Source organism: Streptomyces cylindrosporus (assembly GCF_022698165.1).
Taxonomy (GTDB): Bacteria; Actinomycetota; Actinomycetes; order Streptomycetales; family Streptomycetaceae; genus Streptomyces; species Streptomyces cylindrosporus.
This window is the reverse complement of the sequence record NZ_JALDAY010000004.1, coordinates 501,467-616,552: the sequence shown is the minus strand read 5'-3', so window position 1 is coordinate 616,552 and position 115,086 is coordinate 501,467. Positions and strand designations below refer to the sequence as shown.

Annotated in this window: 93 protein-coding genes, 1 tRNA gene and 2 pseudogenes (2 of these 96 only partly in view); 40 read left to right on the top strand and 56 right to left on the bottom strand. The window is 70.7% G+C overall.

Annotation, left to right across the window (positions count from 1 at the left end):
* The 4 genes from MQP27_RS15695 to MQP27_RS15675 form a co-directional block, all read right to left on the bottom strand.
* Positions 1–108: the beginning of a hypothetical protein gene (locus MQP27_RS15695; RefSeq protein ID WP_308289934.1), read on the bottom strand. 771 nt of this gene lie to the left of the window's left edge; only the first 108 of its 879 coding nucleotides appear in the window; it begins with the start codon at positions 106–108; its stop codon lies off the left edge, out of view.
* A gap of 203 nt (positions 109–311) precedes the next feature.
* The gene (locus MQP27_RS15690; RefSeq protein WP_308289933.1) at positions 312–11,300 is read right to left on the bottom strand and encodes a LamG-like jellyroll fold domain-containing protein; all 10,989 of its coding nucleotides are present in this window, start codon (positions 11,298–11,300) and stop codon (positions 312–314) included.
* 337 nt (positions 11,301–11,637) lie between these two features.
* Positions 11,638–12,381, bottom strand: coding sequence for a GNAT family N-acetyltransferase (locus MQP27_RS15680; protein WP_242765742.1), 744 nt, complete (start codon positions 12,379–12,381; stop codon positions 11,638–11,640).
* A 100-nt stretch (positions 12,382–12,481) separates the two neighbouring features.
* Positions 12,482–13,198 (bottom strand): HNH endonuclease family protein, encoded by a 717-nt coding sequence (locus MQP27_RS15675; protein WP_242765740.1) that lies wholly within the window; start codon positions 13,196–13,198, stop codon positions 12,482–12,484.
* Between the two features lie 188 nt (positions 13,199–13,386).
* Between MQP27_RS15675 and MQP27_RS15670 the strand changes: the two genes are divergently transcribed.
* Positions 13,387–13,572 (top strand): antitoxin, encoded by a 186-nt coding sequence (locus MQP27_RS15670; RefSeq protein ID WP_242765738.1) that lies wholly within the window; start codon positions 13,387–13,389, stop codon positions 13,570–13,572.
* Between the two features lie 81 nt (positions 13,573–13,653).
* Here the strand turns inward: MQP27_RS15670 and MQP27_RS15665 are convergent, their stop codons facing one another.
* From MQP27_RS15665 to MQP27_RS15650, 4 genes are all read right to left on the bottom strand, one after another.
* A complete protein-coding gene (locus MQP27_RS15665; RefSeq protein WP_242765736.1) occupies positions 13,654–15,666 on the bottom strand; it encodes an NACHT domain-containing protein in 2,013 nt (670 codons plus the stop codon).
* 27 nt (positions 15,667–15,693) lie between these two features.
* Positions 15,694–19,224, bottom strand: a complete 3,531-nt coding sequence (gene mfd, locus MQP27_RS15660) for a transcription-repair coupling factor (RefSeq protein ID WP_242765733.1) — start codon at positions 19,222–19,224, stop codon at positions 15,694–15,696.
* A gap of 277 nt (positions 19,225–19,501) precedes the next feature.
* Positions 19,502–22,081: an ABC transporter permease gene (locus MQP27_RS15655; protein ID WP_242765731.1), complete on the bottom strand. Its 2,580-nt coding sequence runs from the start codon at positions 22,079–22,081 to the stop codon at positions 19,502–19,504.
* Entirely contained in the window at positions 22,078–22,866 is a 789-nt protein-coding gene (locus MQP27_RS15650; RefSeq protein WP_242765729.1) for an ABC transporter ATP-binding protein, read from the bottom strand. The genes MQP27_RS15655 and MQP27_RS15650 overlap by 4 nt, the downstream gene beginning before the upstream one ends.
* Positions 22,867–23,245: 379 nt before the next feature.
* On the opposite strand from MQP27_RS15650, the gene MQP27_RS15645 reads away from it, so the two are divergent.
* The 3 genes from MQP27_RS15645 to MQP27_RS15635 all read left to right on the top strand — a co-directional run bounded on the left by MQP27_RS15645 (position 23,246) and on the right by MQP27_RS15635 (position 27,022).
* On the top strand, positions 23,246–24,751 hold the full coding sequence (locus MQP27_RS15645) for an MFS transporter (RefSeq protein ID WP_372511194.1): 1,506 nt from the start codon (positions 23,246–23,248) through the stop codon (positions 24,749–24,751).
* A 211-nt stretch (positions 24,752–24,962) separates the two neighbouring features.
* Positions 24,963–25,412, top strand: a complete 450-nt coding sequence (locus tag MQP27_RS15640; RefSeq protein ID WP_242765727.1) for a DUF485 domain-containing protein — start codon at positions 24,963–24,965, stop codon at positions 25,410–25,412.
* The gene (locus MQP27_RS15635; protein ID WP_242765725.1) at positions 25,409–27,022 is read left to right on the top strand and encodes a sodium/solute symporter; all 1,614 of its coding nucleotides are present in this window, start codon (positions 25,409–25,411) and stop codon (positions 27,020–27,022) included. Before MQP27_RS15640 ends, MQP27_RS15635 begins: the two co-directional genes overlap by 4 nt.
* A 108-nt stretch (positions 27,023–27,130) precedes the next feature.
* On the opposite strand, the gene MQP27_RS15630 is transcribed toward MQP27_RS15635, so the two are convergent.
* The 3 genes from MQP27_RS15630 to MQP27_RS15620 all read right to left on the bottom strand — a co-directional run bounded on the left by MQP27_RS15630 (position 27,131) and on the right by MQP27_RS15620 (position 32,524).
* Positions 27,131–28,018 carry a cellulose-binding protein gene (locus MQP27_RS15630; protein WP_242765723.1) on the bottom strand — a complete coding sequence of 296 codons (888 nt, stop codon included), beginning with the start codon at positions 28,016–28,018 and terminating at the stop codon, positions 27,131–27,133.
* A gap of 268 nt (positions 28,019–28,286) precedes the next feature.
* Positions 28,287–31,490 (bottom strand): SUKH-4 family immunity protein, encoded by a 3,204-nt coding sequence (locus tag MQP27_RS15625; protein WP_242765721.1) that lies wholly within the window; start codon positions 31,488–31,490, stop codon positions 28,287–28,289.
* A gap of 8 nt (positions 31,491–31,498) precedes the next feature.
* A complete protein-coding gene (locus tag MQP27_RS15620) occupies positions 31,499–32,524 on the bottom strand; it encodes an SMI1/KNR4 family protein (protein ID WP_242765719.1) in 1,026 nt (341 codons plus the stop codon).
* Positions 32,525–32,903: 379 nt separating this feature from the next.
* Here MQP27_RS15620 and MQP27_RS15615 point away from each other — a divergent pair, with 379 nt between their 5' ends.
* Both MQP27_RS15615 and MQP27_RS15610 read left to right on the top strand, forming a co-directional pair.
* Positions 32,904–33,443, top strand: a complete 540-nt coding sequence (locus MQP27_RS15615; RefSeq protein WP_242765716.1) for a YwqJ-related putative deaminase — start codon at positions 32,904–32,906, stop codon at positions 33,441–33,443.
* Between the two features lie 86 nt (positions 33,444–33,529).
* Positions 33,530–34,024, top strand: coding sequence for an SUKH-3 domain-containing protein (locus tag MQP27_RS15610; protein ID WP_242765894.1), 495 nt, complete (start codon positions 33,530–33,532; stop codon positions 34,022–34,024).
* A gap of 137 nt (positions 34,025–34,161) precedes the next feature.
* Here MQP27_RS15610 and MQP27_RS15605 read toward each other — a convergent pair whose 3' ends face one another.
* A complete protein-coding gene (locus tag MQP27_RS15605; RefSeq protein ID WP_242765714.1) occupies positions 34,162–35,478 on the bottom strand; it encodes a sensor histidine kinase in 1,317 nt (438 codons plus the stop codon).
* A gap of 167 nt (positions 35,479–35,645) precedes the next feature.
* On the opposite strand from MQP27_RS15605, the pseudogene MQP27_RS15600 reads away from it, so the two are divergent.
* The 8 genes and pseudogenes from MQP27_RS15600 (at position 35,646) to MQP27_RS15565 (ending at position 41,989) form a co-directional block, all read left to right on the top strand.
* Positions 35,646–36,454, top strand: a pseudogene (locus MQP27_RS15600) (hypothetical protein).
* A gap of 10 nt (positions 36,455–36,464) precedes the next feature.
* Positions 36,465–36,539 (top strand) — tRNA-Gln (locus MQP27_RS15595).
* 112 nt (positions 36,540–36,651) lie between these two features.
* Positions 36,652–38,100, top strand: a complete 1,449-nt coding sequence (gene glmU, locus MQP27_RS15590; protein WP_242765712.1) for a bifunctional UDP-N-acetylglucosamine diphosphorylase/glucosamine-1-phosphate N-acetyltransferase GlmU — start codon at positions 36,652–36,654, stop codon at positions 38,098–38,100.
* A gap of 75 nt (positions 38,101–38,175) precedes the next feature.
* Complete coding sequence (locus MQP27_RS15585) at positions 38,176–39,150, top strand: ribose-phosphate diphosphokinase (RefSeq protein ID WP_242765710.1); 975 nt, start codon at positions 38,176–38,178, stop codon at positions 39,148–39,150.
* Between the two features lie 206 nt (positions 39,151–39,356).
* Entirely contained in the window at positions 39,357–39,953 is a 597-nt protein-coding gene (locus tag MQP27_RS15580; protein WP_242765708.1) for a 50S ribosomal protein L25/general stress protein Ctc, read from the top strand.
* Between the two features lie 69 nt (positions 39,954–40,022).
* Positions 40,023–40,625, top strand: a complete 603-nt coding sequence (gene pth, locus MQP27_RS15575) for an aminoacyl-tRNA hydrolase (protein WP_242765706.1) — start codon at positions 40,023–40,025, stop codon at positions 40,623–40,625.
* Positions 40,626–40,667: 42 nt separating this feature from the next.
* Positions 40,668–41,180, top strand: coding sequence for a hypothetical protein (locus MQP27_RS15570; RefSeq protein WP_242765704.1), 513 nt, complete (start codon positions 40,668–40,670; stop codon positions 41,178–41,180).
* 134 nt (positions 41,181–41,314) lie between these two features.
* Positions 41,315–41,989, top strand: coding sequence for an LPXTG cell wall anchor domain-containing protein (locus MQP27_RS15565; protein WP_242765703.1), 675 nt, complete (start codon positions 41,315–41,317; stop codon positions 41,987–41,989).
* Between the two features lie 69 nt (positions 41,990–42,058).
* Here MQP27_RS15565 and ppc read toward each other — a convergent pair whose 3' ends face one another.
* Positions 42,059–44,800 carry a phosphoenolpyruvate carboxylase gene (gene ppc, locus MQP27_RS15560; protein ID WP_242765702.1) on the bottom strand — a complete coding sequence of 914 codons (2,742 nt, stop codon included), beginning with the start codon at positions 44,798–44,800 and terminating at the stop codon, positions 42,059–42,061.
* A gap of 312 nt (positions 44,801–45,112) precedes the next feature.
* Here ppc and MQP27_RS15555 point away from each other — a divergent pair, with 312 nt between their 5' ends.
* Positions 45,113–46,126 carry an acyl-CoA desaturase gene (locus tag MQP27_RS15555; RefSeq protein ID WP_242765700.1) on the top strand — a complete coding sequence of 338 codons (1,014 nt, stop codon included), beginning with the start codon at positions 45,113–45,115 and terminating at the stop codon, positions 46,124–46,126.
* Positions 46,123–46,800: a TetR/AcrR family transcriptional regulator gene (locus tag MQP27_RS15550; RefSeq protein WP_242765699.1), complete on the top strand. Its 678-nt coding sequence runs from the start codon at positions 46,123–46,125 to the stop codon at positions 46,798–46,800. Before MQP27_RS15555 ends, MQP27_RS15550 begins: the two co-directional genes overlap by 4 nt.
* 44 nt (positions 46,801–46,844) lie before the next feature.
* Here MQP27_RS15550 and MQP27_RS15545 read toward each other — a convergent pair whose 3' ends face one another.
* Genes MQP27_RS15545 through MQP27_RS15535 form a run of 3 tightly spaced genes read right to left on the bottom strand, consistent with a single transcriptional unit; the run spans position 46,845 to position 48,255 of the window.
* Positions 46,845–47,018: a CsbD family protein gene (locus tag MQP27_RS15545; protein ID WP_242765698.1), complete on the bottom strand. Its 174-nt coding sequence runs from the start codon at positions 47,016–47,018 to the stop codon at positions 46,845–46,847.
* A gap of 53 nt (positions 47,019–47,071) precedes the next feature.
* Complete coding sequence (locus tag MQP27_RS15540) at positions 47,072–47,443, bottom strand: VOC family protein (protein WP_242765696.1); 372 nt, start codon at positions 47,441–47,443, stop codon at positions 47,072–47,074.
* Positions 47,443–48,255, bottom strand: a complete 813-nt coding sequence (locus tag MQP27_RS15535; RefSeq protein WP_242765695.1) for a trans-aconitate 2-methyltransferase — start codon at positions 48,253–48,255, stop codon at positions 47,443–47,445. The genes MQP27_RS15540 and MQP27_RS15535 overlap by 1 nt, the downstream gene beginning before the upstream one ends.
* 119 nt (positions 48,256–48,374) lie before the next feature.
* Here MQP27_RS15535 and tamR point away from each other — a divergent pair, with 119 nt between their 5' ends.
* Complete coding sequence (tamR, locus tag MQP27_RS15530; protein ID WP_030941878.1) at positions 48,375–48,872, top strand: MarR family transcriptional regulator TamR; 498 nt, start codon at positions 48,375–48,377, stop codon at positions 48,870–48,872.
* Here tamR and MQP27_RS15525 read toward each other — a convergent pair.
* Positions 48,831–49,598 (bottom strand): LuxR C-terminal-related transcriptional regulator, encoded by a 768-nt coding sequence (locus MQP27_RS15525; protein WP_242765693.1) that lies wholly within the window; start codon positions 49,596–49,598, stop codon positions 48,831–48,833. The two genes, tamR and MQP27_RS15525, sit on opposite strands and share 42 nt — an antisense overlap.
* A 259-nt stretch (positions 49,599–49,857) precedes the next feature.
* Between MQP27_RS15525 and MQP27_RS15520 the strand changes: the two genes are divergently transcribed.
* Positions 49,858–50,313: a GNAT family N-acetyltransferase gene (locus MQP27_RS15520; RefSeq protein ID WP_242765691.1), complete on the top strand. Its 456-nt coding sequence runs from the start codon at positions 49,858–49,860 to the stop codon at positions 50,311–50,313.
* A gap of 82 nt (positions 50,314–50,395) precedes the next feature.
* On the opposite strand, the gene galK is transcribed toward MQP27_RS15520, so the two are convergent.
* From galK to galT, 3 genes are read right to left on the bottom strand one after another with little or no spacing between them, the layout of a single operon-like run.
* The gene (galK, locus tag MQP27_RS15515; RefSeq protein WP_242765690.1) at positions 50,396–51,544 is read right to left on the bottom strand and encodes a galactokinase; all 1,149 of its coding nucleotides are present in this window, start codon (positions 51,542–51,544) and stop codon (positions 50,396–50,398) included.
* Positions 51,544–52,506, bottom strand: coding sequence for a UDP-glucose 4-epimerase GalE (gene galE / locus MQP27_RS15510; RefSeq protein WP_242765689.1), 963 nt, complete (start codon positions 52,504–52,506; stop codon positions 51,544–51,546). The genes galK and galE overlap by 1 nt, the downstream gene beginning before the upstream one ends.
* Positions 52,506–53,564, bottom strand: coding sequence for a galactose-1-phosphate uridylyltransferase (gene galT / locus MQP27_RS15505; RefSeq protein ID WP_242765688.1), 1,059 nt, complete (start codon positions 53,562–53,564; stop codon positions 52,506–52,508). Before galT ends, galE begins: the two co-directional genes overlap by 1 nt.
* A gap of 122 nt (positions 53,565–53,686) precedes the next feature.
* Between galT and MQP27_RS15500 the strand changes: the two genes are divergently transcribed.
* Both MQP27_RS15500 and MQP27_RS15495 read left to right on the top strand, forming a co-directional pair.
* Positions 53,687–55,366, top strand: coding sequence for a sodium:solute symporter family protein (locus tag MQP27_RS15500; RefSeq protein WP_242765687.1), 1,680 nt, complete (start codon positions 53,687–53,689; stop codon positions 55,364–55,366).
* A gap of 29 nt (positions 55,367–55,395) precedes the next feature.
* Positions 55,396–55,701 (top strand): hypothetical protein, encoded by a 306-nt coding sequence (locus tag MQP27_RS15495; RefSeq protein ID WP_242765685.1) that lies wholly within the window; start codon positions 55,396–55,398, stop codon positions 55,699–55,701.
* Between the two features lie 8 nt (positions 55,702–55,709).
* Here MQP27_RS15495 and MQP27_RS15490 read toward each other — a convergent pair whose 3' ends face one another.
* From MQP27_RS15490 to rsmI, 13 genes are all read right to left on the bottom strand, one after another.
* A complete protein-coding gene (locus MQP27_RS15490) occupies positions 55,710–56,393 on the bottom strand; it encodes a helix-turn-helix transcriptional regulator (RefSeq protein WP_242765684.1) in 684 nt (227 codons plus the stop codon).
* A 277-nt stretch (positions 56,394–56,670) separates the two neighbouring features.
* Complete coding sequence (locus MQP27_RS15485; protein ID WP_242765683.1) at positions 56,671–58,518, bottom strand: outer membrane protein assembly factor BamB family protein; 1,848 nt, start codon at positions 58,516–58,518, stop codon at positions 56,671–56,673.
* Positions 58,519–58,558: 40 nt separating this feature from the next.
* The gene (locus MQP27_RS15480) at positions 58,559–60,304 is read right to left on the bottom strand and encodes a PQQ-binding-like beta-propeller repeat protein (RefSeq protein WP_242765681.1); all 1,746 of its coding nucleotides are present in this window, start codon (positions 60,302–60,304) and stop codon (positions 58,559–58,561) included.
* A gap of 149 nt (positions 60,305–60,453) precedes the next feature.
* Positions 60,454–62,265: an ABC-F family ATP-binding cassette domain-containing protein gene (locus MQP27_RS15475; protein WP_242765680.1), complete on the bottom strand. Its 1,812-nt coding sequence runs from the start codon at positions 62,263–62,265 to the stop codon at positions 60,454–60,456.
* Positions 62,266–62,362: 97 nt separating this feature from the next.
* Positions 62,363–63,457, bottom strand: a complete 1,095-nt coding sequence (locus tag MQP27_RS15470) for a peptidoglycan recognition protein family protein (RefSeq protein WP_242765679.1) — start codon at positions 63,455–63,457, stop codon at positions 62,363–62,365.
* A gap of 177 nt (positions 63,458–63,634) precedes the next feature.
* Entirely contained in the window at positions 63,635–65,626 is a 1,992-nt protein-coding gene (locus tag MQP27_RS15465; RefSeq protein ID WP_242765677.1) for a sensor histidine kinase, read from the bottom strand.
* Positions 65,627–65,744: 118 nt separating this feature from the next.
* Positions 65,745–66,524 carry an MHYT domain-containing protein gene (locus tag MQP27_RS15460; protein ID WP_242765676.1) on the bottom strand — a complete coding sequence of 260 codons (780 nt, stop codon included), beginning with the start codon at positions 66,522–66,524 and terminating at the stop codon, positions 65,745–65,747.
* 200 nt (positions 66,525–66,724) lie between these two features.
* Entirely contained in the window at positions 66,725–67,624 is a 900-nt protein-coding gene (locus MQP27_RS15455; protein WP_242765674.1) for a 4-(cytidine 5'-diphospho)-2-C-methyl-D-erythritol kinase, read from the bottom strand.
* The gene (rsmA, locus tag MQP27_RS15450; RefSeq protein ID WP_242765672.1) at positions 67,621–68,532 is read right to left on the bottom strand and encodes a 16S rRNA (adenine(1518)-N(6)/adenine(1519)-N(6))-dimethyltransferase RsmA; all 912 of its coding nucleotides are present in this window, start codon (positions 68,530–68,532) and stop codon (positions 67,621–67,623) included. The genes MQP27_RS15455 and rsmA overlap by 4 nt, the downstream gene beginning before the upstream one ends.
* Before the next feature lie 32 nt (positions 68,533–68,564).
* Positions 68,565–70,085: a resuscitation-promoting factor gene (locus tag MQP27_RS15445; protein WP_242765671.1), complete on the bottom strand. Its 1,521-nt coding sequence runs from the start codon at positions 70,083–70,085 to the stop codon at positions 68,565–68,567.
* Between the two features lie 116 nt (positions 70,086–70,201).
* Positions 70,202–71,083: a TatD family hydrolase gene (locus MQP27_RS15440; RefSeq protein ID WP_242765670.1), complete on the bottom strand. Its 882-nt coding sequence runs from the start codon at positions 71,081–71,083 to the stop codon at positions 70,202–70,204.
* Positions 71,084–71,150: 67 nt separating this feature from the next.
* Positions 71,151–71,591 (bottom strand): hypothetical protein, encoded by a 441-nt coding sequence (locus MQP27_RS15435; RefSeq protein ID WP_242765669.1) that lies wholly within the window; start codon positions 71,589–71,591, stop codon positions 71,151–71,153.
* A 245-nt stretch (positions 71,592–71,836) separates the two neighbouring features.
* A complete protein-coding gene (rsmI, locus tag MQP27_RS15430) occupies positions 71,837–72,697 on the bottom strand; it encodes a 16S rRNA (cytidine(1402)-2'-O)-methyltransferase (RefSeq protein WP_242765667.1) in 861 nt (286 codons plus the stop codon).
* A gap of 97 nt (positions 72,698–72,794) precedes the next feature.
* On the opposite strand from rsmI, the gene MQP27_RS15425 reads away from it, so the two are divergent.
* The 3 genes from MQP27_RS15425 (at position 72,795) to MQP27_RS15415 (ending at position 78,022) form a co-directional block, all read left to right on the top strand.
* Positions 72,795–74,534 carry a dolichyl-phosphate-mannose--protein mannosyltransferase gene (locus MQP27_RS15425; RefSeq protein WP_242765665.1) on the top strand — a complete coding sequence of 580 codons (1,740 nt, stop codon included), beginning with the start codon at positions 72,795–72,797 and terminating at the stop codon, positions 74,532–74,534.
* A gap of 88 nt (positions 74,535–74,622) precedes the next feature.
* Entirely contained in the window at positions 74,623–76,251 is a 1,629-nt protein-coding gene (locus tag MQP27_RS15420; protein WP_242765664.1) for a penicillin-binding transpeptidase domain-containing protein, read from the top strand.
* 97 nt (positions 76,252–76,348) lie between these two features.
* Positions 76,349–78,022 (top strand): penicillin-binding transpeptidase domain-containing protein, encoded by a 1,674-nt coding sequence (locus MQP27_RS15415; protein ID WP_242765663.1) that lies wholly within the window; start codon positions 76,349–76,351, stop codon positions 78,020–78,022.
* A gap of 20 nt (positions 78,023–78,042) precedes the next feature.
* Here MQP27_RS15415 and MQP27_RS15410 read toward each other — a convergent pair whose 3' ends face one another.
* Positions 78,043–78,402 (bottom strand): SsgA family sporulation/cell division regulator, encoded by a 360-nt coding sequence (locus MQP27_RS15410; protein ID WP_242765662.1) that lies wholly within the window; start codon positions 78,400–78,402, stop codon positions 78,043–78,045.
* Positions 78,403–78,570: 168 nt separating this feature from the next.
* Between MQP27_RS15410 and MQP27_RS15405 the strand changes: the two genes are divergently transcribed.
* The 5 genes from MQP27_RS15405 to MQP27_RS15385 all read left to right on the top strand — a co-directional run bounded on the left by MQP27_RS15405 (position 78,571) and on the right by MQP27_RS15385 (position 82,523).
* Positions 78,571–79,629 (top strand): energy-coupling factor ABC transporter permease, encoded by a 1,059-nt coding sequence (locus tag MQP27_RS15405; RefSeq protein ID WP_242765661.1) that lies wholly within the window; start codon positions 78,571–78,573, stop codon positions 79,627–79,629.
* Positions 79,630–79,676: 47 nt separating this feature from the next.
* Positions 79,677–80,438, top strand: a complete 762-nt coding sequence (gene cbiQ, locus MQP27_RS15400; protein ID WP_242765660.1) for a cobalt ECF transporter T component CbiQ — start codon at positions 79,677–79,679, stop codon at positions 80,436–80,438.
* A complete protein-coding gene (locus MQP27_RS15395; RefSeq protein ID WP_242765659.1) occupies positions 80,426–81,196 on the top strand; it encodes an energy-coupling factor ABC transporter ATP-binding protein in 771 nt (256 codons plus the stop codon). The genes cbiQ and MQP27_RS15395 overlap by 13 nt, the downstream gene beginning before the upstream one ends.
* Before the next feature lie 107 nt (positions 81,197–81,303).
* Positions 81,304–81,750 carry an organic hydroperoxide resistance protein gene (locus tag MQP27_RS15390; protein WP_242765658.1) on the top strand — a complete coding sequence of 149 codons (447 nt, stop codon included), beginning with the start codon at positions 81,304–81,306 and terminating at the stop codon, positions 81,748–81,750.
* 164 nt (positions 81,751–81,914) lie between these two features.
* Positions 81,915–82,523 carry a hypothetical protein gene (locus tag MQP27_RS15385; protein WP_242765656.1) on the top strand — a complete coding sequence of 203 codons (609 nt, stop codon included), beginning with the start codon at positions 81,915–81,917 and terminating at the stop codon, positions 82,521–82,523.
* Positions 82,524–82,591: 68 nt separating this feature from the next.
* Here the strand turns inward: MQP27_RS15385 and MQP27_RS15380 are convergent, their stop codons facing one another.
* From MQP27_RS15380 to MQP27_RS15370, 3 genes are read right to left on the bottom strand one after another with little or no spacing between them, the layout of a single operon-like run.
* Positions 82,592–83,788 (bottom strand): ATP-binding protein, encoded by a 1,197-nt coding sequence (locus tag MQP27_RS15380; RefSeq protein ID WP_242765655.1) that lies wholly within the window; start codon positions 83,786–83,788, stop codon positions 82,592–82,594.
* Positions 83,785–84,489 carry a two-component system response regulator CseB gene (gene cseB / locus MQP27_RS15375; RefSeq protein ID WP_242765653.1) on the bottom strand — a complete coding sequence of 235 codons (705 nt, stop codon included), beginning with the start codon at positions 84,487–84,489 and terminating at the stop codon, positions 83,785–83,787. The genes MQP27_RS15380 and cseB overlap by 4 nt, the downstream gene beginning before the upstream one ends.
* Before the next feature lie 56 nt (positions 84,490–84,545).
* A complete protein-coding gene (locus MQP27_RS15370; RefSeq protein ID WP_242765651.1) occupies positions 84,546–85,007 on the bottom strand; it encodes a hypothetical protein in 462 nt (153 codons plus the stop codon).
* A 219-nt stretch (positions 85,008–85,226) separates the two neighbouring features.
* Here MQP27_RS15370 and MQP27_RS15365 point away from each other — a divergent pair, with 219 nt between their 5' ends.
* Complete coding sequence (locus MQP27_RS15365; protein ID WP_242765650.1) at positions 85,227–86,390, top strand: serine hydrolase domain-containing protein; 1,164 nt, start codon at positions 85,227–85,229, stop codon at positions 86,388–86,390.
* A gap of 1 nt (position 86,391) precedes the next feature.
* Here MQP27_RS15365 and MQP27_RS15360 read toward each other — a convergent pair whose 3' ends face one another.
* Positions 86,392–86,667 carry a DUF1876 domain-containing protein gene (locus tag MQP27_RS15360; protein WP_242765649.1) on the bottom strand — a complete coding sequence of 92 codons (276 nt, stop codon included), beginning with the start codon at positions 86,665–86,667 and terminating at the stop codon, positions 86,392–86,394.
* Positions 86,668–86,764: 97 nt separating this feature from the next.
* Between MQP27_RS15360 and MQP27_RS15355 the strand changes: the two genes are divergently transcribed.
* Positions 86,765–87,508: a class I SAM-dependent methyltransferase gene (locus tag MQP27_RS15355; RefSeq protein WP_242765648.1), complete on the top strand. Its 744-nt coding sequence runs from the start codon at positions 86,765–86,767 to the stop codon at positions 87,506–87,508.
* A gap of 36 nt (positions 87,509–87,544) precedes the next feature.
* Here MQP27_RS15355 and MQP27_RS15350 read toward each other — a convergent pair whose 3' ends face one another.
* Genes MQP27_RS15350 through MQP27_RS15340 form a run of 3 tightly spaced genes read right to left on the bottom strand, consistent with a single transcriptional unit; the run spans position 87,545 to position 92,608 of the window.
* Positions 87,545–90,304, bottom strand: a complete 2,760-nt coding sequence (locus MQP27_RS15350) for a bifunctional YncE/alkaline phosphatase family protein (RefSeq protein ID WP_242765646.1) — start codon at positions 90,302–90,304, stop codon at positions 87,545–87,547.
* A gap of 4 nt (positions 90,305–90,308) precedes the next feature.
* Positions 90,309–91,667 (bottom strand): ABC-2 transporter permease family protein, encoded by a 1,359-nt coding sequence (locus tag MQP27_RS15345; protein WP_242765644.1) that lies wholly within the window; start codon positions 91,665–91,667, stop codon positions 90,309–90,311.
* Entirely contained in the window at positions 91,664–92,608 is a 945-nt protein-coding gene (locus MQP27_RS15340) for an ABC transporter ATP-binding protein (protein ID WP_242765893.1), read from the bottom strand. The genes MQP27_RS15345 and MQP27_RS15340 overlap by 4 nt, the downstream gene beginning before the upstream one ends.
* Positions 92,609–92,806: 198 nt before the next feature.
* Between MQP27_RS15340 and MQP27_RS15335 the strand changes: the two genes are divergently transcribed.
* Complete coding sequence (locus MQP27_RS15335) at positions 92,807–93,082, top strand: hypothetical protein (RefSeq protein ID WP_242765643.1); 276 nt, start codon at positions 92,807–92,809, stop codon at positions 93,080–93,082.
* A 31-nt stretch (positions 93,083–93,113) separates the two neighbouring features.
* On the opposite strand, the gene MQP27_RS15330 is transcribed toward MQP27_RS15335, so the two are convergent.
* Together MQP27_RS15330 and MQP27_RS15325 are read right to left on the bottom strand one after the other, a co-directional pair.
* On the bottom strand, positions 93,114–93,959 hold the full coding sequence (locus MQP27_RS15330; protein WP_242765642.1) for an EamA family transporter: 846 nt from the start codon (positions 93,957–93,959) through the stop codon (positions 93,114–93,116).
* Positions 93,956–94,453 carry a YbaK/EbsC family protein gene (locus tag MQP27_RS15325; RefSeq protein ID WP_242765641.1) on the bottom strand — a complete coding sequence of 166 codons (498 nt, stop codon included), beginning with the start codon at positions 94,451–94,453 and terminating at the stop codon, positions 93,956–93,958. Before MQP27_RS15325 ends, MQP27_RS15330 begins: the two co-directional genes overlap by 4 nt.
* A gap of 102 nt (positions 94,454–94,555) precedes the next feature.
* Between MQP27_RS15325 and MQP27_RS15320 the strand changes: the two genes are divergently transcribed.
* A complete protein-coding gene (locus tag MQP27_RS15320) occupies positions 94,556–95,371 on the top strand; it encodes a class I SAM-dependent methyltransferase (RefSeq protein ID WP_242765639.1) in 816 nt (271 codons plus the stop codon).
* Entirely contained in the window at positions 95,368–96,654 is a 1,287-nt protein-coding gene (locus tag MQP27_RS15315) for a salicylate synthase (protein ID WP_242765637.1), read from the top strand. The genes MQP27_RS15320 and MQP27_RS15315 overlap by 4 nt, the downstream gene beginning before the upstream one ends.
* Here MQP27_RS15315 and MQP27_RS15310 read toward each other — a convergent pair.
* Positions 96,632–96,820 (bottom strand): DUF397 domain-containing protein, encoded by a 189-nt coding sequence (locus tag MQP27_RS15310; protein WP_242765636.1) that lies wholly within the window; start codon positions 96,818–96,820, stop codon positions 96,632–96,634. The genes MQP27_RS15315 and MQP27_RS15310 overlap by 23 nt on opposite strands.
* Positions 96,817–97,650, bottom strand: a complete 834-nt coding sequence (locus tag MQP27_RS15305; protein ID WP_372511192.1) for a helix-turn-helix domain-containing protein — start codon at positions 97,648–97,650, stop codon at positions 96,817–96,819. Before MQP27_RS15305 ends, MQP27_RS15310 begins: the two co-directional genes overlap by 4 nt.
* A 100-nt stretch (positions 97,651–97,750) precedes the next feature.
* Between MQP27_RS15305 and MQP27_RS15300 the strand changes: the two genes are divergently transcribed.
* Positions 97,751–98,146: an ATP-binding protein gene (locus tag MQP27_RS15300; RefSeq protein WP_242765634.1), complete on the top strand. Its 396-nt coding sequence runs from the start codon at positions 97,751–97,753 to the stop codon at positions 98,144–98,146.
* A 9-nt stretch (positions 98,147–98,155) separates the two neighbouring features.
* Here MQP27_RS15300 and MQP27_RS15295 read toward each other — a convergent pair whose 3' ends face one another.
* Positions 98,156–98,722, bottom strand: a complete 567-nt coding sequence (locus tag MQP27_RS15295) for a CYTH domain-containing protein (protein ID WP_242765633.1) — start codon at positions 98,720–98,722, stop codon at positions 98,156–98,158.
* 417 nt (positions 98,723–99,139) lie between these two features.
* Between MQP27_RS15295 and MQP27_RS15290 the strand changes: the two genes are divergently transcribed.
* Together MQP27_RS15290 and MQP27_RS15285 are read left to right on the top strand one after the other, a co-directional pair.
* Complete coding sequence (locus MQP27_RS15290; RefSeq protein ID WP_242765632.1) at positions 99,140–99,496, top strand: hypothetical protein; 357 nt, start codon at positions 99,140–99,142, stop codon at positions 99,494–99,496.
* A gap of 86 nt (positions 99,497–99,582) precedes the next feature.
* Positions 99,583–100,080: a pyridoxamine 5'-phosphate oxidase family protein gene (locus MQP27_RS15285; protein ID WP_242765630.1), complete on the top strand. Its 498-nt coding sequence runs from the start codon at positions 99,583–99,585 to the stop codon at positions 100,078–100,080.
* Positions 100,081–100,128: 48 nt separating this feature from the next.
* Here the strand turns inward: MQP27_RS15285 and MQP27_RS15280 are convergent, their stop codons facing one another.
* From MQP27_RS15280 to MQP27_RS15265, 4 genes are all read right to left on the bottom strand, one after another.
* On the bottom strand, positions 100,129–100,683 hold the full coding sequence (locus MQP27_RS15280) for a cysteine hydrolase family protein (RefSeq protein ID WP_242765628.1): 555 nt from the start codon (positions 100,681–100,683) through the stop codon (positions 100,129–100,131).
* An 86-nt stretch (positions 100,684–100,769) separates the two neighbouring features.
* Positions 100,770–101,222: a hypothetical protein gene (locus MQP27_RS15275; protein ID WP_242765627.1), complete on the bottom strand. Its 453-nt coding sequence runs from the start codon at positions 101,220–101,222 to the stop codon at positions 100,770–100,772.
* A gap of 174 nt (positions 101,223–101,396) precedes the next feature.
* On the bottom strand, positions 101,397–103,829 hold the full coding sequence (locus tag MQP27_RS15270) for an MMPL family transporter (protein WP_242765625.1): 2,433 nt from the start codon (positions 103,827–103,829) through the stop codon (positions 101,397–101,399).
* Between the two features lie 160 nt (positions 103,830–103,989).
* The gene (locus MQP27_RS15265) at positions 103,990–104,589 is read right to left on the bottom strand and encodes a TetR/AcrR family transcriptional regulator (RefSeq protein WP_242765623.1); all 600 of its coding nucleotides are present in this window, start codon (positions 104,587–104,589) and stop codon (positions 103,990–103,992) included.
* A 174-nt stretch (positions 104,590–104,763) separates the two neighbouring features.
* Between MQP27_RS15265 and MQP27_RS15260 the strand changes: the two genes are divergently transcribed.
* Together MQP27_RS15260 and MQP27_RS15255 are read left to right on the top strand one after the other, a co-directional pair.
* On the top strand, positions 104,764–108,015 hold the full coding sequence (locus MQP27_RS15260) for a S41 family peptidase (RefSeq protein ID WP_242765622.1): 3,252 nt from the start codon (positions 104,764–104,766) through the stop codon (positions 108,013–108,015).
* 36 nt (positions 108,016–108,051) lie between these two features.
* On the top strand, positions 108,052–108,372 hold the full coding sequence (locus tag MQP27_RS15255) for an NIPSNAP family protein (protein WP_242765621.1): 321 nt from the start codon (positions 108,052–108,054) through the stop codon (positions 108,370–108,372).
* An 87-nt stretch (positions 108,373–108,459) separates the two neighbouring features.
* Here MQP27_RS15255 and MQP27_RS15250 read toward each other — a convergent pair whose 3' ends face one another.
* The 4 genes and pseudogenes from MQP27_RS15250 to MQP27_RS15235 all read right to left on the bottom strand — a co-directional run.
* Positions 108,460–108,687, bottom strand: coding sequence for a hypothetical protein (locus tag MQP27_RS15250; protein WP_242765620.1), 228 nt, complete (start codon positions 108,685–108,687; stop codon positions 108,460–108,462).
* Between the two features lie 87 nt (positions 108,688–108,774).
* Positions 108,775–109,659, bottom strand: coding sequence for an SDR family oxidoreductase (locus tag MQP27_RS15245; protein WP_242765619.1), 885 nt, complete (start codon positions 109,657–109,659; stop codon positions 108,775–108,777).
* Positions 109,656–110,744: an alpha/beta fold hydrolase gene (locus tag MQP27_RS15240; RefSeq protein ID WP_242765618.1), complete on the bottom strand. Its 1,089-nt coding sequence runs from the start codon at positions 110,742–110,744 to the stop codon at positions 109,656–109,658. Before MQP27_RS15240 ends, MQP27_RS15245 begins: the two co-directional genes overlap by 4 nt.
* A gap of 394 nt (positions 110,745–111,138) precedes the next feature.
* Positions 111,139–112,651 (bottom strand): annotated as a pseudogene (locus tag MQP27_RS15235) (flavin-containing monooxygenase); the annotation flags it as partial.
* Between the two features lie 126 nt (positions 112,652–112,777).
* Between MQP27_RS15235 and MQP27_RS15230 the strand changes: the two are divergent.
* Positions 112,778–113,428, top strand: coding sequence for a MerR family transcriptional regulator (locus tag MQP27_RS15230; protein WP_242765617.1), 651 nt, complete (start codon positions 112,778–112,780; stop codon positions 113,426–113,428).
* A 33-nt stretch (positions 113,429–113,461) separates the two neighbouring features.
* Here the strand turns inward: MQP27_RS15230 and MQP27_RS15225 are convergent, their stop codons facing one another.
* A complete protein-coding gene (locus tag MQP27_RS15225) occupies positions 113,462–114,265 on the bottom strand; it encodes an exodeoxyribonuclease III (protein ID WP_242765616.1) in 804 nt (267 codons plus the stop codon).
* Between the two features lie 77 nt (positions 114,266–114,342).
* On the opposite strand from MQP27_RS15225, the gene MQP27_RS15220 reads away from it, so the two are divergent.
* Complete coding sequence (locus MQP27_RS15220; protein ID WP_242765615.1) at positions 114,343–114,819, top strand: GNAT family N-acetyltransferase; 477 nt, start codon at positions 114,343–114,345, stop codon at positions 114,817–114,819.
* Between the two features lie 45 nt (positions 114,820–114,864).
* Here MQP27_RS15220 and MQP27_RS15215 read toward each other — a convergent pair whose 3' ends face one another.
* Positions 114,865–115,086: the 3' end of a response regulator transcription factor gene (locus MQP27_RS15215; protein ID WP_242765614.1), read on the bottom strand. 438 nt of this gene lie beyond the right edge of the window; 222 of the gene's 660 nt are visible here — the last part of the coding sequence; its start codon lies beyond the right edge, outside the window; the stop codon is at positions 114,865–114,867.

The window sequence follows — 115,086 nt, the reverse complement described above, 5'->3', positions numbered from 1 at the left end:
GCGCCGACGTCTCCTGACATTCTCCAGCAATTCACCGCGCGACTTGCGATGACTTGCCGCACAGACCAGCCAAGGTTCGTCCGCCGGCCACAGCAGCGGACCGCCCACCGAACTGTCAGTCGGGGCAGGGCTCCCGGGACGGGGGTGAAGTCGCGTCGCCTTGGCGACGTGCAGTCGAAGCTCCGGGAAGACCGCCTCGATGTCAACGGGTCGCGGGGGCGTTGTTCGAGTCATGTATACCTCCTGACTGAAAGCGCGGTCATTCTACCGGCCGAACGCTACCCCCACGATCACTCACGCGACCAGAAACTCTAGAAACTAAACTTCCCCGACATTACGCCCGCCGCCGGATTTTCCAGGAACCCGGAAAGGCTGAATCCCTTGTTTCCTGACGCCGAAAACTCCAGACGGATCGGAATCGGGTTCGCTCCCTCGTAGATCGGCTTCACCGAATACTGCACGATCTCGCCCGCGTCCACGGCGTCGTAAATGGGCTGTTCGACCATATCCCGCATCCATGGCGAGTTGACAGGATTCTGTGTAAGGGTTACCAGGTTATAGCGAGCCAGAGGCCCCTTGCCCGCTCCGCCAAGCCGGTTGGCCAAAAGGTGGCCGCGTGCTTCGTTGTAGTCGTTCCCGTTGCCCCGCCACCCCGGCGGACGCGTACCGCCGGCCTCAGTGCCTGTGTCCAACATTGACCTGTCCAGCGACGCGTGAGCACCCTGTGGGCGTCCCAACTCGTCCAGCCCCTCATAACGGACGCTCCCGCCATGGCTGTAGCGATCGCCATCGCAGTTGTGGACGAGGACCGGCGTGCTGCCCGCATCCACGTAATAGGTGTGCAGGCTGCCGATGGTGAGGTCGTATGTCGTGGTGTTCGCGTGGTACAGGCGGACACCAGTGACCTCGGTGGTACCGGTCGGAGTCCGAAGGACGTCGCCGGGCTTCAGGGCCTTCGCCTCGACGAATGCCGATCGGGTCTCGTCGTAGAACGGGTGGTGGAACGTCGTCGTCAGCTGCCCGCCCTGGTCGCCCGACGTCTCCCCGGCAACTGCCTTGCCGCTCTGCCCGGACGCGGCCGAGGACAACGCTGCGACCGTCTTGGCCACCGGCTCCTGACCGGAGCCGTGACCGTGGCTCGCCGCCAGTGCGCCCAGAACCGCAGCCGAGGCCGCCAGTCCGAACGCCGCCTTGCGGGCGACCTTCTTGGCCAGGGACTTCGCCCCCGCCTTCACACTGTGCTTCGCACCGCCCTCAGCCGTTGCCCTGACGGTCAGATCAACGAAGTCGTGGTCCGTGTGCGTCACGATCACCGCGGTGACCTTGTGCGCCTGTGTACCCGCCACGCCCGGCACCGAGTTGGCGATGGTGTCGCCCACCTTCACCTGGTCGATCGCCTTGGCCGTACCGTCGGCCATCAGCACCCGGGTGCCGGCCGTGAAGCTGTGACACGTTGTCTTGGACTGCGACTGACTCCTCGACCCCGCCGCCTCCGACTCCGCCGTAGCCGCCGCCTCGTCCGTGGCATCCGCCGCCCCGGCCTCCCCGGCCTCCGCCGCCTTCCCGAACAGTCCGCCGACGACCTCCATGGCCTTCGGCGCCGCCTTGGCAAGGAGCTTGCCGCCCAGGGAACCCAGGGCGCCGCCCACCGCGCCCGTCACCGCGCCCTCGACCGCCGAGCCCGCGAAGGCTCCGACGCTGCAGTCGCCGCCGCCGTTCTGGGCGCACTTGAAGCCCTGTTCGACCAGGGATCCCGCCGCACCCGCGAGCGCCGCGCAGCCGATCGTGCCGACGCCCGCTGTCGCCGCCTCGCAGCCCGCGAAGACCACCGTCGAGACCACGATCGACGTGATCGCCGCCGCGTGGTGCTTGACGAACTTCGCGGTCGACTTCACCGCCTTCACCGTGGCGTGGTACGCGGTGCGTGTCGCATGGGCGACCGCCTTCGCCGCCTTCTTCACGGCATGCGCGACCTTGTGCGCCGCCTTCTTCACCGCGTGGACCACGCGGTGCACGGCCTTCGAGACCTTGTGATACGCCGTATGCACCGCATGGACCGCCGCGTGATACACGCGTTTCACATGCCGGACGGTGTAGTGGTACACCCGCCGCGTCACCCGCACCGTCGCCCGGTACACGTCCCGCACCCGGTGCACGACCTTGTGGGCCGCGTGCTTGACCGCGTGGACGACCTTGCGCGCCACGTGCTTGGCCGCGTGGTAGACGGCCTTCGCGACGTGCTTGACCTTCTTCGCCACGTGCTTGGCGGCCTTCACCTCGCACGAGCCCGTCCACCAGGAGCAGTGGCCCGACTCGTCCGTGCCCACCAGCGGGTTGTCGTCGACGTAGGCGAACGGGTTCGCCGCCGCCGAGTCCGGCATCGGGTTCGGCGAGACGCTGTCCTTGTTCAGGAACTCGCCCGTGTTCGGGTTGTACCAGCGTGAGGCCGTGCCCACGTCACCCGTGCCCGGTTCCGTCCAGCCCGACTGGAAGCCGAGATGGCCGATCAGTGACGCGACCGCCGTCACCTTGCCCAGCGGGTCGTACGTCGCCGAGCCGGACAAGGACGTCGCACCCGACGTGAAGGTGCCCACCACGTCGTCGTGCAGGTCCGTCAGGGCCAGGGCCCCGGTCGACGAACCCGACCCCTTCACCCCGACCAGGCCGCCCGACGGGTCGTACGTGTACGACGCGTCGCCGTCCGTCGCGATCGTGTTGTCCGCGCCCGAGTAGGCGAAGGTCCTGGTCGTGGCCCCGCTCGTGTCGGTGTCCGTGATGTTCCGGCCGAGCGCGTCCAGCGTGTACGACTGCGTGCCGGCCACGATCTGGTCGCCGAAGGCGTCCGTCTTGAAGGCGGCCGTGCCGCCCGCCGTCGACGACTCCTGGGTCATCGTGCCGCGCGCCGAGTACGTGTACGAGTTGGTGCCGTCCGAGGTCAGCTGGTCCCGGGCGTCGTACGTGTACACGTCCGAGCCGACCCGCACGCGGTTGCCGGAGGCGTCGTACTGGTACGCCGTCGTGGCCGTGCCGTTGTTCCAGGAGGTGAGGCGGTCCGACCAGTCGTAGGTGTACGTGTTCGACGACGCGCCCGTCACACCCGCCGTCGTCTTCGACGTCAGGTTGCCGTTGTTGTCGTAGCCGTAGCTGAAGCTCGACAGCGTCGACGCGCCCTGCACCAGCACGTCGCTGGTCAGCTCGTGCGCGCTGTTGTAGCCGAAGGTGCGGGTCTGGCCGGTGCTGCCGTACTTGATGGTCTTGACGTTGTTCAACTGGTCGTACGTGTACGTCAGATGGGTGCCGCTCGCCGCGTCGTCCAGGGAGGACAGCCGGCCCGCGGTGTCGTAGCCGTACGACTGTGTGCCCGCCGCGTCGGTCCGCGAGAGCATCGAACCGTCGTCGTTGTACGTGAAGCTCGACGAACCCGCCGAACCGGAGGCCGTCAGGACGTCGCCGCGGTCGTCGTACGTGAACGAGTCGCTCGTGGACGCCTGGTAGTCGATCGCACCCGACGTGCCCGCCGTGTCCGTGGCCGCCGATGTGACCCGGCCGTCGGCGTCGTAGGAGAACGTGTGCTTGGCCGTGGCGGCCTCCGCACCCGAACCCGACATCGTCTTCAGCTGGTCGTTGGCGTCGTACGTCATCGACGTCGTGACCCCGCCGGGCGCGGTGGCCGAGGTGACGTTGCCGTCCGCGTCGTAGGCGAAGGTCGTCGTCGAGTCCGCGGCCGTCGTGTACTGCGAGGTCGTCGGCTCGATCACCTTCTCCTGCTGGCCCCACGGGGTGTAGCTGTAGCGCCAGTTGTTGCCGCGGCCGTCGGTGAAGCGGGTGCGGTTGCCGGCCTGGTCGTAGCCGAAGGACGTGGTGATCGAGGTCGTCGCGTCGACCGGCTCGACCTGCTGGGTGATGGTGCCCGCCGCGTCGTACGTCCAGCGGGTGGTGTGCTGGTTGGCGTCCGTCGCCGCGACCAGGTTGCCGTTGCCGTCGTACTGCTGCGAAGTGCTGTACAGCAGCGTGCCGTTCGAGTCGTAGCTGCGGGTCGCCGTCGGGTCGTCGTCGACGTTGTAGTCGGTGACCGTGTAACTGCCGTCCGCCAGCGTCGTCCTGGTGTTGTTGTCCTCGAAGTCGTAGGCGTAGGACGTGGAGTTGCCCGCGCCGTCGGTCACCGAGGTGACGTCACCCGCCCGGTTGTAGGTGTACGACGACTTCACGCCGCCGGGGCTCGTCACCGACGCCACGTGCGCGCCGTACGGGTTGCCGGTCGTCACCCCGTACGAGTAGTTCGTCGTCAGCGTGCGCGTCGACGGATAGCGCTCCAGCGTGGTGGAGGTGACCTGGCGGCCCAGGAAGTCGTACGTCGCCTGGGTCTGCGCGCCCGTGCCGTCCGTGGCCGTGCGCTGTTCGCCGTTGGCGTCGTAGGTGGCGTGGATCTTGGTGCCGTCGGGGGCGGTCGTCTGGGCCAGGTCGCCCATCTGGTCGTAGAGGTAGGACGTGGTCCTGCCGCCCGGCGTGGTCTCGCTGGTCTGGTTGCCCTCGCTGTCGTACGTCCAGACGGTCGTGCCCGCGTTGGGGTTCGAGGCGCCCGCCGGGGTGTACGACGGCAGGGTCTCGCTGACCTTGTTGCCGTCGGCGTCGTAGGCCGTGGTGGTGACCAGGCCGTTCGGGTCCTTCTCTGCGACCGCCTCACCGAAGGTGTTGAAGCCGCTGTAGGTGACCGGGCGGACCGTCGCCGCGTTGGCGGCGATGCCGTCGGGCTCCGCCTGGACGGCCGGGGCCGTGGTGGCCACCAGGTTGCCGGCCTCGTCGTAGTCGTAGTTGGTGGTGTGCTGCTCCGGGTCCGTCTCGGAGGTGGGCAGACCCCGCTTGTCGTACGTGTACTTGGTGGTCTGCTGGTCCGAGGAACCGACCGTGCCGCCCGAACGGCCCTTGCCGTAGAGGGAGTTGATCTCGCTCGCCGACAGCGCCCGCTGGTAGGTCTGGACGTTGCTGACCGCGCCGTTGACGGCGTTGCTGACCGCGCCGCCGGCGGTCTTCGCGCCGCCGATGGACAGCGGTCCCGAGCCGGTCCACGGCGCCGGGTTGCTCGCGGTGTCCGCGAGGGCGCCGTTGACGTACAGGCTCATGGTGCCCGTCGACTGGTCGAAGACGCCGACTAGATGGGTCCAGGTGTTCAGCGCGGGGGCGCTGGAGGCGTAGGCGTTGTAGTACGCCGACGGGGTGCCGGAGGAGTCCTCGCTCGGTGAGATGAGGCGGAAGACGCCCTGGCTGGAGGCGTACTGGAGGTAGAAGGAGGAGCGGTTGGTGCCGCCCTGCGAGACGAAGGTCCGGAAGGTGGACGTGTCGGACAGCTTCACCCACGCCGAGACGGTGTAGGAGGCGCTGGTGTCCAGGACCGGGCTGTTGGTGGCGATGATGTCGCCCGCGCCGCTGGTGTCGCCGCTGAACTGGGCCGCGTCGTCCGACCAGTTGACGCCCGCCCCGGCGGTCGCCGTGTTGCCCGTGCCCGACGCGTCGGTGACGCTGCGGCCGCTGGTCTGGTTCAGCTTCCACCAGCCGGCCGGGTGCCCCGAGGCGTCCCCGTACAGCGTCTCGCTGAGCAGGTTGCCCATGTCGTCGTACGTGTCGGTGGTGGTGCGGTCGTAACCGGTCGCGTCGTGGTCGTTCTCGGAGGCGACCTGGTCGTCCGGGGTGTACGAAACCGTCGACACGCGGTCGACACCCGTCGGGTCGACGGTCGTCGAGGTCGTCCGGTCGGAGGCGTCGACCGTGTAGTTGGTGACGTTCTCGCCGTTGTCGGTCGTCTGGGACAGCAGGTTGCCGGCCGCGTCGTAGGTGTCCGACTCCAGGGTGTAGGTGCTGCTGCCGTCCGAACTGGTCCTCTTCACCGTCGCGGTGAGGCCGTCGTCGGTGTAGGTGTACGCCGTCTTGTTGCCCATCGCGTCGGTGATCGACGCCAGCCGTCCGGCCGGGTCGTAGGCGCGGGAGGACTCCACGAGCGAGGTCGCGGTCTGCGGGTTGACCGGGTCACCCGTGTACATCAGCGCCTGCGTGAGCAAGTTGCCGTTGTCGTCGTAGGTGTAGTCGGTCTCGTTGCCGGCGCTCGTCACCTCCTTGGTCTTGTTGCCGGAGGTGTCGTAGGAGTACGTCGTCGTGTTGCCGTACGAGGTGCCCGCCGCGACGTTGGCGTCGGACTCGGTCAGCAGCCGGTCGTAGGCGTCGTAGGTCTGCGTCTCGGTGCGCGAGGCGTCGCCGCCGCTCGCGTCGGAGACGGTCTGGGAGAGGACGTCGCCGTCGTCGTCGTAGACCGTGCTGGAGACCGCGGAGTGCGTGGCGCCCTGGACCCGGTCGGTGATCTGCGGGTCGCTCTCGGTGGTGACCTGGCCGTTCTTGTCGTAGGTGTAGGTGGTCGTGAGCCCGTTCGGGTAGGTGTCGGAGACGACCTTCTGGGTCAGGACCTGGCCCACACCGTCGTAGGTGTACGAGGTGACGAGGCCGATGGCGTCGGTGGTGGAGGCGACGTCGCCGTTGGCGAAGTAGGAGACCGTGTTGACCGCGCCGCCGGGGCTGACCGTCTTCACCGGCAGGCCCTTGGGGACGACCCCGCCGTCGGCGGACGGATAGGTGCTGGTGCCGTCGCTGTAGACCGTGGTCGTCGCGCGGCCGCTCGGGAAGCCGGGGACGGCCGGGCCGGTGACGACGGTCTGGTTGCCCGCCGAGTCGTAGGTGTACGACGTCAGGTAGGTGTTGTCGGTCGCGGACGCCGAGCGGCCGTCGCGCTCGGTCAGCAGCTGGTCGTTGCGCGGGTCGGCCGTCGTCAGCTGCGCGGTGGTGTCGTCCGGGTAGTACGAGTAGTACTCGGTGTTGCACTTGTTGGCGATCTGGTCCTGGCAGTTCGTCGACGAGACGATGTTGCCGCGGACGTCGTGCCCGGTGGTGGTGACCGCGCCGTTGGGGTCGGTGACCGTGTGCTCGAAGCCGGCCGTGTCGTAGCCGAAGCTGGTCTTGTTGCCGAGGCCGTCGGTCTCGGTCAGGGCGCGGTTGCCGTTGTCGACGTCGTAGGTGTACGTCAGGGTGGACGTGGTCGGCGAGGTCACCTTGACCGTCTCGACCGGGAGCAGCCCGCTGGAGTTCTTGCCGGCCTCGACGTGCGCGGCGACGTCGGCCGCCGTCAACGCCGTGTGGTAGAACGCCGCGTCGGCGATGGAGCCGGTGAAGTGGCTGACGTCGCCCGGGGAGTCGAGCCAGCTCTTGGCGAAACCGGCGCCCAGGTAGAGGTGGTTGTAGGTCTGGTCGGCCGGGGTGCCGGAGTAGCTGGACTGCTGGACGCCGTCCAGGTACATGGTCTGGGTGGCGCCGGAGGCCGTGATGGCCACGTGGTGCCAGGTGTTGTCGGTGACCGTGCCGGTCGAGCCGAACGCCGTGGAGCCCGAGCCGCTGCCCGAGTAGAAGTGGCCGTGCAGCTTGTTGTCGCTGCCGACGTACAGCAGGGGCGCCCAGGTGCCGGACGCGGCGGTCGCGCCGGATATCGTCGCCGACTGGGCACCGACGATGACGCCCTGGCTCGCGGTCTTGAACCAGAGTTCGAGGCTGCGGTCACTGGTGCCGAACTGCACCGACTTCGGCAGCTCGACATAGGAGGCGCTGCCGTCGAAGCTCGCGGCCTTGGCGTCGCTGAACGGGCCGGTCGCGCCGAGCGTCACCCCGCTGTAGGTGCCGTCGCCGCCGTGCACCTCGTTGACGGCCGTGGTCGCGCCGGCCGCCTCCCCGAGCCGGTAGTAGCCGGCGGGACCGCCGCCGAGCACCGCGCCCCGGTAGGTCTGGCTGGAACCGGCGACCGTGGGCACGGCCAGCTTCCAGACGCCGCCGTTCTCGTCGGTGAGCTGGGTCAGCGCCGTGGTCGCCGGGTCGTACGTCATCGCGGCGAAGGTCTTGCCGGACGGCCGCTTGACCGAGGTGAGCAGGCTCGCGGAGTGGGTGCCGTACTGGTAGAGGGCGTTGACGTCGGCGGCGACCAACGGCCGCCCGTACCAGGCGACGTCGGCGATCGAGCCGGTGAAGTAGGTGGCGTAGCCGGTGCCGTCGCTGGAGCTGCTGTGCGGCTCGTCGGGCCAGCTGCCGCCGAGGAAGCCGGTGCCGAGGTAGTTGAAGACCTGGTTCTTGCCGAAGGCGACCGCGCTCTTGATGGAGACGGTGCCCGAGCGCGAGCCGACCTTGGTGTTGTCCAGGAACAGCGTCTGCGAGTTGCCCGCGGCGCTGAGCACCACGTGGTGCCACTTGCCGTCGGCGACGGACGCCGAGGAGACGATCGGGTTGACGCCGCCGCTGTACCAGAACTCGGCGTTCAGCTTGCCGTCGGTGCCGACGTAGATCGACGGCGTGTAGAAGCCGGCCGCCTGTCCGGAGCCGATCGGCTGGGAGGCGTAGGAGTAGAGGACGCCCGGCCCGGCCGAGGTCTTGAACCACAGGGAGAGGGCGCCCGAGTCGGTGTCGTTGCCGGTGTTCTTCGGCAGCGCGACGTCGGAGGTGGTGCCGTTGAAGGAGGCCGCGGTCGAGGAGGACCCGGTGAGCGGGCCGGCCGCGCCGAGCGTCACGTTCTCGTACGTGGCGTTCTTGGTGCCCTCGTTGGCGAGGACCGCGTCCTTCGCGGTGGTGCCGGAGCTCTCGGTGAGCGGCCAGGCGGCGCTCGGGTCGAGGTCGAGGGAGGCGTTCTGGTACTGCGAGCCGGTCGTGTAGCCGTACGTCGTGCACTTCGTCGTCGACAGGGGCGCGCACACGGTCGTCAACTGGTCGCCCGTGTAACCGTAGTTCCAGGTCAGTACGGTCGTGGAGTCGCCGTTGGTGACCGGGTCGGTGGTGACGGTCGCGACGTGCGCGGCGAGGGCGCCGCTCGGCGTGGACCAGGCGAAGTTCAGGGAGCGCCCGGAGACCGCGGACTTCATCTTGGTGACGTGTCCGCTGGTCCACGTCAGGTTGATGGAGCGGCCGTTGGCGTCCGTGACGGTCGTCAGGCCGTAGCCGCCCGAGCCCAGCGAGGTGGTGAAGGCGTAGACCGTGTCGTCCTTGTCGGTCAGGCTGTAGCCGCCGGTGACCGTCTTGAACGTGGCCCAGCGGCCGGTGCCCGGCGCGAAGGTGCCGTCGCTGTTCTTGCCGTAGCCGACCTGGGAGCCGTCCGGATAGGTGACGTTGACGCCGGTGACGGTCCCGGCGCTGTTGTACTGCTCGGTCGCGCGTGAGTCGAGGATGGACGACCAGCCGGCGCCGAAGGCTCCGGTCCAGCGCGGGTCACGGGAGTTGTAGTCGCGCTCGACGTCCAGGGACGGGCCGACGGTCGAGATCGAGGCGTCCGTGTCGGAGGTCGTGTAGTTGCCTATGGAGGCGTCGAATCCGTGGTCGCTGCTGTTCTGCGACAGGCCCGAGGTGATGACGGGCTGGGGCACCTGGACGGACAACTCGTAGGGATCGGCGGGTGAATAGAGCCCGGTCGTGGAGTCGTACGCCTGTACTTCCCAGTTGTAGTTCTTGCCCCAGGCGAGCTTGCCGGCCGGCACGGTCCAGTCGCCCGTGGAGACCAGGCCCGAGTCGGCGACGAGCGCGTTGTTCGCGTCGTAGACCTTGAACTGGTACTGGTTGCCGCTGCCGCTGGTGGAGTTGGCGCCGCCCGCCCAGGCGGTGAGCTCGGGGGTGGTGGTGCCGACGACCGCGTTGTCCGCCGGGAACTGCTCGTAGAGCTGCGGGGCGGTGTTGCCGGTGTAGGTGACCGTGATGTACGGGCCGAGCGAGGGGTCGTTGAAGGAACCGAACTGCTTCCAGTGCAGGGCGTCGGTCGTCGACGCGTACACCGCGAGGCCGTAGTCGGCCGTCGTACCGCTGAACCAGCCCTGGATCGCGGAGGTGGACAGCGAGACGCTCACCCAGTCGCCGACGGTCCGGTCCGCGGCGGTGTTCGCGCAGGCGGTCGGGACGCTGGGGGTCGCGTTGCCGATGGAGGAGCCGTAGGTCGGGCCGGGGTAGGAGGTGACGCCCTCGGGCGTCCAGGCCTTCGTCACCAGGGCGACGTCGAAGCGCTCGGCGGTGCAGGTGGAGGCCCAGGTGTCGAACAGGTGCAGGGTGGCCGCGGTGACGGTCGCGCCGCTCGCGTCCCAGGCGGTGTCCCAGTGGTTGACGTAGCTCGCCGCGGAGTGCGTGCCCGAGTCGTACGAACCGACCTTGATCGTCTGCTCGTAGGAGTGGTCGCCGGCCGCGCCGGACTCGGCGTAGGTCGTGGTCCAGCCGTCGGTGACGGTCGGGTCGACGGTGACCGGGAAGACGCGGTGCGCGTCCTGCAACCAGGTCTGGTCGAGGGTGATCTTCAGCGCGTAGCCGCCGCCCTGCCGCACGAGGGTCGTGGTCACGTCGTGCGTGGTGGCCGGGTCACCGGAGCGCGGGTCGACCTTCGAGTCGTACGCGTACGACGAAGGGATGCGCTCGACAGTCTTGCCGGCGGCGTCGCGCAGCACGATCGAGCCGTCCTTGTGCTGGACGGGGGTGAGGCCCTTGAGGTGGAGCGGGAAGGTCCAGGAGTTCGCGGCGTCCGCCGAGTGCAGGACGACGGCTTCCTTGACGCCGGTGGCCGTGGGGGCGACCTGGAGATCGGTGTCGGCGAGGACGCCGGTGTAGGTGACGCGGGAGCCGTCGGCCGTGCCCTTGACGGACTTGGCGCCCTTCAGTTCGTAGGCGACGGAGTGCTTCTCGTCGGGGGCGAGGGAGACGAGGTCGGAGTCGTCGGCCTTCGCGGCGAAGTCGACGCCGACGGAGTTGGCCTTCTCGTACCAGCGCCCGTCCGGGCCGGCCCGCACGTCCACGTCGATGGGCGCCCATCTGCCCTTGCCGACCTGGTAGTTGACGGTCGAGGGATAGATCCGTCTGGTGGTGGACCCGTCGGCGTTGTCGTACACGGTGTCCGTGCGCGAGGACTTGGCCGCGTCCCGCTTGCTGGTCTTGGCGTCGAAGACACCGCCGCCGGCGCTCTTGCCGCGCTTCACGGTCGCCCGGTGCGCCTTGTACGTGGCGAGTTCGCCCTTGCCCTTGCCGGGCTTACGGCCCGTGCCCCGGTGCGCCTCGGTGGCCTGGGCAGAGACGTGGTGCCGCTTGCCGGCGGCGGTGCCCGACTTCTCCGCGGGCAGCCGGCCCCAGTGCGGGTCCTGCAGCCAGGCCGTGAGGGAGGACAGGCTCGGCAACGAGACGTCCACGGCGTGCAGTTCGGCGCCGGTGGCCGCCGCTGTCTGCGTCGTCCACATGAAGGCGAGCGCCGTGAGCACGAGCACCGCGACACCTCGGCGGGAGCGCCGTGGAGGGCGGGTGGAGCGGGCACGGCTGAGGGGCCGGATGCGCACGGCGGGGACTCCAACACTCGGATGAGCACAACAGGGCAGGCCACAGCGTCAGTTGGCGAACTGACAGAGTGATCACAGAAAACGGAGAGATCTTGCCTGTTGTAAACAAAGAGTGAATAGAGCAAAGGAGCTATCTTGAGCCGAGCTTGACCGTTCCTTGCTGAACCTGTCCGATTCGCTTCGCGAGCCCCTTTGCTCCTTTCGGAAGTCTTTGCGATTTCCATGACGGATGCGAAGACAGGCGCGAAGGCGTGAGCGGATCAGACCCTCAAAGGCGGTGCCGCATCCACACATTGGGCTCGACGTAGACGGCGTAACCCCGCTCCGGTTCGCAGCGCACCGGCACCAGCGCGCCCGGCACCTCGATGTCGCCCCGGGTGTCGAAGGGCAGCCCGGTCCAGCCGCGCCACTCCTCCAGGGAGGCGGCGACGGTCATGGAGGCCGGTGCGACGCGTTCGACGGTGGCGCCGGCGCGGGCGTGGACGCGCAGCCACGGGTCGTGCGGGAGGCCGTCCTCCCGTACCCGGCGGGCGTACTCCTCGATCGGGGTGTGGGGTTCGAGGTGCTTGGCGCTCGGGCGGACCGGGGCGACGACCTCGGTGAAGCCGTGGGCGCGGGCGCCCGCCCGCATCGCCTCCAGCATGCGGCCGGAGAGGCCGAGGCCCTGGGCGTCCGGGCGGACCACAATCGAGATGGCGCTGACGGTGTCGGGGCGTACGCCGCGGCGCAGGTCGGCGAAGGCCCAGACGAGGACCTGGTCCCAGCCGCGGTCGGGCAGTTCGCCGCGGCCCTCGGTGTGCAGCCGGAAGGGCACGCTGTAGGCGTGGGCGAGGATCTCGCCGCGCTCGTTCTCGGCGAAGAGGACATACTCCGGGAACTCGGTGGGGATGCGGCCGTAGTGGGAGTTGCCGACGGGGTCCTCGGTGGTGAACGTCGCCCAGCTGTCGGGCATGTCGAGCACCGCCCCCAGCATCTCGGGGCGGGCGGCGAGACTGGCGACCTTCAGCTCCATGGGGGTCACGGTAGGCGCGCGCCCCGCCCCCGGAAACCGCATTTCCCGCCGCCGACCCCCAGGACCGGCCTGTCCGCCGCCAGCACCGGCCTGTCCGCCGTCAGCCGGCGTGGAACCGTGCCGGTGCCTCCGTCGGATTTCCGCCGCTGGGGAGCTTCTGCCCCGGGCAGGTCTTCAGCACCTTCTCCATCGCGGCCTTCTCGGCGGTGGTCACCCACAGCTGGTACTTCTTCTTCACGGCGACCTGCGCGGCGACGTAGGTGCACCGGTAGCCCTTGTTCGGCGGCAGCCAGGTGGCCGTGTCACCGTCACCCTTCGACCGGTTCGTACTCGCGTCGACGGCTATGAGATTCAGCGGATCGTTGGCCAGCGCTATCCGCTTGCTGGCGTCCCAGTACTTGGCGCCCTTCTGCCAGGCGTCCGAGAGCGCGACGACATGGTCGATGTCGACCAGACTGCGCCCGCGCCGGTACGTGACCTCCTTGCCGGAGTAGGGGTCCGACTCCAGTACGCCGTACGACACCTTGCACGTGCCGCCGGTGAACTTCACGTCCTCCAGGTCCCGTTTCAGTATGTCGTCACGGGTGTCGCAGGAGTTGGAGTCGGTGTCGGCCCACGCGGTGCCGAACTGTTCGCGCGAGTACCCCGTCTTCGGCGCCCGCCCCTTCACGGTCAGCGCCTCGGCCGCCGTGAGCGCGGCCCCGCCGCCCCCGGTCTCCTGCGGCCCGCCGGACCCGGTCTTCGTCTCCGCCTTGCAGCCGGCCACGGCGAACACCAACACGACGGCGACCGCGGCCCCGCCCCTCAGACGCACCACGATGCGTCCCTCCCCTTGCTTCCCGGTCCGCCCCCGCAGGGTGCGACTTCCCTTGTACGACGCCGCGCACACCGTAGCGGCAGGGCGCACGGGGTCACTCAGGAGGTCCGGTCGCCACCACTTCCGGTGTGCATTCCACGCATATCGGCCGTATCGTCGTTGCTGAGTCACTCCGGAAGGAGCTCTGGATGGGCATCTTCGACAGGTTCAAGAGCAACCGCCAGATGCAGGACAAGGCCAAGGACATGTCCGACATGGCGGAGAAGAAGGTCAACGAGAGGACGGGCAACAAGTACGAGGGCCAGGTCGACCAGGCTCAGCAGAAGATCGAGGACCAACTCGGCATGGACCGCGACCGTCCCGAACAGCCCTAGATCCGGGGCCCCTCGAAGACTCCCTCTCTGCCGTGTTCGCATCCAGCCCCACCCCGCTGACGCGCGGGTGGGGCTGGGGCCTCAGTCGGCCGGAACAGATGCGGGGACGGGCAGCGGATGCCGCACCAGCCACTCCTGGAACTCCCGATGGCGGAACTGGTACGTGACGCCCGAGGCACGCATCAGGCCTGCAACCACGCACCAGTCGAGGAATCTCGCCAGCCGGAGGGGGAGGCCGGGTGTCAGCAGGAGGCAGATGCCGTACTCGACCCACTGACAGCAGCCTGCGAGCGCGAGGGCCCCCAACGACACGACCGCGACCAGTGCGTTGCCCTGCTCGTTCCACGACAGATAGACGGCGAGGAGCGTGCAGGCTGTCCCCGTCATCGCGACGACGCCTCCACGAACCCATCCTGAGGGCCCGACGGCCGCTACGTCGAGCCACCAGATCGCCAGGACGACGGCTCCCGTCAGGAGCCAGGGTGCCAGGGGTGCCTGAGTGGCCCACTGCCCCAGCCCGCCCACCGATCGTGGTGCGACCAGCATCGTCCAACAGAGCGCCACAGCCCCGCACTTGACCAGCATCCAACGCCGTGGGCCGCGTCCGTTGAGGGTAAGTCTGATCCCGACCCGCCACAGGGGGCTGCCGAGCGGAGGCACGTACCAGGCCGTCCTGAATCGGCTTTCGAGCCTCTCCGACAGCACGATCGCCGGTGAGAGGACCGCCGCGGCCAACGTCACGGCGACCGTGGCGGGGTCGAGGCCGTCGGAGATGACCAGAAGCCAGAGGGATGCCACCGAGCACGCGGCGACCAGCCCGCGCAGCACGTTCCGCGGTCGACGGCCGCCCAGCTGCCCGCTCAGGTTCCGCAGACTCAGATCGGTCTGCGCCCCGTCCGCCGAGTCCAAGGCCCGGGCGAGTACGGCCAGCCTTCGGTGCACCTCCTCGGCCCGGGCCCCTCTCGGAGCGTCCCCGACCGAGTCCACCGCCGCGTCCACATAGCGGCGCAGCAGGAGATCCGCCGTCTCACCCAGGCTCGCAGCGGCAGGCAACTCCCCCGGATCGCCGTCCCGTTCGTACACCGTGGCCACCAGCGTCAGCCGCCACGGTGTGGACAGCGCGCGGCTCACCGCCCCGCCCGGCGCGGTGCGCAGCTCGTTCAGCAGCGGCTGCCAGACGGCCGGTCTGCGGGCAGCGCCCCGCTGTTCGAGGAAACGTACCGCGCGTTCGGCGGTGACCGCGTCGATCTCGATGCGCGCCGCGTCGAGAATGTGGTCGGCGTCGGCCTCGAGGGCGTCGTACCGGCTCGTACGGCAGGTCAGCACCAGGGGCGCCGGCTCCGTGCCGTCCTGGTGGCGTGCCAGGGCTTCCAGCGCCACACGCGCGCGTGACCGGTTCGCCGGGGTGTCCGAGGCGTCCATCTCGTCCAGTCCGTCAAGGACCGGCAGCACCATCCGCGCGTCCACGACCTTACGGGCGGACCTCAGGGACAGACCGTAGTCGCGTTCCAGATGGCGGGCGATCCAGTCGCCCACCTGTTCTTCTTCGTCCCAGTCGGCCAGCGCCATGAGCACCGGTACGGGTTCGTGTTCGGTGCGTGTCCTGTTCAGCTCCATGACGAGCTTCCAGGCCAGCACGGTCTTGCCCGCTCCCGGCTCCCCGGTGATCACCAGGCGTCGCGGCCGAAGGGCACGGTAGTCCTCGACCACGCGCTCCAACTGGCCCTGCGGCGTGGGCGGAAGAGCTGCGGCGCGCGCGTTCGCGTACGGCCGGAAGGTGAACGTCACGTCGATCGCCGTCAGATCGCCGCCCAGCCTCTGCAGCCACGTGGCTTCGCCGACCGACCGCACTTCCCTGGCGAGTCGTGCCACCGCCGCCTCTTCGTCCTCGTACGCACCCGGACGTGCCCACAGCGCGGCGACCACGGCCAGCACCAGCGCGGGCAGCCCGACCACCATGGAGACCAGCCCGCTGCGGTCCGACACCCCGAGCGGGCCGTGCGCACCCGCCAGGGCGTAGGTCATCGCTCCCGCGACCAGCGCACAGGTCGCCACAGTCCAGGCGACCTTGTGTCCGCCTCCCCCGACAGCCATGAACCCATGGTGCCGGAGACCGCCGGATCACGACCCCAGAATCGACGCCAGGAACTCCCCCGCCCAACCCAGCAGTTCACGCCCCACCAACGGCTTTCCGCCCACCTTCGCCGTCTTCGGCCGCGGCACCAGCACCTGGTGGACCGCCGGCTTGATGACCGTCCCGGGGTAGAGGCGCTTGAGGCGGAGTTCCTGGGACTCGCGCAACTCCACCGGCGCGAAGCGGATGTTGTTGCCCTGGAGGACGATCTCGGCCACGCCGCACGCGCGGGCCAGCATGCGCAGGCCCGCCACCAGCAGCAGGTTCTCCACCGGTTCGGGCAACTTGCCGTAGCGGTCGACGAGTTCCTCGCGTACCGCCTTGATGTCCTCCTCCGTGTTGGCGGAGGCGATGGCGCGGTAGGCCTGCAGGCGCAGACGCTCGCCGGGGGCGTAGTCGTGCGGGACGTGCGCGTCGACCGGGAGCTCGATCTTGACCTCCAGCGGTGGCTCCTCCTCCACCCCGCCCTCCAGGGACGCGCGGTAGTCCGCGACCGCCTCGCCGACCATGCGGACGTACAGGTCGAAGCCGACGCCCGCGATGTGGCCGGACTGTTCGCCGCCGAGGAGGTTGCCCGCGCCGCGGATCTCCAGGTCCTTCATCGCCACGTACATGCCCGCGCCCATCTCCGTGTGCTGGGCGATGGTGGCCAGGCGCTCGTGAGCCGTTTCCGTGAGCGGCTTCTCCGGGGGGTAGAGGAAGTACGCGTAGCCGCGCTCCCGGCCCCGGCCCACCCGGCCGCGCAGCTGGTGGAGCTGGGACAGGCCGAAGTTGTCGCCCCGCTCGACGATGAGCGTGTTGGCGTTGGAGATGTCGATGCCCGACTCGACGATCGTCGTCGAGACGAGGACGTCGTACTTCTTCTCCCAGAAGTCGACGACGACCTGTTCGAGGGTCGACTCCGACATCTGGCCGTGGGCCGTCGCGATCCTCGCCTCGGGGACGATCTCGCGCAGCCGGGAGGCCGCGCGGTCGATCGACTCGACGCGGTTGTGGATGTAGAAGACCTGGCCCTCGCGCAGGAGTTCGCGGCGGATGGCCGCGCCGATCTGCTTCTCCTCGTACGGGCCGACGAACGTCAGCACCGGGTGGCGTTCCTCGGGGGGCGTGGTGATCGTCGACATCTCCCGGATGCCCGTGACCGCCATTTCGAGGGTCCTGGGGATCGGGGTCGCGGACATCGTCAGTACGTCGACGTTCGCGCGCAGCTTCTTCAGCTGCTCCTTGTGCTCGACGCCGAAGCGCTGCTCCTCGTCGACGATGACCAGGCCCAGGTCCTTGAACTTCGTCTCCGAGGAGAACAGGCGGTGGGTGCCGATGACGACGTCCACCGAGCCCTCGCGCAGCCCCTCCAGGACCGCCTTCGCCTCGGTGTCCGTCTGGAAGCGGGACAGCGCCCGTACGTTGACCGGGAACTGGGAGTAGCGCTCGGAGAAGGTGCCGAAGTGCTGCTGGACCAGGAGGGTCGTCGGGACGAGGACCGCCACCTGCTTGCCGTCCTGGACCGCCTTGAAGGCGGCCCGCACCGCGATCTCCGTCTTGCCGTAACCGACGTCGCCGCAGATCAGACGGTCCATGGGGACGGTCTTCTCCATGTCCTCCTTGACCTCGGCGATGGTGGTCAGCTGGTCGGGGGTCTCCGCGTACGGGAAGGCGTCCTCCAGTTCGCGCTGCCAGGGGGTGTCCGGGCCGAAGGAGTGGCCGGGGGCCGCCATGCGCGCGCTGTACAGCTTGATGAGGTCCGCCGCGATCTCCTTGACGGCCTTCTTCGCACGCGCCTTGGTCTTCGTCCAGTCGGCGCCGCCGAGGCGGTGGAGGGTCGGGGCCTCGCCGCCGACGTACTTGGTGATCTGCTCCAGCTGGTCGGTGGGGATGTAGAGGCGGTCCCCGGGCTGGCCGCGCTTGGCGGGCGCGTACTCGACGACCAGGTACTCGCGCGTCGCGCCCTGCACGGTGCGCTGCACCATCTCGATGTACCGGCCCACGCCGTGCTGCTCGTGGACGATGTAGTCGCCCGCCTCCAGGGTCAGCGGGTCGATGGTCTTGCGGCGCCGGGCCGGCATCCGGGCGCCGTCCTTGCCGGCCGCCTTCTGGCCGGAGAGGTCGGTCTCGGTCAGGACCGCCAGCTTCAGCGTCGTGTCGACGAAGCCGTAGTCGATCGAGCCGCACGCCACGTGCACGACGGACGGCGAGATCGCCCCGAGTTCGACGTCCAGGCGGGCCGCGATGCCCTCGCCGCCCAGCACCTCGACCGTGCGGGCCGCGGGGCCGTGGCCCTCGGTGACGAACACCGTGCGCCAGCCGTCGGCGAGCCAGCCCTTGGTGTCGGCGAGGGCCTTCGCGGTGTCGCCGCGGTAGGTCTCGGGGGCGTGCATGCCGAGCTTGAGGGTGTCGGCGTCCAGGTCCTCGTCGGCGGCGAACGGCGACACCGACCACCACATCATGTCCAGCTCGCGGGCCCGGTCCCGGACGTCCGCGATGGACCAGAGCGAGGCCGCGCCGACGTCGATGGGCGCCTCGCCGCCGCCCGCGGTCGCCGCCCAGGACGCCTGCAGGAACTCCTGCGAGGTCGCCACGAGATCGGCCGCACGCGTGCGTACCCGCTCCGGATCGCATACGACGGCCATGGCGCCCTTGGGCAGGACGTCGAGCAGCAGTTCCATGTCGTCGACGAGGACGGGGGCGAGTGACTCCATGCCCTCGACCGCGATGCCCTCGGCGATCTTGCCGAGCAGTTCGCCGAGCTCGGGGTGCTGTTCGGCGAGGACACGCGCGCGCGTGCGGACGTCCTCCGTCAGCAGGAGCTCCCGGCAGGGAGGCGCCCACAGGCCGTGCTCGGCGACTTCGAGGGACCGCTGGTCGGCGACCTTGAAGTAGCGGATCTCCTCTACGTCGTCGCCCCAGAACTCGACGCGCAGGGGGTGCTCCTCGGTGGGCGGGAAGACGTCGAGGATCCCGCCTCGTACGGCGAACTCGCCGCGCTTCTCGACGAGCTCCACGCGCGCGTACGCGGCGGCGCCGAGGGCGTCGACGACGGCGTTGAGGTCGGCGGTCTGCCCGGTCCTCAGCGCCACCGGCTCCAGGTCGCCGAGGCCCTTGACCTGCGGCTGCAGTACGGAGCGCACGGGGGCGACGACGACGGAGACCGGGCCGGTCTCGGGGTCGTCGGGGGTGGGGTGGGCGAGACGGCGCAGGACGGCGAGGCGGCGGCCCACGGTGTCGCTGCGGGGGCTCAGCCGCTCGTGCGGGAGGGTCTCCCAGGAGGGGTACTCGACGACGCCGTCCGGCGGGAGCAGCGACCTGAGGGCGGCGGCCAGGTCCTCCGCCTCGCGTCCCGTCGCCGTCACCGCCAGCACCGGGCGGCCGGTCTCCCGGGCCAGCGCGGCGACCGCGAAGGGGCGGGCCGCGGGCGGGCCGACCAGGTCGACGTGCATACGGTGACCGTCCCTGGCCGCCGTGACGGCTTCCGCGAGGGCGGTGTCCTTGACGACGGCGTCGAGCAGACCGTGCAGGCTCATTCGGGGCGGCTTTCGTCCGAGGGTGGCGAGGGTGGGCAACACGAAGCGCCCGGCGCGCGCTGCGGACCGGGGGTATCTCCAGCCTACGACGACGCCCGCGCGGGTGCCGGGGCCTGTGGACAACCCCCTGCGGGTGTGAACCGCGGAAGAGCCCTGGCCGGGTGTGAACCGCCGAGGAACGGCAAACAGCCCGGCGCCGGTGAGTCCCCCAAGACTCCCCGGCGCCGGGCCCTCCCCCGCAACCCCCGTATGCGGTGGCCTTACCCCCTGTGTCCCGCTACTCGGTGGCGATCGCGTTCAGTACGTTCATCCGGCCCGCCCTGAACGCCGGGATCAGTGCCGCGAACAGGCCCACGAACGCCGACCCGATGAACACCGCGGTGATCGTGCCCCACGGGATCTCCAGGACCTTCAGGCCCTCCAGGGCGAGCAGCTTCTGGGCCGTCGCGCCCCAGCCCATGCCCAGGCCGAGGCCGAGCAGGGCGCCGAAGAGGGCGATGACCACGGACTCCATGCGGATCATGCGGCGCAGCTGCCGGCGCGAGAGGCCGATCGCCCGCATCAGGCCGATCTCACGGGTCCGCTCGACCACCGAGAGGGCCAGGGTGTTGACCACGCCCAGGATCGCCACCACGATCGCCAGCGCCAGCAGGCCGTAGATCATGTTCAGCAGCTGGCCGATCTGGTCCTTCAGCGCCTGCTTGTAGTCGGTCTGGTCGCGCACCTTGTACTGCGGGTAGTCGTGCATGGACGACTTCAGGGCCTTGTACGCCGAATCCTGCTGACCGTCCTTGGCCGTCGCGAAGACCAGCTGGTCCAGTGGCATCTTGTCGGCCGGCACGTACTTCGCCAGCGTGGCGATGGAGATGTACTTCGAGCCGGCGTCGATCAGGCCGTCGCTGCTGGTGATGGCCCGGACCGTGAGGTTGGCGGTGGAGCCGTCCTTGAACGCGATCCTGATCTTCGAGCCGAGGTGGATGTCGTGCGCCTTGGCGAACTTGTCGTGGACCGACATCGAGTCGGGCAGGTAGGCGTCCTTGAGGTTCCCGGCGACGGTCTTGACCCGCAGGTCGGTGGCGTACGTCGGGTCGGCCGCCGTGACGTCGGTGTCCTTGAGCGTCTTGCCGTCGGGCGTGGTCCAGTCGCCCTTGGTCGTCCGGTACTCGGTGACCCGGCTCAGCCCCGGCGTCGACTTCACGGCCTTCACGGCCTGCGGGGTGATCATCTGCCCGCTGTCCGACTGGATGATGAAGTCCGTGCCGACGGTCTTGTCGAGCTGGTCCGTCGCCGAGGCGACCATGGAGGAGCCGACCACCGAGAGGCAGGCGACCAGCGCGAGGCCGATCATCAGGGCGGCGCCGGTGGCGCCGGTGCGGCGCGGGTTGCGCAGCGCGTTGCGCTCGGCCATGCGGCCGACGGGGCCGAACATCCGCAGCAGTACGGCGCCCAGGACCCGTACGACACCGGCCGCGAGCAGCGGGCCGATCACCACGAAACCGATGAGCGACAGTACGACGCCCAGGCCCAGCCACAGCGAGCCGTCGGCGGCCTTGCTGACGCCCGCGGCGAGGTAGAGGCAGTAGCCGCCGGCGCCGGTCAGCACCAGGCCGATCAGGGCCCGGATGCGGCCCGCCTTGGCGTCGGCCGGGGCGCCGGCGTCGCGCAGCGCGGCCATCGGGGAGACCTTGCCGGCCCGGCGGGCGGGCAGGTAGGCGGCGAGAACGGTGACGACGACACCGAGGAGGAGGCCGACGACCGGGGTGGTCCAGGCGACGGTCAGGTCGGCGGTGGACAGGTGCATACCCATGGAGCTCATGAGCTTCATCAGGCCGACCGCTAGGCCGATGCCCGCGCCGACGCCCAGCACCGAGCCGAAGAAGCCGAGCAGCAGCGCCTCGACCAGCACCGACCGGTTGACCTGCTTGCGGGAGGAACCGATGGCCCGCATCAGGCCGATCTCGCGGGTGCGCTGGGCGACCAGCATCGAGAAGGTGTTGATGATCAGGAAGATGCCGACGAGGAAGGCGATCCCGGCGAAGCCGAGCATCGCGTACTTCATGACGTTCATGAAGGACTCGACGTCCTTCTGGTTGGCGTCGGCGGTCTCCTTGGCCGTCTGCACCTTGTAGGCGCCGCCCGTCGAGGCGATCACGTTCTTCTTGAGCTGGGCGTCGGTCGTCCCGGACGCGGCCGTCACGTTGACGTTCGTGTACACGCCCGTCTCGCCGACCAGGGTCTGCTGGGCCGTCTTGGTGTCGAGGTAGAAGATCGCCGCGCCGGGGTTGGTGACCTGGAAGTCGGCGATGCCGGAGATCCGTGCCTTGTGCGTGCCGACGGCGCTGATCACCGCGAGCTCGTCACCGAGCTTGAGGTGGTGCTTGTCGACCGTGTCGGCGTCCACCATCACCTGGTCGGAGCCCCTGGGCGCCGTACCGGAGGTGATCTTCATGGTGCGGGCGTCGTTGCCGTTCCAGCTGCCGACGATGGTCGGGGCGCCGCTGGACGGCGAGAGGCTGTCCTTCTTGGCGTCGACGACGGTCACGGAGGTCGAGAAGACGGTCCCCTCCGCCGACTTCACGCCCTGGGCGTCGCGCACCTTGGTGACCACGGAGGCCGGCATGACCGGCGGCTTGCCGTTGTCGGAGGTGGTCTCGCCGGTGTCCGAGGCGCCCTTGGCGCTGACCGTCACGTCGGAGGAGGTGGCCGCGAACAGCTTGTCGAAGGTGGTGTTCATGGTGTCGGTGAAGACGAGCGTCCCGCAGACGAACGCCACCGACAGGAGCACGGCTATCGCCGAGAGCGCCATGCGCCCCTTGTGCGCGAAGAAGTTGCGCATCGAGGTCTTCAGGACGGTCATGACGTACGCCCCCGGGCGTCGAAGTCCTTCATGCGGTCCAGGACGGCGTCCGCGGTCGGCTTGTACATCTCGTCGACGATCCGGCCGTCGGCGAGGTACAGGACGCGGTCCGCGTACGAGGCCGCCACCGGGTCGTGCGTGACCATGACGATGGTCTGGCCGAGCTCGTCGACGGACCTGCGCAGGAAGCCGAGCACCTCGGCACCCGCGCGTGAGTCGAGGTTTCCGGTCGGCTCGTCGCCGAAGATGATCTCGGGGCGGGCGGCCAGGGCGCGGGCCACGGCGACGCGCTGCTGCTGGCCGCCGGAGAGCTGCGTCGGGCGGTGCTTGAGCCGGTCGGAGAGCCCCACCGTGTCCACCACCCGCGCCAGCCACTGCTTGTCCGGCTTGCGCCCCGCGATGTCCATGGGCAGCGTGATGTTCTCGATCGCGTTCAGCGTCGGCAGCAGGTTGAACGCCTGGAAGATGAACCCGATCCGGTCCCGGCGCAGCTGCGTGAGCTTCTTGTCCTTCAGCCCGGTGATCTCGGTGTCGTCCAGGTAGATCTGCCCGGAGGTCACGGTGTCGAGGCCGGCGAGGCAGTGCATCAGGGTGGACTTGCCGGAGCCGGAGGGGCCCATGATCGCGGTGAACTGCCCGCGGGCGATGTCCACGTCGACGTGGTCGAGGGCGACGACACGGGTCTCACCGGACCCGTACGCCTTGACGACCTGCCGCGCCCGCGCGGCAACGGCCGTACGCCCTCCAGTGCCCCCGTGCCTGGGAATGGTCACGGCCGATGTCATGGCATTTCTCCTATGTCGGTCAAGAAGTGAGTAGCTCGAAGTGGTACGTCGACGAGTCTGGTGCCGCGAAGGGGTCCGGCGCGCTGGTGCTCGGCACCCTCTTCTACGGGGGAAAACCCCACCCCCGCCGGTTCGGTGAACCACCCCCCGGCGGCGTAAAGCCAGGTTAAGGACGGCCCCCTGCCCGTCTCGTCCTCCAGCGGGACGAACCCTCCCCGAGCCGTAGTGCGGAGGAACCCCTAGGGGCACTCCACCGCCGGGTGGAGCCGATCTAGGGGTTCGGTCCACCCGTCGGTCCACCGAGCTTCCACCCTGCCGCGACGTGAGGGTCAAGTGGGAAGCTGTTCGGCGGCAGATAGATGCAAGGGGAAGGAATCCTGTGGACCAGGGGGACACGGAGATACAGGCGTCGGTCGGCGGCAGGCCCGCGCAGGACACCCGCAGACGCGGCGCCGTCGTCGCCGCCCTCATGCTCGCGATGGCGCTGGCCGCGCTGGACGCCACCATCGTCTCCACCGCCGTACCGCAGATCGTCGGCGACCTCGGCGGCTTCTCGGTCTTCTCCTGGCTGTTCTCCGGCTACCTGCTCGCGGTGACCGTGACGCTTCCGGTGTACGGCAAGCTGTCCGACACCTTCGGCCGCAAGCCGGTCCTCGTCGCGGGCGCGGCCGTGTTCCTGCTGGGCTCGCTGCTGTGCGCGGGCGCGTGGAACATGGGGGCGCTGATCGCGTTCCGGATCGTGCAGGGCCTGGGCGGCGGCGCGCTGCAGGGCACGGTCCAGACGCTGGCCGCGGACCTGTACCCGCTCGAGGAACGGCCCAGGATCCAGGCCAAGTTGTCCACGGTGTGGGCGGTGTCGGCGGTGGCCGGGCCGGGGTTCGGCGGTGTGCTGGCCGCGTACGCCGACTGGCGGTGGATCTTCCTGGTCAATCTGCCGATCGGCGCGGCGGCGCTCTGGCTGATAGTGCGTCATCTGCACGAGCCGGAGCGCGCGCCGCGCACGCCCCCGCGGGTTGACTGGGCGGGGGCGCTGGCGGTCTTCGCGTGCGGGGGCGTGCTGCTGACGGCGCTCGTGCAGGGCGGGGTGGCGTGGCCGTGGTTGTCCGCGCCGTCGTGCGCGCTGTTCACCACCGGGCTCGCGCTGGTGGCGCTCGTGGTGTGGATGGAGCGCCGGGCGGCCGAGCCGATCATCCCCGGCTGGGTGTGGCGCCGCCGCACGATCGCGGCCGTCAACCTCGCGCTGGGCGCGCTCGGGCTGCTGATGGTGGCGCCGTCGGTGTTCCTGCCGACGTACGCGCAGTCGGTGCTCGGGCTCGGCCCCGCGGCCGCCGGTCTGGTGCTGTCCGTGTGGACGCTGACCTGGTCGTCCTCGGCGGCGCTCAGCCAGCACGTGTACCGGCGCATCGGCTTCCGCGACACCGCGCTGATCGGCATCGGGGCGGGCGCGCTGATCCTGCTGGCGTTCCCGTTCCTGCCGTATCCCGGATCCTGGTGGCAGCCGATGCTGCTGATGCTGGCGCTCGGCGCGGTGCTGGGGCTGTTCCAACTGCCGCTGATCATCGGGGTGCAGTCGTCGGTGGGCTGGGCGGAGCGCGGTACGACGACGGCGTCGGTGCTCTTCTGCCGCCAGGCCGGCCAGACGATCGGCGCGTCGGTCTTCGGCGCCGTCGCCAACGGCGTACTGGCTTCCCGGCTGGGCGGCGCGAGCGACCTCGACTCGGTGACGCGGGGCCTGGACACGGGGGCCGTCCCGGAGGCGACGCGGCGGGCGATCGCGGACGCGGTGCACGCGGTGTACCTGGGCGCGGCCTGTGCGGCGGCGCTGGCCTTCCTGGTGCTGCTGGTGCTGGCGCCGCGCCGCTTCCCGGTACTGACGGAAGAGTGACCGGCGCTTCCCGAGCGCACCCCAACTGGACGCTCAAAAGTCTGAGTTAACGGGGGTAACACCCCAGGTCAGCGAAGTAAGCGCATACCGACCGATCAGTTTGGTGAAAAGCTCGCGCACCTGGTGACCGACGAGTAACGTGCGTGGCTCCGCACGCCCCCCACCTCCCTGCGGTCCCCGCCAGGACCCGAGCCACGCAAGGAGTACCGGGATGTCCTACGACCCGTCCCCGTCGTACCCGTACCGATATCCACCGCAGCAACCGCAGCCGCCGCAGCACGACATGACCTACCCCTGGCAGCCGCCCCTCGACCCGCCCGAACCGGCCCCCCGCCGCCGTCCGCCGCGCGCCCCGCTCGGCCACCACAGCGATCTGCGGATCCTGCGCAGCGCCTACCGGTGGCAGCGGCGCACCGCCTCGCTCACCGCGCTCGGCTACTTCACGCTCTTCCTCCTCCTGTCGGCCTTCGCGCCGGCGTTCATGACGAGCACGGTCACCGACGGCCTGCCCACGGGCCTGCTGCTCGCGGTCCTCCAGATCCCGGTGACCTGGCTCGCGATCGTCCTGTACGAGCACACGGCGCGCCGTTACGTCGACCCGATCGCCGACCGCATCCGCAAGCAGTCCGAACTCGACGCCAAGCGGGAGGCGGCCCGATGACCAACGGCTTCAGCGGCAACGCGCAGGCCATGTCCCTCGTCGCGTTCTCCGCGATCGCCACGATCACGCTGCTGCTGTGCGTGATGACGGGCCCCGACCGCGACGACCTCGACGAGTTCTACACGGGCTACGGCTCCCTCTCCCCCATGCGCAACGGCCTCGCGATCGCCGGCGACTACATCTCGGCGGCGAGCGTGCTCGGCACGGGCGGCGTCATCGCGCTCTGCGGTTACGACGGCATCGTGCTGGCGTTGAGCACCACGCTCTCCCTCCTGCTGCTGATGTTCCTGCTGGCCGAACCCCTGCGCAACGCGGGCCGGTTCACGATGGGCGACGCGCTCGCACGGCGCATGCCGGGGCGCGCGGTGCGCATGACGGCGTGCGCGGTGACCATCGCCGCGCTGCTGCCGCTGATGCTGGTCCAACTCGCCGGTACCGGGCAGCTGCTGGCCTTCATCCTCGGCTTCTCCGGCGACTCCCTGAAGACCGGCTGCATCATCGGGCTGGGCGCGCTGATGATCAGTTACGCGGCGATCGGCGGCATGAAGGGCACGGCCCTGATCCAGATGCTGAAGATGGTGATGCTGCTCGGATCGGGCGCGGTGATCGCCGTACTGATCCTGCGGCGCTTCGACTGGGACCCCGGCGCGCTGTTCAGCGCGGCCGCCGCGCAGAGCGGGGTCGGCTCCGCCTTCCTCCACTCGGGCGTGGAGTTCGCGGGCAGCTCCAACCCCCGGCTGGACATGATCGCTTCGCAGCTCACGGTCGTCATCGGCGGTGCCTGCCTGCCGCACGTCACCATGCGCATGTACACGGCGTCCAGCGCCCGTCAGGTGCGCCGGTCGATGTCCTGGGCGGTGTCCTCGGTCGGGGTCTTCGTCGTCATCATGACGGTGGTCGGATTCGGGGCGACGGCCCTGATCGGCCGCGCGGTGATCGCCCAGGCGGACCCGCAGGGCAACACGGCGTACCTGCTGGGCTCGCGCGCCGCGTTCGGCCCCGACGTCTCGACCGGCGAGACCTTCCTCTTCACCACGGTGACCACGGCGATCTTCCTCACCCTCCTCGCCTCGGTCGCCGGCATGATCCTCGCGTGCGCCAACTCCCTGGCCCACGACGTGTTCGCGGCCCGCGTCCAGGAAATGTCGCCGCACCGCGAGATGGCCCTGTCCCGGCTCTCGGCCCTGGCGGTCGGCATCCCGGCGATCCTGCTGGCCACGCTGGTCCAGCACCGCAGCCTGCAGCCCCTGGTGACCCTGTCCTTCTGCCTGGGCGCGTCGGCCATCGCCCCCGCTCTCGTCTACAGCCTCTTCTGGCGCCGCTACACCCGAACGGGCCTGCTGTGGACGCTGATCGGCGGCACCGTGACGGTCCTGCTCCTGATGCCGGCCACGAACCTGGTCTCCGGCTCCCCCGTCGCGGCCTTCCCCGACGCCGACTTCAACTGGTTCCCGTTCACCACGACGGGCCTGGTGTCGATCCCCCTGGGCTTCGCGTTCGGGTGGCTGGGGACGGTGCTGTCCGGACGCCGGGCGTCGGAGGAACAGCGCCATCAGTACGAGGCGGTGGAGGGGTGGATCCTGGCGGGGGCGGTGCGAAGGGGGACGTAGACATCAGCCCCGCCTGCGCCGCACCACCGGGGGCGCACGGTCAACACCGAGCGCCCCCGCCCCACGCCGCACGCCGTCCCACGCCCTCCCACGCCGCCCCACTCCCCGTCACTCCCCGGACGCCGACCCCGTCAACGCCGTAAGACTGCTTCGTACGTAATCCATCTGGGCCTGTACGTCGTCCCACCGCTCCCCGTGCTCCCGAAGCACCCGCTCCGTCTCCCGGGCGATCGCCTCCTCCCGAAGCCGTGCCCCCGCCACGATCTCCCCGGCCCGCACCCGAGCCTCCTCCCGGCACCGCCGGCCGGACTCCTCCGCCTCCCCCAACTCCCGCTTGGCCTCGGACAACGCCGCCTCGGCACGAGCCACCCGCTCGGCCTCCCGCGCCTCCAGCGCCGCGACCCGCTCGGCCTCCTCCCGCTCCACCTCGGCCCACCGCTCGGCGAACTCCTTGGCCTGCTCGGCAAGCATCGCGGAGGTCCGCTGCCGGACCTCCCGCAGCGCCGCGAGGGCCTCCCCTCGCCCCTCCTTGACCTCCCGGCGGGCCCCGATGCGGATCTCGTCGGCCTCGGCCTGCGCGGCGAGCAGGCGTTGCCGGGCGCGTTCCTCGGCCTCGGAGCGCACTTCGTCGGCGTGCGCCTGCGCGGCACTCCGCACGCTGTCCGCGCGCGCCCGCGCCGCCTCCACGAGTCGCTGCGCCTCCTGCCGCGCGCCCTCCCGCACGGCCGTCGCCTCCTCCAGGACCAGCGCGAAGAGCTGGCTCGCACGCCCCCCGAGCGTCTCGTACGACTGCGGCGCGAGCCGTGCCACCGTCTCACGCAACCGCGCGGCCTCCTCCTCCATCTCCCGGGCGAGCACGGTGAGCCGCGCGGCCCGTTCCCACGCGGCGTCGCGGTCGCGGGAGAGCGCGGCGGCGAAAGCGTCGACCTGTTCGGGACGGTAACCGCGCCCCCGTACGGTCCCGAAGCCGTGGGGCGAGACCACTGCGCCGCTCATCCTGGAACCCCTCTCCGCCGAACGAACACGAAATGATGATTTCGCGCCACATGTTGACGTATAGGGCGTAAGTGTTCATAACGCGACACTCCGCGCGGGAGTCACGGTCGGCGCGGAGGAGCGGAGGCGCGGAGGAGCGGAGGTCTGGCGGACGTCGCGGGTCCAGGGTGATCGCCGGGGGCTCATGGAAAAGGCCGGGCCCGGTCGCGATGACCGGGCCCGGCCCGATGCGCTTGTGCGCGCAGTGCCAGTGGGTGTCAGTGGGGCGTCACAGCAACCCGTCCCACATCTGCTCCAGCAGTACTGACCACCAGCTCTCCGGCGAGCCGAGTGCCGCCGGGTCGAGGGAGGCCAGCTGGGCCTGGAAGTCGACGGTCCAGCGGCCCGCCTGCTCCTGGTTCAGGCCGAACCGGAGCCGCCACATCCGGCCGAGCAGCGCGAGGCACCGCTGGAACTCGGGCAGCCCCGTGTTCACGAACTGCGGTGGTACGGACACCCCGCCGGGCCCGGCCTCCACCGGCACGGCGACGATGTTCGCCGTGCCGTACTGCACGCAGATCGCCTTGCCGAAGTCGCTGCCCATGACGAGGTACGAGCCCGCGTCGGAGGACGGCTGGACGCCACGCTCCTGGGCGAGTTCGGCGAGCGTTGGCACCGGCCGCCCCGGCTGGGCCTGCGCCCAGAAGAACGGCCCCATGTCCAACGGGAGTCCGGCCACCACCAGCGACTGCGCCACGACCGGCGGTACGCCCTGCCGGGACACGGCCGCCTGCTCGAACCGGAAGACCCCGGGACCGAAGGCGCCCGCCATCTCCTGCGCGACCGCCTCCGGCGGAATCGGCGGCGCGGCCTGCACCGGCGGCAACGGGGCGCGCACCGGCGCGGGGCGGGCCGGGCCGTCCGCCACCTGGTGCAACTCTCCCTGGTGTACGAGCAGTTGCTGCATGCCCTGCTGCCGGCTCGCGTGGTCCGTGCCGTACGGCGCGATGCTCGTGATCCGCGCCTGCGGCCACTGCTCCCGGATCATCCGGGCACAGTAGGCACCCGGCAGTTCGCAGGACTCCAACTCGGTGTGCAGCTCCAGGACCTGGTCCGGCGGCACGTTCATGCCACGCAGCTCATGGAAGATCTGCCACTCCGGATGCGGCGTCCCCGGCGCGGAACGCCGGATCAGCTGCTGCTCCGACCCGTCCTGCGCCCGATACCGCAGCACGGCCTGGTAACCGGGCCCCACCGTCGGCTGCCCCTGCGGCTGCGGCGGATATCCATAGGCCGGCTGCTGCGTGGGGCCGGGGGGCGGGGGCATCGCGCCCGGGGGCGGGGACATCGCGCCGGGCGCCGAGGGCATCGGCGGCTGCGGGGCGCCCGGGGGCATGCCGGGGGCGCCCGGGGTGCCGAGTGCGCCGGGTGCCGGCGGGGGCGGCGGTGTACCGGGCGGGCCCATCGGGGGTGCGCCAGGGGCGCCCACAGAGGGTGCGGCCAACACGGTCTCCGCGTGGTGAACGGCGCCTTGCGGGGCGCTTGGGGCGCCGGGCGTGCTGGGTGTGCCGGGCGCGTTCGGCGTACCGGGGGCGCTCGGAGCGCCTTGCGCGCCGGGCGTGCCCGGGGCACCCGGGGCGCCCGGAGGTTGCGGTGCGCCCCCGCCCGGGCCCATCCGCCCCGGGTCGGCGAACATCGTGGCGGCGTGGTGGACGCCCGGAGGCGTACCGCCGGGGGCGTTCGGCGCGCCGGGCGGGTTGGGGGCGCCCGGCGGGTTCGGTGCGCCGGGGGGCTGCGGCGCGCCCGGGCTGCCGCCAGGGATCCCGCCCGCGCCCTCAGGCCCGTCGGGCCCGAGCGCCGACACCAGTTGCGTCGGGACGTACCCGCCCGCACCCGGCCCAGCAGGCGGCGCGGACGGAGGCGTGCCACCGGCCCGCGCGCCCGGAGCTCCAGGCGCACTCGGCGGAGGCGGAGTCGTCGAACCCCGGCGCGGTGGAGGACCCGCCTTGCTGGTGGCGGCGTCGGCGATGTCGCCGGCGTTCGGCGCGCCGGGCACGTTCGGCGCACCCGGGGCAGCCGGTGGCTGCGGGTAACCGTAGGAGGGCGCGGGCGGCGGAGGCGCACCCGGCCCGGACACGCCGGGCTCCGGCGGACGAGCGTACGGAGGAGGGGGAGGCGGCGGAGGTGTGGCCCCTGACGCGGGCGCCCCTGGAACCGCCGATCCACCCGCACCCTGCGGATAGCCATACGCCGACCCATCAGGAACCGGCGGCGGAGGCGGAGGCGGCAACGCGCTGCCCGGCGCACCCGAACCCACAGGCGCCCCCGACACACCACCCGCGCCCTGCGGGTACCCGTACGCCGACGCACCAGCCCCCGGCGGAGGCGGCGGCACACTCCCCGGCGCACCCGGCACTCCAGGCGCCCCGGGCACACCACCCGGCGCCCCTCCGGCACCGTGCGCCCCCGGCACACCACTCACGCCCTGCGCCCCAGGCGCACCACCGGGCGCCCCGCCAACACCCTGCGCTCCATGCCCTACATGCGCCGCAGGCCCGCCGTGTGCCCCAGGCCCTCCATGTGCGCCCGGCGCACCCGGCTCGTCCAGCGCCGGCTCCACCGCTGTACGCGGAAGCCGACTACCCCCCGGCATCAACTCCGTCTGCGCGTCCGGCGGTGTGTCCCCCGGCTCGTTCAGTGGCGGTGCGAACACCGTCGCCGGGAGCGGTACGGAACGGTCCTCGCCGGCATCGGCGTTGGTGTCGGTCCCGGCCCAAGGCGTCGCCCCGGCAGGCACATCCGCCGCCAGACCGGCCGAACCGCCTGACCCCACCGAGGAGTTCGAGGCACCAGCGCCCGCGCCGCCCTGCGCCCCCGCGCCCCCTCCACCGGGCACCCCGGCCTGCGTCTCCGGAAGCGCATCCCTCAGAGCCCCGCCACCCGACGAAGCACCCGAACCGACACCAGCACCGGCACCGGCACCGGCCCCGGCACCATGGCCAACGCCCGCACCCGAACCGGCACCAGCACCGACGCCCCCTGCACCGGCCCCGGCACCGCCCCCGGCCCCAACACCCCCGTCCTCCCCAGCGCCCCCACCCCGCCGCTCCCCGATCCCCAGCTTGTCCGCCGCCTCCTGCAACCACTCCGGCGGAGTCAGCAGGAAGGACGTCTGGTTCAGGTCCACCCGGGCCGGTGCGGCCGGCGCCGGGGCCGAGTCGGGGGTGGTGTCCGGGCGGCCGTACTCCTCCTCGTAGCGGCGGATCACCTCGCCCACCGGCAGTGAGGGCCACAGCGTGGCCTCCCCGCTGTCGCGGGCGATCACCAGCCGCTGCGCGCCGCCGTCCGAGCGCGGTCCGTCCGCGCGGTCCTCCGCCCAGACCACGAACCCGAGCTCGAACTCCCGCACCCGCACCTCGCGGTGCTGGTACGACGGCACCTCACCGTTGATCCACTCCTCGGCGCGCTCCTGCGCCTGCGCGAAAGTCACCATCGCTCAGTTCACTCCCCCACCGACGACGCGGAAGAAGCCGACGACGCCGAAGAAGCCGAAGGCACCGGCACCGCGTGCGCGAATCCGCCGTCCACCATCAAGTTCGCCACCGTCTCCAACTCCGGCGGAGAGCCCGCGAGTCGGGACAGGAACGCGTCGAAGTCCTCGCCGCACGGCAGCAGCAGGCGTTCGACGCGTTCCGCCGGCGCCCACGAGGGGTCGACGTCCCGCGCGTCGTCGTACGCGCAGAACCACACCGAACCGATCCGTTCGCCCTTCACCTTCACCGCGAGCAGTCCGCCCTGGACGAAGCCGACGCCGAGGTAGTCCTTGGTCAGGTGGTCGCGCAGGCACTTGTTGACGTAGACGAGGTCGTTGACCGCCGCCTCGTCCCGGACCGTGAAGAAGGGCTGGTCGATCAGCAGGCCCAGTTCGGCGTCAAGGGCCGTTCCGACGGGGGCGCTTCCGCCCGCCGCCTTCAGGAACGAGCGGTACGCGCCCGGCAGGCGGTAGCCGAGGTCCTCCTCGACGCCCTGCACCTGGCCCTCCGTCACCGCGACCCCGGACTTCGGCAGCCCGAAGTGCGCCGGACGCGTCTCCTGCAGCGGCCGTGTGCCGCGCTTGTTCTGGTCGACCCCCGACGTGGCGATCCCGCCGTGGTGCCGCAGCAGAGCCTTCACGTCGACGGGGATCAGTTCGAGCCGGCGCGTGCCCACCACGTGGTGCCAGGTCCAGCCGTGCGGCGTCGCCACCGCCGGCACCGTGTCCCACAGGTCGTGACCGGTCGCCGCGAGCGCCGCGTTCGCCGAGACGTAGTCCGTCAGCCGCAGCTCGTCCACCCCGAAGCCCTCCGGCGGCTCGGCGATCTCCGCGGCCGCACGCGCGTAGGGCGAGAAGTCGGGGTAACCGTGCTCGTCCACGCGTACCCCTCTCGGGTGACGCGCCGCCCGGACCGGATCCGGGAAGTGCACGACCTGCCCGGCATAGGCCGCGTTCGGCGGCGCGGCCCTCTGCCCGAGCCGACCTGTCGTCATGGCGGTTGCCCCCTGCGGCACTCTGGTACGGCCCGCAACGCCCGGCTCCCACCGCCCGCTACGCACCGTATCGACTGTCTCGTCCGTCTCGACTTCCGTCTCGACCGTCACCCAAGCGTGTTGACCACGCGCACCCGCGCGTCCCACCACGCGCCTTCGCCCGAACGACATGCGTCGCCCGCGCGAATCGCGGCAACGACAGCCTATGCGGTACGACGACCCCGGTCACCGGCGCCGGTCATGACCCCCTCCGCTTCCGTGACCAGCCGTCACCCCCTCGTGACAGCCCGCCCAAACCCGGGCGTGTCGCACCGCCCCAGCTTCCGCACCCGCCACGGGATTTGGCACTCTGTGACGTCCGGGGGATGCTCGGGAGGGGATGACGATCATGAACGCGACGCAGACGGGACCGCACACGGACGCCCGCAACACCGGTATGTCCGGCGACCCGCGCATCGGCTGGAGCAGCACCGAGGCACCGCACGCGCCCGCCCTGCTGCACCGTCGCGACGGCATACTCCCCACCGTCGCCGCCGCCCTCTCCGTCCGCGGCGCGACCCTCACCGGCACCGCCGCCCGCGGCGATCAGCCGCCGCCGCTGCACCCGCTCGTCCAGGACTTCCTCGACACCCTCACCAGCGACCAGCGCGACCGCTTCACCGGCCGCTGCGCCGAGACGATCCTCATCTCGCGGCACATAGCCGCCGCGGACGACGCCCGCAGCAAGCGCGCCGCCCGCAAGCCCATGACCAACGGCGAGGCCCGCAAGGCCCTCAAGCAGGCCAAGCTCACCGCCCGCCGCATCCGCGAGGACGGCGACCCGCTGCACGGCAGCTTCGCCGCGCCCTGCCGCGCCTGCGCCGCCCTCAGCGCCCACTTCGGCGTACGCGTAGTCGACCCGGCGGCGGCGGACGACTAGCCCCCACCCCACCCCCCAGCACAGGAATTCGGCAACACCGCTGTACGGCCTCGCGCCGACCCATGACCTCGACGATCGAAGGGCAGATGCACCCCGACCGCACCTCCTCCACGCGCTTCCCCGTGCCCGTCGACGCCGCCCTGCGCGCCGCCGGCTGGCAGCCCGGGCGCTGGGACATAAAGCAGGCCGAGTACTGGGCCGACGCCCTGCGCGACCACGTCTCGCCCGCGGGCCACCGGCACGCCGTCTTCCCCGCCGCCGTGGAGGCGTGGGCCGAGTTCGGCGGTCTGCACATCGCCCCGACCGGTCCCGGCCGCCAGGTCGCCCCCACCGCGGTCCATCTCGACCCGCTGCACGGCCTGCACCTGGCCCGCACCCTCGGCGACCTCGGCCGCGCCCTCGACACCGAGGTCAGCCCGCTCGGCACCGAGACCGACACCCAGGCCCTCCTCGCCATCGACGCCGAGGGCCGCGTCTACGCCCTCGACCACACCGGCGACTGGTACCTCGGCCCCGACATCGACCAGGCCCTCGCCGGCCTCGTCACGGGCATCGAACCGGTACGCCTGACAGCGGGCTGAGCCCCCACACACACGAGTACGGACCGATCCCCGCACGCAGATCCCGCCAGGCGGCTCCCCGCGCGCCGATCCCGGCAGGCAGGCCCCCTCACGCCGCACGCCCCGCACCCCGCACCCCGCACCCCGCACCCCAAGGGTCACGCCGCCGGAATCACCGCCGACACGCGGAAGCCCCCCGCGTCCGTCGGCCCCGACACGAACACGCCGCCCAGGCCGGTGACCCGTTCCTTCATCCCCACCAGGCCGTTGCCCCCGGACGGCAGCCGTGCCGACGACGCCGAGGCGACCTCCGGCGGCGGCTCGTTCTCCACCTGCATCGCGATCTCCGAGACCCGGTGCGCCACCCGCACATGCGTCTTCGCCCCGGCCGCGTGCTTGTGGACGTTCGTCAACGCCTCCTGGACCACGCGGTACGCGGTCTGCTCGATCTGCGCGGCGTACACCCGCGTCTCGCCCTCGACGGACAGGTCCACGACCATCCCGGCCGCCGCCGACTGCCCGATCAGCTCGTCCAGTTCCGAGAGGCAGGGCCCGTCGCCCTCGTCCACGGCCTTCGAAGCGGCCACGGCCGCCGCGACCCCGACCGCCGCCAGCGGAACGGCGGCGGACCGCTCCGACGGCCGCCGTACGCCGCCGTCCCCGCTCCTGAGCACCCCGAGCATCTCCCGCAGCTCGGTCAGCGCCTGCCGGCCCATGTCCCCCACCAGCGCCGCGTTCTTCACGGCCTTCTCGGGGTCCTTGCGGGCCACCGCCTGGAGCGCGGCCGCGTGCACGACCATCAGGCTCACCCGGTGCGCGACGACGTCGTGCATCTCCCGCGCGATCCGCGTCCGCTCCTCGCCCCGCGCCCACTCCGCGCGCTCCTCCGCGCGCTCGGCGAGCAGTTGCAGCTCCCGCTCCAGGCTGTCCGCCCGCTCCCGCAGGCTCTCCATCAACCGCCGCCGGGCCCCCACGTACAGACCCAGCAACAACGGAGGCGCGGTCATCCCGATGGCGATCGTGATCGCGGCGAACGGCACGAACCAGTCGCCGATCTGCCATTCCCCGTGCGCCATGTCCTGCTGCACGCGCACGAACATCACGATCAGCATCCCGACCAGCGACATACCGGCGAGCGAGCCGATGATGCGGCGGGGCAGCTCCGAGGCGGCGAGGGTGTAGAGGCCGACGATGCCCATCAGATAGCCCATCTGGGCCGGGGTGATCGCGATCGACACCAGTACGACGGCGATGGGCCACTGACGGCGCACGAGCAGCGCGGAACCGGCTAGCACGCCGAAGACGATCCCCGCGGCCAGGGGGATCCCCGCGTCGCGCGCGAACCGGATCCCCTCGAACGCGCACTCCGCCGCGGACGCGACCGCGAGCCCCACGTCCAACGCCGCACTACGCCACCGCTCCCACCACCACGGCCCTCCCCGGGCCGCGGCGTGGTCTTCCCCCGTCGTGGTCATGCCTCCAGCCTACGGGCGTCCGCGCCCCGTTTTCCGGTGAGTTTCCGGGACTGGCTTACACCACAGTGCGTGACCGACCGGATGCGAAACAAACCGCTTTCCCTCGAACTGCTGAATCGCTCACCGTTCGACCCCGGAAGATCGGATTCCGGCCAAAGGGTATGCCTATGGCACACGCACTCGGCAAGTACGCGGACTTCGAGACCCTCAGGGAGCAGGCGGTGGCGCTGCGGCGAGCGGGGCTCAGCCGACGCCAGATCCGCGACCGACTCCACGTCGACAACAACGACATCCTCAACCGCCTCCTGGAGGGCGTGCCGCCTCCGGAGTGGACCAAGCGCCCGAACGCGAAGGACGACCTGAGGCACAGGGCCCGGGAGCTGCGGCGGCAGGGATGGACGTACGACCAGATCCAGGTTGAGCTGGGGTGCTCGAAGAGCTCGATCTCGTTGTGGGTGCGGGACCTGCCCAAGCCTGAACGCCGCGATCCGACGGATCAAGCGAAGCTGGCAGCACAAAAACGATAGGAGCAAACCTGTCGGCCCGGGAGCTGTTCCTGGTGGGCGTGAGCCTCTACTGGGCAGAAGGCAGCAAGGACAAGCCGTACGACCGACGCGAGAACGTCACCTTCGTCAACAGTGACCCTGGCATGATCCAGGTCTTCCTGGCCTGGCTGGACCTCATTGACATTGCGCGCGAGCGACTCCGGTACTGCGTCATGATCCATGAGAACGCGGATGTAGCGGCTGCCGAACGGTACTGGGCGGAGCTCGTGGGCGCGGACCGCTCGGCGTTCAACAAGACGACCCTCAAGAAGCACAACCCCAAGACCGTTCGCAAGAACACCGGCGAGACCTACCGAGGTTGCCTAGTGATCAAAGTCTTGAAGGGTGCCGACTTGTATCGTCGCATCGAAGGCTCTTGGTACGGCATAGTGTTGGGAGCCGCTCGGCATTCCGGCCAGATGTCCGGATAGTCGAGTTCCATCCCCCGTGGTGTAATCGGCAACACACGTCACTTTGGATGATGTATTTCAGGTTCGAGTCCTGGCGGGGGAGCCACACTCGGTTCGGGCCCTGACCACACTGTCAGGGCCCGCTCCCATGTCCCCCACAAAACGCCCCGGTATCCTGCGGATGTCCCCACCCATCCCAAAAGCCGAAGGGCAACCCCGTGAGCGCCATTCGCCCGGCAGCCGTCGTCGTTCTCGCAGCGGGTGAGGGCACCCGTATGAAGTCGGCCACACCGAAGGTCCTGCACCAGATCTGCGGCCGGTCCCTGGTCGGCCATGTACTGGCCGCCGCCCGTGAGTTGGACCCCGAGAACCTGGTCGTCGTGGTCGGGCACGCGCGGGAGCAGGTCGGCGCGCACCTCGCCGAGATCGACCCCGGCGTACGCACCGCCGTCCAGGAGGAGCAGAACGGCACCGGGCACGCCGTCCGCATCGCCCTGGAGCAGCTCGGCGGCGCTGTCGACGGCACCGTCGTGGTCGTCTGCGGCGACACCCCGCTGCTCACCGGCGCCACCCTCCGGCAGCTCGCCGCCACCCACACCGGTGACGCCAACGCCGTGACCGTGCTCACCGCCGAGGTCCCGGACGCCACCGGTTACGGCCGGATCGTGCGCGACGGGACGACCGGTGCCGTCACCGAGATCGTCGAGCACAAGGACGCGACCGACGCCCAGCGGGCCATCCGCGAGATCAACTCCGGGGTGTTCGCCTTCGACGGGCAGCTGCTCGCCGAGGCGCTGAAGAAGGTGCGGACCGACAACAGCCAGGGCGAGGAGTACCTGACGGACGTCCTGGGGATCCTGCGCGAGGCCGGCCACCGGGTCGGGGCCTCCGTCACCGGCGACCACCGCGAGATCGCCGGCATCAACAACCGCGTGCAGCTCAGCGAGGCCCGGCGGATCCTCAACGACCGGCTCCTGACCGAGGCGATGCTCGCCGGGGTGACGGTCATCGACCCCGCGACCACCTGGGTCGACGTCACCGTCACCTTCGAGCAGGACGCCGTCGTCCACCCGGGCACCCAGCTGCACGGCTCGACGCACCTCGGCGAGGGCGCCGAGGTCGGGCCCAACTGCCGCCTCACGGACACCGCGGTGGGCGCCGGCGCGCGCGTGGACAACACGGTGGCCTACAGCTCCGAGGTGGGCGCGGGCGCGAGCGTGGGGCCGTACGCCTATCTGCGTCCCGGGACGCGGCTGGGGACGAAGGGCAAGATCGGTACGTACGTCGAGACCAAGAACGCCTCCATCGGCGAGGGCACCAAGATCCCGCATCTGTCCTACGTCGGTGACGCGACCATCGGCGAGTACACCAACATCGGCGCTGCCAGCGTGTTCGTGAACTACGACGGGCAGGAGAAGCACCACACCACCGTCGGGTCGCACTGCCGTACCGGCTCGGACAATATGTTTGTGGCTCCTGTCACGGTCGGGGACGGTTCCTACACCGCTGCCGGGTCCGTGATCACGAAGGACGTGCCGCCCGGTTCGCTGGCCGTGGCCCGTGGTCAGCAGCGGAATATCGAGGGTTGGGTCGCCCGCAAGCGTCCGGGAAGCGCTGCCGCGAAGGCGGCGGAGGCGGCATCCCGGCAGGTCGAGAGCGAAGACTGACCGGAAACGGGTGCGCCGGACACGGCGTACCGTGATAAGTGCACACCCAGTTGAGACACCTCTGAGGAGACAGCTGTGACCGGGATCAAGACGACCGGCGAGAAGAAGATGATGTTCTTCTCCGGCCGCGCCCACCCCGAGCTTGCCGAGGAGGTCGCCCAGCAGCTGGGGGTCGGGGTCGTCCCGACGAAGGCCTTCGACTTCGCGAACGGCGAGATCTACGTTCGCTACCAGGAGTCGGCGCGCGGCGCGGACTGCTTCGTGATCCAGAGCCACACGGCTCCGATCAACCAGTGGATCATGGAGCAGTTGATCATGATCGACGCCCTGAAGAGGGCCTCGGCGCGCTCCATCACCGTCATCGTGCCGTTCTACGGCTATGCCCGTCAGGACAAGAAGCACCGCGGCCGGGAGCCGATCTCGGCCCGTCTGATCGCCGATCTGATGAAGACGGCGGGCGCGGACCGGATCCTGACCGTGGACCTGCACACGGACCAGATCCAGGGCTTCTTCGACGGCCCGGTGGACCACCTGTTCGCGCTGCCGCTGCTCGCGGACTACGTGGGGCAGAAGGTCGACCGGAACAAGCTGACCGTCGTGTCGCCGGACGCCGGTCGTGTCCGGGTGGCCGACCGCTGGTGCGACCGGCTCGGCGCGCCCCTGGCGATCGTGCACAAGCGGCGCGACAAGGACGTGGCGAACCAGGTCACCGTCCACGAGGTCGTGGGTGAGGTCGAGGGCCGTGTGTGCGTGCTGGTCGACGACATGATCGACACCGGTGGCACGATCTGCGCCGCGGCGGACGCGTTGTTCGCGCACGGCGCGGAGGACGTCATCGTGACGGCGACGCACGGCGTGCTGTCGGGCCCCGCGGCCGACCGTCTGAAGAACTCCAAGGTGAGCGAGTTCGTCCTGACGAACACGCTGCCGACGCCGAGCGAGCTGGCCCTGGACAAGATCACGGTCCTGTCGATCGCGCCGACCATCGCGAGCGCGGTCCGCGAGGTCTTCGAGGACGGCTCGGTGACGAGCCTGTTCGACGAGCAGTAAGACGCGACGAGCAGTAAGACGCGCAGTAAGCCGAGCAGCAAGCCGTACAGCTTCGGCAAGATCGATTTTTCGTGGCCTTCCTCGCTGAGTAGACTGTCCCAGTTGCTCGGCGAGGGAGGCCACGCCTCCGTTATCGACGCGCTCTTCGTAGCAGGCCGTTCGTGGCCGGGTGACCACGTCCGTTCCGATTTCTACGAGGAGTGATCATGTCCGAGGTCAAGATCTCCGCCCAGACCCGCACCGAGTTCGGCAAGGGCGCCGCCCGCCGCATCCGCCGTGACTCCAAGGTCCCCGGCGTGCTGTACGGCCACGGTGCCGACCCGCTGCACCTGACCCTCCCGGGCCACGACCTGCTGCTCGCCCTGCGTACGCCGAACGTCCTGATCTCCCTGGACATCGACGGCAAGGCCAACGAGCTGGCGATCCCGAAGGCCGTCCAGCGTGACGCCATCAAGGGCTACCTGGAGCACGTCGACCTGCTGCTGGTCAAGCGCGGCGAGAAGGTCACGGTCGAGGTCCCGGTCCACACCGAGGGCGAGCTGGCCCCGGGCGGCTACCTGCTGGAGCACGTCCTGAACGCGCTGCCGGTCGAGGCCGAGGCCACCCACATCCCCGAGGCCGTCACGGTCTCCATCGAGGGCCTGGAGGCCGGCGCCTCCGTCCTCGCCAAGGACATCACCCTCCCCAGCGGCACCACGCTGGCCGTTGACGAGGACGCCGTCGTCCTGCAGGTCCTGGCCGCGCAGGCCGAGGAGGCCGCCGAGGGCGAGGAGGCCGCGGCCGAAGAGGTCGCCGAGGCCTGAGCCTGACGCTCACTTTCCTGTCAGCCGCTGTTCCCGTCCGGGGCAGCGGCTGGCGTGTATCGAGGAGACATGGACGTGACCACCCCCGCAGGTGCCCCCTGGCTGATCGTCGGCCTCGGCAACCCCGGTCCCGAGTACGCCATGAACCGGCACAACGTCGGGTTCATGGTGGCCGATCTGCTGGCCGAGCGGATCGGGGGGAGGTTCAAGCGGGCCGGGAAGGCCCAGGCGCAGGTCGTGGAGGGCCGGATCGGGCCGCCGGGACCGCTGAACCGCCGGGTGATTCTGGCGAAGCCGATGTCGTACATGAACCTGTCCGGCGGGCCGGTGAAGGCGCTCAAGGACTTCTACAAGGTCCCGGTCTCCAACATCGTCGCCGTGCACGACGAGCTGGACATCGACTACGGCGTCCTGCGTCTCAAGCTCGGCGGCGGGGACAACGGGCACAACGGGCTGAAGTCGATGACGAAGGCGTTCTCGGCGGAGTACCACCGGGTGCGGTTCGGCATCGGGCGCCCGCCCGGCCGTATGCAGGTCGCCGACTTCGTGCTGAAGGACTTCTCCTCGGCGGAGCGCAAGGAGCTGGACTACTTCGTGGACCGGGCGGCGGACGCCGTGGAGTGTCTGGTGATCGAGGGGCTGGAGCGCGCGCAAAGCACGTACAACTCCTGACTTGTCCCCCATCCGAGTTGACCGATCGTGCGGGCATGGCCAATGATCCCCGCCATGCCCGCAGCCACCGCCTCCCGTCAGGCACCTCGACAGGCATCCGCCGCCGCGCTGCGGTTCGGGCGGGTCGCGGCGATGGGTACCGTCGCGGCGCTGATCCTGATCGCCGGGGTGTGGGCCTCGTGGCGGACCGCGCCGTACGTGATGCTCACCAAGGGGCGGGAGACCGGCACGATCGAGGTGACGCGGTGCGGGGCGGACACCTGCACGGGTCCCTACACGCCGGTCTCGCAGGGGTCGACGGCGCGGGAGCGGGTCGTCATCGACAGGACCGTCGCGGTGAAGAAGGGGCGGCGCTACACCGTCGTCGTCATGCCCGGCAGCGACGAGGTCGTGCGCTCGGGGCCGGCCGGGATCCTGTACTCGTGGGTCCCGATGGGCGGCGCGCTGCTGCTGGCGTCGGTGGTCGTGGCGGGCGGGCTGCGCCGGACGCGGGCCGCGTGGGTCATGGCCGGGACCGGGATCGCGCTGCTCACGGCAGCTTTCGTGACGATCTGACGGCTTTCCCTGTTCTCCCTCGTGTGGAGAGTCTGTGTGTTGCCTGTTCGTGATTGACCGTAGGTCAGTCACGGCTGGAAGCTGAGCCGCCCCCTCCACATCTTCCCGTCCGTAACTCGAAGATGGACTGCCCCATGCGTACCCTCACCCGCGCCGGCGCCCTGTCCGCCGTCGCCGCGGCCACCTTGTTCGCCGCCCCGGTCACCGCCCACGCCACCGCTCCCGGTGACAACGGGACCGTGAAGATCCACGACGCCAGGACCGGCGAAGAGCTCAGGCGCAACGAGCCGCACGTCTGCACCTTCTACCTGGACGCCTTCGGCTTCGACGGCGGCCAGCAGGTCGGCTGGCACATCGAGGCCTGGGCCCCGACCGCCCACACCAAGGGCGAGACCGTGAAGTCCGGCGACATCGTCCTGGACGCCCAGGGCCACGGCCGCACGGAGGACCTGTCACTGCCCGACGGCCACTACAAGCTGTTCTGGAACTTCGCCGGCGAGAAGGGCGCCGCCAAGCACAAGGTGTTCTGGACCGACTGCGGGGACGACGACGCGAAGGGCGGCGGCGGTACGACGTCCACCTCGACGCCGTCCGCGTCGGCGTCCGCGTCCGCCTCGCCGAACTCGCCCGGGTCGTCCGCGAGTCCGGCCGCCGGCTCTGCCCCGTCCGCGTCGCCCTCCGCGCAGGGCGGCGAGTCGGGCGACCTCGCCGAGACCGGCAACGGCGCCCCCGTCGCCCTGCTCTCCGGGCTCGCGGCGGCGCTGGTCGCCGGGGGCGGTTACCTCGTGGCCAGGCGGCGCCGGGTCTGACGTAGAAGAAGAGACGGAGGTGCCCCCGAGCCCGTACCAGGCTCGGGGGCACCCCCAACTGCACGTTCGTCAGCCGGTGTTGCGCAGGCCCGCCGCCACGCCGTTGACCGTGAGGAGCAGGGCGCGGGACAGCAGCGGGTCGGGCTCCTCGCCCGCGGCGACCGCGTCGCGCTGGCGCTTGAGGAGGGTCACCTGGAGGTAGGAGATCGGGTCCAGGTAGGCGTCGCGGATGCTGAAGGTCTGCTTCAGCACCGGGGCGGCGTCGAGGAGTTCGGCCTCGCCGGTGACCCGGAGCACCTCGCGCACGGTCAGTTCGTGCTCGGCGCGGATGGTGTCGAAGACGTGCTTGAGCTCGTCCGGGACGAGGGTGTCGACGTAGTGGGCGGCGATCCGCAGGTCCGTCTTGGCGAGGGTCATCTCGACGTTGGAGATGAAGTTGCGGAAGAAGTGCCACTGTTCGTGCATCTCGTCGAGCACGGTGTCCAGGCCCGCCTCGCGCAGGGCCTTGAGCCCGGAGCCGACGCCGAACCAGCCGGGGACGATCTGCCGGGACTGGGTCCAGCCGAACACCCACGGGATGGCCCGCAGTCCGTCGAGCGAGACTCCCGAGCCGGGGCGGCGGGAGGGCCGGGAGCCGAGGTGCAGTTCGGCGAGCTGGTCCACCGGCGTCGACGCGAGGAAGTACGTCGGCAGGTCCGGGTCCTCGACGAGCCTGCGGTAGGCGGCGTGCGCGGCGTCCGACACGACGTCCATCGCGGCGTCCCAGCGGGCGAGCGCCTCGTCGGACTGGCGCGGGGCGGTGTGCAGGGCGGAGGCCTGGAGCGTGGCGGCGACGGTCAGTTCGAGGTTCTCGCGGGCCAGCGACGGCACGAGGTACTTGTCGGAGATGACCTCGCCCTGCTCGGTGACCTTGATCTCGCCCTCCAGGGTGCCCCAGGGCTGGGCGAGGATCGCGTCGTGCGAGGGGCCGCCGCCGCGGCCGACGGTGCCGCCGCGGCCGTGGAAGAGGCGCAGGCGCACCCCGTACCGGTGCGCCACGTCGCGCAGCCGACGCTGCGCCCGGTGGATCTCCCACTGCGAGGTGGTGATGCCGCCGAACTTGGAGGAGTCGGAGTAGCCGAGCATGACCTCCTGGACGTCCCCGCGCAGCGCCACCAGACGCCGGTAGGACGGGTCGGAGAGCATGTCCTCCAGGATCGTGTCGGCGGCCTTGAGCTCGTCCGTGGTCTCCAGGAGCGGCACGATGCCGATCTTCGCCCAGCCGGCGTGCAGGTCGATCAGGCCGGCCTCGCGGGCGAGCACGGCCGCGGCGAAGACGTCGTCGGCGCCCTGGCACATCGAGATGATGTACGACTCGATGACCTCGGGCCCGAAGACCTCCAGGGCCCGCTTGACCGTCTCGAACACGCCGAGGGTCTTGGCGCCTGCCGCGTCCACGGGCGCCGGGGTGGGGGCCAGCGGACGACGGGACCGCAGCTCCTTCGCGAGCAGCCGGGACCGGTACTCGCGGGGCATGTCGACGTACCGCCAGGACTCCTCGCCGAGCCGGTCGAAGAGCTGGCCGAGCGCGTGGTGGTGGGCGTCCGCGTGCTCTCGTACGTCCATGGTCGCGAGCTGGAGGCCGAAGGCGGCCAGCGTGCGGATCGTGCGGTCCAGGCGGCCGTCGGCGAAGAGGCCGCCGCGGTGCTCGCGCAGGGAGCTCTGGATGAGGGTGAGGTCGGCCAGCAGCTCGGAGGTGCCGAGGTAGTCGTGGCCCTCCTCGTGCGGGATGCCCCTGGCCAGGCGCTGCTTGGTGTTCTCCAGCTTCTGCCGGATGCAGGTGGCCTTGAGGCGGTAGGGCTCCTCGGCGTTGAGACGCTTGTAGCGGGGGCTGATCTCCGGCAGGCGCTCCAGGTCGGCCTGGAGGGAGTCGAGGAGCTCCTGGGTGGCGCCGGTGTAGCGGATGGAGTTGGAGAGGAAGCCGCGCAGCTCGTCGACCATCTCCAGGGCGTCGTTGATGCCGTGCTCGTGCTGGAGGATCAGGACGTCCCAGGTGACCTGGGGGGTGACGTTCGGGTTGCCGTCACGGTCGCCGCCGATCCAGGTGCCGAAGGTCAGCGGACGGGTGTCGTCCGGCAGCTTCACGCCGACCCGCTCCAGCTCGGCCGTGAGGTCCTCCAGGACGTCGCCGACCGCGCCCGCGTGCAGTTCGTCCAGGTAGTAGATGGCGTTGCGGGCCTCGTCGGCGGGCTCCGGGCGGACGACGCGCAGCTCGTCCGTCTGCCAGACGAGGTCGATGTTCTCGGCCAGACGGGTGTCGTAGCGGCGCCGGTCGGACTCGATGACCGGGGTCTCCAGGAGGGTCGCGATGCGCCGGAGCTTGTTGAGGACCGAGCGGCGCGCGGCCTCGGTGGGGTGGGCGGTGAAGACGGGCCGGACGTTGAGGTTGGCGACCGTCTGGCGCAGGTGCTCGGGGTCGGCGTCCTTGAGGCGGTCGGCGGTGCGGGCCAGCAGACCGCCCTCGGCGGCGCGCCGGGCGCGCAGCTCGCGGCCCCGGTGCACCTGCTCGGTGACGTTGGCCAGGTGGAAGTAGGTCGAGAAGGCGCGCACCAGCTTGGCGGCGGTCTCCAGCTCGATGCCGCGCAGCAGCTCGGCGGCGGCCTCTCCGTCCTCGCGGGTCAGGCGGCGGACCTTCTCGACGAGTTCCAGCAGCTCGGGCCCCTCCTGCCGGACGAGCGCCTCGCCCAGGAGGTCACCCAGCCGGCGGATGTCGGCGCGTAGCTCGGGGCTGGTGGTCGCCCGGGACACGGTCTGGTCGTCGGCACTGCTCACAGGTGCGGCTCCTTGCAGTGTTGAAGCTCGTCCGGCAGGGGAACCCGGCTGCCCGGGGCCGCCGCGGCGGGTGCCGCATACGGCCCTGACTTCCGGGAAGGAATCAGAGCGGACCGCGCTGTCCGACCGACTCCAAGGATAGGTGTCCATGCGGACGCGCAGACTCTCGGGCTCTTGCCGCCGGGCGGCGCACTGCCATACTTACGTCGCCGTAGGTTACGGAACCGTAGGGACCGTTGTAACGGAACCCGGGCACGGTCCCTCCAGCCGACCCGGCACTGCCTCAACCCTCGACCCCACAGGGGACGCCCCATGACCACGAGTTCCGATGTGATCGATGACGCCCCGAAGGCGAACAACAACGACACCCCTGTCCCTTCGGGAACTCTCGGCGGCGACAAGAAGGGGTCGATCGAGCAGATCGCCCTTCTCCTCTTCATCGTCGTCCCCTTCCTGGCCCTGATCGCCGCGGTGCCGCTGGCCTGGGGCTGGGGAGTGAGCTGGCTGGACCTCGGCCTGCTGGTCTTCTTCTACTACCTCGGCTGCCACGGCGTGACGATCGGATACCACCGCTACTTCACCCACGGTTCCTTCAAGGCGAAGCGGCCGCTGCGCATCGCGCTGGCCATCGCCGGCTCGATGGCGGTGGAGGGCCCGCTGGTGCGCTGGGTCGCCGACCACCGCAAGCACCACAAGTTCTCCGACGCCGAGGGCGACCCGCACTCCCCGTGGCGCTTCGGCGAGACGCTGCCGGCGCTGATGAAGGGCCTGTGGTGGGCCCACATCGGCTGGATGTTCGACGAGGAGCAGACGCCGCAGGACAAGTACGCCCCGGACCTGATCAAGGACCCGGCGATCCGGACGATCTCCCGGCAGTTCATCTACTGGACGATGCTGTCCCTCGCCCTGCCCCCGCTGATCGGCGGCCTGGTGACGATGTCCTGGTGGGGCGCGTTCACCGGCTTCTTCTGGGGGTCACTCGTCCGGGTGGCGCTGCTGCACCACGTGACCTGGTCGATCAACTCGATCTGCCACGCGGTCGGCAAGCGGCCGTTCAAGTCGCGTGACCGTTCGGGCAACGTGTGGTGGCTGGCCGTGCTGTCCTGCGGCGAGTCCTGGCACAACCTGCACCACGCCGACCCGACCTCGGCGCGGCACGGTGTGATGCGCGGCCAGGTGGACTCCTCGGCGCGGATCATCCGCTGGTGCGAGCAGCTCGGCTGGGCCTACGACGTGCGCTGGCCGTCACGCTCGCGTATCGATTCACGCCGTAACACCGGCCAGGATGGCTCTCGGCGCCGGAAGGAGACGGCCGAGGCGGCATGATTGACGCCGTGGCGACCGATCCGAGCAGCACCCCGAGTCCAGAGAAGCCGCGGCGAGCGCGTCGCACCCGGATGACGGGCGCCGAGCGCCGGGCGCAGCTGCTGGAGATCGGTCGCACCCTCTTCGCCGCGAAGGGCTTCGAGGCCACCTCGGTCGAGGAGATCGCGGCGAAGGCCGGGGTCTCCAAACCGGTGGTGTACGAGCACTTCGGCGGCAAGGAGGGCCTGTACGCGGTGGTGGTGGACCGCGAGATGCGGCGCCTGCTGGACATGGTGACCAGCTCGCTGACCGCCGGTCACCCCCGTGAGCTGTGCGAGCAGGCGGCCTTTGCCCTCCTGGACTACATCGAGGAGTACACGGACGGCTTCCGCATCCTGGTCCGTGACTCGCCCATCCCCCAGTCCACGGGTTCCTTCGCGTCCCTCATCTCGGACATCGCGACCCAGGTGGAGGACATCCTGGGCCGCGAGTTCAAGAGCCGCGGCTTCGACCCCAAGCTGGCGCCCCTCTACGCGCAGGCCCTGGTCGGCATGGTCGCGCTGACCGGCCAGTGGTGGCTGGACGTGCGGCGCCCCAAGAAGGCGGAGGTCGCCGCCCATCTGGTGAACCTGGCCTGGCACGGCCTGGACGGGCTGGAGGCGAAGCCGCACCTCATAGGGCGCCGCAAGAGCTGAAAACCCAGTGCTTGTCTGTGCTTGTCTGTGCTTGTCTGTGCTCGTCAGTGCTTGAAGGCGTCCTTGGCCTTCTCCTTGGCCTGGCGGGCGTCGCCCTTGGACTGCCGCAGCCGCCCCTTGGCCTCCATGCTCTCGTTGCCGACGGCCCGGCCGATCGTCTCCTCGGCCTTGCCCTTGGCCTGTTCCTTCTTGCCCTTGGCCTTCTGTTCGCCTGCCATTGCAGATCACTCCCAGTGACACGGGACTCGCCTGACGCCACGGCGGGTAACCCTCACGGGGTGGGGCAAACCGGTTCCAGGAACTCCAGCCGGTTGCCCACGGGGTCCTCGGAGTAGAAGCGCCGGTGCCCCGGCAGGTTCCCGTCCCAGACGACCCGCGCTCCCCCGGCCTCCAGCCTGGAGGCGTACGCCTCGATGCCCGTGACCAGCAGCCCCGGGTGGGCCTTCCGCGCCGGACGGAAGTCCTCCTCGATCCCCAGATGCAGCTGCACGGTCCCCGCCCGGAACCAGCACCCGCCCCGCGCCGCGAGCACCGGCGGCTTCGGGATCTCCTCCATGCCGAGGACGTCGGCGTAGTACGCGCGCAGGAGGTCCTCGCAGCCCGCCGGCGCCGCCAGCTGCACATGGTCGACGGCCGTCAGCATCAGGCCCCCTTGCGGGCCACGGCGAAGATGCGGCGGAACCGGAACGGCGTGCCGTGCGCGGTCGCCGGATAGGCCTCGCGCAGGGCCGCGCGGTACTCGCCGACGAACTCCTCCCGGGCCTCCGGATCATCGGCGAGCGCGGTGAGCACCGGCCGCAGCCCCGTCCCCTTCACCCAGTCGAGGACCGGGTCCTCGCCGCTCAGGAGATGGACGTACGTGGTCTCCCAGACGTCCGCCTCGCAGCCGAGCCCGGTCAGCTTCTCCAGGTAGGTCTCCGGCGCGAGCACCGCGTCGTCGTGCCGGAGGGTCTCGGCGAGGCGGTCCTTCCAGCGGGCGGAGTGGGCGAGTTCGCGCATCAGCTGGTGGCTCGGCGCCGAGAAGTTGCCGGGCACCTGGAAGGCGAAGGTCCCGCCGGGGACGAGCCCGGCGACCCAGTCGGCGAAGCGGTCCGCGTGCCCCGGCACCCACTGCAGCGTGGCATTGGAGACGATCAGGTCGTACGGCCGCGGGGGCGTCCAGGTGCGGACGTCGGCGTGGGAGAAGTCGAGGCGTCCGCCGCCCGGCGTCGGCCCCTCGTGCTCCGTCAGCGCCTGGTCGAGCATCTCGGGCGAGTTGTCGTACCCGGTGATGTGCGCGGTGGGCCAGCGGTCGGCGAGCAGCACGGTGACGTTGCCGGGGCCGCAGCCGAGGTCGGCGACGGCGGGCTGCGCCGCGGGGAGGTCGGGGACGCGGGCGAGCAGGTCGACGAAGGGGCGGGCGCGGTGGCCTGCGTGACGGAGGTACTGGGCCGGGTCCCAGGTGGGCGTCTTCATGCCGTCCACCTTCCCGGAAAATTTCTCTTGATGTCAAGAGACTAGATATCGAGAGGCTTGACATAAAGAGACTCGACATCAAGAGACTTCATGTCGACACAACCACTACACTGATCGCCATGGAGGACGAGGTCGATCGGCTGGTCGCAGCATGGCGCCGGGAGCGCCCGGACCTCGACGTGGAACCGCTCGAGGTGCTCAGCCGGGTGAGCAGACTGGCCCGGCATCTGGACCGGGCGCGCCGGCTGGCTTTCGCCGAGCACAGCCTGGAGCCCTGGGAGTTCGACGTGCTGACCGCGCTCAGACGGGCCGGGACGCCGTATCAGCTCTCGCCCGGACAGCTGCTGACGCAGACCCTGGTCACCTCGGGCACGATGACGAACCGCATCGACCGGCTGGCCAAGAAGGGCCTGGTGGAGCGGCTGCCCGACCCCAGCGACCGGCGCGGGGTGCTGGTGCGGCTGACCGACGAGGGCCGGGACCGCGCGGACCAGGCCCTGGCCGGACTGCTCGACCAGGAGCGCGCGATCCTCGCCGAGCTCTCCCGGGCCCAGCGAGGCGAACTCGCGGGTCTGCTACGCCAGTTGACCGCCCCGTTCGACAACATCCCCGGCTAGGTCGACGGGACCGACCCCGGCCCGGCGGGCCAGCGCGACCGCGGCCAGGGTGGAGTGGACGCCCAGCTTGCCGAGGACGTTCTGCATATGGGTGCGGACGGTGTGCGGGGAGAGGAAGAGCCGCTCGGCGACGGCCTTGCGGCCGAGGCCCGCGACCATGCACCGGAGCACCTCCCGCTCCCGCGGGGTCAGCGACTCCACGAGCCGTTCGCTCTCGGTGCGGTGCTTGCGCGCGGCCGTCAGCTCCCGCAGCACGCCCGTGAGCAGCGCCGGCGGCAGATGGGTCTCGTCGCGCAGGACCCCTCGTATGACATTGAGCAGCCGGGACAGCGAGCAGTCCTTGGCGACCCAGCCGGAGGCCCCGGCCTGCAGGGCGAGCGCGGCCCGCCGGGGATCGTCCTTCTCGGCGAGCACGACGATCCGTACGCCCGGCTGCGCGGTGCGCACCCCGGCGACCAGCGAGATCCCGTCGACGAGCCCGTCCTCGTTGTTGTCCTGGACCGGGACGGCGGGGCGTATGCCCTGCACGTTGCCGCCCAGATCGGAGTCGACCAGCAGTACGTCGAAGCGGCGCCCCTCGGCGGCCGCGCGCTCCAGGCTGCGCAGCGCGGCGGGACCGCTGCCGGCGGCGGAGACGTCGACGTCGGGCTCGGCCGCCAGGGCGGCGGCGAGCGACTCGGCGAAGATACGGTGGTCGTCGACGACCAGCACTCGGATGCGAACCACGAAACCCCCTTCCCCAAGCTCCTTGAAAGAGCAGGGGATACCCCTTTGTCGGGAGACGGTACGGGCGCAGGTACGACGCCCGAAGCGCGATGGCCCACCACGGCCGCCGCCGTGCGGAAACTGCTACCCCCACTTCGGGTGTCGTACCCGACTGTCTCGCCCCCTGATCAGCACCGGCCCCCACCGGTGCTGTTCATCAGGGTACGGCCGGGGGCCTGGAGCGGAAGGTAATTTGCAGAACTGGCCGACCGACGCGTTTATGGTGAGCCGCATGTTTCGTCTTGAGACAGAAGTCGACAAGGCCCGGCGCGATCTTCTCCGAATGCGGCTGCGGGACACCAACACGGCGGCCTCGCCGGTGCTCCGCGCCCTGCGCGGAACCCCAGGTGAACGCGAACTTCCGCTCCACGTCTGGGCGTTGACGGAGGGCGGCGAACTGGCCGGCGGGCTCGTCGGCCACACCTGGACGAGCTGGCTGCACGTGACCTACCTGTGGGTGGACGAGACCCACCGCGGCACCCGCCTGGGTTCGCAACTGCTCGCGGAGGCGGAACGGATCGCACGGGCCGAACGCGGCTGCGACCGGTCCCGGGTGGAGACGTGGGACTTCCAGGCGCCGGGCTTCTACAAGAAGCGGGGGTACGAGGTGGTGTGCGTGATCCCCGACTATCCGCCGGGGATCACGGAGTACACGCTGACAAAGCGACTCGGGTGAGCATATTCAGCCCGTCCGGCGTTTGAGGACGAGGCCGTTCAGGCCGAAGGCGGGGGTCTGGGGGCGGCAGCCCCCAGAACGCTCAGCTCAAACGCCGAGCCCCAGCCGCAGGCACCGCCTCGAACACCCTGGGCGCCGTGTAACCGCCGGCGGCGAACGCCTCCTCGACCGCCTTCGTGATGGTGTCCACGTCGGCCGCCTCCGCGAGGACGATCGCCGAGCCGCCGAAGCCGCCGCCGGTCATCCGGGCGCCGAGCGCGCCGGAGGCGAGGGCGGTGTCGACGACCAGGTCCAGCTCCGGGCAGGAGATGCGGAAGTCGTCGCGGAGGGAGGCGTGGCCGGCGACCAGGACCGGGCCGATCGCGCGCGTCTCGCCCGACTCCAGCAGGGCGACCGTCTTCTCCACCCGCTCGTCCTCGGTGACGACGTGCCGGACCAGCCGGACCGCCTCCTCGTCGTCCCCGAGCCGGGCCAGGGCGTCGTCGAGACCGTCGTAGGGGACGTCCCGCAGCGCGTCGACGCCCAGCAGCGCGGCGCCCCGCTCGCAGCCCGCCCGGCGCTTGCCGTACTCGCCGTCGCTGTGGGCGTGCTTGACGCGGGTGTCGACCACCAGCAGGCGCATGCCCTCGGCGGCCAGGTCGAAGGGGATCTGCTTCTGGGAGAGGTCCCGCGTGTCGAGGAAGAGGGCGTGGCCCTCCTCGCAGCACGCGGAGGCCGTCTGGTCCATGATCCCGGTCGGCGCGCCCACGTAGACGTTCTCGGCGCGCTGGCACAGCCGGGCCAGCTGCCAGCGCGGCAGGCCCAGTTCGTACAGGTCGTTCAGGGCGAGCGCGATGACGACCTCCAGGGCCGCCGAGGACGACAGGCCCGCGCCCGACGGGACCGTCGAGGCGAGGTGCACGTCGGCGCCGGTCACCGGGTGACCGGCCTCGCGCAGCGCCCAGACCACGCCCGCGGGGTACGCCGTCCAGTTCCGGTCGGACTCCGGGGCCAGGTCGTCCAGGCGCAGCTCCACGACCCCGCCCTCGACGTCCGCCGAGTGCAGGCGCAGCACGCCGTCGGCGCGCCGGGAGACGGCCGCGACGGCGGTGTGCGGCAGCGCGAAGGGCATCACGAAGCCGTCGTTGTAGTCGGTGTGCTCACCGATGAGGTTGACGCGGCCCGGCGCCGACCAGACGCCCTCGGGCTCGGTCCCGTAGAGCTCCACGAAACCGCGCTGCACCTGCTCCACTACTGCTCCCTTGCGATCTTCTGCGCGAACTCCCAGGCGTCCGCGACGATTCCCGCGAGGTCCGCGCGGGACGGGTTCCAGCCGAGCTTCTCGCGGGCGGCCCGCGCCGAGGCCACCAGGACCGCCGGGTCGCCGCCGCGGCGCGGGGCCACGACCTCCGGGATCGGGTGGCCGGTGACCTCGCGGACCGTCTCGATGACCTGGCGCACCGAGAAGCCCTCGCCGTTGCCGAGGTTGCAGATCAGGTGCTCGCCGGGCGTGGCGTGCCGGACGGCGAGCAGGTGGGCCTCGGCGAGGTCCGCGACGTGGATGTAGTCGCGGATGCAGGTGCCGTCCGGCGTCGGGTAGTCGTCGCCGTAGACGGAGATCGCCTCGCGCCTGCCCTGGGCGACCTGGAGGACCAGCGGGATCAGGTGGGACTCGGGGTCGTGCCGCTCGCCGTGGGCGCCGTACGCGCCGGCCACGTTGAAGTAGCGCAGGGAGACCGCGCCCAGGCCGTGGGCGGCCGCCTCGCCGGTGATCATGTGGTCGACGGCGAGCTTGGTGGCGCCGTACGGGTTGGTGGGGGCCGTCTCGGCGGTCTCGACGATCGGGACCTCCTTCGGCTCGCCGTACGTGGCCGCCGTGGAGGAGAAGACCAGCTTGCGGACGCCGGCCTCGCGCATCGCGCCGAGCAGGGCCATGGTGCCGCCGACGTTGTTGTCCCAGTACTTCTCGGGCTTGACGACGGACTCACCGACCTGGGACGAGGCGGCGAAGTGCAGCACCGCCTCGAAGGAGGAGTCCAGCCACTTGGCGGCGTCCCGGATGTCGCCCTCGACGAACGTCGCGCCGGAGGGGACGCCCTCGCGGAAGCCGGTGGAGAGGTTGTCGAGGACGACGACCTCGTGGCCGGCCTCCAGCAGGTGCTGGGCCACGACACTGCCGACGTAACCCGCGCCACCCGTCACCAGGTACTTCATCAACTCGCTACCTCTCGCAGTCGCTCGGCCGCGGCCTCCGGCCGGATGTCGTTGATGAACACGCTCATGCCGGACTCGGAACCCGCGAGGAACTTCAGCTTGCCGGAGGTCCGTCGGATGGTGAAAAGCTCCAGATGGAGCGCGAAGTCGTCGCGGTTGACGCCGTCGAACTCCTCCAGCGCGCCGAACGGGGCCTGGTGCCAGGCCGCGATGTACGGCGTCTTGGGCTCACCGTCGCCGAAGATCCGGTCGAAGCGCCTCAAGAGTTCCAGATAGACCTGGGGGAACTCTGTGCGCGCCTCCTCGTCGAGCCCGAGCAGATCCGGCACCCGGCGCTTCGGGTACAGGTGGACCTCGTACGGCCAGTGCGCGGCGTACGGCACGAAGGCGACCCAGTGTTCACCCTCCAGGACGACCCGCTCACCGGCGAGTTCGCTCTCGAGAACGGCGTCGAAGAGGTTCTCACCTCCCGTGGCCTCCTTATGAGTTGCGAGTGAACGCAGCATCAGGGCGGTGCGCGGGGTGGTGAACGGGTAGGCGTAGATCTGGCCGTGCGGGTGGCCGAGCGTCACGCCGATCTCCTCGCCGCGGTTCTCGAAGCAGAACACCTGCTCCACGGAGGGGAGATGCGACAGCTCCGAAGTGCGGTCCGTCCACGCCTCCAGGACCAGCGCGGCCTGCTCCTCGGTGAGGTCGGCGAAGGAGGCGTTGTGGTCGGAGGTGAAGCAGACCACCTCGCAGCGGCCGGAGTCGCCGGCCAGGGAGGGGAAACGGTTCTCGAAGACCACGACGTCGTACGACGAGTCCGGGATCTCGCTGAGCCGGTCGCCCTCGGAGGGGCACAGCGGACACTCGTCGGCCGGCGGGTGGTAGGTGCGGCCCTGGCGGTGCGAGGCGATCGCCACCGAGTCGCCGAGCAGCGGGTCGCGGCGGATCTCGGAGGTCGTGACGGTCCGCTCCAGCGGACGCCGGTCCACCGCGTCCCGCACGTTGTCGTCGCGCAGGTCGTAGTAGATGAGCTCGCGACCGTCGGCCAGCCGGGTCGAGGTCTTCTTCACTGCGACTCCCTATTCGAGCCACTCAATCATCAAACAGAACCGAACACATCGAAACACAACGCACCACCAGCGTCAACGTCGCAATCAAACAAAGGACACCAGCTGACGTGTTGAATAACCAGGTGCATATCCCCCCATACCTGGCAGCCGAGCTCCGCCTCCCCACGAACGGGCTCGACTACACGATCCTCGGCATCTACTTCGCGGTCGTCCTGGGCATCGGCTTCGCCGCCCGCAGATCCGTGAAGACCAGCCTCGACTTCTTCCTCTCCGGGCGCTCGCTGCCCGCCTGGATCACCGGTCTGGCGTTCATCTCCGCCAACCTGGCCGCCACCGAGATCCTCGGCATGGCCGCCAACAGCGCGCAGTACGGCGCGTACACCGTGCACTGGTACTGGATCGGCGCCATCCCGGCCATGGTCTTCCTCGGCCTGGTGATGATGCCCTTCTACTACGGCAGCAAGGTGCGCTCGGTGCCCGAGATGCTGCTGCTGCGCTTCGACAAGTGGGCACACCTGCTGAGTTCGATCCTGTTCGCCTTCGCTGCGGTTCTGATCGCCGGTGTGAACCTGTACGCCCTGGCCATCGTGGTCGAGGCGCTGCTGGGCTGGCCGCAGTGGGTGGCGATCCTGGTCGCCGGTGCCTTCGTGCTGGCGTACATCACCCTCGGCGGTCTGTCCTCGGCGATCTACAACGAGGTGCTCCAGTTCTTCGTGATCCTGGCCGCCCTCATCCCGATCGTCGTGCTGGGCCTGAAGAAGGTGGGCGGCTGGGGCGGTCTGACCGACAAGCTCACCGCGACCCACGGCGCGAACTTCACCACCGCCTGGGGCGGCACCGGCATCGGCAGCGCCAACCCGCTGGGCGCGAACTGGCTGACCATCGTGCTGGGCCTCGGCTTCGTGCTGTCCTTCGGCTACTGGACGACGAACTTCGCCGAGGTGCAGCGCGCGCTGTCCGCGAAGAACCTCTCCGCCGGGCAGCGGACGCCGCTGATCGCCGCGTACCCGAAGATCTTCATCGTCTTCCTGGTGATGATCCCGGGGCTGGTCGCCGCCGCGCTGGTGCCGAAGATCGGCACGTCCGGGTCCGACCTTCAGTACAACGACGCGATCCCCTACCTGATGGAACAGCTGCTGCCGAACGGCGTGCTGGGCATCGCGGTGACCGGGCTGCTCGCGGCCTTCATGGCCGGCATGGCGGCCAACGTGTCGTCCTTCAACACGGTGTTCACCAACGACATCTGGGGCCGGTACGTGGTGAGGGGGCGGGAGGACGAGTACTACGTCCGCTTCGGGCGCCTGATCACGGTGATCGGCGTCGCGGCGTCGGTCGGCACGGCGTTCCTGGCGTCGACCTTCTCGAACATCATGAGCTACCTGCAGACGCTGTTCTCCTTCTTCAACGTGCCGATGTTCGTGGTCTTCATCGTCGGCATGTTCTGGAAGCGGGCGTCCGCGAAGTCCGGCTTCTGGGGGCTGCTCGCCGGCACGGTCACGGCGATGGTCAACTACTTCGTCCTCTACAAGAAGGACGTCATCAGCATCCCCTCCGACCAGGGCGCCAACTTCGTCTCCGCGATCGCCGGGTTCGTGGCCGGTGCGGTTGTGATGGTGATCGTCTCCCTCTTCACCAAGCCGAAGCCGGCGGAGGAGTTGCAGGGCCTGGTGTACGGCACCCGGTCACCCGGCATGGAGGAGCCGCCCGGCGAGGGCGACGACGCGTGGTACCGCAGGCCGGCGCTGCTGGGCTGGGGGGCGATCGTCATCGCGGCCGCCTGCTACATCCCGTTCTCGTTCTGACCGCACACTGAGAGAGAGGTGACGAGACCATGTCCGACTACTCCGAGCGCGATGTCCAGCGTGAGGTCAGCGAACTCCAGCAGAAGTCCGCGACGGCCGCGCGGATCTTCGACCTGCGGCGCATCATCGGCGGGCTGTTCGTGCTGTACGGGCTGATCGTCGGGATCACGGGGCTGGTGGACGACCAGGCCGCGATCGACAAGGCACAGGGCGTGAACATCAATCTGTGGACCGGCCTGGGGATGCTGCTGCTGGGTGTCTTCTTCCTGGTGTGGCTGAGGCTTCGGCCCACTCCGCCTCCGCCGCCTCCGGTGGAGGAGGAGAAGGCGGAGTAGCGCTTCGGTTACTCCGGGGCGGAGTTCACAGGGCCCGCTCGGTCCAGCAAGCCCGTGCGTGCTGCCAGTGCCGCCGCCTCGAGACGTGAACCCACTCCCAGCTTCATCAGGACCCTCTGGACGTGGGTGCGGGCCGTGCTGGGGGCGATGCCCATGCCTGCCGCTATCAGGCGGGTGTCCTCGCCGTCCGCGACTCTGACCAGGACCTCCACCTCCCTCGGGGTGAGCATCTGGAGCAGGCGCTGGCCCTCGTCGTCGGGCTGGGCGGCGGGGTTGAGGAGTTCGCTGAAGGCGCCCTGGAGGAGCTGGGGGGCGACCGCCGCCTCCCCCGCCCGTGCCTTCATGATCGCCCGCTCGACCCCCTCGATGCGCTCGTCATGGCGTACGTAGCCGGAGGCGCCCGCGGCGAAGGCCGCCGCGATGCCGCGTGGGCTCGGCACCGGGCCGAGCACCAGGACCGCGACCTGCGGACGCTCCCGTTTGATCTTCACCACCGGGTCGAAGATGCCCGGCTCGGCCGGTGTCGCCGTACCCAGCAGGCACACCTCCGGCGCACGGGTGATCACCAGCTCCGCCGCGCCCGCGGCCGGCGCCGCCGCGGCGAGCACCCGGTGCCCGCGCAGCTTCAACGCCGAGGCCAGCGCCTCGGCGAGCAGTCGGTGGTCGTCGACCACCATGAGCCGCACTCCCATCGAGCAACCCCCCAGTCCCCCCAATGGATCCCCACGGATGCCCCACTATGGATGCCCACTGGTCCGCGCGGACAGGAGCCCCCTCCCGCTCCCCCGCTCTTCATGCCCCCGGAAGCTACACGCTTGTTCGACGTTGCGCTCCCCCTACCGGTGAGAAGTGCCCCGGATCGGCGGAATATCTTGCATATCTTGGTTTCCTCGCATTCGAGTTTGATGGGTGGTACGCGCACGGCCCCGTCCCTGAGCAGGGACGGGGCCGCGGACGGCGCACAGTGGTTCAGTCGCCGGTACCGAACGCCAGTGCCAGGTACTTCTTCCCGTAGGTGGAGCCCTTGTCGGCGAACTCCCCCGCCATGTACAGATGGCCCTGCGAGTAGAGGATCTCCGAGTAGTCCGGCGACATCGTGGTCTCCGCCTCGCGCGCGGTGCCCGAGGCCGGGTTCTCCAGCAGCTTGGTCTCCTTGAAGGAACCGCCGTCGATGCTGACGATCTGGCCGCCCTTGTCGTACGGCGGCCGCTTGTACGCGATCACGTTGCCGGCGTCCATGCGCAGCGGGGTGATCGTGTAGCCGTCGCCGGCGTCGGCGCGCTGGCCGGTCTGCTTGCCGGTGGCGAGGTCGAAGGCGACGATCTCGTTGGTCCGGCTGTACGACTTGGAGCCGTCGTGCTCCTCGGTCGGCACGTACAGGCGGCCGTTGCCGACCGCGACGCCCGTGCAGTACTCGATCCTGGAGATCGCGTCGCAGCGGGCCGCGTACTGCTTGCCGGGCGCCGAGATACGGGTGATCAGCTTGCCGGTCTTGTTGTCGACGGAGTAGAAGTCCGAGATCTCGCTGCCGTCGCCCGCGCTGTCGCCCGCGTCGGCGGCGACGACCAGCGGGTCGGTCGAGACGACGGCCGCGTACTCGATGCCCTGGGTCATCTTGTACTCCGAGATCACCTCGCCGGACTCCGGGTCGATGGTCTGGATGTGCAGCACGCGCTCGCCGTACTCGCCGCACTTGAGGACGGCGACCAGCTTCTCGCCGCCCGCGTAACCGGCGTCGTAGCAGTTGTCGCTGGGCTTCGGCGCCCACAGCTGCTTGCCGCTGGTCAGGTCGAAGGCGACGCCGCCGCTGGTGCCGCCGGCGGCGACCGTGTTCGCGCTGACGGTGACGTTGCCGTAGGTGAGCAGGCGGCCGTCGGAGTCGACCGACTTGGTCCACAGCTTCTTCCCGGCGTCCAGGTCGATCGCGGCGACCTGGCTGCAGCCCTCGGACCTGCCCTTCGGGGGCATCTTCGGCTGGAAGACGACCGCTGCCTTCCCGTCGTCGGTGGTGTGCTCACTGACCGTGCAGACCGGGCCGGGCAGCTTGATCGTCCACAGCTTGGTGCCCTTGTCGGGGTCGTACGCGTTGATCTCGGCGACACCGCTCTTGATGTACGCCTTGTCGGTGAGCCAGGAGCCGTCGACCACGGTGGTGTCGGTGACCTTGGGCACGGGCAGCGTGAACGCCAGTCGGGCGTTGGTGTCGGCGGGCACCTTCTCCTGGCCCTTGCCGTCGACGCCGCCGCTGCCGCCGGTGTCGTCCGTGCCGCCGGTACCGCCGCTGGAGCTCGCGGTCTCGTCCTTCTTGTTCCCGTCGCCGTCACCGGACTTGGCGTACCAGATGCCGCCGACGACCAGCGCGACGGCGACGACCGAGGCGAGGGCGACGATCAGCGGTGTGCTGACCTTGCGCCCGCCGCCGGGCTGCCCCGGCTGCGGGTACGGCGGCGTCACGGCACCCGGCGGGTAGCCGTAACCGGGCTGCTGGGCATAGGGGTTGGGCGGTTGGCCGTAGGGCGGGGCCGGGGGCGGCACGGGCTGCCCGTACGCGCCCGGCTGCCCGTACGGCTGCTGCGGGGCCTGCGGAGGCCCCTGGGGAGCCTGCGGCGGCTGGGCCGGCTGGGGTGCCTGCGGGTAGCCGTAACCCGGCTGTGCGGGCGGCTGGGGGGCGCCGTAGCCCGGCTGGGGGGCGGGGGGCTGCGGCGGGCCCTGGGGTGCGCCGAAAGCGCCGGGCTGCTGCGGCTGCCCACCCTGCGGCGGGCCGAAACCCCCTTGCTGCGGAGGCTGGTTGGGTGGTGGGGGTGGGGGCTGGGTCATGGTGTGGGTACCTCTTGAGCGGGCGGCGGGTGGGGAGGGGCTACTTGCCGTAGGCGAGGATCAGCTTCGCCTTGGAGTCGTCGCTGCCGCTCAGCCGGGTGGAGGAGATGAAGAAGCGTCCGTCGACCCAGTCGAAGGCCTTGGAGTAGAAGCCGCTCTCCAGGCTCGCGGTGGACTGCGGGTTCCGCAGCAGCGTCACGGGCTTGTGCGTCGAGCCGCCGGTCGCGATGGAGACGACCTGGCCGCCCGCGTCGTACGACGGCTCGACATAGGCGACGAGCTTGCCGCCCTCGACCCTCATCGGCAGCATCGACTCGTCCGCCGGGGACTTGACGCGCCACTTCTCCTTGCCGTCGGCCAGGTTGACCGCGACGATCTCGTTCGGCCCGGTGGTGGCCTTCGTCGGCAGGTAGAGGGTCGTGGAGTCGGCGGCCACGCCCTCGCAGCCCTGGAGGTCGCGCGAGAGGATCGCCCAGCCGCACAGCGGCGCGAAGTCCTCGTCGAAGGAGACCTGCGAGCGGAACTTCCCGGTGCCGGTGAAGGTGGAGATGTTCCAGGCCTTCTTGTCCTCGTTCGTGCTGTAGACGACGAGCGGGTCGACGGAGTAGGTCCGCGCGACCGACCAGCCCTTGTCGAACTTCTGCGTCCATTTGGTCTTGCCGGTCGTGGGGTCGAGCTCCTGGATCTCGTCGTGCGCGCTCGCCTCGCCGGCCTTGCAGGTCGCGACGGAGATCAGCCTGCCGCCGCCCGCGAACGCGGTCGGGAAGCAGGCGTCGCCGTACTTCGTCTTCTCGAACAGCTTCTTGCCGCTGTCGACGTCGTACGCCACGCCGGACTGCGCGCGGCCCGCCATGACCGTCTTCCCGGTGATGGACAGCGAGAGCGTGACGGTGCTGTCGAACAGCGCGCCCTCGGGGAGCGTGCCGCTCCAGCCCTTCGCGCCGGTGTTCAGGTCCAGCTGCTGGAGCATGTTGCAGCGGGCGCGGCTGCTGGTGCCGCTCTCGTACGCCACCACGACCTTGTCGTCGGCCGACTTCTGCGGGGTGACCGCGCAGATCTTCTGCGGGAAGGCGATCGGACCCCAGGCCGTCTCGCCGTCGCCCACGCCGTAGGCGAAGACCTGCTTGTACGCCGCCTTCACCGCCGTCCTGTCGGTGATCCACATACCGGGCGCGTCCGCGCCGGAACCGGGCGCGTCCGGCGGCGGCTTGTACCAGAGAACCTTGGCCTCGCCGCTCTGGCGGCCGTCGTTGTAGCCGTCCGGGTCGGAACCGCCGCCGCTCCCCGAGCCGGTGGGATCGGGCGAGGCCGAGTCCTTGGCGTCGTCGCTCTGCCCGGCGACCGGCTTCTTGTCGTCGTCTCCCCCGCCGCTCAGGGCGAAGACGGTGCCGCCGATGACGGCCAGCGCGGCGACCACCGCGGCGACGATCAGGACCGGCTTCCGTTTGGAACCGCCGCTGCCGGGCGGCGGGGTGCCGGGCGCCCCGGGGTACTGGGGCTGCGGCGGGTAGGCGTAACCGGGCTGGGCACCGTAGGGCCCCGGCTGCTGCGGCTGCCCGTACGGGCCGGGCTGCTGGGCGTAGGGGCCGGGCTGCTGGCCGTACGGACCTGGTGGCTGTTGGCCGTACGGGCCCGGTTGGTGACCGTATTGGCCGGGCTGCTGGCCGGGTTGGCCAGGCTGCGGGGCGTATGGGGGCGGTGGCGGGGCGCCGAAGGCGCCCTGGGGTGGCTGGTCCGGTGGTGGTCCGAAGCCGCCCTGCGGCGGTTGGTTGGGCGGCTGGGTCATCAGCGCGTTCCCCCGTTCAGTCACTGATTTCTAGCCATCAGACGGACCTTTGTATCACCTGTCACTGACAACGCAGGGGGCCGGTTCATCCCCTGTTCCCAAGGGACGACCGGCCCGTGATGCCCTCGTTACGCGCGCTCGCGCGTCCTTCACGCGTCTTCGGCAAGCTCCAGCCAGCGCAGCTCCAGCTCGTCCCGCTGACCTGCCAAGTCCCGCAGCTCGGCGTCCAGTTCGGCCACCTTCGCGAAGTCCGTGGCGTTCTCGGCGATCTGCGCGTGCAGCTTGGTCTCCCGCTCGGAGACCTTGTCCAACTGCCGCTCGATCTTCTGGAGTTCCTTCTTGGCGGCGCGCTGGTCGGCGGCGCTCTTCTGCGAGGTGTCGGCGGCGGCCTTGTCCGCGACGGGCGCCGAGGCCGCCACCGCCTCCTCCATGCGCTTGCGCCGCTCCAGGTACTCGTCGATCCCGCGCGGCAGCATCCGCAGCGTGGCGTCGCCCAGGAGCGCGAACACCCGGTCGGTGGTGCGCTCGACGAAGAACCGGTCGTGGGAGATGACGATCATCGAGCCGGGCCAGCCGTCGAGGAGGTCCTCCAGCTGGGTCAGGGTCTCGATGTCGAGGTCGTTGGTGGGCTCGTCGAGGAAGAGGACATTGGGCTCGTCCATGAGGAGGCGCAACAGCTGGAGGCGGCGGCGCTCACCACCCGACAGATCCCCGACCGGCGTCCACTGCTTCTCCTTGTTGAAGCCGAACGTCTCGCACAGCTGCCCGGCGGTCATCTCGCGCCCCTTGCCGAGGTCGACGCGCTCGCGCACCTGCTGGACGGCTTCCAGCACGCGCGTGTGGGGGTTCAGCTCGGCGACCTCCTGGGATAGGTAGGCGAGCTTGACGGTCTTGCCGACGTTGACCCGGCCGCCGACGGGCTGTGTCTCGCCCTCGGTCCGCGCCGCCTCGGCCATGGCCCGCAGCAGGGAGGTCTTGCCCGCGCCGTTCACACCGACCAGGCCGATGCGGTCGCCGGGGCCGAGCTGCCAGGTGACGTGCTTGAGCAGCACCTTGGGGCCGGCCTGGACGGTGACGTCCTCCAGGTCGAAGACCGTCTTGCCGAGCCGCGAGGACGCGAACTTCATCAGCTCGCTGCTGTCCCGGGGCGGCGGTACGTCCTTGATGAGCTCGTTGGCGGCCTCGACCCGGAAGCGCGGCTTCGAGGTGCGCGCGGGTGCGCCGCGCCGCAGCCAGGCCAGCTCCTTGCGGACGAGGTTCTGCCGCTTGGCCTCCTCGGTCGCGGCGATGCGCTCGCGCTCGGCACGCGCGAAGACGTAGTCGGAGTAGCCGCCCTCGTACTCGTAGACGGCGCCCTTCTGCACGTCCCACATGCGCGTGCACACCTGGTCGAGGAACCAGCGGTCGTGCGTCACGCAGACGAGCGCGGAGCGGCGCTCGCGCAGATGCCCGGCCAGCCAGGCGATGCCCTCGACGTCGAGGTGGTTCGTCGGCTCGTCGAGGACGATCAGGTCCTGTTCCTCGATGAGCAGCTTGGCGAGCGCGATACGGCGCCGCTCGCCGCCGGACAGGGGCGCGATGACGGTGTCGAGGCCCTGCGGGAAGCCGGGCAGGTCGAGCCCGCCGAACAGTCCCGTGAGCACGTCGCGGATCTTGGCGTTGCCCGCCCACTCGTGGTCGGCCATGTCCCGGATGACCTCGTGCCGGACGGTCGCCGCGGGGTCGAGGGAGTCGTGCTGGGTGAGCACGCCGAGCCGCAGTCCGCCGGAGTGGGTGACCCGTCCGGTGTCGGTCTCCTCCTGCTTGGCCAGCATCCGGATGAGGGTGGTCTTGCCGTCGCCGTTACGGCCCACGACGCCGATGCGATCGCCCTCGGAGACGCCGAGCGAGACACCGTCCAGCAGCGCACGGGTGCCGTACACCTTGCTGACGTTCTCGACATTGACCAGGTTGACGGCCATTTCTCTCCTGCCCAGGGGGATCGATCAGCCTCCCAGCGTAATGCTCGCCGGTCGGTGACCGATCCCGTGCAGGTCAGGCCTGTGGACAACTTGCCGGTCAGCGGGATGCGGCCGCTCGGACCTCGGTCAGGAGGTCGTACATCGTCTGGCCGGGGCAGTCGGTCTGGAGCCAGTCGCGGTGGCCGCTGACCGTGGTGACGTCCTTGGTGACGCCGTTGACGGGGTTGGTGTAGGTGATCCTCGCCTGCGGGTCGAGGCCCTTGAAGCGGGCGACGACCTTGATGAGGCGGGTGAGTGAGGCCTTGGCCGCGTCGGTGGGGGGCTGGTCGACGAGGGTGCCGATCAGGGCGATGCCGAGGTTGCCGGAGTTGAAGCCGGCGGTGTGGAAGGCGGTGACCAGGTTGCCGTCGGGGTCGAAGGCGGGGATGCCGTCGTCGCCGGAGTAGCGGCCCTCGTAGACGTTGCCGGCCTCGTCGATCAGGAAGTGGTAGCCGATGTCGCCCCAGTCCAGGGTGACCGCGTGGTACTCGTAGATCGCACGGACGGTCGCCGCCGGGTCCGGGTCGTCGTTGGGCGTGTCCGTGTGGTGGACGGTGATCGACTGGAGCGCGTAGTACTTCTCCGGCGAGTTGACCTGGCCGTCCTTGTACCGCTTCGACTCGTCGGCGCCCCAGGCCGGCCGGGAGAGATAACGCACGCCACGCACGCGCGTGGGCTCGCTCGGCACCTTGAAGGTGCGGTCCGGGCCGCCGGTGGTGTCGATCGCCAGCGAGCGCACGTCCGTCGCCCCGTCGGGCGCCTTCAGTTCGTACGCCGTCGCGGATCCGGCCGCGACCAGTGCCGTACCGCCGCCGTCGACGCTCGCGCAGCCGCCGCCCAGCGACTGCCAGGAGGTGTCGGACGGGAAGCGGATCCCGGCGCCGTCGGCCGCGCCGCTCCAGCGGACGCCGACGTAGGAGGCCGCGAAGGAGGTGGTGGCCGTGCCGGCGCCGGTCGCGGCGTCGGTGCGGGTGGCGGGGAACCGCTCCGGCTTCGTGCCGGCGTCGGCGGAGTCCGACGCGCCCGAGTCGGTGGCCGCGAAGACCGCCGGGGTCACGGCGGCCGCGCCGGCGACGGCCGCGGCGGCACCGATCACGCCGCGACGGGACAGAGACCGCTTCCTGCGATGGGTGGGGGTGGGGGGTTCGGACACGGGTCGATCCTTCGGCAGTGCAGAGGACGTGGCAGAGGACACGCGCGCGACTGGGCGGAGGGTATCCGCGACAGCAGGCGCTTGAAGTATCAACGGACCCTATCCGCCCCACCCGCCCCGTCCGTACTGCCGTCGTGGTACATCCGTGTGGAGATCGGGCGAAGATCGACTACGCCGTCACGCCCCGGCCGCGCCGTACCGCTGCTGCGGGATCAGCGCGGCCGCGGGCGCCAAGCCCCGTCCGCCGACGGCCTGTTCGCCCACCGGCATGTCATCGCGCGTGAGGTTCTCCGGGATCAGCACCGCCGCGGTGACACCGCCGTTCGGGGACGGCCGCAGCTCGACGCGGAGGCCCTGCCGCTCGCGCAGCCGGTTGACCACGAACAGGCCGATCTGCTTGGCGTCCAGGAGGTCGACCTTGTCGGACTGGATCTTGCGGTTGGCCTCGGCGAGCGCCTCCTCGTTCATGCCGAAACCGCTGTCCTCCACCTCGATGAGCACGCCGTCCCGCATCCGGGCCGCCCGCAGCTGCACCTTGGTGCTCGGTGGGGAGAACGCGGCCGCGTTCTCGACCAGTTCGGCGAGGAGATGGATCACGTCGGCGACCGATCCGCCGACCACCGACACCTTCGGCACCGCCCAGATCTGCACGCGCGGCGCGTTCTCGATCTCGGCGACGGCGGCCCGCAGCACGTCGGCGAGGGGGATCGGGTCGCGCCAGCCGCGGCCCGGCGCGATGCCGGACAGGATGAGCAGGCTCTCGGAGTGGCGGCGCATCCGGGTCGCCAGGTAGTCGACGCGGTACAGGTCGTGCAGCTCGGCCGGGTCCTGCCGGCGCTGCTGCATGCCCTCCAGGAGGTCCAACTGCCGGTGCAGCAGCACCTGGCTGCGGCGCGCGAGGCTGACGTACACCCCGGAGATCCCGCTGAGCAGCTCCGCGCGCTCGGAGGCGGCCTTGAGCGCGGCCCGCTGGACAGCGGTCAACGCCGTGCCCACCTGGGCGAGTTCGTCGCCGACCAGCCGGCGCATGGGCGCTTCGGCGTCGATGTCGACGCCCTGTCCGGCGTGCAGCTTGCGCATGGCCTGCGGGAGCCGGCGTCCGGCGACCTCCAGGGCGTCGTTGCGCAGGTCGAGCAGCTCGACGATGAGCCCGCGCCCGACGAGCACGGAGACGAGCAGCGACAGCAGCACACCGACCAGCCCGAGCACCACGGCGACACCGGACGCGCCCAGCGTGTCCCAGCCGAAAGGATTCGCCTTGGCCGTGGCACCCGTACCGGCCTGGGTCTCGGCCACCGTCAGCCCGTCGAGGACCTCGGAGGCCGCCTTGTCCCAGCCCGTCAGGAAACCGGCGGAGACGGCCGACGCCCCCGGCCCGGCACTGCGCACCCGGTTCTCCACGGCCTGCACGCGCGCGTACTCCGTCCCGTCCAGGACCTCCCGGTACGTGGCCCGGTGCGCGGACTTGAGATCGGCGACCGCCGGCTCCAGCAGCTCGCGCTGGGTCGCGACGGCGCCCACGAACTGCGCGTACTGCGCCTGTGACAAGGTTCCGCGCGCCTGCGCGCCCCCTATGAGCGCCTGCTCCTGTGCGAGCGCCTCGCGCGCCCGCGCGAGCTCCAGCACCACGCGCGCCTCGGAGGCCGCGTCGGTCCCGCGGTCCCCGGTGAGCGCTCCGGTGACGAGGAAGGCGTGCTCGATGACCGCCGAGTAGTCCGTGTACGCCGTGGCGGGCGCCGCGTTCTTCCCCGTCACCTCGGCCCGCAGCTGCGCCAGCCCCTCGGCTCCGGCCTTCAGACTGGCGATACGTTTCGGCAGGCTCCCGTTGAGGAGAGCGGCATCGGAACTGGTGGAGTTGATGCCGTCGAGGAGCGCGGCGGCGGCCTTGTCGGTGGCCTTCCGAGCCGTCGCGAAGGCGCCCGGCGCGGCGGCCTGCCGCAGGGCGGTGGTCCGCTCGGCCTGCAGCGCGGTGACGAAGTCGCCGACGGGGGTGAGGAGTTCGGAGTTGACGTCCTTGGCCCGCTCGGTGTCACCGATGCTGGACGCGGTGGTCACGGCGGCGAATCCCCACAGTGCCATGAGGGACACGATGGGCAGCATGAGCAGGGACACGATCTTGGCTCGGACCGACCTGGGCCGCAGCCGACCGGACGCGCGTAGAACACGCATGGGGAACCTCATTATCGGGGCGAGGGAAAGCGCCCCCAAAGGGGCGCGGGGAACTGCGCGACCAGCCACAACGAACCGGCAGCCGCCAACGACAGAACGCAGCACTCACATGGGAGCTCTACGCGGTGGTCAGCTCAACCTCACGCAACAACTCCGCGGCGACAGCCGACTCATGCCGCTTACCGGTCGGCGAAAGCGCGACGTACGCCGCCGCCAGGAACAGGAACGACCCCAGCACGACCGCCAGCGGAAAGATGAACTCCGTCGGCGTCGCCCCCGGCAACCCCGCGCTGCTGGGCGAGATCACGATGCTCACCGCGTACATCGCGGTGTAGTGCATGCTGCTCACCGCAAGCCCCATGACCAGCGCGGCCGCGGCCGCGAGCACGGGCCCGCGCACGATCAGCGTGAGCGTGAGGGCCGCGGTGGCCGCGACGACCGCGATGATGACGGAGGCGATGACGAGGGCCGGGTCGTAGTCCACCTCGCCGTGCAGGTTCAGCGCGGCCATGCCGGTGTAGTGCATCGCCGCGACACCGACTCCCGTGCCGAGCCCGCCGAACAGGACCGAGGTCACGCGCGAGCGCCCGTACCCGGCGACGAAGACGCCGGCCGCGACCACGCCCACGGACATCAGCAGGCTGAGCACGGTGAGCGGGACGTCGTAACGGATCGGCGTGCCCTCGACGCTGAAGCCCATCATGGCGATGAAGTGCATGGTCCAGATGCCGGAGCCGATGGCGACGGAGGCGAGGGTCAGCCAGTTCCGCTTGGAGGCACCGTCCGCCTCCAGCGCCCTGACGGTGCAGCGCAGGCCGAGCGCCGAGCCGACGCAGGCCATCACATAGGACAGGACGGGAGTGACCCATCCGGCGCTGAAGTGATCCATGTGTCCCATGGGGGGATTCCTCTCGGAGGTACCACCGGTAACGGGGGCCGGGGTCGGCTGATCATGCCAGCCGTTCCTCTGGAACAGAGAGGACGAAAGGGATCTTGCAACTGATTGCTGAACATTAAATTACTGTGTCGTAGGTTACACCTCTTCTGCATATTTATGCAGGTCAGGAGTCTGTCAGTCGCCTGTCAGCCAGTCGCCCGTCAGGCACTCAGCACGGTCGCGCCGGGCGCCGGCGCCGACGCCGTCCGCACCTTCCGGCACGTACCCGAACTCCCCAGCGCCTCGGCGACCTTGACCGCCGACTCGGCGTCCCGCACCAGGAACGCGGTCGTCGGCCCCGAGCCGGAGACCAGCGCGGCGAGGGCGCCGGCGGTGCGGCCCGCGGCGAGGGTGTCGGCGAGCTCGGGGAAGAGCGAAAGGGCCGCGGGCTGAAGGTCGTTGGAGACGGCGGCGGCGAGCGCGTCGGGGTCGCCCTTCGCGAGGGCCCCCAGCAACTCCTGCGAGGCGACGGGCTCCGGGATGTCGAGCCCCTCCGCGAGCCGGTCAAACTCCCGGAACACGGCCGGCGTCGACAGCCCGCGCTCCGCCATCGCGAACACCCAGTGGAAGGTGCCGCCGACCTCCAGCGTCGTCAGCCGCTCGCCGCGCCCGGTGCCGAGTGCCGCGCCGCCCACCAGGCTGAACGGCACGTCACTGCCCAACTCGGCGCAGATCGCGAGCAGTTCGGCCCGGGAGGCGCCGGCCTGCCACAGCGTGTTGCAGGCCAGCAGCGCGCCCGCGCCGTCCGCACTGCCGCCCGCCATGCCGCCGGCCACCGGGATGTCCTTGGCGATGTGGATGTGCACGGCGGGTTCGATGCCGCGCCGCTCGGCGAGCGCGCCGGCGGCCCGGGCGGCGAGGTTCGTACGGTCCAGGGGCACCTGGTCGGCGTCCGGGCCCTCGCAGGTGACGCGGAGTTCGTCGGCGGGCGTCACGGTCACCTCGTCGTGGAGGCCGACCGCGAGGAAGACGTTGGCCAGGTCGTGGAACCCGTCGGCCCGCGCGGCACCCACCGCGAGCTGGACATTGACCTTGGCGGGAACGCGAACGGTGACGCTCACTGGTGACCGGGCTCCTTGGTGTCGGTGTCGGTGTCGGCGGCCTGCGACTTGGCGCACTCCGCGATGCGGGCGAACTCCTCGACCGTCAGGGACTCGCCGCGAGCCTGCGGGGACACCCCCGCCGCGACCAGGGCCGCCTCCGCCGCCGCGGCCGAGCCGGCCCAGCCGGACAGGGCGGCGCGCAGGGTCTTGCGGCGCTGTGCGAAGGCCGCGTCGACCACCGCGAACACCTCGCGCTTCGACGCGGTGGTCTTGATCGGCTCGGCCCTGCGGGTGAGCGCGACGAGCCCGCTGTCGACGTTCGGCGCGGGCCAGAAGACGTTGCGCCCGATCGCGCCGGCCCGCTTGACCTCGGCGTACCAGTTGGCCTTCACGGACGGGACGCCGTACACCTTCGAACCGGGCGCCGCGGCGAGCCGGTCGGCGACCTCCGCCTGGACCATGACGAGGGTGCGCTCGATGCTCGGGAAGGTATCGAGCATGTGCAGCAGGACGGGGACGGCGACGTTGTACGGCAGGTTCGCGACGAGCGCGGTCGGGGGCGGGCCCGGCAGCTCGGTCACGTGCATCGCGTCGGAGTGGACCAGCGCGAAACGTCCGGCCCGCTCGGGCATCCGCGCCGCGATGGTCGCGGGCAGCGCGCCGGCCAGCACGTCGTCGATCTCCACGGCGGTGACGCGGTCGGCGGCCTCCAGGAGCGCGAGGGTGAGCGACCCGAGCCCCGGCCCGACCTCCACGACCACGTCGTCCGACCGCACCTCGGCGGTCCGCACGATCCGTCGGACCGTGTTGGCGTCGATCACGAAGTTCTGACCACGCTGCTTGGTGGGGCGCACACCGAGAACGGCCGCGAGTTCACGGACGTCGGCGGGCCCGAGAAGGGCGTCTGGGACGGGGCTGCTGCTCACGGGACAAGGGTACGGGCCCTGCTCGGCGCCCCTCACCCGTGCAGCCGCGCCCCGCAGTGCGGCCAGGGGCTGGCTCCGCGTCGTACGTACAGCTTCTTCGCGCGGAACGTCTGTTCCTGCGCCGTCGCGTCCTGCGGGCGCCCGCTGCCGCCGAGGCTGTGCCAGGTTCGGGTGTCGAACTGGTAGAGGCCGCCGTACGTGCCCGACGGGTCGACCGCGTTCGGGCGGCCGCCCGACTCGCACGCCGCGAGCCCGTGCCAGTTCAGGCCGTCCGCGCCCTGGACCGACGTCGGGAGCGGCTTCGTCCCCACCCGCACCACCTGCGTGCGCGGCTCCCGCACCACCTCGGAGTCGGTCTTCCGCGGCTGCTGCCTGACGCCGTTGACGGTTCGCAGCGCGTACGTCACCCGTCGCACCCCCGGCTGCCCGGCCTGCTCGACGACCTCGGTGCCCTTGAACAGCGACGGGTCGTCCCTGCGCTCCACCTTGAACGGGATCGCCTCCTCCCGGACCTCCTCGGATCCGGTCACCCGCAGCACGGTCACCGTCTGCCCGTCCCGGGGGAAGCTGTCCCCGGGGACGGACGTCGTGTCCTCGCCGCGCAGGGTCACGCCGGCCTCCTCGACGACCTCCCGGACCGTCGCCGCGTTCGTCCGCACGGTGCTGGCCCGCCCGTCGGCCATGACCGTCACCGCCCGCTCGGTGCGCACGTCGAGCGCGAGCCCGGCGCGTCCGATGGGCTGGGAGCGCGAGACGGACATGTACGCGCCCTCCGCACGCACCCCCAGCTGATCGAGCGCCCCCTGCACCGTGTGCGCCGTCGTCCACACCTCGCGCCGGGTGCCGTCCAGCGTGAGTCGCACCGGGCGCCCGTACCGCACCGCGACCTCGTCGCCGCTGGCGAGCGCCGTGCCGGGGGCGGGCGCGACCACGTCGTGCGCCCCCACGTCGATGCCCTGCTGCGCGAGCAGCTCGGTCACGTCGTCGGCGAAGGTGTGCAGGGTGCGCGGCTTGCCGTCGACGCTCAACTCGACGGCCTTGTCCTTGGCGACGAACGCGGTGGTGCCGCCGGCCAGGAAGGCGACGACCAGCGCCTGCGGCAGCAGACGGCGCACGGTGCTGTCCGAGCGCTCGGCGTATCGCGCGCGCCGACGGCGCGCACCCCGCCGCCCCACTCCGGCGCCCACACCTTCCTCGCGCGCCCCTTCCGCAACCCCACGCCCCGCCTGCCGCGGAAGCGCCCCCTCAGCGGCCCCGCGCCCCTCATAGGCAGGCGCGTACGTGTCGCCGTACGCCCCGCTCGCACTCCCTGCGGCGTACGCTCCGCTAGCACTCCCTGCGCTGTACGCCCCGCTCACACTCTCTGCTCCGTGCGCCCCGCTCGCACCACCCGCGCCCGGCGCATCACCGGCCCCGCGCGCCCCCACACGCCCCAACTCCCCCGACACCAGCGTCTGCGCGCTGTGCACGTCGAAGCCGTCGGGTGCCGGTGGCGGCGGGTACCCCGCGTTCGGGCCGTACGCCTCATACGTCTCGTACTGGGAACTGCTCACGCCGACACGCTCCAGGGGCCGTGGGGTCCAGAGGGGTCCGGATCGGGTCCCAGAACCTAGCGGAGCGGCCGTCACTCTCCAAAGCGGCACGGCTACGCACAGTCGTGCGTTATGGGTCAGTAACCGAAGGCGCGGGCGGTGTTCGAGGCTAGTGCCGTCGCCAGCGCGTCCTCGTCGATGCCGCGCACGGCGGCCATCGCACGCACCGTGACCGGAACGAGATACGGGGCGTTGGGCCGTCCGCGGTACGGCGCGGGCGTCAGGAAGGGCGCGTCGGTCTCCACCAGGAGCAGTTCCAGGGGGGCCACGGCGACGGCGTCCCGGAGGTTCTGGGCGTTCTTGAAGGTGACGTTGCCGGCGAACGACATGAAGTATCCGGCGCGGGCGCAGATGTCGGCCATCTCGGCGTCGCCGGAGTAGCAGTGGAAGACGGTGCGCTCGGGGGCGCCCTCCTCCTTCAGCACGCGCAGTACGTCGGCGTGGGCGTCCCGGTCGTGGATGACGAGGGCCTTGCCGTGCCGTTTGGCGATCTCGATGTGGGCGCGGAAGGAGGCCTCCTGCGCCTCCTTGCCCTCGGGCCCGGTGCGGAAGTAATCGAGGCCGGTCTCGCCGACGCCCTTGACCTGCGGGAGTGCGGCCAGGCGGTCGATCTCGGCGAGCGCCTCGTCGAGCGCCCCCGCGCCCCCCGGTTCCCGCGCGCCCTGCCGGGACCAGCCGTCGGGGTCGCCGTGGACGATGCGCGGAGCCTCGTTGGGGTGCAGGGCGACGGTCGCGTGGACGCTCTCGAAGGCGGCGGCCGTCTCGGCGGCCCAGCGCGAGCCGTGTATGTCGCAGCCGACCTGCACGACCGTGGTCACGCCCACGGACGCGGCCTTCGCGAGCCCCTCCTCCACCGTTCCGGACTGCATGTCGAGGTGGGTGTGGGAGTCGGCGACGGGAACCCGGAGGGGCTCCGGGAGCGGCGGCGCCGCGTTCTTGTCGGGCTCTTTCGAAGGCATGCCCCGATCCTACGAAAGGGGCATGCCGCCGGGGATTCCGGAGGTACCGGCCCCCGGCGCCAAGCCGTCAGCTGGCCTTGCGGTGGGACTGGAAGGGGTGCAGGAGGTCGGAGAGGTGCCAGTGGTGCCGCTCCGCGGCCTCGCCGTCCCCGGCCGCCCCGGCACCCTCGGCGCCCGGCTGCGGCACCTCGACCGGCCCGGCCTGCGGCGCCTTGTGCTGGTGGCGGTGCGCGGCCTCGCGGACCGACGAGACCTGCCCCGGCCGCATGATCCGTACGACATGGGCGTCGCAGTTCTGGCACGTCGGCTTGGACAGCGGGGAGGGGACGACCTGGCCGTTGGCGACGTACATCACGAACTCGTGGCCCTCGGCGTCCGTGTGGTGCTCAATCTCGTACGACTGCTCCCAGCCGTGCCCGCAGCGCATGCAGGCGAAGGAATACGACTCGTGCACGACCGCGGTCGCCGCACTGCGGAGGCCGGTCTGCTGCCCTGCGATCTCGCTCATGCCAGCTCCTCTGATCTGCTGGACCAAGGGACGGGTGCGTCCCTTCACCCAGTAAGACGCGCGAGCGGGGGCTGATGCACCAGGGCTGTCGACTGTTGGAGCCGATTTGGACTTTCCTTGCCATACCGGCTCTCCGCATCGGTCAGGGCTTTGCTTTTCACGACAGCCCTTTGCCTGCCCGTGGGGCGCGCGCTCAGGAGAGATGCGCCCTGCTCAGAGGGGGTGTGGCGGAGTTCACGAAGGTCTCAGGAACCGCTCGCGGAAGCGGCGTTCTTCGCGGCCACAACCGCGTCGAAAACCTCCCTCTTGGGCAGCCCCGCATCCGCCGCGACGGCGGCGATGGCCTCCTTACGGCGCTCGCCCGCTTCCTCGCGCACGCGCACACGGCGCACGAGCTCCTCCGCGCTCACGGCGTGCGCGCCCCTCTCGGGCGCCCCCTCCACGACCACCGTGATCTCCCCGCGCACACCTTCCGCCGCCCACGCCGCGAGCTCCTCCAGCGGACCCCGCCTGACCTCCTCGTACGTCTTGGTCAGCTCGCGGCAGACGGCCGCCCGCCGGTCGCCGCCGAACACCTCGGCCATCGCGGCGAGGGTGTCGTCGAGCCGGTGCGGGGCCTCGAAGTAGACGAGCGTGCGCCGCTCCTCGGCGACCTCGCGCAGCCGGGTCAGCCGCTCGCCCGCCTTGCGCGGCAGGAACCCCTCGAAGCAGAACCGGTCGACGGGCAGCCCGGACAGCGCGAGCGCGGTGAGCACGGCGGACGGTCCGGGTACGGCGGTGACCCGGACGTCCTTCTCGACGGCGGCGGCGACCAGCCGGTAGCCGGGGTCGGAGACGGACGGCATGCCGGCGTCGGTGACGAGCAGCACGCGCGCGCCGCCGACGAGTTCCTCGACGAGCTCGGGCGTGCGGGCCGCCTCGTTGCCCTCGAAGTACGACACCACGCGCCCCTTGGGGGTGACGCCGAGCGCCTGGGTGAGGCGCCTGAGGCGGCGGGTGTCCTCGGCGGCCACGACGTCCGCCGCGGCCAGTTCCTGGGCCAGCCGGGGCGGCGCGTCCGCGATGTCGCCGATGGGGGTGCCTGCGAGTACGAGGGTTCCGGTCACGTCCCCCATCCTCCCAGGGGCCGACAGGGGTGAACGCATTCGAACCCTTACCGCGCATGCACGGGACTCACACAGAACGGTTCCCTACGATGGCGCGGTGACCAGTACCGCGTCCTCCCCGGACACCCGGCAAGGCCAGGCACCCGAAGACCAGCGGCCGTCCTGGCAGCAGCGGCTGCGCCGTTTCGGATACGCGGCCGAGCCCAGAAGCGACGTCCGTGAGCGTCTGGTGCCGCCGTTCGTGCAGCCCAGCCCGCGGCTGTGGCAGGTGCTGGGCGTGCCGCGGGCGCTGGCCGAGCGGATCACGCGCTGGTCCGGCTGGGGCGGGCCGCTGCTGGTGACGCTGATGGCGGGCGTGATGCGGTTCTGGCATCTGGGCAGCCCGAAGGCGGTGATATTCGACGAGACGTACTACGCCAAGGACGCGTGGGCGCTCGTCCACCGCGGCTTCGAGGTCAACTGGGACAAGAACGCCAACGACCTGATCCTGTCCACGAACGGCCATGTCTCGATCCCGGCGGACGCGGCGTACGTCGTGCATCCGCCGGTGGGCAAGTACGTGATCGGGCTCGGCGAGCTGATGTTCGGGTTCAACCCGTTCGGCTGGCGGTTCATGACCGCGCTGCTCGGCACGCTGTCGGTGCTGCTGCTGTGCCGGATCGGCCGCCGCCTGTTCCGCTCCACGTTCCTCGGCTGCCTGGCGGGCGCGCTGATGGCGGTGGACGGGCTGGAGTTCGTGATGAGCCGCACCTCACTGCTCGACGGGGTGCTGATGTTCTTCGTGCTGGCCGCGTTCGGCTGCCTGGTCGTCGACCGGGACAGGGCGCGCGCGAAACTCGCCGCCGCGCTCCCGGTCGGCCCGGACGGTCAGGTGCGCCCGGATCCCTACGCGGCGGAGGAGACCCGCCTCGGGTGGCGCCCCTGGCGCTGGCTCGCGGGCCTCATGCTCGGCCTCGCGATCGGCACCAAGTGGAACGGCCTGTACATCCTGGCCGCGTTCTGCGTGATGGCCGTCCTCTGGGACGTCGGCTCCCGCAGGGTGGCGGGCGCCCGGCACCCGTACAGCGTGGTCCTCAAGCGCGACACGGGCATCGCGTTCCTGGCGATGGTCCCGGTCGCGATCGTCGTCTACCTGGTCTCCTGGATCGGCTGGATCCTCTCGCCGACCGACGGCTCCGGCGGCTACTTCCGCAACTGGGCGGTGACCGACGGCAAGGGCGGCAACTGGACCTTCCTGCCGGACTGGGTGCGCAGCCTGTGGCACTACGAGCACGAGGTCTACAAGTTCCACGTCGGCCTGTCCTCGCCGCACACGTACATGTCCAACCCGTGGAGCTGGATCGTCGACGGCCGCCCGGTCTCGTACTTCTACGAGTCCCCCTCGCCCGGCACGGACGGCTGCCCCGCGAACGCGGGCGGCAAGTGCGCCCGCGAGGTCCTCGCGATCGGCACGCCGCTGCTGTGGTGGGTGGCCTGCTTCGCGATCCTGTACGTCCTGTGGCGCTGGCTGTTCCGCCGCGACTGGCGGGCCGGCGCCATCGCCTGCGGCGTCGCGGCCGGCTACCTCCCCTGGTTCATGTACCAGGAGCGCACGATCTTCTTCTTCTACGCCGTCGTCTTCGTGCCGTTCCTGTGCCTGGCGGTGGCGATGCTGCTCGGCGCGATCATCGGCCCCCCGGGCGCGAGCGACACCCGCCGGGTGGCCGGCGCGACGGGCGCGGGCGTCCTGGTGCTCCTGATCGCCTGGAACTTCATCTACTTCTGGCCCCTGTACACCGGCACCGCGATCCCGATCGATGACTGGCGTTCACGTATGTGGCTGGATACCTGGGTATAGCGGACAGCAAACGGAAACACCCCTCACAACTCCCCCTCGGGCCACATACAGTGCGAGGACCGACAGGGGAACGGGGAGGGGGCCCTTCATGGGCAAGGGGGTCAAGGCCGCCGTCATAGGCGGCGTGTTCGCCGTGATGGTGGGTGGCGCGGGGTACGGCGCCTTCAACATCGTGTCCGCGCTGAACGACGACGGGGGTTCGGGGGCGGGCGGTTCGGCGTCCGTGAAGACCGGGCCGCCGAGCAAGGACGAGATCAAGGACGCGTCGACGAAGTTCCTCGCCGCCTGGGCCAAGGGGGACGCGGCCGAGGCGGCGACGTACACGAACAACGACGCGGGCGCCGAGCCGCTGCTGACCGCGTACGGCGAGAGCGCGCACATCAAGGACGTGAAGATCACGCCCGGCGCGGCCACCGGCGCGACCGTGCCTTTCACGGTCAAGGCAACGGTGTCGTACGAAGGGAAGTCCAAGCCCCTGTCGTACAGGAGCGAACTGACCGTGGTGCGCGGGAAGACCACCGGGCGGGCGCTGGTCGACTGGCAGCCCTCGGTCGTGCATCCGCAGCTGAAGACGGGCGACACGCTGGTCACGGGTGAGGCGGCGGACCCGCCGATCGAGGCCGTCGATCGCAATGGCGTCGTACTGACGAAGGACAAGTACCCGTCGCTGGGCCCGATCCTGGACGAGTTGCGCGCCAAGTACGGCGATTCGGCGGGCGGTACGCCCGGCGTCGAGCTGTCGATCCGGCACCAGGCCGAGGGGTCCGCCGACACCTCGCTGCTGACGCTCGCCGAGGGCAGGCCGGGCAAGCTGCGGACGACGCTGAGCGCGAGCGCGCAGGCGGCGGCCGAGACCGCGGTGAAGAAGTACGCCGAGTCGTCCGTGGTCGCCGTCAAGCCCAGCACCGGCGAGGTCCTGGCGGTCGCCAACCACCGCGCGGACGCCTTCAACGCGGCCTTCCTGGGCCGGCTCGCCCCCGGCTCCACGATGAAGATCCTCAGCGCGGCCACCTTCATCGACAACGGCATCACCAGCATGAACGGCCCGGCGCCCTGCCCGCCGAGCGCGGTGTGGCAGAGCCAGACCTTCACCAACCTCAAGAACCTGAAGCCGAACGAGAACGCGACCCTCGCCGACAGCTTCGCCCGCTCCTGCAACACGGCCTTCGTGAAGTACGCCGACGAGGTCCAGGTCGACTCCCTGACCAAGGAGGCCGAGGACCGGTTCGGGCTCGGGCGGGACAACTGGAAGACCGGCATCCCGTCCTTCGACGGCTCGGTGCCGGCCTCCGGCGGCCCGGACACCGCGGCCAACCTGATCGGCCAGGGCCAGGTGCAGATGAGCCCGCTGAACATGGCGTCGGTGACGGCGACCGCGATGACCGGCACCTTCCGGCAGCCGGTCCTCGTCTCCCCGAAGCTCGACGACCGCGAGATCGCCACCGCCAAGGGCCTGTCCTCGAACACGGTCGCCCAGCTGCGCGCGATGATGAACCGCACCGCGACCAGCGGCACCGCGGCCGGCGTGATGGCCGGCCTGAGCGGCAGCATCGGCGCGAAGACCGGTTCCGCGGAGGTCGACGGGCAGGCCAAGTCCAACAGTTGGTTCACCGGTTACCGCAATGACATCGCGGCGGCCGCCATGGCCCAGGACGGCGGCCACGGGGTGGACGCGGCGGGTCCGATTGTCGCAGCTGTGCTACGGAGTGGTGGCTGAAGTCACCCGTGCAGGACGGGACTCTAGGCTGTTGCCGTCGTTGGGATGGATGAGGGCAACGGGGACCCTGGGGAAACTTCGCGGAGGATCGGGAGCAGTGGGCAACAGAAGGCGCGTCGCCGAGCGACGGAAGACCAGGCCCGCCGTGGTCGGCGGGATGATCGCCGTGGTCGTCGGCGGCGCCGGCTTCGGCGTCTACGCGCTGTGGGGCGGCGGTGCCGCGGCGGACGACCGTGCCGCCGGCTCCTCCGCGTCCGCCGACCACAAAGCCGTCAAGACCGGGCCGCTGTCCGCGACCGAGGTGCAGACGACCGCCACGAAGTTCCTCACCGGCTGGCAGACCGGCAAGGTCGCGCAGGCCGCCGCCGTGACGAACGACACGACGGCCGCCACCGCCCTGCTGACCGGCTACACCAAGGACGCCCACATCACGGGCGTCACCCTCACCCCCGGCACCCGCACCGGCGACAAGGTCCCCTTCTCCGTCAAGGGCACGGTCTCCTACAAGGGCACCAAGAAGCCCCTCGCGTACGAGAGTTCGCTGACCGTCGTGCGCAACAAGGCGGACGGCAAGCCGCTCGTCGACTGGCACTCCGCCGTCGTCCACCCCGACCTCAAGGACGGCGACACCCTCGTCACCGGCGAGTCCGGGACCCCGCCCATCAAGGCGTACGACCGTCACGGCGGCGAGCTGACGACCGCCAAGTACCCGTCGCTGGGGCCCGTCCTGGACGGACTGCGGGAGAAGTACGGCAAGATCGCCGGCGGCAAGGCGGGCGTCGAGCTGGACGTCGTACGCGGCAAGGCCTCGCAGAAGGCGAAGCTGTCCGACAAGACGCTGCTGACGCTGACCAAAGGCACGCCCGGCAAGGTGAACACGACCCTGAGCCCGGTCTACCAGGCCGCGGCCGAGAAGCAGGTCGCCGCGCAGGACAAGTCGTCGGTCGTCATGATGCGCGCCTCGACCGGCGAGATCCTGGCCGTCGCCAACCACAACCCCGGCTTCAACGTGGCGTTCCAGGGCTCCCTCGCCCCCGGCTCCACGATGAAGGTCGTGACCTCGACGATGCTGTTCGAGAAGGACCTGGTCCACCCGGACGACTCGCACCCCTGCCCCAAGACGTACAAGCTCGCGGGCTGGACCTTCCACAACGACGACGACTCCGAGATCAAGCAGGGCACCTTCAAGCTGGCGTTCGGGGCGTCCTGCAACAACGCCTTCATCAACTTCGCGCCGAAGCTGTCCAACAGCGACCTCACCAAGGAGGCGCAGCAGGTCTACGGCCTCGGCATGAACAACTGGGCCATCGGCGTACCGACCTTCGACGGCTCGGTCCCGGTGCAGAGCGGCGCACAGATGGGCGCCTCGCTGATCGGCCAGGGCGGGGTGCGCATGAACCCGCTGAACATGGCGTCGGTGTCGGCGACGGTGGCCTCGGGCGTCTTCCATCAGCCGTACCTGGTCGCCCCGTCGGTGGACCACCGCACGCTGGCGAAGGCCTCCCGCACGATGTCCTCGCAGACCCAGGCCGAGCTGAAGGAGGTCATGTCCTACACGGCCTCGTACGGTACGGCCGCCAAGGCGATGGCGGGCATGTCGGGCTGCGGCGCCAAGACGGGCTCGGCCGAGGTCGACGGGCAGAAGAAGCCGAACGGCTGGTTCACGGCGTACTGCGGCGACCTCACCGCCTCGGGCGTGGTCCAGGCGGGCGGGCACGGCGGCGACACGGCCGGGCCGATGGTGGCGGCCCTGCTGAAGCTGGGCGGCTGACGCCAGGGAAGGACGGCGGCCTACCGCCGTACGGGTTCCGCGGTGGCCAGATAGGTCCGCCGCAGGAACCTCATGAGGGTCTTCGTCTCGAACTGCACGACCGAGACGCCGTGCGCGGAGTGGAACTCGACCACGGCCTGTACTCGGCCGCACGGCCACACCCGGACCTCCCCGCTGCCGGCCGGGGCCCGCAGGCCCTGTTCCAGCAGGGAGCGGGCGAAGGTCCACTCGTCGGTACCGGGCAGCCCGACCCGCACCGAACGCGGGTCGGCCTCGGGGTCGTACCGCAGCACCACCGGTACGGCCCCTCGCTCCTCCTGCAGCTTCTCGTCCGCGTCCGTGACGATATGGGCTCGCGCGTACTGTTCGACTACAGACATCGGACGACCCCTCGACGCTGAGTGACCTAGGCGAAAGCTGTGAATCCGCTTCCTCTCCAATGTCGCATATTTTCCGGCCACCGCTTCCCGGTGGCGGACATCTCGCGTTCCGGGTGACGAGCTACTGGCTCTTGCAAATCACTCGCAATAAGCCACTATCATCGAACGGTGCATGTGCCTGACGGATTCATCAACGCCCCCACCTCCGCCGTGACCGGAGTCGTCGCCGCGGGCGCCATCGCGGTGAGCCTGCGCGGCGCCCGCCGTGAACTGGACGAACGCACCGCGCCGCTCGCCGGGCTGGTGGCGGCGTTCATCTTCGCCGTGCAGATGCTCAACTTCCCCGTCGCCGCCGGAACGAGCGGGCACCTGCTGGGTGGCGCGCTGGCGGCGATCCTGGTCGGGCCCTACACCGGGGTCCTCTGCGTCTCCGTCGTCCTGCTCATGCAGGGCATCCTCTTCGCGGACGGCGGGCTGACCGCGCTCGGCGTGAACATCACGGACATGGCGATCGTCACCACCGTCGTCTCGTACGCCGTCTTCCGCGTCCTGGTGAAGGTGCTGCCGCGCGGACGGCGCTCGGTCACCGTCGCCTCCTTCGTCGCCGCGCTCCTCTCGGTGCCGGCCGCCGCGGTCGCCTTCACGCTGATCTACGCCGTCGGCGGGACCACCGACGTCTCCATCGGCAAGGTCGCGACCGCGATGATCGGCGTGCACGTCCTGATCGGGATCGGCGAAGCGGCGATCACGGCGCTGACGGTGGGTGCGGTGATCGCCGTGCGCCCGGATCTCGTGCACGGGGCGCGCGGGCTGGAGCAGCGGCTCAAGTTGCGCGTGGACGGCGTGCTCGTGGACGCGCCCGCCCCCCAGGGGGCGCGCACGGCGCCCGTCGCGGCGCGCACCTCCCGTCGCGCGCTGTGGATCACGGGCCTCGTCACCTCCCTCGTCCTCGCGGGCTTCGTCAGCTACTACGCCTCCTCGAACCCCGACGGCCTGGAGAAGGTCGCCCACGACAAGGGCATCGACAGCAAGACCGGGAAGCACGCCTCGGCCGACTCCCCGCTCGCCGACTACGGGGTCAAGGACGTCGAGAACGCCCGCCTGTCCGGGGGGCTGGCGGGCGTGATCGGCGTGGGCGTGACCGTGGTCGCGGGGAGCGCGGTCTTCTGGACCGTGCGCCGCCGGCGTACGCCGGACGTCTCGCCGAGCAGCACGAGCGCCGTCTGACATGGGCGAGTCCGACATGAGCGAGTCCGACATGAGCGAGGTCTGACATGGGCGCCGGGCACGCACACCGTCTCTACCGGCACGGGCACTCCCCCGTCCATTCCCTCCCGCCGCACACCAAGCTGGCCGCCGCCTTCGCCTTCGTGGTGGTCGTGGTGTCGACGCCGCGAGAGGCGATGTGGGCCTTCGGCCTGTACGCCGTCCTGCTCGCGTGCGTCGCGTACCACGCGCGCGTGCCGGCCGGCTTCCTGCTGAAGCGGCTGCTGATCGAGGTGCCGTTCGTGGCGTTCGCGGTGCTGATGCCGTTCGTCGCGGAGGGCGAGAAGGTCGACGTCCTCGGGCTGTCCCTGAGCGTGAACGGCCTGTGGGGCGCCTGGAACGTCCTCGCCAAGGGCACGCTCGGCGTCGCGGCCTCGGTCCTCCTCGCCTCCACCACCGAGCTGCGCGAACTGCTCCTCGGCCTCCAGCGGTTGAAGCTCCCGCCGCTGCTCGTGCAGATCGCGTCCTTCATGATCCGTTACGGCGACGTCATCACGGACGAGATGCGGCGCATGCGGATCGCGCGGGAGTCGCGCGGTTTCGAGGCGCGGGGCGTGAAGCACTGGGGGGTGCTCGCCAAGAGCGCGGGCGCCCTCTTCATCCGCTCCTACGAGCGCGGGGAGCGCGTGCACCTGGCCATGGTCAGCCGTGGTTACGCCGGTTCCATGCCGGTCATCGACGAGGTGACCGCGTCCCGGGCGCAGTGGTCGTACGCCCTCGCGCTCCCCGCCGCCGCCCTCGTCGTCTGCCTGCTGGGATGGACCTTGTGAGTACTCCTTCGCTCGAGGTCGCCGGCCTCGCCTTCGCCTACCCCGACGGCCACCAGGCCCTGTTCGGCGTGGACTTCTGCGTCGCGCGCGGCGAACGGGTCGCGCTGCTCGGCCCGAACGGCGCCGGGAAGACCACCCTCGTGCTCCACCTCAACGGCATCCTCACCGGCGGCGCGGGCACGGTGACGGTCGCCGGGCTGCCCGTCGGCAAGAAGCACATGGCGGAGATCCGGCGCCGGGTCGGCATCGTCTTCCAGGACCCGGACGACCAGCTGTTCATGCCGACGGTCCGCGAGGACGTCGCGTTCGGGCCGGCGGCGGCCGGGCTGCGGGGCGCGGAGCTGGAGGCGCGGGTCGACCGGGCGCTGGAGCGGGTCGGGATGGCGGAGTTCAAGGAACGCCCGCCGCACCACCTCTCCTTCGGGCAGCGTCGCCGGGTCGCCGTCGCGACCGTCCTCGCGATGGAGCCGGAGATCCTCGTCCTGGACGAGCCGTCCTCCAACCTGGACCCGGCCTCCCGCCGCGAACTGGCCGACATCCTGCGCTCCCTGGACGTCACGGTCCTCATGGTCACCCACGACCTCCCGTACGCCCTCGAACTCTGTCCCCGCTCCCTGATCCTCAGCGAGGGCGTCATCGCGGCGGACGGCAAGACGGCGGAGCTGCTCTGTGACGACGCCCTGATGCGCGCCCACCGCCTGGAGCTGCCCTTCGGCTTCGACCCGCGTTCCGCGTCGGCGGGCACGGGCCGCCCCTGACCGGCTGTTACCGCCGGTTGCTACCCCCCGGTAACCCGGTGCCTTCCTACCGGTCAGTACCTTGGGCACGATGCACTCGTACACACGTGTTCCGGGGGAGCCCGACCATGGCTGACGGCGCCGCGACCGACACCCGCCCGACGAAGATCATGTACGTCGCCGAGGCGACCGCGCACGGCGGCCGGGAGGGCTACGTCACCAGTCAGGACGGGCAGATCGAGCTGAAGGTCGCGATGCCGCCGGCGCTGGGCGGGGACGGCAACGGCACGAACCCCGAGCAGCTGTTCGCGGCCGGTTACAGCTCCTGCTTCCACAACGCGCTGGTGCTGGTGGGCCGCAGGTCGGGCTACGACCTGTCCGGCTCCACGGTCGCCGCGAAGGTCGGCATCGGCCCCAACAAGCAGCGTGGCTACGGCCTCGCGGTCGCCCTCAGCGTCGCGCTGCCCGTCCTGGACGCGGAGGTCGCGGCGAAGCTGGTGGAGGCGGCGCACGAGGTGTGCCCGTACTCGAACGCGACCCGCGGGAACATCGACGTGACGATCCTGCTGGGCTGACCACACGTTTGTGTAACAACCGCGGGTCTTTCCCGGTCCGGGCCTGTGATCCGGCCGCCGGGCCACTGCCACATCTCGCTGGTGTTCTTTGACCTGCCGCCGGGCCCCACCGCCCGGCGGGGATCCGGAAACAGGGATCCGAGACCAGTTCAAGGAGACCGACCTTGTCCTCCATCGAAACGATCGAGATGACCCCCGCCCGCTCGAAGGGCCGCCGCCTGGCGAAGCTCGCGGCTCCGGCCCTGCTGCTCAGCCTCACGGTCGGCGGACTCGGCCTGGCGGGGACCGCGCACGCCACCGAAGTCCCCAGCTGCTCCACCCTCCCGGGCCAGACCTGCCCGGCGACGCCGGGCGTCAGCGGCAGCGCCGCGCAGCCGTCCGCGATTCCCCGGGGCATTCAGGCCGCCCTGAACTACTGGCGGCAGCTCCACTGGCCCAACTTCAGGAACATCGCCCCGCGCGGTGCCGCCTTCGAGGTCGAGAACTACGTCGACCGGAACGGCAACCACATCCACGGTTGGGTCGAGTCGGGCGGTCAGTACGCCGACAACGGCGGCGCGCTGATGAACTTTATGCACCGCGGGCTGGCCGGCGCCAACGCGCAGAACTACCAGGGGGCGTTCCAGGAGTACTACGGCTCCGTGTACCCGAGCAACCCGGAGCGCTCCGGCATCCGCACCGGCAACTTCCGCATCGTGCGGGCGCTGGGAACCGGTGACGTGTGGGTCTCGATCGACCACTACAGCAACTTCCGGTACGTCGGCCGGCCGTAGCTCGCCCCACCAGGCGTGCGGAGTCCCGCCGGGCGATTCCCCGCGGGACTCCGTCCGTACCTGGAGGCTCAGGTGGCCGTCGGCAGGGTGAGCACGGCCTCCGCCCCGCCGTCCGGATGGTTGCGGAGCGTGAGCCGGGCGTGCAGCAGCCGGGCCTGCCCCGTCGCGATCGTCAGGCCGAGGCCCGTGCCGGTGCCCGGCGTGGTCGTACGGAAGCGTTGCGGGCCGGAGGTGTGCAGCACCGCGAGGAGATCGGCCGGGAAGCCCGGTCCGTGGTCGCGGACCCGGACGACGGGGCCGTCCACCTCGACCTCGACCGGCGGCGCGCCGTGCTGGAGCGCGTTGGCGGCCAGGTTGGTGAGGATCCGCTCGACGCGGCGCGGGTCCGTCGTCACCGTCGCGTCGTCCCGCACCCGGACCGTCACCCCCTCAAGGCCGGCCCCGGCCCGTCGGGCCATCGCGCCGACCCACTGCTCTTCCGTCGCCGGTGTCGCGACCCCGGCGTCCATGCGGGCGACCTCCAGCACGTCCTCGACCAGTACGCGCAGCTTCCGCACGGAGCCGCGCACCAGGTCCGTGGCCTCGCCCGGCGCCAGCAGTCCGACGGCCGTCGTCATGCCCGCGACCGGTGTGCGCAGTTCGTGCGCGATGTCCGCGGTCACCCGGCGCTCGGCCTCCAGGCGGGCGCCGAGCGCGTCCGCCATGGTGTTCATGGAGGCGGCGAGGCGGGCGATCTCGTCCCGGCCGTCGGGACGGACCCGGGCGTCGAGATCGCCGTTCGCGATGGATTCCGCGGTGCGGGCGACAGCCGTGGCGCGGCGGCCCATCCGTACCCCGAGGAACAGCCCCGCCAGGGACACCAGCACGGTCGCGGCCCCGCCCACGGCGCCCAGGGTCCGGTCCAGCCGGGCCAGCGACCGGGCTTCGGGGGCGTAGGACCGGGACAGTGCGAGGACCTCGCCGGGCGCGACCGGGGCCGCCGCCCACAGCAGCGGGTGCGTGCCGTGCCGCAGGTAGGTCACCCGGATCCCGCCCCGCACGGCCCTGGCCACCGGTCGGGGCAGGTCCGGCGGATTGAGCCGCGCCTGTGACTTGCGCGCGGCGGCGTAGTCGTACGCGGCGTTCATCAGCTGCTGGTCCAACTCGGTGCGGGCCGTGGCGAGTTGGTCGGCGGCGGTGATGCGGTGGACCAGGCCGCCGATCGTGGCCGACACCGTCAGGGCCGCGGCGGCCACGGCGAGGGCGACCTTCGCGCCGACGTTCACGCGCGTGCGCCCTCACCGCCGTCGCCGGTGCGCAGCTTGTAGCCGAAGCCGCGCACTGTCTCGATCCGCTCCCGGCCGATCTTGGCCCGCAGCCGCTTCACCTGGATGTCCACGACCCGGGTGTCCCCGGACCAGGCGTGGTCCCAGACCCGCTCCAGGAGCAGCTCCCGGGTGAACACCGTCCCGGGTGAGGTGGCGAACTCCCGCAGCAGCTTCAGCTCGGTGGTGGTCAGGGCCAGCAGCCGCCCCTCCCGTCGGGCCTCCAGGGTCCGCGGGCAGAAGTGCAGGTCCCCGAAGCGGAGTGTGTCGGTCCGCGCGTCGGGCTCGACGGGCTCGACGGATGCCGCACGGCGCAGCAAGGAGCGGATCCGGGCGACCAGCACCGGGCCGTCGAACGGTTTGGTCACATAGTCGTCGGCGCCCGCCTCCAGGCCCATCACCACGTCCACCGGGTCGTGGCGCGCCGAGATCAGCAGCACCGGTACGCCGGACTCCTCACGTATACGGCCGGCCAGGCTCACGCCGTTGAGTCCGGGCAGCATGATGTCCAGCACGGCCAGGTCGGGCGCCGACGTGCGGAACAGTTCGAGGCCGGTCAGGCCGTCCGCCGCCGCACGGACGCGGTAGCCGCGCTGCTCCAGCGTGAGCTGCGTGGCCCGACGTATCGTCTCGTCATCCTCGACCAGCAGGATGTCGTACATGGTCGTCCCTTTCGGACTGTCCGGTGCTTCGGGGCGGCGACGGGCCGCCAACGTTGTCAGGGCTTCGGCACATGCAGGCGCACATCGCCGGCGTCCTCCGCCCAGGCGGGCTTCGGCGGCCGGACGGGGGAGACCGACGCCCGGCTGTAGTACGCCGCGTACTGACGCTTGGCCAGGCCGCTGAAGACGACCGACACCGCGTAGCCGGGGTAGGCGTGGTGGGGGCACCCCGAGAGACAGGCCAGGTCGACCACCTCGCCGGTGCCGGTGGCCCGGGGTGAGCCCCAGCCACGCCACTTCATGCCGTAGAGCACGGTTTCGTCGGTGAGATCCATCACGTCCGGGCGCTGCCGGGCGAGGGACTTCCAGTCCAGCACGTACACCGGACCCGACCAGGGAATCCGTGACGGAGCAGGTCCTTCAGCCCGGATCCCGTCGCCCTCCGCGCCGCACCCGGCGAGGCAGGCCAGCAGACACACGCCGAGCGAGACACCCAGCACGGAACGACGAAGAGGCATGGGCGTCTCCCCGGTGCGACGAGTTGCGATGCGATGCGAAAGCGCTCTAAATCATGCCCGGCGTCACATGGCCGACCAGCCGAATTCGCCCGTGATGTCCGCGACAGCGACGAGACGCAACCTTGTGCCCGGATCGTGCATCAGCGGAATCGATGGCCTTGAACCCATGTTGGGATGACTGTTGAAAGCGCGACAGACAGCCGCGGAGGGAGCACGGGCGTGGACGTGAACGGCACAGTGGCCGAGGGCTTCGAGCCGGTCCGGGAGGCGTTCGCGCGGAACTTCCAGGTGCTCGGGGACCGGGGTGCCGCGGTCGCCGTCTACCAAGGCGGGCGCAAGGTCGTCGACCTGTGGGGCGGGACCAAGGACGTGGACGGCGCCGAGTCGTGGGAGCACGGCACCGCGCAGATCGTGCGCTCCGCGACCAAGGGCGTCGCCGCCGCCGTACTCCTGCTGCTGCATCAGCGCGGGGAGCTGGACCTGGACGCGCCGGTCGGGGAGTACTGGCCGCAGTTCAAGGCGGCCGGGAAGGAGCGGACGCGGGTGTGGCAGTTGCTCGCGCACCGGGCCGGGGTGCCGGTGCTGGACCGGCCGCTGACGCCGGCCGAGGCCGCGGATCCCGCGCTGGGCGCCGAGGCCGTGGCCGCGCAGGCGCCGGTGTGGGAGCCGGGGGCGGAGCACGGGTATCACGCGCAGACGTACAGCTGGCTGACCGGCGAGCTGGTACGGCGGATCACCGGGCGCGGGATCGGCGAGTGGATCGCGGACGAGATCGCCGGGCCGGTAGGGGCCGAGCTGTGGCTCGGGCTGCCGGAGGGCGAGCAGGCGCGCGTCGGGCGGGTGGCGCAGGTCGATCCGCCGGTGGATCCGCACGGCCTGCGGACGCGGCCCAAGCGCGCCGTCTCCGAGGCCTACGCCGACCCCGAGTCCCTCACCCGCCGCGCCTTCGCCGCCATCAGCCCCCTGCCCGACGAGAACGACCCCGGCTACCGCGCCGCCGCCCTCCCCGCCTCCAACGGCATCGCCACGGCGGACGGGCTCGCCCGCTTCTACGCCTCGCTCATCGGCGAAGTGGACGGCGGGACACGGCTGTTCACGCCGGAGACGGTGGAGCTCGCGCGCGCCGAGCGCAGCGCCGGGCCGGACCGGATCCTGGTCGTGCCCACCCGGTTCGGCCTCGGCTACATGCTGCACGGCGCGGCCTCGCCGCTCCTCGCCCCGACCTCCTTCGGCCACCCCGGCCGCGGCGGCGCCCTCGGCTTCGCCGACCCCGAGTCGGGCATCGCCTTCGGCTATGTGACCAACGGCTTCAGGAAGAGCGTGACGGCGGACCCGCGCGCGCAGGCGCTGGTCACAGCCGTACGAAGCGCCGTACGGCCGTAGGTCACACGTTGATGGGATGCGACGTCCGCCCGGACGCCGAGTCGATCTCGCCGTGTGCCTTGGTCAGGAGCTGCATCGCGATCTCGTTCAGTGCGCGGGCGCCGGCGATCTCCTCCCCCACCCGCGGCTGATTGGCGTCTGTGTGGTGGCGGCTGGCGTGGCCGTGGGTCCGTATCTCGGTCCCGTCGGGCAGCCGTACCAGCGCGACCGCTTCGGTGTGTTCCTCGTCCTCCCGGAACTCCAGCTCGACATGCCATCCGACTGTGCTGTGCGTCATGACGATCACCTCCGGAACACCTCCTTCCAGAGTGCTCCTTCCGACCCCTCGGGCGCATCCACTGGCGGATCCCGGTCACGTCCGTAGCATCGGGGGCATGGCGACCCTGTGGGAGCTCATGCGTGACTGCATTCCCGACGACCACGCCCGCCAGGTGACCTCGCGCTACTACCTCGACGAGGCCATGAGTTCGCCCGGGCCGCCGGAGCTGGTGGTGGACCTGGGGTGCGGGCGGGGCACCTCGGCGAAGCTGTTCCGGAAGCACGATCCCGAGGTGCGGTGGGTGGGCGTGGACATCCGTGACTCGCCGGAGGCCGGGCAGCGGACGGACGGGGCAGGCTCTGTCGTGCACTACGACGGTGTCCGGCTGCCCTTCCGGTCCGGCTCGGTGCCGCTGGTCTACTCGCACCAGGTGTTCGAGCACGTCTCGCATCCGCGTGAGCTGCTCGCCGAGGTGGGGCGGGTGCTGCGGCCGGGCGGGCTGTTCATCGGGAGTACCTCGCAGTTCGAGCCGTACCACTCCTTCAGTCTGTGGAACTACACGCCGTACGGCTTCCGGACCCTCGTCGAGCAGGGCGGCCTCGCGATGGAGGAGGTGCGGCCCTCGCTGGACGGGGTCGCGCTGATCATGCGGAGCTACACCGGGCGGCGGGCCGAGTTCGGGCGGTTCTGGGAGCAGGAGTCGCCGCTCAACACCGAGATCGACCGCTGGGCGAAGAAGTCCGGACGGCAGGCGGCGCTGGCGAACCTGCGCAAGCTCACGTACTGCGGACAGTTCGCGTTCCGGGCCAGAAAGCCGGCGGAAGAGGAGCGTGCGCCAGGGGCCCCGAGCCGGAACTGACTCCGGTCCAGGGCCCCTTGGCAGCGACGGGATCGGTCAGCCGTCGTTCTCCGAGGACGGCAGGTACGCGCCCGGTACGTCGTTCGGGGCGTAGACCTTCTTGTCACCGGGGTACGGCTTGGTCCAGTTGTGGGTCTGGTACCAGGTGTAGCGGTTCATCTGGGTCGGGTTGGCGTAGTCGGGCACGGCGTTCGGGCCGGTCAGGCGCTGGTGCTTGGCCCATGCTTTCCACTCGGCCGCGAGGGCCTGCTGGGCCTCCGGGACCGCGGTGGTCGTCGGCGCGGCGGCCGCCTTGGTGTCCTGGGGCGCCGGGTTGTCCGAGCCGCAGGTCGGCTGGGGGCTCACGCCGAGGGTGAGGGAGGTCCGGTTGGGGACCGCCGTGAACGGCGTGTTGTCGGCCTTCGGCGTGAAGGCGCCGTACATCGGCGTGGCCGCGCTGTCGAGCTGGTTCATCGGGTGGATGCCGAGGATCTGCTCGATCGTGCGGACCATCGTGATCTGCGAGTAGTAGTGGCTGTCGACCGTGCCGTGCTTGGCGTACGGGCTGATGACCTGGACCGGCGCGCGGTGGCCGTCGACGTGGTCGAGGCCGTTCTGGGAGTCGTCCTCGACGACGAAGATCGCCGAGTCCTTCCAGTACTTGCTGTGCGAGATCTCGTCGACCATGCGGCCGACGGCGAGGTCGTTGTCGGCGACCTCGGCGGAGGCGTTGGCGGGGCCGCCGGTGTGGTCGTTGGAGAACCAGAACATGTTCAGGTTCGCCGGGCCGTTCTTCTCGAAGTCCTGCTTCCAGATCTGCTCTTTGTAGATGTCCGGGACGTCGAGGTCGAAGAGCGGGAAGCCCTGCACCGACACCTTGTTGAGCGAGGGGATCGCCGAACCCGTCTTGATGGGGTACTGCGTCTGCGCGCCCGTCGACTCCATGGTCTTGCTGTCGCAGTACAGGTTCTGCCAGGTCGCGCCGGCCGGCTTGGTCTCCAGCGACTGGAACTCGCCGAAGTCCTTGACGGACTTGCCGGCCGCCTGCGCGCCGGTCCAGATGAAGCCGGTCTTCTGGTGGCCGAGGACGTCGTCCTCGGTGTCGTAACTGCGCGTGTACTCACCGGCGGAGGACTCGGTGTACTCCGGGTTGTCCGACTGCATCAGCCAGTTGTGGCCCTCGGCGGAGTTCGTGCCGACGTCGTAGAAGTTGTCGTAGAGCCCGAACTGCTCGGCCAGGGCGTGCTGGTTGGGCGTCACGTTCTCGCCGAAGGTGGTGACGGACGGGTCGCCGTTGCCCTGCGGCAGGTCGCCGAAGACCTGGTCGTAGGTGCGGTTCTCCTTGACCAGCAGGAAGACGTGCTTGATCGTCGACGGGTCGCCGAGGCGGACCGGGACAGGCAGGGCCTTCGCCTGACCCTTGCCCTTGGCCGCCGTGAGGACCGAGCCGGCCGTCCAGCCGTTCATCTTGAAGACCTTGGCCGTCTGCGACCTGATCGTGCGGTCGTCCGGCAGCGTGAACTGGGTCAGGCTCGACGTCGTGTCGTGGGTGTTGTGGCCGGCCGCGGTGGTGGGGCGGCGGGCGTCGATGCCACGGGTGTTGGAGACGACGATGTTCTTGCCGACCGTGGCGATCCCGGAGGGGAAGTAGTCCGTGGGGAGCAGGCCGACGTAGCGGGCGGGCTGCTGCGGGGAGGTGTAGCGGTAGACGGCGACGGCGTTGGCGCGGCCGAGGGTCACCAGGAGGCGGCCGTCGGAGGTGAGCGTGACGGCGTTGGGCTCGTAGCCGACGGAGGCCTCGGGCCAGGGCTGGGTGGCGATGGTCTGGACGACCTTGTCCTTGCGGCTGTCGATGACCGAGACGCTGTTGTCGGCGGTGTTGGTGACGAACACGGCGCCCTTGCTCGCGTACACGGCGGTCGGGTGCAGTCCTACGTCGATGCTGTCGACGGCGGCCGTCGGGTTCGCCGTGTCGATGACGCTGACGGTGCCGGTGGTGGCGGCGCCGGTGTCGGGGTCGGCGACGACGTCGGTGCCGTAGGAGTTGATGGTGGTGTCGCCGGGCTTGGCCGGGCGTCCGCCCTCGTTGCTGACGTAGAGCTTGCCGCCGACCAGGGCCAGACCGCGCGGCGCGTTGCCGACTGCCCAGCTCTGCTTGATGGTTCCGGTGGCGGCGTCGATGGCGACGACCTTGTTCTGGCCGTTGACCGCGGAGTAGACGGTGGAGCCGTCGGCGGAGAAGACGGCGGCGCCGACCAGGGCGTGCTTGGTGCCGTCGGCCGCTATCGGAACGGCCACCGGGTTGGAGATGGTGCCGTCCGCGGCGACGGTGAACCTGGTGTAGCCGTCGGCCTGGCCGAGCCACAGCTGGGTGCCGTCGGGCGAGTAGGTCGGGCCCTCCTGGCCGACCGCGGCGGTCTTGATGCGCAGGTCGTCGGCGGCGTTCGTGCCGATCTTCTGCTTCACCTGGCCGGTGGCCAGGTCCAGGACGACCAGGGAGGCGTCGCCGTCGGCGACCGAGGCGGCGAGGTGGCTGCCGTCCGGGCTGACCGTGGACGACATGATCTTGCCGTCGTTGACGACCGTGCGGGTGCCGTACGGCTTGATGTACTGGTCGCTGGAGATGACCTGCCCGTTGGCGGTCTCCTGGGCGACCTGCTGGGTGCCGAACTGCCATGTCGAGGCGACCGCGGTGCCCGTGACGCCGAGGGCGACGGTGATGCCCGCCGTCACCAGCAGGGCCCGGCGGCCGACGCGTCTGCCGAAGAGGGTGAACTGCTCCTTCTCGTTAACCCGGCGCTGCCGTGTTACCTGCATGGAACTATCCCTTCGAGGTGGTGTCGAGCAGCTCGACGTTGCCGTCGAACTGCCACAGCGGGTTCGGTGCGTCCCCTGTCGAAGTGCGCACCAGGAAGTAGCCGTTGACTTCCTTCGGCCCGTCGCCGTCGGCGACGAACCGCCCGTCGGATCCGATGTCGAGCTGGTAGACGGCCGTCCCGGCGACGGCGACGCCCGGCAGGTGCCAGGTCACGACGCACCGCCAGTCGTTGCCCGCGCCCTCCTGCGCGTCCTGCCCGTCGCTCTTGGTGCACGCGGCCGAGGCGCGCAGCTGCGCCTCGGTGACGGCGGGCCGGTGCAGTTGCTCGGTCTGCAGCCGGTAGAGGTGGGCGAAGGCGGTGGCGAGGGACCGCTGGACCTTGTCCTGCTTGATCCCGGAACCGAGGGAGGGCGTCGCCACGGCGACGGCCGCGACCGTTACGGCGGTCAGGGCGGCCAGCGGCAGCAGGCCCACGGTGAGGGCGCGGCGGCCGGCACCGTCGTACGCCGGGTTGGTGAAGTCCCGCCGCAGGAACAGCAGATACGCCAGCGCGGTCGCGAGCACCGCCCACACCAGGCTCACCGCGACGCCGATCAGCAGCGGGCCGAGCTGCGTGGGGCTGGTGAACAGGCCGTTCCAGGAGATGAAGGCGTACCCGGGCAGCGCGAGGCGTACGGCGACGGGCAGCGGCAGCATCTGCGCGACCTGCATCGCCAGCGCGACCAGCGCGGGCAGCAGCAGGCCCATCGGGGAGCGGCCCAGCGCGACCGAGCCGAGCAGGCCGATCGCGGCGAGCGCGAGGGTGGGGGCGAGCGCGGCGAACCAGGCGAGCAGGACGCGTACGGCGGTGTCGCCGGGGGCGAGGAGATGCCCGTCCAGGCCGACCAACGGCTGGTTGCCGACGGCCAGGAGCCCGCCGACCGTGCTGGAGACGACGAGTCCGGCGACCAGCAGCAGGATGACGGTGAGTCCCGCGAGGGACTTCGCGACGAAGATACGCCGGGGCGAGCGGACGGCGACCAGCAGATGCCGCCAGGTGCCGAGCCGGTCCTCGCAGGCGAACACGTCACCGGCGACGACGGAGGTCAGCAGCGGCAGCGCCCAGGTGCCGGCGAAGCCGAGCATCACGAGGGGCCCGGCCCAGCCGGTGGCGTGCATCCAGCGGCCGAAGAGGGTGTCGGAGGGGAGGGTGCTCTGCTGACCGACACCCGCGACGAAGAGGGCCGGGGCGATCCAGCAGGCCAGCACGAGCAGCCGGACCCGCCACTGGGAGACGAGCTTGACGAGCTCGAAGCGGTAGCCGCGGGAGACGGAGACACGGGGGCCGATGGCAACGCTGTCTTCGACGACGGTCGCGGTCACTTGTCCGCCTCCTGCTGTTCGGTCAGCGCCAGGAAGGCCGCCTCCAACGGCGAGACCACCGGCGCCAGTTCACGCACCGCGACGCCCCCGCGCACGAGGTTCGCGACCAGCTCGTCGAGGGCCGGTACCAGTCCTCGTACGACGATCAGCTGGTCGTCCTGACCCGCCGCGCCGGTGTCGTCGACCAGCCGTATCCCGGTCGTCGTGTCGGCCAGGCGGCGCGCCGCGGCCGTGTCCGACGTACGCAGGCGGTAGTCGAGTTCGCGGTTCTCGGCGGCGAGTTTGTTCGGCGGGCCGGAGAAGACGACCCGGCCGGTGGCCAGAATGGTGACCTCGGCGCACAGCGCCTCCAGGTCGTCCATGCGGTGGCTGGAGAGGACGACGGCGGTGCCGCCCGCCGCGAGCCGGGTCAGGACCCGGTGGACGTGTCTCTTGCCCGCCGGGTCGAGGCCGTTGGAGGGCTCGTCGAGCACGAGCAGCCGCGGCTCGGTGAGCAGGGCGGCGGCGAGGCCGAGCCGTTGCCGCATGCCCAGGGAGAAGCCGCGGGTCTTGTCGTCGGCGACGTCGGTGAGCCCGACCTGGGCGAGCGCGTCGTCGACGCCCGCGGACCCGGCGTCGAGGCCGCGGAGTTCGGCGAGCGCGGCGAGGTTCTGGCGGGCGGTGAGCGAGGGGTAGAGACCGGGCGCGTCCACGAATCCGGCGACGCCGTCGGGGACGGCGAGGGCCCGCTCGACGGGTGTGCCGAGGATCTCCAGGCGCCCGCCGTCCGGAACCGCGAGGCCCAGCAGCAGCCCGAGCAAAGTCGTCTTACCCGCGCCGTTCGGTCCCACCAGGCCGTGGATCTGACCCCGCGCCACGTCCAGGTCGACGCCGTCGAGTGCGACGACCTCGCCGAAGCACTTGGTGATCCCTCGGGCCCGGACTGCGTGGAGTGTGTCCATGAGTCCCATGAGTCCCTTCTTCCGCAACCCCAGGGGACCTTATGGACGGCGCACAACCCGCACACAGGCGTTTGACTGAACGCGCGCCGAACGGTTCGTCAAGGCAACGGCAAGTCGGCCAAGGGACAGCCAACTTCAAGCCACGGACGCGGGCGGGGAGAATCAAATCGTCACGACGACCAAGCCGAGGGAGAACCCGTGAGCAGACCGGTCCCACGCCGCGCGGCAGTGCTCTACGCGATGTCCGCGACCTGCGCCGCTATAGGCGTCCTGCTGTGGGCGCGCAGCCAGGCCGGCACTCCCACGCTCCACTCCACCTCCTACGGGGACTTCCTGGCAGCCGATGCCTACACCCCGTCGGCCTGGCGGGTGTGGTCACCGGCCGTACCGGAAGACCACCTCGGCCTCTACCTCATCGCGGCGGCTCTGGTACTGGCCGTGGTGGCAAGGCTGCTCCCCGACCGGCGTGGCTGAGCGATCGGCTCGCCACCATGCCCCGCACCGCCTAACCGGCCCGCAGCATCAGCCCGATCCCGCACACCAGCAGCATCGCCGCCGCGATCCTCGGCGCGCCGAAGCGCTCCTTGAAGAAGACGGCGCCGATGGCCGCGCCCACGATGATCGACGACTCGCGCAGGGCCGCGATCGGCGCGAGTTCCGCCCTCGTCTGGGCCCACAGGACCAGCGCGTACGCCGTGAAGGAGAGCGCGGCGCCGAGCAGGCCCACCGAGGCGAACGGCCGTAGCAGGGCCAGGGTTTCGCCGCGCCAGTGCCACAGGGCGTACGCCGGGACCGCGACGCCCTCCATCGCCATCAGCCAGGCGATGTACCCGAGGGAGGAGCCGGATGCCCGCACCCCGAGGCCGTCGACGACCGTGTACCCGGCGATGGTTAGGCCGGTCGCGAGGGCCGCGACGATCGCCGGCCAGTTGGGGCGGCTGCCGCGCAGGCCCCACAGGGCGACGCCGGTCAGGCCCGCGCAGGACAGGGCGATGCCGGCGGCGGCCCAGCCGTCGGGCACCTCGTGCGCGAAGACGGCGGCGAGGAGCGTGACGACGAGCGGCGCGGTGCCGCGCGCGATCGGGTACGCCTGCCCGAAGTCGCCGAGCCGGAACGACCGCATCAGCAGCGCGAAATAGGCGACGTGGATGAGCGCGGAGACCAGGAGGTACGGCCATGCCGCGGCCGCCGGTACCGCGGCGAACGGCATCACGGCGACCCCGATCAGCATCCCGCCGCCCGCGATCAGCGTGAACCCGACCAGCTTGTCGGTGATCCGGTGGGCGATCGCGTTCCAGCAGGCATGGGTGACCGCGGCGAGCAGCACGGCCGCGGCGACCGCCGGGGTCACGAAGTGCGCTCGCGCACGTCCACGAGAGTGGCTCCGGCGTGCGCGACGAGTTCCTTGGGCTCCATCGGGAACACGGCGTGCGGGTTGCCCGCCGCGGCCCACACCACCTCGTGCTCCAGCAGCGACCGGTCGGCCAGCACCCGCGTCTTCGTACGGTGCCCGAAGGGCGGCACGCCCCCGATGGCGTACCCGGTCGTCTCGCGTACGACGTCCGCCTTGGCCCGCGTCACCTTCTCCGCGCCGAGCGCCTCGCGCACCAGCTCCACGTCCACCCGGGACGCCCCGTCCATCAGCACCAGCACCGGCACCCCGTCGGCGGCGAAGATCAGCGACTTGCAGATCTCGCTCAGCTCGCACCCGATCGCGGCGGCGGCCTCGGCCGCGGTGCGCGTGGCGTCCGGGAAACGGCGCACGCGGGAGTGCAGGCCGCCGAGGCCCAGCTCCTCCAGTGCGGACGCGAAGAGGGGATGGGCTGCTGATTCCGAAGGCGTCATGAACGGCACGCTAGCGGTACGTGTACGGGCCAGGCGACCGAGTTACCCATGCACCTCTCACCACCTGTCACTGCGCTGTGACGCGCCGTGACAATGACCACCATGACGCGCTACCTCTTCGACAACACCGGCATCCAGACCGAGAACCGCTTCCAGGCCCTCGAAGCCTGCTACGACCCCTTCTCCCGCCGCCAGTTGGCCCGCACCGGACTGGCACCGGGCTGGAGATGCCTCGAAGTCGGCGGGGGCGGCGGCTCCCTGGGCGACTGGCTCGGCGAGCGGGTGGGCCCCGGCGGCGAGGTCACCATCACCGACCTGGACCCCCGCTGGGCCACCCGCGACCGCCCGCCGCACGTCCGCGTCCTGCGCCACGACATCGTCACCGAACCGCTGCCGCTCCCGGCCGACGGCTACGACCTCGTCCACGCCCGCCTGGTCCTCCTCCACCTCCCCGAACGCCTCGACGTCCTGGACCGCCTGGTCGCCGCGCTGCGCCCCGGCGGGCTGCTGGTCCTGGAGGAGTTCGACTGCACCTGGCAGCCGGTGCTGACGGCCCCCGACGCCGCGTCCGCCGCCCTCTACGAGCGGGTCCAGGCGGCCCTGATGGCCCAGTTGGAGAAGCGGGGCGCGGACGGCGCGTGGGGCCGGAACGTCTACGGCGCGATGGTCCGCGCGGGCCTGACTGACCTGACCGCGACGACGTACGCCGAGTCCTGGACGGGCGGCGGCACGGGAGTGGGCCTGCACCAGGCGAACGCCCGCCAGGTGGCGGACGGGCTCCGCGCCGAGGGCCTCACGGACTCCGAACTGGCCCGCTACCACGCCCTGTTGGCGAACCCGGCGTTCACGGTCAACTCACTCCCACTCATCAGCGTGACGGGCCGGCGCCGGGCAGCGGGAGAGGCGGCGGCACGATGACGACCACACACCTGCGCTACCGCGAGACCCGCCTCCCCCGCACCGAGGACCCGCTCACCCTCATCGTGCGGCTGGTCCGCAGCGGCCTCTTCGACCCGTACGTCGTCTACGAGCACGACGGCGCCTGGTCCCTCGCGGGCGGCGCGCTCGCCTCGGTCCGCCTCGGCCCCGACGCCCGCGACCATAGCCTCGGCCTCGGCCTCGGCGAGATCGAGGAACGGTTCGCGACGATGCCGGTCGCCGGCTGGCGGGCGTACGGCTGGGCCGCCTTCGAACTGGGCCCGGCACTGGCGGGCCTCGCCCCCGAGACCGACGGCGACCTCCTCCACCTGATCGTCCCGGCCGACGAGATCCGTGCATACGGCGACGACGTGCTGGTCCGCTGCGTGGACCCGGCCCGCCTGGCCCGCATCGTCGCCCTGATCGACACCCCGGCGGCGGAGACGGACGCCTCGGTGCCGCCCCCGATCGACCTCCCCCTCGCCGACACCGGCAACTACCGCGCCGCCGTGTCGGCCGCCCTGCTGGAGCTGAACGGCCCCGGCCCGCTGGAGAAGGTCATCCTGTCCCGCCGGGTGCCCGTCCCCACCCCGGTCGACCTCATCACGACGTACGCCCTCGGCCGCCGCGCCAACACCCCGGCCCGCTCCTTCCTCCTGGACCTGGGCGGGATCAGGGCGGCGGGCTTCAGCCCGGAGACGGTGGTGGAGGTCTCGGCCGACGGCCACGTACGCACCCACCCCCTGGCGGGCACGCGGGCGCGTACGGGTTCGGCGGCGGAGGACGCCCGCCTGCGCGCGGACCTGCTGAGCGACCCGAAGGAGATCCACGAACACGCGGTGTCGGTGCGGCTGGCACTGGACGAGATGTCCACGGTCTGCGACGACACGTACGTCAGCGAGTACATGACGGTCGAACAACGCGGCACGGTCCAGCACCTGGCGTCCCGCGTCACGGGCCGCCTGCGCCCCGGCCTCGGCCCCTGGCACGCCTTCGCGGCGATGTTCCCGTCGGTGACGGCGACAGGCATCCCGAAGGCACCGGCCTACCCTCTGATCCGGGCGCTGGAAGGCCGCCCAAGGGGCCTGTACTCAGGGGCGGTTCTGACCTGCGACGCCTCCGGCGCACTGGACGCGGCGCTGGTGCTGCGCACGGTGTACGAGCGGGACGGCGAGTGCTGGCTCCAGGCGGGGGCGGGGGTGGTACGCCAGTCACGCCCAGAGCGGGAGCACGAGGAGACCTGCGAGAAGCTGCGCAGCGTCAGCGTGTGGAGGCGTGGGTGAGGAAGGCGGTCCAGGTGGTGGGGGTGACGGTGAGGTGGGGGGTGTTGGGGGTCTTTGAGTCGCGGATGTGGATGGTGGTGGGGGCTATGGCGACCTCGACGCAGTCGTTGATGTCGCCGCTGTCGCTGTAGCTGCTCTTGAACCAGTGGAGTTCGGTGGCGCTCATAGTCTCCCCAGCAGTTGCTCAATGAAGGCCAGTGACTCCCTCGGCGTGAGAGCCTGCGCCCGGATCATGCCATACCGCATTTCAAGGATACGAAGATCCCTGGGGTTTGAGACCGGGCGGCCGTTGAACGCACCGTCGGAGCGGCCGATCGCCGTGCCGTCCTCGAACTTCAGCAACTGGATCAGCCCGAGCACCCCGCCGTGCTCCTCGCGGTCGGTCGGCATGACCTGAAGCGAGACGTTCCGCAACTGCGCCACTTCCAGCAGGTGTTGGAGCTGTCGGCGCTGCACGGCTTTGCCACCGTAGGGGCGTTCCAGCGTCACCTGCTCCTGGATGAACATGAGCATCGGCGCCGGCTCCCGGTCGAAGATCGCCTTGCGTGCCATGCGAGCGGTGATCCCCCGCTCCACCTCGTCCTCCGAGTACGTGGGCAGCACCATCTCGAACAGCGCCTTGGCGTACTCCGGCGTCTGCAACAGGCCGTGGATGTTGTGGTTGCCGTACATCAGCAGCTCAACCGCGCGCGCCTCCATGTCGGCCAACTCCCGCACCTTCTTCGGGTACCGGGCCTTCCGCATCTCCTCCATGAAGGCCCGCAGATGCCCCTGCGCCTTCAGCACCGTGTCGGCCCTGTCCAGGAACTCCGGCCTGGGAATCCTCTGGCCCCGCTCCATCTTGCGGATCATGTCCTCGCCGTAGCCCATGAGTTCGGCGAAGTCGGCCGTCCCCATGCCCGCCCCCTCGCGGCACACCTTCAGCAGGTGTCCGACGGCCTGCACGATCGGCTCGATCTCGTCGCCCGGTTCCACATCCCAACCGGCCTCGTCCACACCGGACAGCCGAGACAAGCCGAGACAAACGCCGGACAGTCACCGAACGCCCACGCCCCGTGAGCATCCACGGTAGGCAGAACCGGCCACGCTGAGTGACATGAATCAAGAAACCGCCGTCCGCAACTTCACCGTCCTGCTCTCCCCCACCCCCCTCGGCGCCCGCCTCGCCCGCCTCCTCGCTGCCGACCAACTACGCACCTGGGACCTCCCGTTGGACCCGGCGGAGCACATCGTCGCGGAACTGGCGGCGAACGCGGCGACGCACGGCCGCGTACCGGGCCGGGACTTCCGCCTCACCCTCTACGTCATCGGCGACACCCTCCGTATCGAGGTCACGGACACGAGAGGCGACCTCTTGCCCAAGCTCCCCCACGGCGACGTCGACGCCGAGTCGGGCCGGGGCCTGCTGCTGGTGGACGCGCTCGCGCACAGGTGGGGCGCGGGGACGGGGCCGTATCCGCGGAAGACGGTGTGGGCGGAGGTGAAGGTGTGAAGCGCGGGGTCAGGAAGCAGCAGGACGCAGGCCGTACTCGGCCAACCAGGCGAGCAGTTCCTGACGGGAGGCCCGGACGAGGCGCCCTCCGGTGAAACGGGCGTCATCGGTCACCTCCACCACGCACTCGGCGGGAGGAAGGAAGGCCTGCGCCTCCTCGTCGGTGCTGAACTCGGCCTCGGCCAGCACCAGACCCTGAAGACGCCCGTCGAAGACGTCGACGCCCAAGGGAGGAACACTGAAACGGGACTTGGACAGCAGCGCGGCCGGCAACGAGGCGAGCACGTCATACTCGGCCGGCGACAGATACGTGTTGGTGATCAGACCCTGAACGGCACCGGGCCGGGAGACCGGCACCTTCTGGGTGAGCTTGAACTCGCGTCGTCCGTCCGGGAATTCGGCCCGCCGCAGTCTCAGGCGTGTTCCCACCAGATACCTATCGATGATCACGCGACTGACGGTCACCGCCGCCGACGCCGGCGGCTCGGCCAGCAAGAACCGCCTCTCGCGCTCAACCTGCGCATACTTGCCCGGCCGAACCGTCTGCCCTACGACCCCGCCTGCCTTGTCCATCATGAGGACAGGTTCTCAGCTGCCTCCAGGCACGAACGGTCGGTGGCTACCCATGGAACCGGTGCCACCGTGCAAGTTGGTCGTGGGCACGGACACTGTCGGGAGCGCGAGGCACGCAGAGCCACACAACTGGACTTCATCAAGCAGGCAAATGAGATGGGGATCCTTCACCTCAGGATCCCCCCTTCCTGCGTTCCCTGGCCGTCGTCTCGTTGGAATGCCACCTCGAGCCGATAGCGGCGGCAAAGGCCGTCCATGTGGCTTCCGGCGAGGCATATGGCCGCCTCATCGCCGTCGAAAAGAGCCACCCGGCCTCGTGAAGCGCGTCGAAGGCAATCTCGTCGACGGCTCGACGGCCCACTTGGCTTATCGCCGCTGCCTGCAGTACTCGTCGACAGATCGCAGGTTCATACTCTATGCGTGGACATACGGGTGAAGACCTTCACAGCTGAGGCCACAAGCCGCTTTGACCGCGTCTTGGAGGGGCTGGGGTTCACCGGCCCGGAAGTCGATCAGAGACAGGACATCTGTCCTCTGATTCTGAGCGTCCGATATCGCCGCAGTGACGTGACCATTGAGACGGCCTTGATCTTGGCGTATGCGGGTGAGGAGTACGTCCACACACGGCTGCGCTGGGCCCAGGAGTCGCCGAACAGGAATCGCTGCGTTGAGATGGATAACGTCACCGCTCACACCGGCTACCAGATGCGCCGAGCCCTCGACCGGCATGCCCAAACACTCTCCGAACTCCTCAAGCACTCGGGCCAAGGCGACTGAAACGACTCCGGCCGATGGATGTCGAGAACTCTCCGCCGGCTCCGTCCCTGGGGCAGACTGACGACATCCGCCATGGAGGGACCGCCATGCAAGCCACCGAGATCAGCGAGATTCTCGAACGGCCCATCAGCCAGGAGCTGTTGGCTCGTGATGTGACCCGGCTGGCCTACGTCGCCAAGGACGGCACGCCCCGGAACGTCCCGATCGCCTTCACCTGGAACGGTTCCGAGATCGTCATGTGCACCACGAAGAACGCCCCGAAGCTCCCCGCCCTGCGCGCCAACCCGATGGTCGCCCTGACCATCGACACCGAGGTGCACCCGCCCAAGATCCTGCTGATCCGCGGCCGGGCCGAATTGGACGTCGTCGACGGGATCCCGGAGGAGTACCTCCGGATGAACGGCTCGTACGAGATGACGGCCGAGCAGCGGGTCGCGTGGGAGGCCGAGATCCGTTCGCTCTACGACGGGATGGTGCGGATCGTGGTGACCCCGACCTGGGCGAAGCTGATCGACTTCGAGACGACCCTGCCGAGCGCGGTCGAGGAGCTGGTGCGGCAGCGGGCCGAGCGTGAGGGCGTCTGAAGACGGAAGACCGAAGACCGCAGACCGCGCTTGCGGAGAGCCCCCGCGTTACTCCCCGAACGTCACCGCCCCCGCCTCCGTCACCGCCGCCCTCCGCCCCGGCGCCGAGTGGTACCGCCAGTACAGGTTCGTGTGGGCGATCACCTGGTCCGGCGGCGGCGCTCCCCACGCGGAGTTGTCGTTCGTCGTATGCGCGTCCCCGACGAGCGTGACGTCGTACCCCCGAGTGAACGCGCCATGGATCGTGGACCGTATGCACGCGTCCGTCTCCGCACCCGTCACCACGAGGTGGCCGACCCCGGCCGCCCCCAGGACCGTCTCCAGGTCGGTCGCCTCGAAAGCGTCGCCGTAGTTCTTGTGGACGACCGGTTCCGAGGCGCGCCGGGGCAGTTCGGGCACGTACTGCCAGTCGTCGCTGCCCTTCACCAGGCCGTCGTCGGAGTGCTGGACCCAGACGACCGGGACGTCCTGCGCGCGGGCCTTGTCGACGAGGGTGGCGATGTTGGTGATGACGGCGTCCCGTTCGTGCGCGGACGCCACGACGCCCCGCTGGACGTCGATCACCAGCAGGGCGGTCTTGGGTCGTTCCGGAAGCGTGGTCATGGTTTCAAGCTAGACCGAGGCACTGACAATGGCCCATGGCCCATGGCCCATGGCCCATGGCTCTGGTCCAGGCCCAAGGCCCTGGTTCAGGCCCACGGTCCCTGCGAGACCGGCGCCTGCGGGGCCGCGGCCGCCGCCTGGGCCGCCTCGCGGCGGGCACGGCGTCCGGAGACCAGGCCGCCCAGGGCACCGAGGGAGACCAGGCCCATGCAGGCCGCGCCGATGATGCCCTTCGCGCCGTCCATCGTGAAGTACATGGCCGCGGCGGTGCCGCCGTTGAAGAGGAACAGGAACCAGAGCGTGCCCGGGCGGCCCAGGAACGCCTTGATCTTCGGCTTCTTCGCGATACGGGAGCCCGCGATCAGCGAGACGACGCCTCCGGCGACGGTGGCCACGGTCTTGGCCGTGCCGTCGAAGAGGGCACCGGCACCGCCGGCGCTCATACCGAGACCGGCGGCGAAGAAGCTCCACAGCAGCAGGTCGGCGACGAACTTCTTGACGGCGGCGAAGGGCGAGCGGGCGGCGCGGGCGCGGGACATGAGAAGCCTTCCTGACCAGGGGGAATCGGTGAATTCGGATCTCTTCGATCTGTCTTCTACGATCCCGTCCGGCGCCCGCCGCAACGAGGGAGCGGCCTCCCGAACCCATGGTGTAGCGCACTACACCATGCCGCGGTTCGGAAGGCCGCCGGGGAGTTGGACGGGCAGGGGGCGTCAGGCCCGTACCAGCTCCCGGTCCTCGTCGGAATCGGAGTCGGAGTCCGGGTCCGAGCCTGAGCCCGAGTGCTTCGAGCCGTCCTTCAGGTCCTTCAGGCCCTCGCCCTCGACGTCCACGTTGGGCAGCGCCCGGTCCAGCCACTTCGGCAGCCACCAGGCCTTCCGGCCGAGCAGCGCCAGCACCGCCGGGACGATCGCCATCCGCACGATGAACGCGTCGAAGAAGACGGCGATCGCGAGGCCGAAGCCGATCATCTTGATCATGGACTCGCTGGAGGTGATGAAGCCTCCGAAGACGGCCATCATGATGACCGCGGCGGCGGCCACGACCCGGGCGCTGTGCCGGAACCCGGTCACGATCGCCTGGCCGGGGGTCTCGCCGTGGACGTACGCCTCACGCATGCGCGTCACGAGGAACACCTCGTAGTCCATCGCGAGGCCGAAGACCACGCCGACCATGAAGATCGGCATCATCGACATGATCGGGCCGGTCTGCTCCACGCCCAGCAGGCCGCCGAGCCAGCCCCACTGGAAGACCGCGACGACGGCGCCGAGCGCGGCGAGCACGCTGAGCAGGAAGCCGAGGGCAGCCTTCAGCGGGACCAGGATGGAGCGGAAGACCGCGATCAGGAGGAGGAAGGCGAGACCGACCACCAGGCCCAGGTACGGGATGAGCGCGTCGTTCAGCTTCTGCGAGAAGTCGATGTTCATCGCGGTGGTGCCGGTGACCAGGACCTTCGCGTCCGTGTCGGCCTTGACCTCGACGCCCTTGTCCCGGATCGCGTGCACCAGGTCCTCGGTCTGCACGGAGGACGGCTTGGAGGACGGGATCACGGTGATCGTCGCGGTGTCGCCGGCCTTGTTGAACATCGCCGGGGTGACCGTGGCGACGTCCTTGAGGCCCTTGATGTCGTCGCCGACCTTGGCGGCGGCGGCCTTCGGGTCGTCGCTGTTCTTCGCGTCGACCACGATCATCAGGGGGCCGTTGAAGCCGGGACCGAAGCCGTCGGAGAGCAGGTCGTAGGCGCGGCGCTGGGTGGTGGACGTCGGCTGCGAGCCGTCGTCGGGCAGGCCCAGCTCCAGCTGAGTGGCCGGTACGGCGATCGCGCCGAGGCCGACGACGCCGAGGAGCAGTACGGCCGCGGGCCGCCGAGTGACGAAGCTGGCCCAGCGCGCGGCGAGACCGGGCTTGGCGGGGGCCGCGCCGGAAGCGGAGCCCGCGCGGGAAGCGGAGCCCGCGCCGGAAGCGGAGCCCGGCCCGGAAGCTGCGCCCACTCCAGAAGCGGCACCCACTCCAGAAGCAGAGCCCGCTCGGGAAGCGGAACCCGCACCAGAAGCCGCGCCCACTCCCGAAGCCGCACCCCCTCCAGAAGCCCCACCCCCTCCAGAAGCCGCACCCTTCCCGCGCCTCTTCTCGCCCGCCGCCCTGACCCGCCGCCCCGCATACCCGAGCATCGCCGGGATCATGGTCAGCGCGATGAGGACGGCCACCAGGACGGTCCCGGCCGCCGCGAGGCCCATCTTGGTCAGCATCGGGACGCCGACGACGGACAGGCCCGCCAGCGCGATCACGACCGTGAGGCCCGCGAAGACCACCGCCGAACCGGCCGTACCGGTCGCGCGGCCCACCGCCTCCTCACGGCTGCGCCCCTCGGCCAGCTCGGCGCGGTAGCGGGACACGATGAACAGCGCGTAGTCGATGCCGACCGCGAGGCCGATCATCAGCGCGAGCGTGGACGTCGTATCACCCAGGTCGAGCGTCTTGGCGAGGGCGGTGATCGTGGACACGCCGATGCCGACTCCGATGATCGCGGTCAGCAGCGGAAGCCCCGCCGCGACCAGCGAGCCCAGCGTGACGACGAGGACGATCGCGGCGATCACGAGGCCGACGACCTCGCCGGCCGCGCCCGGTTCGGCGCCCGACTGGAGCGCGTCACCGCCGATCTCGACGGTCAGCCCGGCCTTCTGCGCGTCGTGCCCGGCCGCCTCCAGGGCGTCCCGGGAGGCGTCCTTGAGCTCCATGCCGGAGACCTCGTACCGCACCGACGCGTAGGCGACCGTGCCGTCCTTGCTGACGGCGTTCGACTTGAAGGGGTCGGCGACGGAGGTGACCTCGGAGCCGTCGGACAGCTCCTTCACCGTCTTCTCGACGGTCGCCTTGTTGTCGGCGTCGGTCATCTTCTCGCCGGCCGGGGCCTTGAAGACGACGCGCGCGGTGGCGCCGTCGGAGCTGGAGCCGGGGAAGCGCTGGTCGAGCAGGTCGAAGGCCTTCTGGGCCTCCGTGCCGGGTATCGAGAAGGACGTGGAGCCGGCGGCGGGCGCACCGGCCGCCGCGACCCCCGCGAGGGTCAGCAGAGCCACCCAGAAGAGGGCGACGAAGTGGCGTCGCCTGAAGGCGAACCGGCCGAGTCTGTAGAGGAACGTGGCCACGAAGGCGTACTCCCGGTCAGGTCGTGGGGTGTTGATGGGCAGGGGTGATCAGCCCGGCGGGGAGGCAGGGGTGATCGTCCCGACGACTTGAGCGGTGACGTCAGGTGGAAAGGTACTGCGCGGGGCTACCGCGCAGAGGTACTGCGGGGAGTGGGGAGACCTACTCGGCGCCGAGTGCGGGGAGCACCACGGCGTCGATGTACGAAGTGAGGAAGGCCTGCGTCGGCGGCAGCTCGTCGATCAGCGTGCGGGCGGCGAACCCGCCGAGCATCATGTGCATCATGTAGCCGATCGCCGGGTTGTCCGCGCGGACCTCGCCCCGGTCGATCGCCCGCTGGAGCACCCGGCGGAACTCCGCCATCTCCGGCTCGATCAGATGCTCCTTGAACGCCTTCAGGAGCTCCGGGTTGCTGTGCACGGCCATGGCCAGACCCCGCATCAGCGCGGAGTTCTGCTCCATCTCGCAGTCGTCCGAACGCATCGTGAGGGCGTGCAGATCGCCCCTCAGCGATCCGGTGTCGATGTCGGCGAGCCCCATGCCGCCCGGCTTGTTGCTCCGGACCGCCTTCGCGACGAGCTCGGCCTTGCCGCCCCACTGGCGGTAGAGCGTGGCCTTGCTGGACTTGGTGCGGGCCGCCACGGCGTCCATGGTGAGGGCGTCGTAGCCGACTTCCCGGAGCAGGTCGAGCACGGCGCCGTACAACTCGGCCTCGCGCTCGGGCGTGATCCGACTGCGACGCGCCGTTGCGACCTCAGTCATGACACTCACCCTTTCCCACTCCGTACGACACGGTTTCGTCTCCGTACGTGATGAATGTAGCGCACCCCTTTGAGAAACGAAACCGTTTCGTACGTGTCTTGGCTCACGAACATGAAGGACACGTAAAAGGACACATAAGTTGCCCGCCCCCATCTGCCGGAAAAGCATGGGGAGGTGACCTATCTGCGCCTGCCCCACCTCAGCGGTGACCTGTTGTGCTTCGTGGCCGAGGACGACCTCTGGCTGGCCCCCCTCGACGGCCCGGGCCGCGCCTGGCGCCTCACCGTGGACCGCACGAAGACCGGCCACCCGCGCTTCTCGCCCGACGGCACGACGATCGCGTACACGAGCTGGCGCAGCCTGGGCCCGGAGATCCACGTGGTGCCGGTGGAGGGCGGGCCGGGCAGACAGCTCAGCTACTGGGGCTCGCCGGACACCCAGGTCTGCGGCTGGACGCCCCAGGGCACGATCCTCGCGGTCGCCTCCCACGGCGAGCCCTTCTCGTACTTCACCTGGGCCTACAAGGTCTCCCCCGACGGCGCCCCCGGCCGCAAACTCCCCTGGGGCCCGGTCTCGGACATCCAGGTCGCGGAGATCGACGGCGAGCGCAAGACCCTGCTCCTGACCGGCACGCCACCCCACGAACCCGCCGCCTGGAAACGCTACCGGGGCGGCGCGACGGGCCGACTCTGGCTGCACGGCGAGCGGCTGCTGGCCGACCTCGACGGGCACCTGCACTCCCCCATGTTCGTCGGCGGCCGGATCGCCTTCCTCTCCGACCACGAGGGCATCGGCAACCTCTACTCCTGCGCGTACGACGGCTCCGACCTGCGCCGCCACACCGACCACGACGCCTTCTACGCCCGGCACGCCTCCAGCGACGGCACCCGGGTGGTGTACCAGTGCGCGGGCGACCTGTGGATCGTCGACGACCTCACGGACCTCGCTTCGGAGCCCCGCAGGCTCGACGTCCGCCTCAGCGGCCCGCGCGCCGGCCGCCGCCCCTACCAGGTGCCGGCCGCCCAGCACGTGGACGGCATCTCGGTGGACGAGACGGGCCGCGCGAGCGCCGTCGTCGTACGCGGCAGCCTGTACTGGCTCACCCACCGCGACGGCCCGGCCCGCACGATCACCGACACCCCGGGGGTACGGGTCCGGCTCCCGGAGATGCTGGGCTCGGTCGGCCAGGTCGCGTACGTGACGGACGCGGAGGGCGAGGACGCGGTCGAGATCGCCTACCTGCCCCGCGCGACCGGCGACCGCGAGCCCCGCCGGCTGGCCTCCGGCGAGCTGGGCCGGGTCCTCGAGCTGGTCTCCGATCCGCGGGGCGAGCGCCTGGCCATCGCGGCGCACGACGGGCGGCTGCTGCTGATCGACGCGACGGAGGACTCCAACGGAGAGGTGACCGAGCTGATCCACTCGGTCAACGGGCCGGTGCGGGACCTGGCGTTCTCGCCGGACGGCGGGTGGCTGACGTGGTCGCATCCCGGCATCGGCCGCTCCCTCCGCCAGATCAAGATGGCCCGTATCTCGCCCAAGGGCGGCGCGGACCGCCTGATCGTCGACGTGACGAACGGCCGCTTCGAGGACGAGAACCCGGTCTTCACGCGCGACGGCCGCTATCTGGCCTTCCTCTCCTGGCGCGGCTTTGACCCGGTGTACGACGTCCACACCGGCGACCTGTCCTTCCCGCTCGGCTGCCGCCCGTACCTGGTCCCCCTCTCCTCCGCCACCCCCTCCCCCTTCGCGCTCACCCCCGAGGGCCGTCCGGCGGCCGGGGGCCTGGACCCCGTCGACGAGGACGAGGGCGACGGCGCGGTGACCGTCGAGGTCGAGGGCCTGGCGAACCGGGTCACGCCTTTCCCGGTCCCGGCCTCCAAGTACTCGGCGCTGTACCCGGTCGCGGGCGGCGGCCTCGTCTGGCTGCGCTGGCCGATCTCGGGCGCCCTCGGCGAGACCTTCGCCAACCCGGACGACACCAGCGGCCGCCCCACCCTGGAGTACTTCAACATCAGCAAGGCGAAGAAGTCCGAACTCGTCGACCACCTCGACTGGTTCGCGGTCAGCGGCGACGGCACCCGCCTGGTGGTGGTCGACGAGGGCGACCTGCGAGCCGTCCCGTCGTCCGAATCGGGAGACGGCGATACGACGGTGTGGATCGACCTGCGCCGCATCCTGCACGAGGTCGACCCCGCCGCCGAGTGGCGCCAGGCGTACGAGGAGGCGGGCCGCCTGATCCCGGCGTACTTCTGGGACCCGGGGATGTGCGGCATCGACTGGCAGGGGGTCCTCGACCAGTACCGCCCGCTGGTCGAACGGGTGGCGTCACCGGACGAGTTCGCGGACCTGCTGCGCGAGGTGCTGGGCGAGCTGGGCACCTCGCACGCCTACGTCACGGCCGCCCGCCGCAACGAGGGCCCGCCGCACTACCAGCGCTGGCAGGGCCTGCTCGGCGCCAACTTCGTGCGCAGGGAGGAGGGTTGGGTGGTCAAGCGCATCCTGCCCGGCGACTCCTCGGACTCCAAGGCCCGTTCACCGCTGGCCGGCACGGGCATCCGGGAAGGCGCGGTGCTGACGCACGTCGACGGCCGCCCGGTGGACCCGCTGACGGGCCCGTATCCCCTGCTGGCGGGCGCGGGCGGCACGACCGTGGAACTCACCTTCACCCCGGCGGAGGGCGAGGCGGGCCGCTCGCGCCGGGTCGCGGTGGTCCCGCTCCTCGACGAACGCCCGCTGCGCTACCAGGACTGGGTGGCCAAACGCCGGGCCGTGGTACGGGAGTTGAGCGGCGGCCGCTGCGGCTACCTGCACATCCCGGACATGGGCGGCTCCGGCTGGGCGCAGTTCAACAGGGATCTGCGGATGGAGGTCTCGCGGCCCGCGCTGATCGTGGACGTGCGCGGCAACGCGGGCGGCAACATCAGCGAGCTGGTCATCGAGAAACTGACCCGCACGATCCTGGGCTGGGACCTCACGCGCAACGCCCAGCCGGTGTCGTACGCCTCCAACGCCCCGCGCGGCCCGGTGGTCGCCCTGGCCGACGAGGCGACGTCGTCGGACGGCGACATGATCACGGCGGCGTTCAAGCTGCTGAAACTGGGCCCGGTGATCGGCCAGCGCACCTGGGGCGGAGTGGTCGGCATGACGGGCCGCCACCAGCTGGGCGACGGCACGATCATCACCGTACCGATGAACGCGGCATGGTTCGACGCGTACGGCTGGGGCGTGGAGAACCGAGGCGTGACCCCGGACCTGGAGATCCTCCGCACCCCGCTGGACTGGGCGGAGGGCCGCCACGCCCAACTCGACGACGCGATCAAACTGGCCCTGGACCTGCTGGAGACCAACCCCCCGGCAACACCCCCGGACTTGAGCGACGTCCCGGACCGCTCCCGCCCGAAACTGCCGCCGCGCACATTGCCGTGAGGCACAGAATGACTCCGTAAGACACAGAATGACTCCGTGATCACTTGCCATCTGCGCTACGAAATCGACCCCCGGCAGATCTCCGCGTTCGAGAGGTACGTGACGGGCTGGATACCGATCGTCAACCGGCTCGGCGGCACCCACCACGGCTGCTTCCTGCCGCACGAAGGCGCCAACGACATCGCCTACGCGCTGTTCTCGTTCCCCAGCCTCACGGCCTACGAGTCCTACCGCGAGGCCATTCGCCAGGACCCCCAGGCACGCGAGCTCTGGCAACTCAGCGAGCGGACCGGCTGCATCCGCCGCTTCGACCGCACCTTCCTGCGCCCCGCGTTCGAGCCGACCGCCGCAGCGTGAAGCCGTACCCGCGCCGGCGACACGCACGTGGGGCGCCCCGAGAACCGGGGCGCCCCACATCACGTCGGCCGAAGCCAGGCGCAGCAACTACACGTCGTAGTCCTGGTCGAGGCGGTCCTGCTCCTCGCGCTGCATCCGCTCCGACTCCTCGTCACGCATGCGCTCCTGGCCCTGTCGGCCGCGCTCCTGACCCTGGCGGCCAGGCTCCTGGCTCTGCCGGCCGCGCTGGCCCTGCTCCCGCGCCTGCTGGGCCTTCTGCTTGGCCTGCTCCTGCCACTGCTCCGACTTGTCCTGGAACTGGTCCTTCATACCCATGTGGGTTCACTCCCGTGAGTGAGGGGAAACGGTCCCGAGCCGGGACCTCGACCAGATTCACACGCCCGGACAAACCTCGCATTTCGATCAGTTACGGCGAGTAGCGCGAGCCTCCTCATCGGCCGCCCCACCTGCACCGACGAGCCCCGACCGCATGCCCTCCAACCGTGCACCGAACCGCTTCATCTCCCGCTGCCCGACCGTCCCGATGAGCCCCGGCAGATACCCGCGCACACCCTGCATCCCGCGCAGCCACCACTGCCCGTACACATGGCTGGACCGCCGCTCGATCCCGGCCACGATCCGGTCCACCGCGGGACCCAGCGGATACGTCTTGTTGGACGGCCACGGCAGCCGCTGCCGCAACTCCCGCATGACCTCGTCCTGATCGGCCCCGCGCACCATGTCGGTGTCGGTCCAGGACAGATACCCGACCCCGACGCGCACGCCCTTGTAGCCGACCTCGGCGCGCAGACTGTGCGCGTACGCCTCCACACCGGACTTGGAGGCGCAGTACGCCGTCATCATCGGCGCCGGCGTGATCGCGGCCAGCGAGGCGATCTGCAGCAGATACCCGCGGCTCTCCATCAGCACCGGCAGGAAGGCCCGCGCCGTCACCGCCGAACCGATGAGGTTGACCTCGATCACCCGCCGCCAGGCCTCCGGATCCGAGTCGACGAAGGGCCCGCCGGTCGCGACCCCGGCGTTGGCGACGACGATGTCGACCTTCCCGAACCGCTCCTTGACCTCCCGCGCCACCCGGGCCATCGCCTCGTGGTCGGTCACGTCGGCGTACCAGTGGTCGCTGTCGCTGTGCAGCCGCTCCGACACCTGCTTGAGCACGTCGGGTTCCAGGCCGACCAGCGCGACCTTGGCGCCGCGCGCCGACAACTTCCGCGCGAGCAACTCCCCGACACCGCGCGCGGCACCCGTGACGACGGCCACCTGCCCTTCGAGGCTGACCTTGCTCATGCGCCCTCCTTGAGCGTCTCGACGGACTGGACGGACTCGACGGACTCGACCGACTGGACGGACTCGACCGACTCGGCGGACTGGACCGACTCGGCGGTCCGGTCGATGCCGGCGGTGTGGGCCGTGTTGACCGTGTCGGCAGTGTTGGCGGTGCTGGCCGTCTCGGCGGCGTCGGCAGTACTGGTGGTCGCGTACGTCGTCACGAGTTCCCGGATCCGGTCGCTGACCAGTTCCGGCGCCTCGATCGGAGTCATATGGCCGAGCCCCGGCAACTCGGTGCTGCCCACGCAGTTCGGCAGCGCGGCGGCCAGTGCCCGCGCGTGCACGGGTGGCGTGAGCCGGTCCGCCGTACCCGCGATCACCGCCGTCGGCACCTTCAACTCCCGTACGCCGTGGTCGAGGTCGAGCCCCGCCAGCACCTCCGACCAGGCGTGGCGCACGGCGCGCGGACAGGCGTGCACGATCCGCGCGCACGCCTCCACCATGTGTGGGGCGGAACCGGCGCCCATCGTGGCGTACTTGAGAATCCGCCGCGCGACCGGCGTGACCGGCCCGAGCGGGGCGCGCGACCCCAGCACGCGCGCCGTCAGCCAGGTGCGCAGGCCCCCGGCGCGAAACGGCAGGACGAGCGACTCCGCGACCAGCCGCGAACTGCCGGTGCTGCACAGCAGGACGGCGGCGGCGTGCTCGCGGAACCGGGGGCGCGTGGACGCGGCCATGACCGTCATCCCACCCATGGAGTGGCCCACGATCACCGCGCGCTCCCCGGGCGCGAGCGTCTCGCCGAGCACCGCTTCGAGATCGTCCGCCAGCGCGCGGGTGGTGCAAGCGGGGCTCGCGGGACTGCGCCCGTGCCCCCTCTGGTCGTAGGCGATGACCCGGTGGTCCACGGCCAGATCCCGTATCTGCGCCGCCCAGAAGGCGGTCGAACAGGTCCACCCGTGCGCGAGGACGACAGGGGGCGCGTCCACGGGCCCGTGCACCTCGACATGCAACCGCGCGCCGTCGGCGGAGACGGCGACGAGTTCGCGAGCGGGGGTGGGCGGGGCGTAGGGCCCGGAGACCACATGCATCAGCCGACTCACGCGCCGACCTCCGCCTGCGAGCCGACGGGCGCGTCCGCCACACCGGGGGCGCATACGCCACTCTGCACGCCCTCGTCACCTGCGGGGGCGCGCGTCACATCCTGCGCGCCATCCTCGCCGACAGGGGCGCCTTTCTCGCCTCGCGCGCCCTCCTTGTCGGCGGGGGCGCTCGCCGCATCCCGCACGCCCTGCTTGCCGCGTGAGGCGCTCTTCTCGCCTCGCGCGCCCCCCTTGCCGACGGAGGCGCTCTTCCCGCCCCGCGCGCCCTGCTTGCCGACGGGGGCGCTCGCCGCGCCTTGCACGCCCTCCTCGCCGCTGGGGGCGCTCGCAGCGTCCCGTACGCCCTCCTCGCCGCCAGCGGCGCTCGCCGCGTCCCGCGCGCCCTCCTCCGCCGGCCCGCTCCCCTCAGCCACCGAACTCCCCCCTCCCGGCCCCCGGATGAGTTCGTACTCCGCGAGATCCACCCGCCGTGTCGCGCTGCGGAACTCCGTCGTCGTGCCCGGCCAGATCGTGGTGTTGCGGCCGTTCGCGTCGAGGTACCAGCTGGTGCAGCCGCCGGTGTTCCACACGGTCCGCTTCATGCGCTCCTGCACACGCCGGTTCCACGCGGCCACCGCGCCGGGGCGCGCGTCGAGCGCCGCACGCCCCCCGAGGACGTCGAGCTGCCGTACGAAGTCCGCCATGTAGTTGAGCTGCGACTCGATCATCAGGATCATCGAGGAGTTCCCGAGCCCGGTGTTGGGCCCGATGATCGTCATCCAGTTCGGGAACCCGGCGGCGGAAGCACCACGCAGCGCCTCCATCCCGCCCTTCCAGGCCTCGGCAAGGGTCTTCCCCTCGGCCCCCACCACCCGGTCGGCGATCGGCATGTCGGTGACATGGAACCCCGTACCGAAGACGATGGCGTCGACCTCGGCCTCGCTCCCGTCCGCCGCGACGACCGTCGACCCGCGGATCTCGCTCACCCCGCTCGCGACGACGTCCACGTTCGGCTGGGCGAGCGCGGGATAGTACGTGCTGCTCAGCAGGATCCGCTTGCAGCCGATGCGGTAGTCGGGCGTGAGCTTGGCCCGCAGGGCCGGGTCCTTGATGGCCCGCGCCATGTTCCGCTTGGCCAGCTGCTCGACCAGCCCCAGCTCGTTGGGCCGCTTGGTGAAGGCCTGGACCTGCAGTTCCCGTATCCCCCACAGCAACCCGCGCCGCGCCTGCGTGGTGAAGGGCAGCGCCCGGTGCAGCGCCCGCTCGGCACCGCTGATGGCGCGGTCGACACGGGGCATCACCCAGGGGGGCGTGCGCTGGAAGACCGTGAGCCGTCCGACCTCCGGCTGGATGGCCGGCACGATCTGAATGGCCGACGCACCCGTCCCGACCATCGCGACCCGCTTGCCGCGCAGGTCGTAGTCGTGGTCCCAGCGCGCGGAGTGGAACACCTGCCCAGGGAAGGACTCCAGCCCCGGAATCTCGGGGATCTTGGGGTCGGACAGCGGCCCGGTGGCGGACACCACGATGTCGGCGGACAGCCGCCCGCTGCTGGTCTCGATCTCCCACCGCAGCTTCTCGCCGTCCCAGGTCATCATCTTGACCTCGGCGTTGAAGCGGATGTGGGGCCGCAGCAGGAAGACGTCCGTCACATGCTCCAGGTAGGCACGGATGTGCTCCTGCCCGGAGAAGGTGCGGGGCCAGTCGGGGTTGGGCGCGAAGGAGAAGGAGTACAGGTGGGAGGGCACGTCGCACGCGCACCCGGGATAACTGTTGTCGCGCCAGGTGCCGCCCACGCTGTCGGCCCGCTCAAGGACGACGAAGTCGGTGACGCCCTCCCGCCGCAGCCGCACGGCGGCCCCGAGCCCGCCGAACCCGGACCCGATCACCGCCACCCGCACATGCTCCCGCTGCTCCCGCTCAGCCATGCCGATGCCTCTCCTGCGCGACTCCGCCAGTGAACACTGGCGCAATGGGACTGTAGAGCAGCTCCGTACCGATGGGTAGGGGGCGGGGGAAGGAAAGTTACCGGCGGTACAACATAGGCTGCGCCCGTGACGGAGAAGCGTGAGTACCGCATGGAGGAACTGGCCCGGCTGGCCGGCATCACAGTCCGCACCGTGCGCTTCTACCGCGAACGCAAGCTGATCCCGCCGCCCCGCCGAGAGGGCCGCATCGCCTGGTACGACGACCACCACCTGGCCCGCCTGCGCACGATCGCGGCGCTCCTCGAACGCGGCCACACCCTCACCGGCATCGCCGAACTGGCCGAGGCCCTCGACCACGGCCGCGACGTGGCCGACGTCCTCGGCGTCGCCCCCACCGAGGAGGAGCCGGTCCGCCTCACCCCCGAGGAACTCGCCGCCCGCTTCGAGGGCCAGGTCACCCCGGAGAACCTCGCCGCCGCCCTCGACCTCGGCTACCTCGGCACCGACGGCGACGAGATCGTCCACATCAGCCGCCGCCTCCTGGACGTCTCCGCCGCCCTGGTCCGCGAGGGCATCCCCCTGGCGGAGGTCCTGGAGGCCGGCAAACGGGTCCGGGAACACGTGGACGACCTGGCGGAGATGTTCGCCGAGGTCGTCCTCCGCCACGCCACCGAGGACGACCTGCAGCGCCTGCGCCCCCTGGCCCGGAGCGTGGTCGAGGCAGAACTCTCCCTGGCACTGGACCGCCGCCTGCGCAAACGGAGCGAGGACAGCTGACGGCCGTACACCGCCGTACGCCCCAGACGGGGTCTAGAGGTCGTACACGACCGTGACCGGCGCATGGTCCGACCAGCGCTCGGCATGCGTGGCCGCGCGTTCCACGTGACCCTTGATCGCCTTGGCGGCGAGTCCCGGTGTGGAGACGTGGTAGTCGATGCGCCAGCCGCTGTCGTTGTCGAAGGCGCGCCCGCGGTACGACCACCAGGAGTACGGCCCCTCGACCTCGGGGTGCAGGGCCCGTACGACATCGACGTAACCCCCGTTCTCCGCGTCGAAGACCTGCCCCAGCCACTCCCGTTCCTCCGGCAGGAAGCCGGAGTTCTTCTGGTTGGCGCGCCAGTTCTTGAGGTCGGCGGGCCGGTGGGCGATGTTCCAGTCGCCGCAGACGACGACCTCGCGCCCGTCGGCGGCGGACCGCTCGCGCAGCTCCTTGAGGTAGGCGAGGAACTCGCCCATGAAGCGGACCTTCTCGTCCTGGCGCTCGGTGCCGACCTCACCGGACGGGAGGTAGAGGGAGGCGACGGTGACACCGGGCAGGTCGGCCTCGACGTACCGCCCGCTGACGTCGAACTCCGTCGATCCGAAGCCGACCTGGATGCGGTCGGGCTCGCGGCGCGTGTAGAGAGAGACACCGGCGCGACCCTTGGCGGCGGCCGGCGCGTGGACGACGTGCCAGCCGTCGGGCGTGCGGACGTGTTCGGGCAGCTGCTGCGGCTCCGCGCGCACCTCCTGCAGGCAGAGCACGTCGGCGGAGGTCCCGGCGAGCCACTCCACGAAGCCCTTCTTCGCGGCGGCGCGCAGTCCGTTCACATTTGCGGTGGTCACAGTGAGCACGCGCGAACGATACCGGCACACTGGACGGAGCCAGACTGCCCACCCTTCAACTTCCGCATAGGTGTACGGTAACCAGCATGATTATACGTCGCGTCTCCTTCGACCACCCTGACGCCGTGAAGCTGAACGACCAGGTCCAGGCCGAATACCACGTCCGCTACGGCGACGGCGGAGACGCGACCCCCCTGGACCCGTCGCACTTCGAGCCCCCGAACGGCGTGTACTTCATCGCGTACGACGAGTACGACAGCCCCGTCGCCACCGGCGGCTGGCGCGCCCAGGACGCCAACGACGAGGGCTACGCCGACGGCGACGCCGAGCTCAAGCGCATGTACGTGGTGGACGCGATGCGGGGTCGCGGACTCGCGCGCCGCATCCTGGCCGCCCTGGAGGAGGACGCGCGGGCGGCGGGCCGCGTCCGCATGGTCCTGGAGACCGGCACGAAGCAGCCGGAGGCCATCGCCCTGTACACGTCCAGCGGCTACGCACCGTGTGAGAAGTTCGGCTACTACCGCGAGTACGAGTCGAGCAGGTGCTTCGCGAAGGCACTGTGAGGGCAGCGGCGGCCGGCGCGCTTCCTTCCTGAGCCGGGTCGGCGCTCAGCCTCTGAGGTACGCCAGCACGGCGAGCACTCTGCGGTGGACGTCGTCCGCCGGAGGCAGGTCCAGCTTGGTGAGGATGGAGCCTATGTGCTTGCTGACGGCCGCCTCGGAGACGACCAGTTCCCGGGCTATCGCGCCGTTCGACCTGCCCTCCGCGACCAGCGCCAGCACCTCCCGCTCCCTCGCGGTCAGCCGCGCGAGCGGGTCGCGGCGGCGGCG

Excerpts from the sequence above, each read along its gene's own strand:
- MQP27_RS15680 (WP_242765742.1), bottom strand. The coding sequence starts at position 12,381 with ATGGAGCTGAAGGTCGCCAGTCTCGCCGCCCGCCCCGAGATGCTGGGG.
- MQP27_RS15670 (WP_242765738.1), top strand. The coding sequence starts at position 13,387 with ATGGGCATCTTCGACAGGTTCAAGAGCAACCGCCAGATGCAGGACAAG.
- MQP27_RS15665 (WP_242765736.1), bottom strand. The coding sequence starts at position 15,666 with ATGGCTGTCGGGGGAGGCGGACACAAGGTCGCCTGGACTGTGGCGACC.
- mfd (WP_242765733.1), bottom strand. The coding sequence starts at position 19,224 with ATGAGCCTGCACGGTCTGCTCGACGCCGTCGTCAAGGACACCGCCCTC.
- MQP27_RS15655 (WP_242765731.1), bottom strand. The coding sequence starts at position 22,081 with ATGACCGTCCTGAAGACCTCGATGCGCAACTTCTTCGCGCACAAGGGG.
- MQP27_RS15650 (WP_242765729.1), bottom strand. The coding sequence starts at position 22,866 with ATGACATCGGCCGTGACCATTCCCAGGCACGGGGGCACTGGAGGGCGT.
- MQP27_RS15640 (WP_242765727.1), top strand. The coding sequence starts at position 24,963 with ATGTCCTACGACCCGTCCCCGTCGTACCCGTACCGATATCCACCGCAG.
- MQP27_RS15635 (WP_242765725.1), top strand. The coding sequence starts at position 25,409 with ATGACCAACGGCTTCAGCGGCAACGCGCAGGCCATGTCCCTCGTCGCG.
- MQP27_RS15630 (WP_242765723.1), bottom strand. The coding sequence starts at position 28,018 with ATGAGCGGCGCAGTGGTCTCGCCCCACGGCTTCGGGACCGTACGGGGG.
- MQP27_RS15625 (WP_242765721.1), bottom strand. The coding sequence starts at position 31,490 with ATGGTGACTTTCGCGCAGGCGCAGGAGCGCGCCGAGGAGTGGATCAAC.
- MQP27_RS15620 (WP_242765719.1), bottom strand. The coding sequence starts at position 32,524 with ATGACGACAGGTCGGCTCGGGCAGAGGGCCGCGCCGCCGAACGCGGCC.
- MQP27_RS15615 (WP_242765716.1), top strand. The coding sequence starts at position 32,904 with ATGACGATCATGAACGCGACGCAGACGGGACCGCACACGGACGCCCGC.
- MQP27_RS15610 (WP_242765894.1), top strand. The coding sequence starts at position 33,530 with ATGCACCCCGACCGCACCTCCTCCACGCGCTTCCCCGTGCCCGTCGAC.
- MQP27_RS15605 (WP_242765714.1), bottom strand. The coding sequence starts at position 35,478 with ATGACCACGACGGGGGAAGACCACGCCGCGGCCCGGGGAGGGCCGTGG.
- MQP27_RS15580 (WP_242765708.1), top strand. The coding sequence starts at position 39,357 with ATGTCCGAGGTCAAGATCTCCGCCCAGACCCGCACCGAGTTCGGCAAG.
- pth (WP_242765706.1), top strand. The coding sequence starts at position 40,023 with ATGGACGTGACCACCCCCGCAGGTGCCCCCTGGCTGATCGTCGGCCTC.
- MQP27_RS15570 (WP_242765704.1), top strand. The coding sequence starts at position 40,668 with ATGATCCCCGCCATGCCCGCAGCCACCGCCTCCCGTCAGGCACCTCGA.
- MQP27_RS15565 (WP_242765703.1), top strand. The coding sequence starts at position 41,315 with ATGCGTACCCTCACCCGCGCCGGCGCCCTGTCCGCCGTCGCCGCGGCC.
- MQP27_RS15555 (WP_242765700.1), top strand. The coding sequence starts at position 45,113 with ATGACCACGAGTTCCGATGTGATCGATGACGCCCCGAAGGCGAACAAC.
- MQP27_RS15550 (WP_242765699.1), top strand. The coding sequence starts at position 46,123 with ATGATTGACGCCGTGGCGACCGATCCGAGCAGCACCCCGAGTCCAGAG.
- MQP27_RS15545 (WP_242765698.1), bottom strand. The coding sequence starts at position 47,018 with ATGGCAGGCGAACAGAAGGCCAAGGGCAAGAAGGAACAGGCCAAGGGC.
- MQP27_RS15540 (WP_242765696.1), bottom strand. The coding sequence starts at position 47,443 with ATGCTGACGGCCGTCGACCATGTGCAGCTGGCGGCGCCGGCGGGCTGC.
- MQP27_RS15535 (WP_242765695.1), bottom strand. The coding sequence starts at position 48,255 with ATGAAGACGCCCACCTGGGACCCGGCCCAGTACCTCCGTCACGCAGGC.
- tamR (WP_030941878.1), top strand. The coding sequence starts at position 48,375 with ATGGAGGACGAGGTCGATCGGCTGGTCGCAGCATGGCGCCGGGAGCGC.
- MQP27_RS15520 (WP_242765691.1), top strand. The coding sequence starts at position 49,858 with ATGGTGAGCCGCATGTTTCGTCTTGAGACAGAAGTCGACAAGGCCCGG.
- galE (WP_242765689.1), bottom strand. The coding sequence starts at position 52,506 with ATGAAGTACCTGGTGACGGGTGGCGCGGGTTACGTCGGCAGTGTCGTG.
- MQP27_RS15495 (WP_242765685.1), top strand. The coding sequence starts at position 55,396 with ATGTCCGACTACTCCGAGCGCGATGTCCAGCGTGAGGTCAGCGAACTC.
- MQP27_RS15490 (WP_242765684.1), bottom strand. The coding sequence starts at position 56,393 with ATGGGAGTGCGGCTCATGGTGGTCGACGACCACCGACTGCTCGCCGAG.
- MQP27_RS15485 (WP_242765683.1), bottom strand. The coding sequence starts at position 58,518 with ATGACCCAGCCCCCACCCCCACCACCCAACCAGCCTCCGCAGCAAGGG.
- MQP27_RS15480 (WP_242765681.1), bottom strand. The coding sequence starts at position 60,304 with ATGACCCAGCCGCCCAACCAACCGCCGCAGGGCGGCTTCGGACCACCA.
- MQP27_RS15475 (WP_242765680.1), bottom strand. The coding sequence starts at position 62,265 with ATGGCCGTCAACCTGGTCAATGTCGAGAACGTCAGCAAGGTGTACGGC.
- MQP27_RS15465 (WP_242765677.1), bottom strand. The coding sequence starts at position 65,626 with ATGCGTGTTCTACGCGCGTCCGGTCGGCTGCGGCCCAGGTCGGTCCGA.
- MQP27_RS15460 (WP_242765676.1), bottom strand. The coding sequence starts at position 66,524 with ATGGGACACATGGATCACTTCAGCGCCGGATGGGTCACTCCCGTCCTG.
- MQP27_RS15440 (WP_242765670.1), bottom strand. The coding sequence starts at position 71,083 with ATGCCTTCGAAAGAGCCCGACAAGAACGCGGCGCCGCCGCTCCCGGAG.
- MQP27_RS15435 (WP_242765669.1), bottom strand. The coding sequence starts at position 71,591 with ATGAGCGAGATCGCAGGGCAGCAGACCGGCCTCCGCAGTGCGGCGACC.
- MQP27_RS15420 (WP_242765664.1), top strand. The coding sequence starts at position 74,623 with ATGGGCAAGGGGGTCAAGGCCGCCGTCATAGGCGGCGTGTTCGCCGTG.
- MQP27_RS15410 (WP_242765662.1), bottom strand. The coding sequence starts at position 78,402 with ATGTCTGTAGTCGAACAGTACGCGCGAGCCCATATCGTCACGGACGCG.
- cbiQ (WP_242765660.1), top strand. The coding sequence starts at position 79,677 with ATGGGCGCCGGGCACGCACACCGTCTCTACCGGCACGGGCACTCCCCC.
- MQP27_RS15395 (WP_242765659.1), top strand. The coding sequence starts at position 80,426 with ATGGACCTTGTGAGTACTCCTTCGCTCGAGGTCGCCGGCCTCGCCTTC.
- MQP27_RS15390 (WP_242765658.1), top strand. The coding sequence starts at position 81,304 with ATGGCTGACGGCGCCGCGACCGACACCCGCCCGACGAAGATCATGTAC.
- cseB (WP_242765653.1), bottom strand. The coding sequence starts at position 84,489 with ATGTACGACATCCTGCTGGTCGAGGATGACGAGACGATACGTCGGGCC.
- MQP27_RS15370 (WP_242765651.1), bottom strand. The coding sequence starts at position 85,007 with ATGCCTCTTCGTCGTTCCGTGCTGGGTGTCTCGCTCGGCGTGTGTCTG.
- MQP27_RS15360 (WP_242765649.1), bottom strand. The coding sequence starts at position 86,667 with ATGACGCACAGCACAGTCGGATGGCATGTCGAGCTGGAGTTCCGGGAG.
- MQP27_RS15355 (WP_242765648.1), top strand. The coding sequence starts at position 86,765 with ATGGCGACCCTGTGGGAGCTCATGCGTGACTGCATTCCCGACGACCAC.
- MQP27_RS15350 (WP_242765646.1), bottom strand. The coding sequence starts at position 90,304 with ATGCAGGTAACACGGCAGCGCCGGGTTAACGAGAAGGAGCAGTTCACC.
- MQP27_RS15340 (WP_242765893.1), bottom strand. The coding sequence starts at position 92,608 with ATGGACACACTCCACGCAGTCCGGGCCCGAGGGATCACCAAGTGCTTC.
- MQP27_RS15325 (WP_242765641.1), bottom strand. The coding sequence starts at position 94,453 with ATGACGCCTTCGGAATCAGCAGCCCATCCCCTCTTCGCGTCCGCACTG.
- MQP27_RS15320 (WP_242765639.1), top strand. The coding sequence starts at position 94,556 with ATGACGCGCTACCTCTTCGACAACACCGGCATCCAGACCGAGAACCGC.
- MQP27_RS15315 (WP_242765637.1), top strand. The coding sequence starts at position 95,368 with ATGACGACCACACACCTGCGCTACCGCGAGACCCGCCTCCCCCGCACC.
- MQP27_RS15310 (WP_242765636.1), bottom strand. The coding sequence starts at position 96,820 with ATGAGCGCCACCGAACTCCACTGGTTCAAGAGCAGCTACAGCGACAGC.
- MQP27_RS15300 (WP_242765634.1), top strand. The coding sequence starts at position 97,751 with ATGAATCAAGAAACCGCCGTCCGCAACTTCACCGTCCTGCTCTCCCCC.
- MQP27_RS15295 (WP_242765633.1), bottom strand. The coding sequence starts at position 98,722 with ATGATGGACAAGGCAGGCGGGGTCGTAGGGCAGACGGTTCGGCCGGGC.
- MQP27_RS15285 (WP_242765630.1), top strand. The coding sequence starts at position 99,583 with ATGCAAGCCACCGAGATCAGCGAGATTCTCGAACGGCCCATCAGCCAG.
- MQP27_RS15280 (WP_242765628.1), bottom strand. The coding sequence starts at position 100,683 with ATGACCACGCTTCCGGAACGACCCAAGACCGCCCTGCTGGTGATCGAC.
- MQP27_RS15275 (WP_242765627.1), bottom strand. The coding sequence starts at position 101,222 with ATGTCCCGCGCCCGCGCCGCCCGCTCGCCCTTCGCCGCCGTCAAGAAG.
- MQP27_RS15265 (WP_242765623.1), bottom strand. The coding sequence starts at position 104,589 with ATGACTGAGGTCGCAACGGCGCGTCGCAGTCGGATCACGCCCGAGCGC.
- MQP27_RS15250 (WP_242765620.1), bottom strand. The coding sequence starts at position 108,687 with ATGGGTATGAAGGACCAGTTCCAGGACAAGTCGGAGCAGTGGCAGGAG.
- MQP27_RS15245 (WP_242765619.1), bottom strand. The coding sequence starts at position 109,659 with ATGAGCAAGGTCAGCCTCGAAGGGCAGGTGGCCGTCGTCACGGGTGCC.
- MQP27_RS15220 (WP_242765615.1), top strand. The coding sequence starts at position 114,343 with ATGATTATACGTCGCGTCTCCTTCGACCACCCTGACGCCGTGAAGCTG.